We start from the raw sequence: 110,429 nt of genomic DNA on the forward strand, positions 1-110,429 counted from the left end.
GCTTACTTGATGACCTTGGCAACCACGCCGGCGCCGACGGTGCGGCCACCCTCGCGGATCGCGAAGCGCAGGCCCTCGTCCATCGCGATCGGGGCGATCAGCGTCACCACCATCTTGATGTTGTCGCCCGGCATGACCATTTCGACGCCTTCCGGCAGCTGCACCGCACCGGTCACGTCCGTCGTGCGGAAGTAGAACTGCGGGCGGTAGCCCTTGAAGAACGGGGTGTGGCGGCCGCCCTCGTCCTTCGACAGCACGTACACCTCGGCCTCGAACTCGGTGTGCGGGGTGATCGAGCCCGGCTTGGCCAGCACCTGGCCACGCTCGACTTCGTCACGCTTGGTGCCGCGCAGCAGCAGACCGGCGTTGTCGCCCGCCTGGCCCTGGTCGAGCAGCTTGCGGAACATCTCCACGCCGGTGACCGTCGTCTTGACCGTCGGGCGGATGCCGACGATCTCGATTTCGTCGCCGACCTTGATGATGCCGCGCTCGATGCGGCCCGTGACCACCGTGCCGCGACCCGAGATCGAGAACACGTCCTCGACCGGCATCAGGAACGGCTTGTCGACGTCACGCTGCGGCTCCGGAATCCAGGTGTCCAGCGCGTCCACCAGCTTCAGGATCGACGGCACGCCGATGTCCGACTGGTCGCCTTCCAGCGCGGCGCGCGCCGAGCCGGTCACGATCGGGGTGTCGTCGCCCGGGAAGTCGTACTTGCTCAGCAGCTCGCGGACTTCCATCTCCACCAGCTCCAGCAGCTCGGCGTCGTCCACCAGGTCCGCCTTGTTCAGGTAGACCACGATGTACGGCACGCCGACCTGGCGGGCCAGCAGGATGTGCTCGCGCGTCTGCGGCATCGGGCCGTCGGCGGCCGAGCACACCAGGATCGCGCCGTCCATCTGCGCCGCACCCGTGATCATGTTCTTCACGTAGTCGGCGTGGCCCGGGCAGTCCACGTGCGCGTAGTGGCGGGTCGGGCTCTCGTACTCGACGTGCGCCGTCGAGATCGTGATGCCGCGCGCCTTCTCTTCCGGCGCCGCGTCGATCTGGTCGTAGGCCTTGAACTCGCCGCCGAAACGCTCCGCGCCGATCTTCGTCAGCGCCGCGGTCAGCGTGGTCTTGCCGTGGTCGACGTGACCGATGGTGCCGACGTTCACGTGCGGCTTGGTGCGCTCGAACTTGCCCTTGGACATTGCGATTACCCGGTGGATACGAGGTGGATGGATCTCCGGGCCGCGGACGGCGCCGGGGTGGTGGTGCTCATGACTGGAATCGAACCAGCGACCTCTTCCTTACCAAGGAAGTGCTCTACCGACTGAGCTACATGAGCGAATTCTGGGTGTTGCGGTGTTGCCTGGAGCGGGTGCTGCATCTCAATGGAGCGGGAGACGGGAATCGAACCCGCATGATCAGCTTGGAAGGCTGAGGTTCTACCATTGAACTACTCCCGCCCGGACCCCGGGCCCGTTGCCGGGACCGGCGCCGAAGCTGGTGGAGGGAGGTGGATTCGAACCACCGAAGGCGTGAGCCAGCAGATTTACAGTCTGCCCCCGTTGGCCGCTTGGGTATCCCTCCGTCAGGGAGCCCGCAATTTTCATGGTCGCGACGGGCTTTGTCAACGACATTTCGTCGACGCCGCGACGGAATCACACATTGAAGCGGAAATGCAGGACGTCGCCCTCCTGGACGATGTAGTCCTTGCCCTCCAGCCGCAGCCGCCCGGCCTCGCGTGCGCCGGCCTCGCCGCGGTAGCGGATGAAGTCCTCGTAGGCGATCGTCTCGGCGCGGATGAAGCCCTTTTCGAAGTCGGTGTGGATCACCGCCGCCGCCTGCGGCGCGGTGGCGCCCTTGCGGACCTGCCAGGCACGGACTTCCTTCACGCCGGCGGTGAAATAGGTCTGCATGCCCAGCAGCGCGTAGCCGGCGCGAATCACCCGGTTCAGGCCCGGCTCGTCCAGGCCCATGCCGGCCAGGAACTCGTCGCGGTCGGCGTCCTCGAGCTGGGCCATTTCCTCCTCGATCGCGGCGCTGACCGCCACGACCTCGGCACCCTCGCCCGCCGCCCGCTCGCGGACGCGGTCGAGCAGCGGATTGTTCTCGAAGCCGTCCTCGAGCACGTTGCAGACGTACATCACCGGCTTCAGGGTCAGCAGGAACAGGTCGCGGACGAGCGCCTTGTCCTCGGCCGTCAGGCCCAGCGAACGCGCCGGCCGGCCCTGGTCGAGGCCGGCACGCAGCTTCGCCAGCACCTCCTTGCGGGCCACGGCGTCCTTGTTGCCGGTCTTGGCCTCGCGCTCGGCGCGGTTCAGGGCCTTTTCGACCGATTCCAGGTCGGCCAGCGACAGCTCCAGGTCGATCGTCTCGATGTCGGCCACCGGATCGACCCGGCCGGCGACGTGGACGATGTCCGGGTGCTCGAAGCAGCGCACCACGTGGGCGATCGCGTCGACCTCGCGGATGTGCGCCAGGAACTTGTTGCCCAGGCCTTCGCCCTTCGAGGCGCCGGCGACCAGGCCGGCGATGTCGACGAACTCGAACGAGGTCGGGATCACCTTCTGCGGCTTGACGATCCCGGCCAGCGCGTTCAGGCGCGGATCCGGCACCGGCACGACGCCGGTATTCGGCTCGATCGTGCAGAAGGGGAAGTTCGCCGCGGCGATGCCCGCCTTCGTCAGCGCGTTGAAGAGGGTCGACTTGCCGACGTTCGGCAGGCCGACGATGCCGCACTTGATGCCCATGGGCAGGAGTTCCTCAGGATTTCGGGGTATGGAGGCGCTTCATCGCCTCGTTGAAGTCGCCGGCGACCGCCAGCGGCAGTACCGCCAGGGCGTCGTCGATGGCGCGCAGGATCGACGCCTCGTCGTCGCGGCCCGGGCGGCCCAGCACCCAGCCGGTGACCCGGTCCTTGTGCCCGGGGTGGCCGATGCCGATGCGCAGCCGGTGGAACCTGCCGTGGCCGAGCTGCTGGAGGGTGTCGCGCAGGCCGTTCTGGCCGCCGTGGCCGCCGTCGAACTTCAGGCGGGCGGTACCGGGCGGAAGATCCAACTCGTCGTGCGCGAGCAGCGCCTCTTCCGGGGCGATCTTCCAGTAACGCAGGGCGGCCGTGACCGACCGCCCGGACAGGTTCATGTAGGTCGAAGGCTTCAGCAGCCAGACGTTCTGGCCGCCGATGTTCGCCTTCGCGGTTTCGCCGTGCAGCTTCGATTCCAGCCCGAAGCGCGCCCCCGCCTGTTCGGCGAGGGCATCGATGAACCAGAACCCGGCGTTGTGCCGGGTCCGGGCATGTTCGGCCCCGGGGTTGCCGAGGCCGACGATCAGGCGCAGCGCCATGTCGCGGCGCGATTACTTCTTCTTCGGAGCGGCGTCGGCCTTGGCCTTGGTCGCCGGGACCTCGGCCGATTCCTCGGTCGCGGCCGACTCTTCCTCGACGCGCGCGTGCTTGGCGATCACGACGGCGATGTCGTGCTCCTTGCCGTGCGCCAGCGCCGGGATCGCCACACCGGCCGGCAGCGGCAGCTGCGACAGGTGGATGATGTCGCCGACCTTCAGCTCGGTCAGGTCGACCGTGATGAACTCCGGCAGGTCCTTCGGCAGGCAGTCGACCTCGACCTCGTTCAGCTCGTGCAGCACGACGACGCCCGCGGTCTTGCCGGCCGGCGACTTCTCCTGGTTGGCGAAGTGCAGCGGCACCTTGGCGCGCAGGGTCTCGTTCTCGGAGACGCGCAGGAAGTCCAGGTGCAGGATCTGCTGCTTGAACGGGTGGCGCTGCAGGTCACGCAGCAGGACCTTCTGGACCTTGCCGTCCAGTTCCATGTCCAGGATCGCCGAGTAGAACCACTCGTTCTGGCTGGTCAGCCAGAGGTGGTTGTGCTCGATCTGGATGCTCTGCGGCTCGGCGTGGCCGCCGTAGACGATGGCCGGGACCTGGCCGCTGCGACGGAGGCGGCGGCTCGCACCCTTGCCCTCGTCCTTGCGGCTGGTCGCCGTGATGTTGTGGTTGGTAGCCATTTCGGTGATGCCTTCTGGTGAGTGATGCGCCCTTCGGCGCTTGCCACCGGTGCCCGCGACCAGGCCCGGCGTCGTTCCCGGGACAGGGAATCGGGCATCGGCGCGCACACGCCGATGCCGGATGCCCCGGCCCGCCCTGCCTCAGTCCACGTAGAGCGAACTGACCGATTCGCCGAACGCGATGCGGCGGATGGTCTCCGCCAGCAGTTCGGCCACGCTGAGCTGGCGGATGCGCGGGCAGGCGCGCGCCGCCTCCGACAGCGGAATGGTGTCGGTGACCACCAGCTCGTCGAGCTGGGAGTTCGACACGTTGGCGATGGCCGCGCCCGACAGCACCGGGTGGGTGCAGTAGGCGACGACCTTCTTCGCGCCGTGCTGCTTCAGCGCCGCGGCCGCCGCGCAGAGGGTGCCGGCGGTGTCGACGATGTCGTCGACCAGCACGCAGGTCTTGCCCTCGACGTCGCCGATGATGTTCATCACCGTCGCCACATTGGCCTTCGGGCGGCGCTTGTCGATGATCGCCAGGTCGGCGTCGTCGAGGCGCTTGGCGATCGCGCGGGCGCGCACCACGCCGCCGACGTCCGGCGACACCACGATCAGGTTGTCGGTGCCCTGGCTGCGCCAGATGTCGGCCAGCAGCAGCGGCGTCGCGTAGACGTTGTCGACCGGGATGTCGAAGAAGCCCTGGATCTGCTCGGCGTGCAGGTCGACCGTCAGCAGGTGGTCGGTGCCGACCGACGAGAACATCTTCGCGGCGACCTTCGCGGTGATCGCGACGCGCGCCGAGCGCGGCCGGCGGTCCTGGCGGGCGTAGCCGAAGTACGGCACCACCGCGGTGACGGTGGCGACCGAGGCGCGGCGCAGCGCGTCGATCATCACCAGCAGTTCCATGAAGTTCTCGGCCGTCGGCGCGCAGGTCGGCTGGATCACGAACACGTTCTGGCCGCGCACGTTCTCCTCGATCTCGATCTGGCTTTCGCCGTCGGAGAACTTGCCCACCAGCGCCTTGCCCAGCGGAATGCCCAGCTGGCGGCAGACGGCCAGCGCCAGCGGCCGGTTGGCGTTGCCGGTGAAGACGAGCAGGTTCTGCTGCTGGCTCATGGTCGGGGCGTTCCGCGGTGGAGGACGGTGCCGGGGTCGGCGGTGTGGCTGGGGCGGTAGGATTCGAACCTACGAATGCCAGGATCAAAACCTGGTGCCTTGGACCAGCTTGGCGACGCCCCAACGGCGCTGTTTCAGGCTCCGCCGGCGGCCAGCACCCGGTGCAGGGGCGAGACGTCGACGCCCCCGGCGACGATGGCCCGGCTCCCTGCGGGAAGCTGCGCCAGCGCCGCCTCGGCGTCCGCCCGCGCGCCGAAGCGCACGAAGCAGCCGCCGCCGGTGCCGGTCAGGGCCGCCGGTCCGAGCTGCGACAGCCGGCGCAGCCAGTCGTCGACGACGGGCGCGCGGCGCCGCAGCACCGGCTCGAAGGCATTGCCGGGCACGAGGCCTGAAAACGAGCCGCACATTGTCGCCGCGGGGGCATCCCGGGTCAAATCCGGGGCCCGGAAAAGTTCAGCCGTCGGCACGCTGACGCCGGTGTCGACGACCAGGTAGAAAGCCGGTCCGAGCGCCATCGGCGTCAGCGCCTCGCCGACCCCTTCCGCCCAGGCGCTGCGGCCGCGCACGAACAGCGGCACGTCGGCGCCGAGGCGCAGACCGAGCGCGGCCAGCGCGTCCTCGTCGAGGCCCGCCCGCCACAACCGGTTCAGGGCGACCAGCACGGTGGCCGCATCCGATGAGCCGCCGCCGAAGCCGCCGCCCGTCGGGATGCGCTTGTCGATCAGGATATCGGCACCTTCGGAGACGTTGGCTTCAGATCGCAGCAGGTTCGCTGCGCGAACGACGAGGTCGTCGGGGCCGGCGACGCCGTAGCCGGGATCGTTCACCCGCTGGACCCGGCCATCGGCGCGCGGCCGCAGGTGGATCGTGTCGCCCCAGTCGAGCAGCTGGAAGGCCGTCTGCAGCAGGTGGTAGCCGTCCGCGCGGCGCCCGGTGATGCGCAGGAACAGGTTCAGCTTGGCCGGCGCCGGCCAGCGGCTCCAGCCGGTTCCGGCGGGGGCGGAATCGGGCGCGTCCAGCCGCGGCGGGCTCATGGCTGGCCCCAGGCCTCCACGACCAGGCGCACGCTGGCCCCGCCCTCGCTGGCGAAGACCCGCCGCGGCCGCGCCGGTGCGCCCGGCAGCCATTCGCGGTATTCGACGGTCCAGCCGAACTGCTCGATCCTGGCCGGCAGGCCATCGGCGGCGAAGGCGATCCGCGCCGGGCCGGCGCTGCGCGCGCCGCGCGCCCAGTCGGCCAGGGCCTGCAGTGGCAGCCGCCAGCCGGTGGCCTCGGCCAGCAGCGCCTCGGCGTCGCTGCCGCTGCGCGGGCCGCCGTCGAGGCCGGACAGGGTCACGCGACCGCCGGTGGACTCGAGCACCCAGCTGCGCCGGGTCACCGGCGCCGACAGGGTGATGCGGTAGTCGCCGCCGCGCTGCTGCCAGTCGATCCGGCCGCTGCCGCCATCGCTGCCGGCCTGCACCGCCAACCGCCCCTGCATCCGCCAGTGGTCGGCTTCGGCCAGATCGGCCTCGCGCGCCGACTGCGCCGCCAGCAGCGCCGCCTCGCCGACCGGCACTTCGGCGCCCAGCCCGTCGCGCACCGGCGCGTGCCGGCAGGCCGCGAGCAGCAATGCGAAGGCGATCAGGATCAAGCGGGATCTCATCGTTCGAATTCCAGCATCGTTGCGGTCAATACGGGGTTGTCGGCGTCGACGGCGCGGCCGGCGGCCCAGATGCTGCGCGCCTCCTCCTTCCGGCCGAGGCGCCAGAGCGCTTCGCCGAGGTGGGCGGCGATCTCGGGATCGGGCCCGGCCGACCAGGCCTGGCGCAGCAGTTCCAGGCCTTCCTCCACCCGGCCGAGCCGGACCAGCACCCAGCCGAGGCTGTCCTGGATCGCCACCGAGGTCGGCGCCACCCGGTGCGCGCGCTGCAGCAGCGGCAGCGCCGCCGCGAAGTCGCCGCGGTGCTGCGCCAGGGCATAGGCGTAGGCGTTCAGCGCGTGCGCATGATCGGGCAATTCGTCGAGGATGCGGCGGAAGTCGGCCAGCGCGGCGTCGATCCGGCCGGTGCGCTCGTGCTCCATGCCGCGGGCGTAGAGCAGCACCGGGTCGCCTTCGAAGACTTCCAGGCCGGCATCGAGGGCCTTCAGCGCGTCGTCGGCACGGCCGGCCCGGATCAGCAGCTCGGCCTCTAGAAGGTGGCTGTCGCGCACCCGCTCGCCGTCGGCATCACGGTTCTGCTGCAGTGCGTCGAGCAACTCGAGCGCCGCCGGCAGCCGGCCCATCTCGGCGAGCACGCGCGCCCGCCGGGTCACCGCCAGGTCGCGGCCCTCGCCGCTGTCGACCCCGGCATACCAGGCCTCGGCCTCGCTCCAGCGCATCAGCGCCTCGGCGAGGTGGCCGAGCAGCAGCTTGCGGGTCGGGCGCGCGTCGCCCGGGGCGCGGCGGACCTCGCGGTACAGCGCCAGCAGGCCGTCGCGGTCGCCACCGAGGATCAGCCAGCGGGCGCGTTCGCTGTAGCTCACGTCGTTCTGCGGGCCGCGGGCGAGCAGGGCGGCGGCGGCGGCGGGGTCGCCGGCCTGGGCGAGTTCGCGGGCAGCGGTGGAACGCAGGTCCGGCGGCAGCGGCGGCGCCTCGAGCAGCGCCCGGAGCACCGCCTTCGCCTCCTCCGCCTGCCCGTCCTGGCGCAGCCGCGAGGCCTGCAGGACGCGGCCGCGGGGATCGTCGGGGAAACGCGCGAGCGCCGCGGCCTCGATCCGCGCCGACAGCGCGCTGTCGTCGAGGCGGCGGGCGAGCCCGGCCAGCTGCAGCCAGGCCTGCAGGTCGTCCGGTGCCAGCGCCTGCCGGAACAGGGTGGCGACGACGCTACGGGCGATCACCGCCTCGTCGCCGCGCGCCTGCGCCAGCACGTCGAGCAGGGTCACCCAGCCGCCGTCTTCGGCGCGCGCCAGCATCGCCGCGGCCTCCTCCATCGCCGACTCGTGTTCGCCTTCGCGCAGGGCCAGGGTCACGGCCGCCGCATGCATCGGCAACGCGTCCGGCTCCAGCAACCGCCAGCGCCGCAGCGCGCGCGCGGCCAGGCGGTCGTGGCCGGCCAGCAACGCGGTTTCGGTCGCGCGGGCGGCGATCCGCGGGTCGCCCGAGGCCAGCGCGGCCAGCAGGTAATGGCGCGCCGAGGTCGCGTAATCGCCCTGCTGGCGGGCGAATTCACCGGCCATCAGGTCGCCGAGCGGCAATGGCCGGGAGTCGGCGAAGCTCGGCAGCGGGAGGATCGTCAGCAGCAGCGCGGGCAGAAGGCGGAAGCGCCGGTTCATCGGGGTGTTTACCGCCTCGGGCTAGAATGCGCGCCGGATCCGAATCGGGAAGTCCAGCCCGCGAAAGCTTAGCGCACCGCGCGCCGACGCTGGCCACGCCATGACCCTGCTCGCCCTGGGACTCAACCACCAGACCGCCCCGCTCGCGCTGCGTGAACGGGTCGCGCTCGACGCTGCCCGCCTTCCAGTCGCGCTGAGCGAGCTGAAAGCCGTGCCGGGCGTCGAGGAAGCGGCGCTGCTGTCGACCTGCAACCGCACCGAGGTCTATGTCCAGGTCGCCGACGGTCGCGAGGACGCGGTGGCCGGCTGGCTGGCGCGCCACCACGGCATCGCCGCCGAGACCCTGGCCGCCTACCTGTACCGGCACCGCGACGACGAGGCCGTCCGCCATCTGTTCCGGGTCGCCACCGGGCTGGACTCGCTGGTGCTCGGCGAGCCGCAGATCCTCGGCCAGGTGAAGGACGCCTGGCAGGCGGCCCGCGCCGCGCATGCGCTGCGGACCCCGCTCGACCGCCTGTTCCAGCAGAGCTTCGCGGTCGCCAAGCGGGTGCGCACCGACACCCGCATCGGCGCCCACCCGGTTTCGGTGGCGTTCGCGGCGGTGCGGCTGGCGCGGCAGGTGTTCGCCGCGCTCGACGAGGCCACCGTGCTGCTGATCGGCGCCGGCGACACCATCGAACTGGCCGCCCGGCATCTGGTCGACGCACAGGCGAAACGCCTGCTGGTGGCCAACCGCACGCTCGAACATGCGCAGGTGCTGGCCAGCCGCCACGGCGGCTACGCGCTGCCGCTGTCGGAGCTGGAACGGCACCTGCCGGAAGCCGACATCGTGATCAGCGCCACCGCCGCCCGCGAACCGATCCTGCGCCGCGCCGGCGTCGCCGCGGCGCTGAAGGCGCGCCGCAACCGGCCGATGTTCCTGCTCGACCTCGCGGTGCCGCGCGACATCGAAGCGGCGGTCGCCGAACTCGACGACGTCTACCTGTACACCGTCGACGACCTCGAGCAGGTGATCGAGGAGAACCGCGCCTCCCGCCGCGAGGCGGCGCAGCAGGCACAGGCGATCATCGACCTGCAGGTCGAGCACTTCATGGCGTGGTGGCGGGCGCAGGGCCGGCAGGATGCGTTGCGCGCCCTGCGCAGCCGCGCCGACGCCGCCCGCGACGAGGCGCTGGCGAAGGCGCGCGAGCAGCTCGCCACCGGCAAGCCCGCCGACGAGGTGCTGGCCCTGCTCGCCCACCAGCTGACCAACAAGCTGCTGCACGGCCCCAGCGCCGCCCTGCGCCAGGCCGCCCTCGACGGCGACCTCGACCTGCTGCAGGCCGCCAGCCGCCTGTACGGCGACGACGCATGACGCCGGCGCTGCAACGAAAACTCGAAGCCCTGGCCGAGCGCCACGAGGAAGTGAGCCGCCTGCTCGCCGATGCCGAGGTGCTGGCCGACGCCAACCGCTTCCGCGCGCTGTCGAAGGAATTCGCCCAGCTCGAGCCGGTCGCCACGGGCCTGGCCGCGTGGACGCAGGCGCAGCGCGACCTGCAGGCCGCCGAGGCGATGCGCGGCGATCCCGAGCTGCGCGAACTGGCCGAGGAGGAGATCCCGGCCGCGCGTACCCGCCTCGAGCAGCTCGACCACGAACTCGCGCTGCTGCTGGTGCCGAAAGACCCGCGCGACGACGCCAACCTGTTCCTCGAGATCCGCGCCGGCACCGGCGGCGACGAGGCGGCGATCTTCGCCGGCGACCTGTTCCGGATGTACGCGCGCTACGCCGAAGCGAAGCGCTGGAACGTCGAGATCGTCTCCGCCAGCGAGGGCGAGCACGGCGGCTACAAGGAGATCGTCGCCCGCATCGAGGGCCGCGGCGCCTGGTCGCGGCTGAAGTTCGAGTCCGGCACCCACCGCGTGCAGCGGGTGCCGGCGACCGAGTCGCAGGGCCGCATCCACACCTCGGCGGCGACGGTGGCGATCCTGCCCGAACTCGACGACATCGCCGACATCGAGATCCGCGACGCCGACCTGAAGATCGACACCTTCCGCGCCTCCGGCGCCGGCGGCCAGCACGTCAACAAGACCGACTCGGCGATCCGCATCACCCACCTGCCGACCGGCGTCGTCGTCGAATGCCAGGACGAGCGCAGCCAGCACAAGAACCGCGCCCGCGCGCTGTCGCTGCTGAAGGCGCGCCTGCTCGACGCCGAACAGGCGAAACAGGCGGCGGCGCAGGCGCAGTCGCGCCGGCTGCAGGTCGGCAGCGGCGACCGCAGCCAGCGCATCCGCACCTGGAACTTCCCGCAGGGCCGGGTCACCGACCATCGCGTCGAGGGGCTGACCCTGTACGCGCTGCCGCAGATCATCGCCGGCGACCTCGACGAACTGATCGACCGCCTGACCCGCGAACACCAGGCCGACGAACTGAAGCTGCTGACCGCTGCCGCCTGAGCGGCGCGTCCGCGAACACCGCTGGAAGACCGCAGGAAGACCGCATGACCGCCGCCGCCGAATTCCGCCCGCTCTCGCTCTGCGTGCTGACCGTCTCCGACACCCGCACGGCGGAGAACGACAGCTCCGGCGATTACCTCGTCGCCGCGCTGACCGAAGCCGGGCACGCACTGCACGAACGCGCGATCGTGCGCGACGACCGCTATGCGATGCGCGCGATCGTTTCGCGCTGGATCGCCGACGCGGCGGTGCACGGCATCCTCGTCACCGGCGGCACCGGCTTCACCGGCCGCGACTCGACGCCGGAGGCGCTGCGGCCGCTGCTCGACAAGGAAATGCCCGGCTTCGGCGAGATGTTCCGGGTGCTGAGCTTCGACGAGATCGGCACGAGCACGCTGCAGTCGCGCGCCTTCGCCGGCCTCGCCAACGCCACCTTCCTGTTCGCCCTGCCCGGCTCGACCTCGGCCTGCCGCACCGGCTGGGAGAAGCTGATCCGCGCCCAGCTCGACGCCCGCACGAAGCCCTGCAACCTCGCCAACCTGCGTCCACGGCTGCGCGAAATCTGATCCCTGGTTCGTGGTTCGTACGAGGTACGAGGCAATGAAGGCCGGCACTTCGCGCGAAGCGCGCGCCCTCACTACCTCGTACCTCGTACGAACTACGAACTAAGGAATCACCCGCTGCCCCTCGATCAGGCGCTCGCCGCCGCGCACGACCAGCATGTCGCCGGGCTGCACGCCGCCATCGACCTCGACCAGGCCGTTCTCGGCCAGGCCGGTGCGCACCGGCAGGCGTTCGCCGCGGCCGTCGGCGGTGACGCGGACCACGAAGTCGCCGTCGCGGCGCATCAGCAGCGCGTCGCGCGGCACCGCGACGACCGGCCGCGGCGCTTCGCTCGGTACGCCGAGCTGCAGTGCGGCGCCGACCACCCAGCCGTGTTCTCCCACCGCCGACGGCGGCAGCGCGACCCGCAGTTCGAGCTGGCGCGACGCCTCGTCGCCGACCGGCACCACCGTCGCCAGCGGCAGTTCGAGCTGGCGTTCGCCGTCGCGGACGGTCACCGCGACGCCTTCGCGCAGGCCCGCGGCGAGCGCGACCGGTGCCCGCGCCCGCAGTTCAAGTGCGGCGGTATCGACGAGGCGCGCGACCGGAGCGCCGACCGCGAGGAACTCGCCGCGCTCGACCGAGCGCTCGACGACGATGCCGGCGAAAGGCGTGCGTACCGCCGCCTGGCGCAGCGCCAGCTGCGCCTGCTCCAGCGCGACGAGCGCCGCCGCGACATCCTGCTCGCGCATCCGTCGCTCGGCGGCGACCTGGTCGAGCTGCGCACCGGAGATGCCGCCGCTGCGCACGAGCGCGGCGTAGCGCTCCTGCTGCCGGCGGGCGTAGTCGAGCTGGGCGCGAAGGCGGGCGAGATCGGCTTCGGCCTCGCGCTCGCGCAGGCGCAGCGGCGTCTCGTCGAGCCGGGCGATCACGTCACCAGCCTGCAGCACGCTGCCGACCTCGGCGACGAAGACGACCCGGCCGCCGGTCTCGGCGGCGATGCGGGCGTCGGCGCGGCTGGCGACGCTGCCCGGCGCCCAGTGCCGCGGCGCGAACTCGGCGGCCACCGCCGGCGCCACCTCCACGCGCGCGGGCGGTGCTTCCGGCGCGGCGGTCGGCGCGGCGGCCGCATCGGCGCGGGCGGCGACGGAACCGCCGGCGGTGGCGAACCAGACCGCGAACGCGGCGGCGGCGGCGGTGCCGATCAGCAACGGGCGCGACGTCTTCATGCGGCATTCCTCGCGGGCAGGGGGAGGTTCGACGGGTCGGCGGCGACGGGCACGATTCCGGCGCCGGTGGCGTCCCGCGCCGCGCGCCGCGGCCACAGCCGGATCAGCGCAGGCACCAGCACGACGGTGAACACCAGGCTCAGCGCGACACCACCGACGGTGACCGCCGCCAGGCCGCGGTAGATCACCGCGCCGGGGCCCGGATTGACCGCCATCGGCAGCGCGCCGACGACGCCGGTGAGCGCGGCGATCAGGATCGGCCGCAGGCGCTGGTCGAGCGCCTGCGCGATCGCCGCCTCGAGCGACAGCCCGGCGGTCTCGCCGTCGCGGGTCTGCGCGACCAGCAGGATCGCGTTGTTGATCACCATGCCGAGCAGCATGATGAAGCCGATCATCGACAGCAGGTCGAGCGTCTGTGGCGTGAACAGCTGCACGGTGCGCAAGCCGATCACCCCACCGAACACCGCCATCGGCAGGGTCGCGATCACGAAGGCGCTGTCGCGCACCGAACGGAACAGCGCCGCCATCAGCAGGAACAGCACCAGCAGCGCCATCGCGAAATTCCCGGCCATCGTCGCGACCACCTCGCCGAGGCGGTCGGCGCTGCCGGAGACACGCACCCCGGCATCGGCCGGCAGCGCCGCGCGCAGCGCCGGCACGATCTCGCCGTTCACGATCTCGAGCGCTTCTTCCAGGGACAACGCCGCCGGCGGATCGACCGTCAGCGTCAGCGTGCGCCTGCGATCGACGCGGCGCAGCTGGCCGGGCGCCAGGGTGGTCTGCAGCCGCGCCAGCTCGCCGAGGCCGAGCACGCCGCCGAGCGGGGTCGCCAGCGGCGCCGTCGCGAGGCGCTCGGGCTCGTCTATACCGCGGGGGCCGGCCGCGCGCAGCACGATCGGCAGCCGGCGTTCGCCGTCGAAGTGCTCGCCGAGCCAGGCACCGTCGCCGAGCACGCGCACCGCGGTCGCCAGGTCCGGGCGGCGCCAGCCGGCCTCGGCGAGACGGCGGTCGTCGGCGATCACGCGCAGCTCCGGCGCGGCGCCGTCGGCGTTGGGCCAGGCCTGCACGTTGGCACCGGCGAACTTCTCGACGAGCAGGCGGCGCCCGGTTTCGGCGGCGAGGTTCAGCGCCTCGCCGTCGGCGTGCTGCAGATGGATCGCGATCGCCCGGGTGGAGCCGCCGAAGCCGCCGAACAGGTCGCCCTCGGCGGTGAACGCGCGGGTGTCGGGAAGGCCGGTGACGACCTCCTCGCGGACGATCGTCTCCAGTTCGCCGATGCGTTCCTCGTCGACCACACGGGCGCCCATCGTGCCGCCGTTCGGCCACAGGCTCAGGTACCAGTTGCGCAGCTGCGGCTCGCGCTCGCCGTCCATCAGCGGACGCATGCGGGCGAGCAGGGTCGGCACGATCTCCGCATCGATCGCCTGCGGGCTCATGCCGGGCGGGAAGTTGAACCAGGTGTCGATCGCCGCGCGCTTCACCGGAGGCAGATAGTCGATGCGCGGCAGCACCAGCCACGTCGCCAGCACCGGCGCCGCCACCAGCGCCGCGACCCAGGACCATTGCCGCCGCCGCGTCGCGGTCGCGCGCATTGCCCAGGCGGTGATGCGTGCATAGCCGCCGGCACCGCCGGCCGCGCCGCCGCGCAGCCAGCCGCCGGCCGCCGCCGGCAGCACCGTCAGCGCCACCAGCAGCGAGATGCCGACCGCGATCGAAATCGTCAGCGCGAGGTCGGCGAACAGCTGGCCCTCGACGTCCTGCATGAAGATCACCGGCAGGAACACCGCCACCGTCGTCGCTGTCGACGCGAACAGCGCGCCGCCGACCTGGCAGGCGCCGGTCGCCGCCGCCTGCAGCGGCGACAGCCCCTCGCCGCGCAGGCGGACGATGTTCTCGGCGACCACCACCGCCGCATCCATCACCATGCCGACCGCGAACGCGAGGCCGGCGAGCGAGATCACGTTGAGGCTGCGGCCGCCGAGCTGCAGCACGATGAAGGTCGCAAGCAGCGAGATCGGAATCGCGGTGGCGATCAGCACCGTCGCGCGCACGTCGCGCAGGAACCACCACAGGCAGCCGACCGCCAGCATCACGCCGGCGCCGAGGCTGCCGGTCAGCAGGCCGATCGCCCGGCCGATGAACAGCGACGCGTCGAAACTCTGCTCGATGCCCAGGCCGCGCTCCTTCAGCACACCGTCGCGCAGTCCGGCGACGACCCGCTTCACCTCGTCCAGCGTCGCCAGCACGTTGGCACCGCTTTCGCGACGGATGCGCAGGCCGATCGCCGGGTTGCCGTTCTGGTAGCTGAAGAAGCGCTGCTCGGAACGCTGCATGCGTACCGTCGCGACGTCGGCGAGGCGCACCGGTCTACCGTCGCGCCAGAGCAGGATCAGCTCGCCGAGCTCGTCGGGAGCGTAGCGGCCGGCGAAGCGCAGCGTGTACTGGCGGCGGCCGGCGTCGAAACTGCCGCCGGATACGTCCGTCGCACGGCCGGCGACCTCGGCGACCAGCGGCAGGGTGACGCCGTAGGCGGCGGCGCGCTCCAGGTCGATCTCGATCGCCAGCTCGTCCGGATCGGCGCCGTTGATGTCGACGCCGGCGACGCCGGGCACCGCGGTGATCACCGGAACCACCCGGTCCTCGATGAACTGGCGCTGGTCGTGGATGTTGCCAGGCGTGCCCGGCAGCTGCTGCACGAAGAAGTAGGTCAGCGACTCGTTGGCACCGTCGGCGCCGAGCGACACCCGCGGCGGCACCGCGTCGCGCGGCAGCGGCGGCAGCCGGTTCAGCCGCGCCAGCACCTCGACCAGGGCCGCCTGCATGTCGGTGCCGACCGCGAACGCCAGCTCGATCGAGGTCCAGCCTTCGGCGACGGCCGCGGTCATTTCCGCCATCCCCGGCAGGCCCTCGAGCACCGTTTCGATCGGCTCGACGATCTCCGCTTCCATCTCCTGCGGCGACGCCGCCCGCCACGTGCTCTGCACGGTCATGCGCGGCTGCTCGATGTCCGGGAACAGTTGCAGCGGCAGCGCACGCAGGGCGACGACGCCGAAGATCGCGACCAGCGCGACGACGACGGCGACGGCGGCGGGATTCCTCAGCGCGGACTCGGTGAGCTTCATGACGACGGCGGTGCAATGGGGCGACGGCGCGACTGTGCGCGTGGGCGCGCGGACTGCGGCATGACGGAAGTCACGGATTGCGCCGGGGCGTTGCCCGGCTGCGGCGGAACGTTCGCGGCCGCGGCGGCGTGCGGACTACGGGCTGCTTTTCAGCAGTGCGAGACGGTCGCGGTAGGAGCGCGAGAGTTTCAGCTCGTGGCCGCAGTCGAGCGCGAGGAACTGCTCGCCGTTCGTGTGCGGGCGCAGCGCGACGACACGCGCGGCATTGACCAGGGTCGAGCGGTGCACGCGCGGGAACTGGCGCGGGTCGAGCCGATCCTCGAGTTCGCGCATCGTCGCCCGCAGCACATAGGTCTCGCTGTCGGTGTGGATGCACATGTAGTCGCCGGCGGCATCGACCCAGCGCAGCGTCGACAGCTCGACCAGGACGGTGCGCTGGCCGTCGCGGATGCTCAGGCGATCGCCGCGTCCGAGCCGGCGTTCGCCGGCACCACCGAGCGCTTCCTCGAGACTGAGCGCCGGCCGCCCGCTGAGTTCGCCGAGCAGCTTCAGCAACTGCTCGCAGTGCCGGCCGGCTTCGCGGCGGTCGAGCTCGGCGCGGACGCGGAACAGCGCCTGGTGCAGGCGGCTGTCGTCCACCGGCTTGAGCAGGTAGTCGACCGCGTTCGCCTCGAAGGCGCTGATCGCGTAATGGTCGAAGGCGGTGACGAAGACCACGATCGGCATCTGTGCCGCCGGAATCGCGCGCAGGGTCGCGAAACCGTCCAGCCCGGGCATCTGCACGTCGAGCAGCATCAGGTCCGGCGCCAGTTCCGACACCGCCTTCATCGCCGCGGCGCCGTCGCCGCACTGGCCGACGATCTCGACCTCGGCGACGTCGCCCAGGCGCAGTTGCAGACCGCGTCGCGCCAGCGGTTCGTCGTCGACGATCAGCGTGCGGATGCGGCGGCTCATGCCCGTGCCGTTCCCGCCGTTTCGAAGGGAATGCTCAGGGTCACGCGGACGCCGCCGTCGTCGCCGTGGCCTTGCGCCACCGTCACCGACTGGGCGTCGCCGTAGAGCACGCGCAGGCGCTCGCGGGTATTGCTGAGGCCGACGCCGCAACCGTCGCCGTTCGTGTGCACGCCGTCGCTGCCCGGCGCGCCCGCCGGCAGACCGGCGACCACGCCGGGGCCGGTGCCGTTGTCGGCGACCTGCAGTTCGAGGCGGTCGCCGCGGCGCTCGGCGGCGATGGTCAGGCGGCCACCGGCGAGACGGCGCGCGATCGCGTGCTTGATCGCGTTCTCGACCAGCGGCTGCAGCAGCAGGCTCGGCAACAGCGCGTTCCAGCACTCCGGCGCGACCTTCGTCTCGACGCCGAGGCGCTCGGCGAAGCGCATCTTCTCGATGTCCAGGTAGAGGTTCAGGGCATCGAGTTCCTGCTTCACCGTCACCCGCTGCATCGGGTCGCTGTCGAGCGAATGGCGCAGGAAGGCGCTCAGCCCCTGCACCATGCGGTTGGCGACGGTGTTGTCGCGGTCGAGCACCAGGGTGGATATCGCGTTGAGCGTGTTGAACAGGAAATGCGGATTGAGCTGGTAGCGCAGCATCTTCAGCTGCGCCTGGTGCGCCATCGCGGTCGCCGCCAGTGCCCGCTGCGTCTGCAGTTGCAGCTGGCGGTGGTATTTCAGGCCGACATACAGGCCCACCCAGCTCAGCACGACGTAGAGATGGCCGGTGGTGTAGGCGATGTAGCCGAGGGTGTCGACCGGCCGGCATTCCTGGCAGCGGTTGGCGAGCAGGGTCATGTAGACCATGCCGAGCACGGTCGAGCCGAACGCGACGCAGGCGGCGGCGATCGGCACGAACACCGCAGGCGGCCGCCCCCAGGCGCGGCGCAGCACCGGCCGCAGCAGCAGCGTCACGAGGAAGCCGGTCGTGCCGATGCCGACCGGTACCGGCCAATACTCGACACCCTTGCCGTGCGCCAGCGCCGACAGGTAGCTGATCGTGATGTAGGCCGCCCAACCGCCGGTCTGCAGCAGCCAGAACAGGCGGCGGTTGCGGATGTCGTCGAGCGCCTCGCTCACGGGCCGGATCCGGGATGGGTCGGCGCCATCCTAGCGGCGGCCCGGCATGCGCCGGAACGTTCCGGCGCGGTTCGCGCACGTTCCGGCGCGCGGCCGGAGGCGCTCAGGGCGCGGGGCCGTCGATGACGGCGGCGAGGTCGTCCGAGGTGACCGGCCCGAGGAACTTCTTCGCGACCGCGCCGTCCGGCCCGACCAGCACCGTCAGCGGCAGCCCGCGCGGCGTGTCGAAGTCGGCGGGTGGCGCGTAGACGTCGACCAGCGCGATCGGATAGCCGGCCGGGTGTTCGACGAGGAACTCGCGCATCGCTTCCGGCTCGATCTCCTCGTAGGCCAGGCCGATCACGCGCACGTCGTCGCGGGCGGCGTCGAAGGCGCTCAGGTCCGGGATCTCCTTCAGGCAGGGCTTGCACCAGGTCGCCCAGAAGTTCACCACGACCCATTTCCCGCGCTGCTCGGCGAGGTCGAAACAGCCGTCGTCGAGGGTCTCGACCGCCAGTCGCGGGTGGGTCGGCTTGCCGTCGTCGCCGGTCGCGGAGGCGTCGCCGCCCACCGCGCAGCCGCCCGCATCGGCGCCGGCGGCGGCGGCGTCGGCGGGGGACGCGGTTGCGGCAACCGCCGGTTCCGTGCCGGCGGGGAGCGGCGCGGCGCTCTCGTCGGCGGCTTGCTCGGACGACGGCGAGCACGCGGCCAGCAGCGCGGACAGCAGGAAGGCGGTGAGCGGACGGTTCATCGGTTCGGGAGTTCCGGATGGGGAAGGAAGAAGCTGCCGACGGTGCGCGCCAGCGGGTCCTGCAGCGGCAGGCGCAGGAACTCCAGCGCCGCGGTGGCCTCGCGGCCGATCGGGTCGTCGTGGCCGGGCAGTTCGAGATCGCCGCCGGGGATGCGCAGGTGCAGGCGCTCGTGCAGTTCGCCGAAGGTCACCGCGGCGAGGTCGCGGCTGAGCAGCCAGGCCCCGTCCTCGGCGCGGCGGACGATGTTGAGCTCGGACAGGCCGCCGAGCATGCGCTGCAGCAGGTCGTCGGTCAGCATCGGCTCGAGCGCCTGCATTTCCGCCAGGTGCAGGCCCCGGCCGTCGCGGCGGGCGTGGTTCAGGCGGCCGAGCAGGCGCAGGTAACCGTAGAGTTCGTTGCCCGGCGGCAGCCGCAGTGCCCGCGGCTGGTAGCGGAAGGCCGACAGCGAGGCCGCGAGGCTGGCGCCGAGCAGCACGACCACCCAGCTGACGTAGATCCACAGCAGGAAGATCGGGACGACCGCGATGTCCTTGTAGAGCTGCTGGTAGGTCGGCACGGTCAGCAGATAGGCCGCGAAGCCGCGCTTGGCCGCTTCGAACAGCAGGGTCGCGAACAGGCCACCGAGGATCGCGAAGCGGAACGGCACCCGCCGGTGCGGGATCAGCAGGTAGGCGGTCGTGAACATCGCCAGTTCGACGAGGTTCGGCAGCAGCTGCAGCAGCCGCTGCGTCCAGCTCAGCTGCTCGACGCCCGACAGCAGCGGCAGCGCGAACACGTACGAGGTCATCGCCAGGCTGCCGAGCGCCAGCACCGTGCCCAGCGTCAGCAGCGCCCAGTACATCAGGAAGCGCATCAGCCGCGGCCGCGGCGTCGGCACCCGCCAGATGCGGTTGAAGGTGCCCTCGATGCTCCACATCGTCACCAGCAGCGAGACGATCAGCGCGGTGACGCCGGTCGCCGTCAGGCCGCCGCGGGCGCTGTCGCCGGCGCCGAGCAGGTAGTCCTCGACGGTGCGCGCGGCGCTCGGCACGAAGTTCGAGAAGATGAAGCCGGTGAGCTTCAGGCTCCACTCGTCGAAGGCCGGGAACGCGGCGATCACCGCGAACACCACCATCGTCAGCGGCACCAGCGCGAAGACGGTCGTGTAGGCGAGCGCGCCCGCGGCCTCGAAGCAGCGGTCGTCGACGAAGCGCGTCCACAGGAAACGGGCGAACTCGCGCACGTGTTCGCGGTCGATGCGATGCCACCAGCGGCGCAGGACGAGGATCGGATCCATCGTCCGAAGGTTAGCGCAAAGGCCCGCCCGGCTATCATGGGCCATGGCCGACATCCTGATCCTGTACTACAGCCGCGGCGGTTCGGTCGCGCAGCTCGCCCGTCACGTCGCCCGCGGCGTCGAGGAGGTCGAGGGCATGCGCGCGCGCCTGCGCACGGTGCCGCCGGTGGCGCCGGTCACCGCGACGGCGGCGCCGCCGGTGCCCGACGAGGGCGCGCCCTACGTCGGCAAGGCGGACCTGCGCGACTGCGCCGGCCTCGCGCTCGGCAGCCCGACCCGCTTCGGCAACATGGCGGCGCCGCTGAAGCACTTCATCGACACGCTCGGCGCCGAATGGGCTTCCGGCAGCCTGGTCGGCAAGCCGGCGGCGGCCTTCACCTCGACCGCGACGATGCACGGCGGCCAGGAATCGACCCTGCTGACGATGCTCGTGCCGCTTCTGCACCACGGCATGGTCGTGCTCGGCATCCCCTTCACCGAGAGCGCGCTGAACACCACCGCCACCGGCGGCACGCCCTACGGCGCCAGCCACGTCGCCGGCGCCGACGACGACCGCCCGCTGAGCGACGACGAGAAGGCGCTGGCGCGCGCGCTCGGCCGCCGGCTCGCGGAAACGGCGCGGAAGCTGTCGGCGTGAGCCGTGCCAGGCGCATCACCGCCGCGGCGATCCTCGCGCTCTTCGCGCTGCAGTGGGCGTGGCACGGCTGGCTGGCGCCGCCGCGCACGGTGGCCCCGTGGCTGCTCGCGGCGGGGTTCGCGCTGCCGGTGCTGCCGGCGGTGGTGCTGGTACTGCGCCGCAATCCGCGCGCCGGCTTCTGGGGGGCGGTCGCCGCCCTGCCCTACTTCTGCCACGGCGTGATGCTGGCCTGGGTGGATCCGGACGTGCGGCTGCTGGCGCTGGCCGAGGGCGCCCTCGCCGCGGTGATCGTCGTCGGCGCCAGCTGGGACGGCATGCGCGCCCGCTTCCGGCGCCGGCCGCCGCCGGCGCCCGGCCTATAATCCGCGCCGCGCGACGCGCGCGGGACCAGCGAGGAACCCATGGACGAACTGCTGATCGTCACCACCGGCGGCACCATCGACAAGGTGTATTTCGACGACAAGTCCGATTACCAGGTCGGCGAGCCGCAGATCGGCCGCATCCTGCAGGAGCTCGGCGTCGCCTTCCGCTTCACGGTGATCCCGATCCTGCGCAAGGACAGCCTGCACGTCACCGCCGAGGACCGCGAACTGATGCGCGCGACGATCGCCGCGCAGCCGACCCGGCATGTGCTGGTCACCCACGGCACCGACACGATGGTCGAGACCGCGAAGGTGCTCGCGACGATTCCCGACAAGACCATCGTGCTGACCGGTGCGCTGAACCCGGCCCGCTTCCGCGGCTCCGACGCCGAATTCAACATCGGCACCGCCGTCGGCGCGGTGCAGTCGCAACCCGGCGGCGTCTGGATCGCGATGAACGGCCGGGTGTGGGATCCGGCGCGCGTGCGCAAGAACGTCGCGGCGAACCGGTTCGAAGCCCTCGGCTGAAGGCGAGAAACGAGAAACGAGGAACGAGCGTAGGAGCGGCTTCAGCCGCGATCACTCACCACTCGCGCGCGAAGCACCCCCGCGCCCCAAGCGCGGCCGCCACTCGTTTCTCGTTCCTCGTTTCTCGTTTCTCATAGTCAAAAAAGAAGGGGCCCGGCTTGCGCCGGGCCCCCGAAGTGCACATCGAAGCGGCAATCGTCAGAAAGTGATGGACCAGCTGTTGATGTAGCCGGTGTCACCGTTCGCGTTGTCGTTCACCCGCAGCCGCCAGGTGCCGTTGAGGGCCTCGCTGGACAAGTTGACCGTGTACGTCTTCACGATGTTGTCGGTGCTGCCGCCGCTGCGGTTGTGCAGGTTGTAGACCGAGCCGTCCGGTGCCACCAGGTCGACCTTCAGGTCGCCGATGTACGTGTGGACGATGTTCACCGCCACCGAGGTGTTCGACGGCGCGTTGCCGCTGCGCCCCGACACCGTGATCGGGCTCTCGACCGTCGCGTTGTTGTTGATCGCGTAGTCGCCGGTGTTGGTGTAGGTCTGCGGGCTGCCGCCACCGCCGCCGGCGGTGTAGTTGCCGACCAGGCTGACGCCGGAGAAGCTCGTGTAGGCCTTCACGCGGACGTGGTAGGTGCCCGCCGACGGCGCCGCGATCGTGCAGGTCTCGGCATTGCCGCTGAGGTACGGACGGCAGACATAGCTGCTGTCGGTCGGCTGCGAACCGAACCGCACGTACAGGTCGGCATCTCCGGTACCGCCCGACATCTGGAACGTCAGGTTGGTGGAGCCGGCCGGGACGACCATCGTGTAGTACAGCGAGTTGCCGGTGCTGGCCGACAGGCCGGTGACCGCGACGCCCTTGGTCAGCACGCTGCCGCCGCCGGCGGCGGTGACCGTGACCGACTTGCTGACGCTGTGGCTGGCGCCGTTGTTGTCGGTGACCGTCAAGGTGACGTTGTAGGTGCCGGCCGCCGAATAGGTCTTGCTCGGATTGGCCGCCGTCGAGGTGGTGCCGTCGCCGAAGTTCCAGCTGCGCGAGGCGATGCTGCCGTCGCTGTCGCTGGAGCCGTCGGTGAAGTTCACCGTCAGGCCGCTGCTCGCGAACGTGAAGTTCGCCACCGGCGGGGTGTTGCCGGTGCCGCCACCGCCGGCGGCGACGACCGCCGCGTACGCATCGATGATGCCGGCGCCGCAGCCGCCCGAGCACGCGCCCGACAGCGGATAGGCGGTCGACTTCAGCATCGACTCGACCTGGGCCGGCGTCAGCAGCGGCAGGCCGAGCGCGAGGCGGCGGCTCTGCATCAGCGCGACCGTACCGGCGACGTGCGGCGCCGCCATCGAGGTGCCGTTGTAGGACACGTAGTTCTCGGTGGTCGGGCCGTTGGTGCCGGCATTGAGGGTCGACAGGATGTTCGAGCCCGGCGCCGAGACGTCGATCAGGCTGCCGTAGTTCGAGAAGCTCGAACGCGCGGACGCCGAGGTGACCGAGGCGACGTTGATCACGTTGTTGCAGCTCGCCGGCGAGAAGCCGGAGGCGTTGGCGTTGTCGTTGCCGGCGGCGACGACCACGGTGGTGCCGCGGCCGACGGCGCCGTTGATCGCGTTCTGCGTCAGCGTGTCGCAGGAACCGCTGCCGCCCAGCGACATGTTGATGACCTTCGCGACGTTGGCCGAGGACAGCGAGGGCACGCCGGAGACGGTGCCACCGGACGCCCACACGATCGCGTCGGCGATGTCGGAGGTGTAGCCGCCGCCCTTGCCGAGCACGCGCACCGGCATGACCCTGGCGCCCCACGCGGTACCGGCGACGCCCTTGCCGTTGTTCGTCACCGCGGCGACGGTGCCCGCGACGTGCGTGCCGTGCCAGCTGGACGGATAGCCGCCGTAGGCGTCGCCCGGATCGGCCGGGTTGTTGTCGCGGCCGTTGCCGTCACCGGCGACCGAGGCGTCGTTGATGAAGTCGTAGCCGGCGACGATGTTCGCGCCGAGGTCGGAGTGGGTGACGTAGCCGGTGTCGAGCACCGCGACGATCACGCCGGCGCCGTTCGCGATATCCCAGGCCTGGGTCGCGCGGATGCCGGCGTCGGCATCGGTATAGCCCCACTGCTGGCTGAAGTTGGTGTCGTTCGGCGTGAACGCCGGCCGCATCAGGCGGTCGACCTGCACGAACTCGACGTTCGGATGGCTGGCGATCTGCTGCATCAGCGCGATCGCATCGGCGCGGCTGAGACCGCGCGAGGTGCGGATCACGTCGGCGCCCATCGACATGCGGCGCAGATGGCTGGCGGTCACCGGCGAGGCGGCGTTGCCGCCACGCTGGGCGACACCGCCCTGGATCAGCTGGTTGGCCCGCACCGACGCCGCGTCGAGCGCGCGCTGCAGGTTGGCCGGGCTGGACTGTTCGGGCGTGCCGTCGCGGTACTTCACGACGAAGCGGTCGTAGAGCTGACCGTTCTCCAGGCCCATGGTGCCGACCTGCCCGGCCGCGAGGGCGGACGTGCTGGCGAGGGCCAGCGTGGTGGCGGCGACGAGCGAACGCATGCGGATCTTGCGACTGTGCTTGCTCACGTTGATTGGATCCCCGAAATTGGATGGCGATGAGGGCCGCGATGCGGCCACGTGCGCTTCCATGCCCCGGGTCCCCTGGGCAAAAAGACCCCCCGCGCCGGCCTTGTGGCCGCAGTCTTCGTAGCGGGGAATTTCGCACCACCCGGATGTGTGATGCAGTTCTCGTCTGCACGACACCGGCCGGACGCTAGCGTGCCGAAAGTCACGGTGTCAACGGCGGAAAACGCTTCCCGGATAAAGATTTCCGGAAGGCTTCGTGAAGGCCCGTTAGCGCTTCGCTACAGGCTTTCGAGGAACGACAGCAGGGCTGCACGCTCTTCGCCGGAAAGCTGCTGGAATCGCTGCTGCGCCGCAGCGGATTCACCGCCGTGCCAGAGGATCGCTTCCTCGAGCGAACGGGCGCGGCCGTCGTGCAGATAGAAGCTGTGGCCGTTCGTGGTGGGCACGAGACCGAGGCCCCACAGCGGCGCCGTGCGCCATTCGCTGCCACTGGCCGCGAAGTCGGGACGGCCGTCGGCGAGCCCCTCGCCCATGTCGTGCAGCAGCAGATCGGTGTACGGCATGAAGGCCTGGCCGGCGACATGGTGCGGGACCGCGTCTTCGCTCGTGCGCTGCAGCGGCACATGGCACGCGGCGCAGCCGATGCGCGCGAACAGCTGCTCGCCGCGTGCGTTCTTCCCGGCGTCACCGCTTCGCCGTGCCGGTACCGCCAGCACCTGCATGTAGAACACCAGCTTGTCGAGGTGGGCATCGCGCAGGTCGGGCGCATCGCCACGCATGGCGGCCGCGCAGGCGTCCTGGCCGGCACCGCAGTTCTCGTCGGGGAAGATCCGGCTGCTCAGGCCCATGTCGCCGTGCGCGGCGGCGGCCGATTGCGCCAGCACCGTCGCCGCATTCGCCTTCCAGCCGAAGCGTCCGGGTTCGATGCGTCCGCTCACCGGGTTCCAGACCCGGTTCGCGCGTCCGGAGATGCCGTCGCCGTCGCGGTCGTCGGGATCCTCGCGCGCCAGGATGTCGGCCTCGGGGATCGCTTCCAGCAGACCCATGCCCGGCATCGCCGGCGCGACGCGGGGCGAGATCAGCAGCGTGCCCGGATCGCCGTAAGCGAAGTCCTCGAGGTGCACGTCGGGTGCGCGCAGCGAATACGGGGTGCCGTCGGGATAGGTGCCGGGGACTTCGCGCCACGCGATGCGCACGCGGGCTTCCGCCGGCACGCCGGGAATGCCGCGGTCGCTGATCTGGTCGCCGTAGGTCGGATGCGGCCGCGGTCCGCCATGTTCGTCGACACCCGGAACGCTGACGCGCACCAGCATCGACAGCAGTTCGTCCTCGCCCTCGACCGGCGGCCGGCCGCGGCCGTCGCGCAGATGGCAGCCCGAACACGACACCCGGTTGAACAGCGGGCCGAGGCCGTCGAAGGCGTCGACCGAACCCGGCGCGACCGCCCAGTTCGTGTTGAAGATGCGATTGCCGAAATTGAAGTCGCGCAGTTCCTGCGGCGTCAGGTTCGGCGCCGGTCGGGTGAAGGCCTCGCGGTTGTCGAGCGCGCGCGTCAGCGCACCGCCGGCCGGCACGACGATGCCGTCGTCGGCGCTGCCGACCGCGGCGAGGCCGAGGCCGGCCGCGAGCAGCAGGCCGGCGAGCGGCCCGGTTGGCGACCGCGGATTCATTTCAGACGCCGGAAACCAGGACGAGGACGCCGAGCGCCGCGCCGGCATCGCGCAGGCCGGCGCCGAGTTCCTGCAGCGCGCTCACCGCGGCCTCGCCGCGCGCGCGCGCCTCGCTGCCTTCGGGACTGACGAGCATCGAATCGAAGGGATCGGGCAGCGCGGCGACCGCCGCTTCCGCCTGCGCGAAGCGGGCATCGAGTTCGTCCGCCAGCGCCGGGCGCACGCGGCGCAGTACCGGCGCCAGGCCCTGGCCCTGCGCATGGCCGTACCAGGCGCGGCGCACGCCTTCGAGCCCGTGCACGAAATCCTGCTTCGTGGTGTCGCTGAAACAGCTCTGCTCGTCTTCCTGCGAGCCGGAATCGAGCGCGACCGCGAGCCGCTCCGACGCGAGTTCGTGGCCGGCGAGGTTCGCGGCGCCGGTGAGGATCCGGCCGATCGCCTCGTGCTGTTCGAGCGCGAGGAACCAGCGCGCGTAGCCGTCCTCGCGCGCCGGATCCCACTGCGCCTGCAGCCAGTCGAGGTCGTCGATCAGCTGGTCGGCGAGCAGCAGCAGATAGGTGCTGCGGCGGTCACGCGCCGGGTCGCCGGGCGCGAAGTCGCTCGCCGGCCGGTCGCCGGGGCCGTCCGGGTCCTGGTCCTGGCCCCACAGCAGGAACTCCAGCGCGTGCCAGCCGGTGGTGACGTCGGCCTCGTCGCTGACCTGGTCGTTGGCGAGGATGGTCCCGCGGGTCAGCGGGACGTCGAAGGCGTGCACCAGGCCGGCATCGGGGTCGCCTTCGACCGCGTCGATCACCGCCTCGTTCAGCGGCCAGGCATTGATGCGGCCTTCCGGCCCGGCCGGGCGTTCCGCCGTTTCCGGGCCGTCGATCGGCCCGTCGTAATAGCGGAAGGCCTCGGTGCGCAGATAAGGCTGGCGGGCCTCGATCCAGGCGGAGCGGGCGGCCGCGAGCCGCTCGGCGTCCGGGGCCGCCAGCAGGGCTTCGAGCGCGCTACGCATCCGCCGCGCGGCGTCGGCGGCTTCGCCGTAGGCGGCATGGGCGCCGGCGGCGTAATCACGGATCGCGGTATCGGCGGCGTAGACCGGGTCGACCTCGGCGTCGAGCAGCAGCCGGTACTGCGACGGCACCTCGCCGGCTTCGCCACCCTCGCCGCCTTCGCCGCCCTCGCCGCCATCGGCGACCGCCGCCATCGAGGCGACGGCCAGCGGCAGGCCGACCGCCAGCGGGGCACCGAGACGGGTCCAGAGTTTCAGGCGCGGGGTCATGGCGATCCGGGCAGCAGGGGGATGCCGCTATTATCGGCGTTCCCGCCCTTCCTGCAAATCATTCTCAACAAGATGCTGTGCATCGCCGACCTGCTCGACGCCGCCGCCTGCGCGCGGATCCGCACCGCCTTCGCCAGCCTGCCGGCCGTCGACGGCGCCGCCACCGCCGGTTGGGCCGCGCGCGCGGCAAAGCGCAACCGCCAGTTGGACGGACGCGACCCTGGGGTCGCCGCGCTCGCCGGCGAGATCGCCGCCGCGGTCGCCGCGCACCCCCTCGTGCGCCGTTACGCACGTCCGGCGCGGCTGTCGACGCCCCTGCTCAGCGCCTATGCCGGCGGCGAGACTTACGGCCTGCATGTCGACGACGCCCTGATGGGCGAGCCGCCCCTGCGCACCGACCTGGCCTGGACGCTGTTCCTCGCCGGGCCCGTTGCTTACGAAGGCGGCGAACTGGTACTGGATTCGCACAGCGGCGAGACGCCGGTGAAACTGCCGGCCGGCGCGCTGGTGCTCTACGACTGCGGTGCCCTGCACCGGGTGGCGCCGGTGACCTCGGGCGAACGCCTGGCCGCGGTCGGCTGGATCCAGAGCCGCCTGCGCGATCCGCGCCAGCGCGAGCTGCTGTTCACCCTCGACGAGGCCCGTCGCAGCCTGCACGCCCGCGACGGCGACAGCACCGAGTTCCTGCAGCTCAGCCAGGTGCATTCCCAGCTGCTGCGGCTCTGGGCGGAGGTCTAGATCGTAGTTCGTAGTTCGTACGAGGTAGTTCGTAGTCGTCGCGCTCGTGGCGACGCGACTGCGTCACATCGGCGCGGTGACCGCAGCTCGCGCCTCGGCCGCCGGCAAGTTCCAACGCAGTGTCGTCGCTGCCGCAGCGACGACTACGAACTACCTCGTACGAACCACGAACTGCTTTCAGAACATGCCGGTCTCGAGGCGCGCGGCGTCGGACATCATCGACTGGTTCCACGGCGGGTCGAATACCAGTTCGACGTCGGCCTCGACGATCGTCGGCACCGCCTCGACCTTGCTGCGCACGTCCTCGACCAGGATGTCGCCCATGCCGCAGCCGGGCGCGGTGAGGGTCATCCGGATCGCCACGGTGCGTTCGCCCTCGGCGTTGCGCCCGAGGTCGCAGTCGTAGACGAGGCCGAGTTCGACGATGTTCACCGGGATCTCGGGGTCGAAGCAGGTGCGCAGCTGGTCCCAGACCAGCTTCTCGACCTCGGCGTCGCCGGCGCCCTCGGGCAGTACCAGCGGTGGCGGCGGCGACCTGCCGATCGCGTCGGCGTCGGCACCGGCGATCCGGAACAGGTTGCCGTCGACGAACACCGTGAAGGAACCGCCCAGCGCCTGGGTGATGTAGCCACTGGTGCCGGCCGGCAGGGTGACCTGCTCGCCCTGCGGCACCATCACCGCCGGGCAGTCGCGTTCGAACCGGACCGGCTCGCTGGTACGGGAATAACTCACGGGATGGCCGCCTGCCTGCAAAGACGGCTATTTTACCCCGCCCTCCGCTCGCGATCCGCATGCCTTCTTCGCAACCCTCCCGCCCGTCCGCCTGGGTGCTGCCGGCCTTCGCGCTGCCGGTCGCCGTGCTCGGCGCCGCCGCGCTGTGGCTGGGCCTGCGCCTGGTCCTGCGCGGACCCGGCGTCGGCTGGTGCGTCTGGGTGGCGCCGCTGATCGCGCTGGACGTGGCCTTCATGCTCCGCCTCGCCGCCGCCCCGGCCGGCCGCCTGCGCGCCGGTCTCGCCGTCCTCGGCACCGCCGCGGCGATCGCCTTCGGCTACTGGACCGTGGTCGCCGCCGAGATGGCCGCCCTGATCGGTCTCACCATCCCGGAATCGATCCAGCGCCTCGGCCCGTCGCTGTTCTGGACCCTGGTCGAGCGGGGCACGTCGGCGTGGGAGATGGCGCTGGTGGTGACGGCCCTGCCGCTGGCGTGGTGGCTCGCGCGGTAGGGCGAGCAACGAGAAACGAGGAACGAGAAACGAGTGACGGCCCGCGCGCCTTGCGGGCGAAGAGCGAGTGGAGTGGCCCCGCGCCGGGAGCCGGATAGCGGCTGAAGCCGCGCCTACTCGTTTCTCGTTCCTCGTTTCTCGTTCCTCGCCTCAGTGCCCGTCGACCGCCTTGAGCTCCGACACCAGCTGCCCCACTGCCGCCGCCGCGTCGCCGTAGAGCATGCGGGTGTTGTCGGCGTAGAACAGCGCATTCTCGATGCCGGCGAAGCCGGTGCCCTTGCCGCGCTTGATCACGACGGTGTTCTTCGAGGCGACGACGTCGAGGATCGGCATGCCGTAGATCGGCGAGGCCGGGTCGGTCTTCGCGACCGGGTTCACGACGTCGTTGGCGCCGATCACCAGCGACACGTCGGTGGTCGGGAACTCCGGATTGATGTCGTCCATGTCGGCGATCAGGTCGTAGGGCACCCCGGCCTCGGCGAGCAGTACGTTCATGTGTCCCGGCATGCGCCCTGCGACCGGATGGATCGCGAACTTCACCTTCACGCCGCGCTTGAGCAGCACCTGCGTGAGTTCCCAGACCTTGTGCTGTGCCTGCGCGACCGCGAGGCCGTAACCCGGCACGATCACGACGCGCTCGGCGTAGGCCATCATCGCGGCGACATCGCCGGCCTCGATGGGCTTCTGCGCGCCGCTGATCTCGGCCGCCTGCCCGCTGGCGCCGAAGCTGCCGAACAGAACGCTGGCGATCGAGCGGTTCATCGCCTTCGCCATCAGCTGCGTCAGCATCGTGCCGGCGGCGCCCACGACCATGCCGGCGATGATCAGCGCCTCGTTCTGCAGCACATAGCCTTCGAAGCTCACCGCCAGCCCGGTCAGCGCGTTGTAAAGCGAGATCACGACCGGCATGTCGGCGCCGCCGATCGGCAGCGTCATCAGCACGCCGACCGCCAGCGCGGCGACGAAGAAGCCGATGATCGCCGGCTGGTCCAGCCCCCAGACCACCAGCGCGCCGAGCACCAGCGCGGCGACGAACACCAGTGCGTTGAAGGCCTGCTGCCCGGGGAACACGAATCGCTTGTCCATGCGCCCGTCGAGCTTGGCCCAGGCGATCACCGAGCCGGTCAGCGAGATCGAGCCGATCAGGGCGCCGACCACCGCCAGCACCAACGCCGTCGTCGGGATGCCGGCCGCAGCCGCGCCGTCGACCGGGAACGGGCCGGCGTGGGTGGCCGCCGAGAACTTCAGCAGCTCGACCGCGCCGATCGCCGCCGCCGAACCGCCACCGAGGCCGTTGTACAGCGCCACCATCTGCGGCATGTCGGTCATCGCGACCCGCTTGCCCGACCACCAGGCGACCACGGTGCCCAGCACCACCGCCGCCAGGATCAGCGGGATGTTGTGCATGTCGGGCAGGAAGAAGGTCGCGACGGTGGCGACCAGCATGCCGGCACCGGCCCAGCGGATTCCGCTGGCCGCCGTCTTCGGCGAGGCCATGCGCTTGATGCCGAGGATGAACAGCAGGGCCGCGACGAAATAGCTGGCCTTCACCAGCAACGGCAGCCAGCTCATGCGCCGCCCTCCTTCTGCGAGGGCTTGAACATCTCGAGCATGCGCTCGGTCACCACGTAGCCGCCGGCCGCATTGCCGGCGCCCATCAGCACCGCCAGGAAGCCGATCACCTTCTCGAGCGGGGTGTCGGCGTGACCCAGCACGACCATCGCACCGATCATCACGATGCCGTGCACGAAATTGGAACCCGACATCAGCGGCGTATGCAGGATCACCGGCACCCGGCCGATGATCTCGTAGCCGGTGAAGGCGGCGAGCATGAAGATGTACAGCGCGACGAAGCCGTCCATGTCCCCTCCCCGCGCGGACGCGCGCCGTTCATTCTTACCACGGCCCCACGGTCAACCACGAGGCCTTCCGTGCGTTAATGCCTGCATGTCCGCCCCATCCGCCAGCGCGTGATGCCGTTCGACGCCGCTCCCGTCGAAACCCCGGTCGACCTCGACGGCTTCCTTGCCTCGGTCGAGAAGCGTGCCTTCCGCATGGCCGAGCTCGCCCTCGGCCACCGCGAGGACGCGCTCGACGCGGTGCAGGAGGCGATGATCAAGCTGGTCGGCTACCGCGCGCGGCCGCCGGCGGAATGGACGCCGCTGTTCTGGAGCATCCTGCGCCGGCAGATCACCGACCGGCACCGCCGCAACACCGTGCGCCGCCGCGTCTTCGCGGTCCTCGGCCGCGACGACGAGGACGGCCCCGATCCGCTGGAGACCCTGCCGGATCCCGGCCGCGACCCGGCCGCGCGCCAGGAGGACGCCGCCGCCTGGTCCGCCCTCGGCGCGGCGGTACGCCGGCTGCCGCGGCGGCAGCGCGAGGCCTACCTGCTGCGCGAGCTGCAGGGCCTGGGCGTGGCCGAGACGGCGCAGGCGATGGGCTGTTCGGAAGGCTCGGTGAAGACGCACCTGTCGCGGGCGATGGCCGCCCTGCGCACGCAACTGGAGGATTGGCGATGAGCCACGATCTCGATGCCGGCCCGCGCCGCGCCCGCGAGCTTTTTTCGCGCGCCGCCGAGGGCCTGGATCACGGCATGGCGTTCCGGCTTCGCCGCGCCCGTGCCCAGGCGCAGCAGGCGCCGGCGCGCGCGTCGCGTTTCGCGGTGCTGGTGCCGGCCGGAGTCGCCGCCGCGGCGGCGCTGGCGCTGGTGCTCACCTGGTGGGTCCCGGCCGGGGAACGGCCGCCGACGGCGGTCGACCTGGCCGCGACGCCGATCGAGGAACCGCAGGACATCGACGCGCTGATGGCCGGCGACGACGACCTGGCGATGTACGCGTGGCTCGCGGACGCGCCGGTGGCGACCGGGAGGCTGCGCTGATGCGCGCCGGCGGGCTCGTCGCACTGGCTGCCACGCTGTTCCTGGCCGGGCTGGCAGGCGCCGCGGCCGCGGTCGCCTCCCCGCCGCGGCCGGCGGTCGAGGCGGCGGCGCCGGCACGCACGCAGGGTGTGCGCCACGACGACGATCCGCGCCAGGAGGAACCGGCGCCGGGCCATCGCCGCCGCCACCGGATGGCGCACGGCCTCGACTTCCCGACGCCGGTGCCGGCCGGCGTCGTCGTGCCGCGCTGGGACGAGCTAGACGCCGAGCGTCAGCGCCAGCTCGAGCACCTGCGCGAGACCTGGGACCAGCTTCCGGCCTCGCGCCGGGCCCTCGCCCTGGAGCGCATCGAACGGCATGCCCGCTGGCGGGCGCTGTCGCCGGAAGAGCGCGAACGCCTGCGCGAAGGCGCCCGCAATTTCCATGACCTGTCGCCGGAGCTGCGCGAGAAGATGCGTACCAGCTTCCACGTGGTCAACGCCCTACCCGCCCCCGAGCGCGAACACCTGCTCGCGCGCTGGCGGGCGATGGACCCGCAGCAGCGGCGGGCGTGGCTGGAGGCGGGCGGGCCCGGCATCGCACCGGAACCCGGCGGCGACTGAGCCGCAGGCGGCGCCGGAGCGACGGCGGCTACTTCTGCGGTTCCGGGGCGACGCCGTCGCGCACCAGGCAGGTCTTCGCGATCAGCTCGTCGTCCCAGTCGAGGTTCAATGCGCCGTCCTTCAGCGACAACGCCAGGAAGTTGTGCACGTTGCGTGCGTACATCTCGCTGGCGTGCACGGCGCCCTGGCTGGCGAGGTTCAGCGGCCCGGCGATCGTGACGCCGTTGCCGCTCTCGAAGGTCTCGCCGGGCCGGGTCAGCTCGCAGTTGCCGCCGGTCTCGGCGGCGAGGTCGACGATCACGCTGCCGGGCTTCATGCCGGCCACCATCGCCGCGCTGACGATCTTCGGCGCCGGCCGTCCCGGCACCGCCGCAGTGGTCACGATCACGTCGATGTTGCGCAGGTGTTCGCCGAGGCGGCGCTGCTGCTCGGCGCGCTCCTCGTCGGTCAGCGGGCGCGCATAGCCGCCCTCGCCGACCGCGCTGACGCCGAGGTCGAGGAACTTGCCACCCAGCGACTCGATCTGCTCGCGCGTCTCCGGGCGCACGTCGAAGCCCTCGACCTGGGCGCCGAGCCGGCGCGCGGTGGCGATCGCCTGCAGTCCGGCGACGCCGGCACCCACGATCAGCACCTTCGACGGGCGGATGGTGCCCGCCGCCGTGGTCAGCATCGGGAAATAGCGCGGCGCCAGCTGGGCGGCGATCAGCACCGCCTTGTAGCCGGCCATGCCGGCCTGCGAGGACAGCACGTCCATCGCCTGTGCCCGCGTCGTGCGCGGCAGGCGCTCGAGCGAGAACGCGGTCAGTCCCGCGGCCGCCAGCGCCGGCAGCCGCCCGGGATCGGCATGCGGTGCCAGCAGGCCGATCACGACGGCACCGCGCTTCAGGCGTGCGAGGCGGGCGTTGTCGGGGGGCTGCACGCAGACCAGCACGTCGGCTTCGGCCAGCGCGGCGTCGCCATCGCCGGCGAACCCGACGCCGGCATAGGCGTCGTCGGGAAAGTACGAGGCGGCACCGGCGCCGCGTTCGAGTACGATCCGCGCGCCGAGCGCGGCGAGCTTCTTCGCGGTTTCCGGCGTCAGCGCGACCCGGCGTTCGCCGGCGGCGGTCTCACGGATCGACACGATGCTGACCGGCATGCGACGCGACTCCCCCACGTGGATGTCCCGATGCTACCGGAAGCAAAACGGGCGCGGCCAGCCGCGCCCGTTCGGGGAACCGGAACGGCCCCCTTCAGCCGACGTCGTTGCGCAGCTTGCCCATGACCCGGTGCAGGACCTGGTCGAAGACGTTTTCCTGCTCGCGGATCAGCAGGTTGCCCTCGCGCTTCATCGCCGCCAGTTCCTCGATCGAGGCGACCAGCACGCGCACGCCGCGGCGGTTGACGAACATCAGCCGCGACGAAATCGGGCTGACCCACGACAGCTTCACCGGGTGGTGCTTGCCGTCTTCGCCGGCGATGTGGATCCAGGTGCCGATCTTGAGTTCGCGCAGCTGCTGCACGTCCTCTTCGTCGACCTCGATCTCGGCCTTGCCGCCGACCACTTCGAGCTTGGGCTTGAGCAGCTCCGCCGCCGCGGCGACGGCCGGGCTGCGGCGGTCCGGCATCGTGACGACGTTGGCCGCATCGACGATCGCCGGCGCGGCGACCTCGACCGGGGCCGGGGCCTGGCCCCTGGCGAGGTCCTCGAGGCTGTCCGAAATCGCGCGCACCACGTCGTGGGCGGCATCGCCGGTGATGCCGGAGCTGGCCAGCACGGTCTCGATCGGCTCGCGCAGGGCGACCAGCGCCTTGCCCGGCGACTGCGCCTGCTCACCCTCGCGCGGCAGCAGCGACAGCAGGCGGTCGGCGACGGTCAGCGCCGACTGCCAGGCAGCGCCGTCGGGACCTTCGCGCAGGGCGATCATCGAAAGGTGGTGGGTCCAGCAGCGGCCGAGGAAGTCCTCGATCACCGGCGTCGGCTTCAGGCCCTGGGTGCGCTGCTCGAGCTCCTTCGCGGCGAGTACGCGCGCCTGCTCCAGCCGCTCCTGGCCACGCTGGGCCTCGGCGGCGCGGCGCTCGGCGAGCTCGACGCGGCGGCGATGCTGGTCGAGGAACGCGCGCAGCTCCTGCTCGAGCGTCTCGAAGATCGCGATGTCTTCGTTGAACTCGGCGATCAGGCGGTCGACCGTGGCCTCGGCCTTCTGCAGCAGCTCGCGCTCCTGCGGGCCTTCGCCGCGGTTGCCTTCGACCGCCTCGGCCAGCGAGTTCAGCAGGCGCCGCGCCGGATGGGTCTTGTAGAGGAACAGCCGGCGGTCCATCACCGCCGCCTTCACGAACGGCACGACCAGGCGCGAGATCAGGTCGCGGGCGGCCTGCTGGAAGTCGCGTTCGTCGAACATCACGTCGAACAGCATGCCGACCAGATCGACCGCGTCCTGGTCTTCCTGGCTGATCGTGACCTTGTCCGGCGGCAGCCCGATGCGGGTGGCTCCCCGCACCAGCTCGGTCTTCAGCAGCGCGGCGAGCGAGGCCTCCGGCTGGTTCATCGCATGCGTGACCGCCTCCGGCACGCTGTTCTGCATCAGCGACAGCACCGACATCATTTCTTCGGTCGCCAGCGGCCGGCCGCCGGGATTGCCGACGAAACCGCCCCGGCCACCGCCGGCGGCGCCACCTGCACCGGCACCGGCACCGCCACCGGCGCTGCCATCGGGGCGGTACTGGTGCAGCAGCTGGACGAGCGCATCGAAAACCGCGCGGTCTTCCGGGCTCGGTGGGCCCGACAGCGGAGCCGCACCGCCATAGGCCCCCGCCGCGCCGCCGTAGGCACCGCCGGCGAAACCGCCGTGGGCGGCGCCGGCATGTCCCGGATGCTCGGATGCGGGTCCGGCGGGCAAGTCGGCGCCCGCCGTGGCCGCGGCCGCACCCGGGGCCGGCGGGCGCACCACCTGCCGCGGCGGAACCACCGGGTTGATGCCGGCGGCGGCCAGGCGGCCGTTGACGTCGACCAGCAGGTCGCGCAGGTCGTGGATCAGTTCGCGCTCGTAGTACTTGAACAGCACCATCCGCACGTCCGGCGGCACGTCGACGCCGACATGGGCGTGGCGGATGGCATTCGCCAGGCTGTGCGCGCTGAGCGGATTGCGCTCCGGATCCATGCGCTCCATGCCGAACATCTTGGCCAGGCGCGCCGCGAGTTCGTCGAGCGGCGTGCCGTGGATGCGCTGCACCGCCTCGGCGATCAGGTTCGTGGCGAGCTGCTGCTCGAGCTCGCTCTCCTCGACCAGGGTCAGTTCGGAAAGGTCGGGAGCCTGCTCGCCGCCTTCCGGCTGCACGCGCCGCTCGAGGCCGGCGAAGGCGGCGGCGATGTATTCGCCGAAGCCGCGTTCGATCGGCGCGCGCGAGGTGCGCAGCGCGCGCATCGCATGCAGGTAGGGCGAGCCGTCCGGCACGCCGTCCTTCTTGGCAAGGTCGAACAGCCAGTCGTCGGCGCGTGCGAAGACCCGGGCCAGCACCGCCTGCAGGTGCTCGGTACTGCGGCGACGGATGCCCGGCAGCAGGTCACGGGAGGTGCGGGGATCGGCGTTCTGCACTGTCGCTTCGCTCATGGCTGGGGCACGTCCGGGGGGGAGTACGCGCTATGGCGGAGTTTGCCCCCACTCTGCCACAGAGTTCTGTGACTGCCTTCCCATAATCCGTCGGGCGGAGCGGGAGAAGGCGTGAATGGTAGGCTGAGCGCCATGAACGGACTCGATTTCCTGCACCGGAGGCGCTCGGTGCCCGCGCGGCTACTCGGCGAGCCAGGCCCCTCCCGCGAACAGCTTGCCGCAATCCTGGGCGCCGCGGTGCGCGTGCCCGACCACGGCAAGCTCGCACCCTGGCGTTTCCTGCGGATCACCGGCCCCGACCGCGCGACCCTCGGCGAGCTGCTCGCCGCCCGCGCGCTGGAGCGTGATCCGGCGGCGCCGCCGGCGGTGATCGACAAGGACCGCGGCCGCTTCTCGCAGGCGCCGCTGGTGCTCGTCGTGATCGCCCGCCTGAGCCCCGGACACAAGGTGCCGGAACAGGAGCAGCTGCTGTCCGGCGGCGCCGTCTGCTTCGCCGTGCTGCAGGCAGCCCAGGCGCTGGGCTTCGGCGCGCAATGGCTGACCGGCTGGGCGGCCTACGATCCGGTGATCAGCGCCCGCCTCGGCCTCGGCGCCGACGAGCGCGTGCTCGGCTTCATCCATATCGGCACCCCGGCCGGCGAGGCGCCCGAACGGCCCCGCCCCGACCCTGCGGCGCTGCTCTCCGACTGGTCGCCCTGATGCCCGGCCCGGTCCACCTGGTCGACGCCAGTCTGTACGTGTTCCGGGCCTGGCATTCGATGCCGCCGGACTTCACCTGCCGGGACGGCTGGCCGGTGAACGCCGTGCACGGCTTCACCCGCTTCCTGCTCGAGTTGCTGGAACGGCAGCGGCCGGAACGGATCGCAGTCGCCTTCGACGAATCGCTCGACAGCAATTTCCGCAACGAGCTCTACCCGGCCTACAAGGCGAACCGCGAGCCGGCGCCGGAAGAGCTCAAGCGCCAGTTCGCGCACTGCCAGGCGGTCTGCCGGGCGCTCGGCCTGACCGTGCTCGCGAACCCGCGCTACGAAGCCGACGACCTGATCGGCGCCGCCCTCGATCAGGTGCGCCGGGCCGGCTGCAGCGGCGTGATCGTGTCCGCCGACAAGGACCTGTCGCAGCTGCTCGACGGCGACGACGAGCAGTGGGACTACGCGCGCGGCGACCGCTGGCGCGCCGACGGCGTCAAGGCGCGCTACGGCGTGCATGCGCACCAGGTCGCCGACTTCCTCGGCCTGACCGGCGACGCGATCGACAACATCCCCGGCGTGCCCGGCATCGGCGCCAAGACGGCGGCGGTGCTGCTGGCCCATTTCGGCAGCCTCGACGCCTTGCTCGAGCGCCTGCGCGAAGTGCCCTACCTGCGCCTGCGCGGCGGCGCCCAGCATGCCGCCCGGCTGCAGCAGCACCGCGAGATCGCCCTGCTTTCGCGGCAGCTGGCGACGATCGACCGCGCCGCGCCGCTGCCCGGGGACTTCGGCGAGGGCGAACGCCGGTCGACCGACCCGGCGGCGCTGGAAGGGCTGTGCGAACACCTGCGCTTCGGCCCGATGAGCCGGCGCCGCATGCTGGCAATCTGAGGACGCAGCGATGGCCCACGACGACACCGAGACCCTCTGCGAAGGCCGCTGGCTGCGCCTGCAGCGGCGCGGGCACTGGGAATACGCCGAGCGCATCCGCGGCGGCTCGGCGGTGATCGTCATCGCCCTGACTCCGGAGCGGAAACTGCTGTTCGTCGAGCAGTTCCGGGTTCCGCTGGGGGCGCCGACGATCGAGATGCCGGCCGGCCTGATCGGCGACCACGACGATGCCGACACCGCCGAGGCCGCGGCCCGCCGCGAGCTGCTCGAGGAAACCGGCTGGGAAGCCGCGCACATCGAGATCCTGCTGACCGGCCCGACCAGCGCCGGCCTGAGCAACGAGGAGATCACCTTCGCCCGCGCCACCGGCCTGCGCCGCGTGCACGCCGGCGGCGGCGTCGACGGCGAGGACATCACCGTGCACGAGGTCCCGCTGGCCGAGGCGCCGGCCTGGCTGGCCGCGAGGATGGCCGAGGGATTCCGCCTCGACGCCAAGCTGTGGGCGGGACTCTGGCTGGCCGAGCGCGCGCCCGATGGAAGCCCGGTGGAGCGTGGCGAGGACTAGTCCACCTTACCGGAACCCGTCGGTGGCGCGGATCAGGATGTCGGTGAGTTCGGGCTCGAAGGCCGAATGCCCGGACGTCGGGGCGATCTCCAGCTTCGCGTCCGGCCAGGCGCGCGCCAGGTCGGTGGCGTTCTGCACGGGGCACACCACATCGTAGCGGCCGTGGGCGATCACGCCCGGGATGCCCTTCAGGCGATGCGCATCGCGCAGCAGCTGATCGTCGACGTCGAAGAAGCCGCCGTGCACGAAGTAGTGGCATTCGATGCGGGCGAAGCTCAGTGCGAAATGCGCGTCCTCGTGGCTGCGGATGAAGGCCTCGTCCTGGTGCAGGAAGCTGGTGCTCGCTTCCCAGACCGACCAGGCCCGCGCCGCGGCCAGGCGCACCGCTTCGTCGGCCGAGGTCAGGCGGCGGTGATAGGCGCTCATCAGGTCGTGGCGCTCGGTTTCCGGAATCGCCTCGAGGTATTGCCGCCAGGCTTCCGGGAACAGGCGCGACGCGCCCTGCTGGTAGAACCACTCCAGCTCCCAGCGCCGCAGCATGAAGATGCCGCGCAGCACCAGCTCGCTGACCTGGCCCGGATGCGCCTCGGCATAGGCCAGCGCCAGGGTCGAGCCCCAGCTGCCGCCGAAGACCTGCCAGCGCTCGATGCCCAGGTGGCGGCGCAGCTTCTCGATGTCGGCGACCAGGTCCCAGGTGGTGTTGTCGACGAGGTCGGCATGCGGCGTCGAGCGCCCGGCACCGCGCTGGTCGAACAGGATGATCCGGTAGCGCGCCGGATCGTGGAAACGGCGCATGCGGGCGCCACAGCCGGCGCCGGGACCGCCGTGCAGCAGCACGACCGGCTTGCCCTGCGGATTGCCGCACTGTTCGTAATAGAGGCGGTGGCGGCCGTCGACGGCCAGCATGCCGCTGTCCCAGGGTTCGATGTCCGGATACAGCCCGCGCATGTGTCGCCCCTTCCGCTTCGTGGCCTGCGATCATAGCCCGGGCGGTGAAGGCGTTTCTTCGCGCGGTGCACGCTTGAACCGACATCGACATGGCGTATGCTCGCAGGCGATGCACACGCCAGCACACGCAGTCCTGGTGGGTTCCGGGCAGGAGGCCTCTCCCCCGGACGCGGTGGTTTCACTTCGCGAAGCGGCGATGCCGCGGGTGCTCTCCCTCGACGCGCACGGCCGCATCCTCGACTGGATGCACTGGCAGGACGCGGTCTGCCTGTACGTGCGCGACGCGGTCGCCTGGACCCTCGGCGAACCGTGCATGACCGTGCACGGCGGCATCAACCGGCTCAGCGGCCTGCAGAGCACCGTCGACCTGCATCCGATCGTCGCCGCCCGCGGCCGTGCCCAGGGCAAGGGCATCGATCCGACGCCGGCGCTGACCAACACCGCCCTGTTCGCCCGTGACGGCAACCTGTGCATGTACTGCGGTCACGAGTTCCGCCGCCAGGCCCTGACCCGCGACCACGTGGTGCCCGTCTCGCGCGGCGGTCGCGACATCTGGGAAAACGTCGTCGCCGCCTGCTGCGCCTGCAATTCGCGCAAGGGCGGACGCACCCCGCAGCAGGCCGGCATGCCGCTTCTGGCCGTGCCCTACCGGCCGAGCTGGGTCGAGCACCTGATCCTGTCGAACCGCAACATCCTCGCCGACCAGATGGCCTTCCTGAAGAACCACCTGCCGCGCCGCCCGCCCCGCCCCGCGCATTGACGGCCGCCCCGGCCGCGGCCGACACTGCGCCGCACTTCGCCCCGCCCCGCGCGGCCGGCGACCAGGGGAATCCAGAGAATGAGCACGACCAGCATCTGTTTCGCCGGCCTCTCGCGCGACGAGGAGGCCGAGATCATCACCCGTTTCAAGCAGGCCAATGCCCGGCTCGGCAACCGCTGGCTGGTGACGCCGGAAGTCGATGCCGCCGTGCTGGTCATCGACATGGATTCGATGTACGGCCAGATGAGCCTGATGAAGGCCCTGGGCACCGGCAAGACCCTCGTCGCCCTGACCGCGAGCGGCCGCGCCGACACCGACTTCGTGCTGCAGCGCCCGGTGAGCGCCGAGGCGATCGAGGAGCTGCTGCGCAGCATCGCGGCCGGCACCGATCCGCAGGCCGCGCGGGTGACCGCGGAAGTTCCCGCGGCGCCCGCAGCCGCCGTAGCGCCAGCGCCGGCGCCTGCTGCGGCGCCCGCTCCCGCTCCCACTCCGGAACCGGAACCGACCCCAGCGCCTGCACCGACGCCGGTCGCCGCCGAGCCCGCCGCGACCCCGGCCGCGGCGGCCGAACCGACTCCTGTTGCCGCCCCGGTGCCAGCTCCCGCGCCGGTCCCGGCTGCCGCCCCGCCGCCGCCGGACGAACTCCGACTTGCCGACCTGCTGCGTCCCGGCGTGTTGCCGGGGCCGGTGCTGATCCAGCTCGGCGACAACCCGCCGCTGCTGCTCGAGCCCGGCAGCCAGGTCTATTTCGCCGGCAGCGCGCTGAAGCCGCTGCTTCCCTATACGACCGCCGTGCTGCGCGAGCAGGACCTGAGCCCGGTCGCGGCGGCCGACCTGCCGGCGCAGGCGTCGCGGCTCGGCGCCAGCCAGCCCTTCGCCCGCCTCGCCTGGCTGTGCGCCCTCGGCGGCAGCGGCGGCGCCCTGCTTCCCGGCTACGGCCCGAACGACAGGTACAAGCTGCTCAAGTGGCCGCAGACCGAGCGCGAGTGGCCGAAGCACTTCCGCATCGCCACCGTGATGATGAAGGGGCCGGCGCTGCTGACCGAGATCGCCGAGCAGAGCGGCGTGCCCCTGGCCGAGGTGATCGAGTTCGTGAACGCCAGCCTCGCGGTCGGCGTCGCCGAGCCCGACGCCGGAGCGCCGCCGGCGCCCGAGCCGAAAGGTGGCCTGCTGGGGCGCTTCCGCCGCTGAGGTGATGACGGGGTGAGGCGTCGCCTTGCCCCGCCGGGCGGGGTACCGGACAATTCCGGGCTTGCCCTGTAGGCCCCGGTCTTCCCGATGGATTCCCAGCGCTACCCGCGCCTCTCCCGCATCGACTTCCCCGCCGACCTTCGGCAGTTCCCGGAAACGGAGCTGCCGGCCATCGCCGACGAACTCCGCGCCTGCCTGATCGAGAAGGTCAGCCAGAGCGGCGGCCATTTCGGCGCCGGCCTCGGCGTGATCGAGCTGACGGTGGCGCTGCATTACCTGTTCGACACCCCGCACGACCGCCTGGTCTGGGACGTCGGCCACCAGTGCTACCCGCACAAGATGCTGACCGGCCGCCGCGACACGATCCACACCGTGAAGCAGAAGGACGGCGTCGCGCCGTTCCCGAAGCGCGAGGAAAGCGAGTACGACACGCTCGGCGTCGGCCACAGCTCGACCTCGATCTCGGCGGCCCTGGGCATGGCGATCGCGCTGCAGGCGCGCGGCGACCACCGCAAGGTCGTCGCGGTGATCGGCGACGGCGCGATGACCGCCGGCATGGCCTTCGAGGCCCTGAACCACGGCGGCGGCATGGACCCCGAACCCGACGTGCTGGTCATCCTCAACGACAACCGGATGTCGATCTCGGAGAACGTCGGCGGCCTGACCCGCATGCTCGGCCGCGTGTCCGGCAGCCGCACGCTGAATGCGCTGCGCGAAGGCGGCAAGAAGCTGTTCGGCGACAAGCGCGGCCAGCCGGCGAAGTTCATGCGCCGCTGGGAAGAGCACTGGAAGGGCATGTTCGTGCCCTCGACGCTGTTCGAGGAAATGGGCTTCCACTACACCGGCCCGATCGACGGCCACGACCTGCCGACCCTGGTCGCGACGCTGAAGACGCTGAAGGGCCTGAAGGGTCCGCAGCTGCTGCACGTGATCACCACCAAGGGCAAGGGTTATGACCTCGCCGAAGGCGACCAGATCGAGTACCACGCGGTCGGCCCCTTCGATCCCGAGGTCGGCGTTGTGAAGAAGTCCGGCCCGGCGAAACCGACCTATACCCAGGTCTTCGGCGACTGGCTGTGCGACATGGCCGCCGCCGACACCAGGCTGCTCGGCATCACCCCGGCGATGCGCGAGGGTTCCGGGCTGGTGCGCTTCTCGAAGGAATACCCGGACCGCTATTTCGACGTCGCGATCGCCGAGCAGCACGCGGTGACGCTGGCCGCCGGCATGGCGATCGAGGGCGCCAAGCCCTGCGTGGCGATCTATTCGACCTTCCTGCAGCGCGCCTACGACCAGCTGATCCACGACGTCGCGCTGCAGAACCTCGACGTGCTGTTCGCGATCGACCGCGGCGGCGTCGTCGGCCCGGACGGCGCCACGCATGCCGGCAGCTTCGACCTGAGCTACCTGCGCTGCGTGCCGAACATGGTCGTGATGGCGCCGGCCGACGAGAACGAATGCCGGCAGATGCTCAGCACCGGCCACCAGTACGCCGGCCCGGCGGCGGTGCGCTATCCGCGCGGCACCGGTCCCGGCGTCGCGGTGCAGACGAACCTCGACACGCTGCCGATCGGCAAGGCCGAGGTCCGCCATCGCGGCGGGCCGATCGCCCTGCTCGCGTTCGGGGCGATGGTGCCGGCCGCCGAGAAGGTCGGCCGCGAGCTCGGCCTGACCGTCGTCAACATGCGCTTCGTCAAGCCGCTCGACCGCGCGCTGGTCCTCGAGCTGGCGCGTTCGCACGCCGGCTTCGTGACCCTCGAGGACAACGTCGTGATGGGTGGTGCCGGCAGCGGCGTCGCCGAGCTGCTCGCCGCCGAGGGCATCGTGCTGCCGGTCCAGCACCTGGGGCTGCCGGACCGCTACCAGGAGCACGCGAGCCGCGAGCAGGTGCTCGCCGATGCCGGCCTCGACGCCGACGGCATCCGCGCCGCCCTCCTCGAGCGCTGGCCGCAGCTCTCCGGTCCCACGCGCGCCATCTCCGGCTAGCGCGCGGCTGCGCACCGACCTCTCGCGTCGAACCTTGGCGGGATCGGGCTGCCGCCACGCAGGAATGCCCGCCGCGGAGGGTTCGCCGGGCGGGCCGCCGCCGCATGCAGTGCGTTCGGCGGACACGGCGTGAATCCATCCATGGAGCCTCTTCGGCGACGTCCCTGTCGCCGAAGGTCCGCCGAACGCACTGCACGCGTCGACGTCCCTCCCCAGCTTCTGCAGGCGACGGGCCTCCCTGCGCGGCGGCGACCCGATGTCGGATCGCGGCGCGAGGGGCCGGTCGGGGACCTTCGCGGACAGGACGTCCGCGAAGAGCTACATGGACGTATTCATGCGTGTCCCCGACCGGCCCCTCGCGTCGCCGCCACCCACGCCATCCGCCCCGTCGTCCGGAAGCGCTTTCGGCGCGGAACCGGACGAAGGGGACGCGGAGTTCACGGGTGGGTGGGGAGACTTCGGACATGACGTATTGCGTGGGCATCGCGACGGGTGAGGGGCTGGTGTTCGCGGCGGACACCCGCACGAACGCGAGCCACGACAACGTCCGCGTCCACCGCAAGCTGCACGTGTTCGAGTGGCCGGGCGAACGCGCGTTCGTGATCATGAGCGCGGGCAACCTGGCGACGACCCAGCTGACGCTCGCGCGCCTGCGCGCGGACGTCGACGACGGCGCCGGGCGCAACCTGCGTCGCTTCACCCACCTGCACGAAGTCGTCGCCTACGTCGGCGAGGTGCTCGCGCAGAGCCAGCTGCGGCCGCCCGACGAGGAGAATGCGGACTCGACCGAGGCCGATGGCCCGGACTTCGGCGCGACCCTGCTGCTCGGCGGGCAGATCGCCGGTGAAGCGCCGGGCCTGTACATGCTCTATTCGATCGGCAACGCGATCCAGGCCTCGCCGGAAACGCCCTACCTGCAGATCGGCGAGACCAAGTACGGCAAGCCGATCCTCGACCGCCTCGCGCACCCGGACCTGCCGCTCGAGGATGCGGCGCGGCTCGCGCTGCTTTCGCTGGACGCGACGATGCGCTCGAACATCTCCGTCGGCATGCCGCTCGACCTCGCCCTGCTGCGCGCGGACGCGCTGAAGGTGGAGCCGACGCTGCGCCTCGAGGCCGATTCCCTGCTCTACACCGAACTGCGCTCGCGCTGGCAGCACGGGCTGCGCCAGGCGGTCGGGATGCTGCCGCGCTTCCGCTGGGAACCGAAGGCCGAGCCCTAGGCCTTCCAGCGGCCGAGGCCGACGCGGTCGCGCCCCTCGAGGTCCTGTGCGGTTTCGACGGCGGTGAACCCGGCCGCGGCGAACAACCCTCGCACCGCCGCCGCTTGCGTCCAGCCGTGTTCGACCAGCAGCCAGCCGCCGGGCTCGAGATGGGCCGGCGCCGCGGCGATGATCGTGCGCAGGTCGGCGAGACCTTCCTCGCCGCTGGCCAGCGCCGAGCGCGGCTCGAAGCGCAGGTCGCCCTCCTGCAGGTGCGGGTCGTCCTCGGCCAGGTAGGGCGGATTGCTGGCGACCAGCGCGAAGCGTTCGCCGGCCACCGGTGCGAACCAGTCGCCGTGCAGCAGCCGCAGCGGCAGTCCGAGTGCGGCGGCGTTGCGGGCGGCGACCGCCAGCGCGCCGGCACTGGCGTCGACCGCGGTCACCCGCGCCCGCGGCCGTTCGCGGGCGATCGCCAGCGCGATCGCGCCGGTGCCGGTGCCGAGATCCAGCACGGCGGGCGCGCCGTCGGCGGGCAGGCGTTCCAGCGCCAGTTCGACCAGGCGTTCGGTATCGGCACGCGGCACGAGGGTGTCGGCACCGACCTCGAGGTCGAGGGTCCAGAAACCGCGCCGGCCGGTGACCATCGCCACCGGCTCGCCGGCGGCGCGGCGCTGCAGCAGCGCGGTGTAGCGCACGGCATCTTCGGCGGCGAGGGCATCGTCGGCGTGCGCGTAGAGCCAGCTGCGCGGCCGCGCCAGCGCATGGGCGAGCAGGAGCTCCGCTTCCAGCCGCGCCTCGCCGCCCGGAAGCCGGGCGGCGCCCTCGCGCAGCGCGGCGGCGACCGTCGTCATCAGCGCAGCAGCAGCGAGGTGACCTGCACGAACACCGCCAGCACGAAGCCGCCGAGGAAGAACAGGTAGGACAGGCGCAGGTACCGGTACTTGTGGTGGGCGAGGTACCAGCCGAGGGCATAGGTGTCGCGCGCCATCGTCTCGTAGACCGAGCCGTCGGACTTCATCGCGCCGGCGATCTCGCTGAGGAAACGCTCGCGCGGCAGCTCGGCGAAGTGGCCGAAGAACAGCACGTTGAACTGCGGCGGGATCGCCGCGTCCGGACTCGGCAGCCGCAGCGGCCGGTATTTCGGCAGCACCGCCAGCACCGCCAGCAGCAGCGCCAGCATCGTGAAGCAGGTCAGGGTGATCGACGCGAAGCGCAGGGTCGGGTCGTCGAGCCGGCCCAGCACCATCGTCAGCACGATCGACGACATCGTGATGACGATGTTGGCCTTGTTGTCGGCCATGTTCGACAACTGCACGTGGTGCTGCTGCATCGTGCGCAGCAGGCAGTCGCCGGTATTGCGTTCGGGGATCGCCGCGAACAGCCGCTCGATGTCGCTCGCGGCCGGCGTCGGCGCGGTTGCCGTGTTCATCTGACGCTCCGGGTGGTCGGGATGCGGGATGATACGGCGGGGAAAGACAGAAACGAGAAACGAGGAACGAGAAACGAGGAACGGGAAACGAGTGGGTGCGCCCGTGCCCGGCGGGCGCGGAAAGAGGGGGGAGTGATCGCGGCTGAAGCCGCTCCTACGGGTTTCTCGTTGCTCGTTTCTCGCCTTCAGGTGCTCCTGATCAGGTGATCGAAAGCCGACAGCGCCGCCGTCGAGCCGGCACCCATCGCGATGATGATCTGCTTGTACGGCACCGTGGTGGCGTCACCGGCGGCGAAGACGCCGGGGACATTGGTGGCGCCACGCTCGTCGATCACGATTTCGCCGCGCGGCGACAGCTCGACCGTGCCCTTCAGCCACTCGGTGTTCGGCAGCAGGCCGATCTGCACGAACACGCCCTCCAGGGCCAGGCTCTCGACCTTGCCGGTGCCGCGGTCCTCGTACAGCAGGCCGATGACCTTCTGGCCGTCGCCGAGCACCTCGGTGGTGCGCGCCGACACCACGACGTCCACGTTCGGCAGGCTGCGCAGCTTGCGCTGCAGCACCTCGTCGGCGCGCAGCTTGCCGTCGAACTCGATCAGGGTGACGTGGGCGACGATGCCGGCGAGGTCGATCGCCGCCTCGACACCGGAGTTGCCGCCGCCGATCACCGCGACGCGCTTGCCCTTGAACAGGGGGCCGTCGCAGTGTGGGCAGTAGGCCACGCCCTTGTTGCGATAGTCGGCCTCGCCGGGCACGCCGAGCTGGCGCCAGCGGGCACCGGTCGCGAGCACGACGCTGCGCGACTTCAGCACGGCGCCGTTCTCCATCTCGACGCCGACCAGGCCGTCGTCGCCGGCCGGGATCAGCTTCGCCGCCCGCTGCAGGTTCATGATGTCGACGTCGTACTCGCGCACGTGGCGCTCGAGGTCGGCGGCGAGCTTCGGACCTTCGGTGTAGGGCACCGAGGTGAAATTCTCGATCGCCATCGTGTCGAGCACCTGGCCGCCGAAACGCTCGGCGGCGACGCCGGTGCGGATGCCCTTGCGCGCGGCGTAGATCGCCGCCGCGGCGCCGGCCGGGCCACCGCCGACCACGAGCACGTCGAACGGCGCCTTCTCGCGCAGCCTGTCCGCCGCGCGCGCGGCGGCGCCGGTGTCGAGCTTGGCCAGGATCTCTTCCAGGCCCATGCGGCCGGAGCCGAAAACTTCGCCGTTGAGGTAGACGGTCGGCACCGCCATCACCTGACGCGCCTCGACCTCTTCCTGGAACAGCGCGCCGTCGATCGCGACGTGGCGGATGTTCGGGTTCAGCACCGCCATCAGGTTCAGCGCCTGCACGACGTCCGGGCAGTTCTGGCAGGACAGCGAGAAATAGGTCTCGAAGCCGAAGTCGCCCTCGAGCCCGCGCACCTGCTCGAGCAGCTCCTGGGATTCGCGCGACGGATGCCCGCCGACCTGCAACAGGGCCAGCACCAGCGAGGTGAATTCATGGCCCATCGGGATGCCGGCGAAACGCACCTGCACGTCGGTGCCGGCGCGGACGATCGCGAACGACGGCCGGCGCGGATGCGCATCGTCGTCGCGGCGCAGCGTGATCAGGTCGGACAGGCCGTCGATCTGCTGCAGCAGCGCCCACAGCTCGCGCGACGCGTCGCGGTCGTCGAGCGACGCGACGAGTTCGATCGGCTGCTGCAGCTTCTGCAGATAGGCCTGCAACTGCGTGACGAGGTTCTGATCGAGCATGGCGAAACCTCCGGAGGAGATCGGATGGGGAGTTCGGGAGGGGCTTGCCGCAGACGCCGCCCCGGCGGCTCCGGCAAGCCCCGCTCCCGGCGTACCGGGAGCGGGACGGTTCAGCGTGGTCGGGTCAGATCTTGCCGACCAGGTCCAGCGACGGCGCGATGGTCTTGGCGCCTTCCTTCCACTTCGCCGGGCAGACCTCACCCGGATGCGCGGCGACGTACTGCGCGGCCTTCAGCTTGCGCAGGGTCTCGGACATGTCGCGGGCGATCGCGTTGTCGTGGATTTCCAGCGTCTTGATCACGCCTTCCGGGTTGATGATGAAGGTGCCGCGCAGGGCCAGGCCTTCCTCGTCGATGTGCACGCCGAACGCCTTCGTCAGCTGGTGGGTCGGGTCGCCGACCAGCGGGAACTGCGCCTTGCCGACGGCCGGCGAGGTCTCGTGCCACACCTTGTGCGAGAAGTGGGTGTCGGTGGTGACGATGTAGACCTCGGCGCCCATCTTCTGGAACTCGGCGTAGTTCGCGGCCGCGTCCTCGACCTCGGTCGGGCAGTTGAAGGTGAAGGCGGCCGGCATGAACACGACGACCGACCACTTGCCCTTCATCGAGGCATCGCTGACTTCGACGAACTTGCCGTTGTGGAAAGCCTGGGCCTTGAAGGCGGGGATCTGGGTGTTGATCAACGACATGGGTCGATTCCTCATGGTTGGTGGGTGGCTGGACGAGGCGAATGTTGGCAGCCCCATCCCTGAAGGTAAAGGCAATTGATTTGATCGGCTCGATAGGCGCAGTATATCACAACGCCCTGCCCGAGGCCTGCCGATGAACCTGCGCGACCTGCGTTACCTCGTCGCCCTCGCCGACCACCTGCACTTCGGTCGCGCTGCGGAAGCCTCGCACGTCAGCCAGCCGACCCTGTCGACGCAGATCCGCAAGCTCGAGGACGAGCTCGGCGTCTCCCTCGTCGAGCGGGCGCCGCGGCAGGTGATGCTGACCGCGGCCGGCGAGGACATCGCCCGGCGCGCCCGCCGGGTGCTGGCCGAGGTCGAGCAGATGCGCGAGACCGCCCGCCGCACCGCCGACCCCGAGGCCGGCACGATCCGCCTCGGCCTGTTCCCGACGCTGGCGCCCTATCTGCTGCCGCACGTGGTCGGCAAGCTGCGCCTGCGCTTCCCGCGCCTGCAGCTGCTGCTGGTCGAGGAGAAGACCGAGCCGCTGCTGCAGCAGCTGCGCGAAGGCCGGCTCGACGCCGCGGTGCTGGCTTTGCCGTTGCACGAGGACTGGCTGGAAATCGAACCGCTGTTCGCGGAACCCTTCCTGCTCGCGGTACCGCAGGGACACCCGCTGGCGGATCGCGACGACCTGTCCCTGCACGACCTCGACGACCAGCCGCTGCTGCTGCTCGAGGAAGGCCACTGCCTGCGCGACCAGGCGCTCGAGGTCTGCGCCCTGGCCGGCGCCGGCGAGCAGGAGGGCTTCCGCGCGACCAGTCTGGAAACGCTGCGGCAGATGGTCGCCGCCGGGGTCGGCGCGACCCTGCTGCCGGCGCTGGCGGTGCAGCCGCCGGTGGCGCCGTCGGAGGCGATCCATCTGGTCCGCTTCCGCGGCGAGCCGCCGAGCCGGCAGCTGGCGATGGTCTGGCGGCGCAGTTCGGCCAGCGGCGACTTCCTGCGCAAGCTCGCGGCGGTGCTGCGTGACCTGCCGCCCGGCCTGCTGGCATCGACGCCACCGATCGTCGCGGAATCGTCGGGAGGGACGCCATGAACAACCGCCACCTGTTCGCCGCGCTGGCGGTCTGCACCATCGCCTTCTTCTGGTTCGCGCGGAAGGATCATGCCGCGGCGCTGGTCGCCACCGACGAGGGCGGCGGCCCGGTCGCCTGCCGGGTCGAACGCGGTCCCGGCAATCCCGGGCAGATCGACCTGCCGGCCGGTTTCGGCGCTTTCCGGCTCGGTCCCGCCGAGGTGACGCCGCTCGCCGCCTTCCACGTGCAGGCGCGGGTGCTGGGCCGCGAGGACTACCGCCACGACGCCGGCGCCCGCTGGTCGCCGACCGATCTGGCGCTCGGCTGGGGTCGGATGGCCGATCCGGCCGTGTACCGGCCGCTGCGGGTCAGCCAGGGCGGCCGCTGGTACCGCTACCAGTGGGGGCCCGAGGGGCCGCCGATCCCGCTTCCGGAGATCGTCCGCTCCAGCGCCAACATGCACATGATTCCGTCGAACGACGAGGTCGCACGCTCGCTGGCGCGGGTGGCGGAGGACGACGAGGTGATCGTCACCGGCCTGCTGGTGCAGCTCAACGGCGACGACGGCTACCGCTGGCGCAGTTCGCTGACCCGCGAGGACAGCGGCGACGGTGCCTGCGAGCTGGTCTACGTCTGTTCGCTGGAGATCCGCGGCCGCTGAGGTCGCGCGCCGACGCCGGCGCTCAGACCTGCAGCACCGCGTGCAGCGGCGCCGACCGGTGCCAGCGGGCACGACCTCCGAGCGCGGCGATCTCCAGCAGCACGGTCGCCCCGGCGATCCGCGCGCCCAGGCCGGTTTCCAGCAGCCGCGCCGCCGCATCGAGCGTGCCGCCGGTCGCCAGCACGTCGTCGAGCAGCAACACCGGCGCAGCTTGCGGAAGCGCGTCGGCCTGCACCTGCAGGCGATCGCTGCCGTATTCGAGCGCGTATTCGACCTCACGCAGCACGCCGGGGAGCTTGCCGGGCTTGCGCAGCGGCACGAAGCCGATGGCGAGCTCGCGCGCGACCGCGGCGCCGAGGATGAAACCGCGCGCCTCGATCCCGGCGACGGCGACGAGGCCGGCGCCGCGCCACGGCTCCGCCAGCGCGGCGACCGCCGCCGCGAAACCGCGGCCGTCGGCGAGCAGCGGCGCGATGTCGCGGAACTGGACGCCGGGCGTCGGGAAGTCGGGAACGGTGCGGATCAGATGGGCGAAACCGGGCATCAGCTGAACACCTGGTTGCCGCCGTTGCGGCGCGCGATCTGCGCGGCACGGTCGGCCCGCTGCAGCAGGATCACCGGATCGCGGTCGTCGCCGAGCTGGGCGACGCCGATGCTGATCGACAGCATCGGCGCGATCTTCGGGTCGATCGGCAGCCGCGTCATCGCGACGCGCAGCCGTTCGGCGTAGTCGCGGGCCTCGATCAGGCGGCGGTTCTCGGCGATCACCACGAAGCCGTCGTCGCCGCCGCGTCCGACCAGGTCGCCGTAGTCGATCTCGTCGCGCAGCAGTTCGGCGACCGGGCGCAGCGCCGCGGCCAGCGCGTCGGCGCCGCCGGCGGCACGCAGGGAATCGGCCTGGTCCAGCAGCACCGCGAGCACCGACAGGGGTTTCTGCCGCTGCCGGGTCGCATCGATGCGCTTCTGCAGATGCGCGCGCAGTGGTTCGGTGCGCAGCAGGCCGGTGTCGGGGTCGGTCTCGGCGGTGCGCTGGGCGCTGACCGCCGCCGCGGCCTCCTCGCCGGCGAGCATCGCGACCTGGGCGAACTCGGCGCACAGGTCGAGTTCGTCGTCGCTGTAGGTGACGTCCTTCGCGCGTTCGACCAGCAGCGCGCCCCAGCCCGGCTTCGGCACCGGCAGCGGGATCACCGCCAGCTGCACCTGGTCGAGCGGTCCCTCGGGGCCGTCGAAGTCGATCGAGATCTGCTGCGGCGCGCGCAGGCGGCTGATGTTCTTCAGCAGGGTCGCGCGCTGCGCCAGCAGTTCCCGGTAGCGCGGCTCGGCCTCCTTGGGCTCGACCTGCAGCTGGTCGTCGCCGCGGAAGTTGTTCGCGACCACCGCCGCCGAGGTCTGCGGCAACACCGTCTTCAGGCCGTCGAGCAGGCGGCGGAACGCGATCCAGGTCATGTCGCCGTCGTCGGCGTTCTTCAGCCCCGACTGCAGCGAGGCCAGCAGGCGCTCGCGGGCGAGCTTGATCTTCTCTTCCGGGCTCGGCTCCGGCGGTGTCGCCCGCCGGCGGACCTGCCAGCGCTGCAGCGCCGAGCGGATCCACGGCAGGGCGACCAGCAGCACCATCGTCGCGGCCAGCATCAGCTGCCAGCCGTACAGGTAGAACAGCGTCGGCCGCAGGATCTGGCGGTCGCAGAGCTCGCGCAGCACCCACAGCGCGACCAGCATCGACAGGCTCGCCAGGGGCGCCCAGCGGGTCGCCCGCGAGTCGCACAGCAGCATCAGCGCGCTGACGAGGATCGCCGCGGCGAAACCGGCCGTCGCGACGACCTGCACCAGGCGGGCGTCGGTGCCCGACACGAGCACCATGCTGGCGAGTGCGGCGGCGATCAGCGACCAGGCCAGGCCGCGCGCGTAGGGCCACAGCCACGGCGCCGAGCGTTCCACCGCCGAATAGCGTGCCGTCGCCAGCACCAGCGGTCCGGCCGCCAGCAGCAGCAGCGCCATCGGCGCGGTGGCACCGAAGTTCGCGAGCCGGGCGACCTCGGGCAGCGAATACAGATGGCCGTTGATGCCCAGGCAGGCCAGCCACGAGGCCACCGCGGCGGCGCTGACCGCCAGCGCGCCGCTGGACGGTTCGCGCAGGCGGCGGGCGAGCCCCAGCGCCGCGGCCAGCAGCAGCAGGCCGTAGACCGAGCGGAAGTAGACCCGCGCGCCCGCCGAGGCGCGCTCGGAGGCGGCCACGGGCAGCACGCTGACGTGCAGGCCGCCGCGGACGTCGCCTTCCAGTTCCAGGTAGAGCTCGATCTCGCCGGAGAGCCCCGGTGGCAGCGGCAGTTCGAACTGCGACGACCACGGCTCGCGTTCGCCCGGAGCCTCGTAGAAGGTGCGCTCGAGCACCAGGCTGCCGTCGGGCAGGCGCAGGCGCACGACGTTCAGCGGCACCCGCACGATGTCGATCTGCCAGCGCTCGGACGGCCCGGGCGGCAGCCGGGTGCGCAGGCGCGCCCAGACGGCCTTGTCGGGATGCGCATCGAGGCGGGCGCCGGGGCTCAGCAGCGGGATGAAGCCGAGGCGGGCGCGGCCACTGGTGATCTCGGGCAGCGGCGTGCCCAGTGGCGCCTCCAGGATCGCGAGGTCGAACGGCAGCGAGACGGGCGGCGCCGCGTCCGCGCTCGCGCCCTGGCGCTCCGGCGTGGCGATGGCACCACCGGCTCCGATCAGGCCCAGACAGGCGACCAGGACGATGGCGAGTGCAGAGATGATCCGACCGGTGCGCTGCATGCGTACCCGCTCCCCGAAAAACTTCCATCCCCTGTCCGGCGATTCTAACCTCGGGCAGGGCCGCTGCCGGTAAACTTCCCGACCCCACCGCAGATCCCCCGTGCGCATGTCCGCAGCAAGCCCCGCCAGCCCGCCGGAGAAGAACGACTTCATCCGCCAGATCATCCGCGACGACCTCGCGGCCGGGCGGCATGCCCGCATCCGTACCCGCTTCCCGCCCGAGCCCAACGGTTACCTGCACATCGGCCACGCCAAGTCGATCTGCCTGAACTTCGGCATCGGCCGCGAGTTCGCCGGCCTCGTGAACCTGCGCTTCGACGACACCAATCCCGCGAAGGAAGACCCGGAGTACGTCGAGGCGATCAAGGAGGACGTGCGCTGGCTCGGCTTCGACTGGGCCGAGCTGCGCCATGCGTCCGACTATTTCGAGGTGTTCTACCGCGCGGCGCTGAAGCTGATCCGGCTCGGCAAGGCCTACGTCTGCGACCTCAGCGCCGAACAGGTGCGGGAATTCCGCGGCACCCTGACCGAACCCGGCCGCGACTCGCCGTTCCGCGACCGCAGCGTCGAGGAGAACCTCGAGCTGTTCCAGCGCATGCGCGCCGGCGAGTTCCCGGACGGTGCCCGCACCCTGCGCGCGAAGATCGACATGGCCAGCGGCAACATCAACCTGCGCGACCCGGCGCTGTACCGGATCAAGCACGTCGAGCACCAGAACACCGGCGACGCCTGGCCGATCTATCCGATGTACGACTTCGCGCACGCGCTCAGTGACGCGCTCGAGGGCATCACCCATTCGCTGTGCACGCTGGAATTCGAGGACCACCGGCCGCTGTACGACTGGTGCGTCGACCATGTCGACTTCGCCGCGGATCCGGAGCTGTATGCGCCGCTGGTCGCCGCCGGGTTCGGAGTGCCCGCCGGCAAGCCGCGGCAGATCGAGTTCTCGCGCCTGAACATCAACTACACGGTGATGAGCAAGCGCAAGCTGCTGGCGCTGGTGAACGACGGCCTGGTCGCCGGCTGGGACGACCCACGCATGCCGACCCTGCAGGGCCTGCGCCGGCGCGGCACGCCGCCGGCGGCGCTGCGCCTGTTCGCCGACCGCGTCGGCATCAGCAAGCAGAATTCGCTGATCGACTACGGCGTGCTCGAGGGCTGCATCCGCGAGGTCATGGACGCCGCCGCGCCGCGGCGCATGGCGGTGCTCGATCCGCTGAAGCTGGTGATCGACAACCTGCCGGCCGGCCACCGCGAGACGCTGCGCTTCGCCAATCATCCGAAGGATCCGTCCTTCGGCGAGCGCGAGGTGCCGTTCTCGCGCGAGGTCTGGATCGAACGCGAGGATTTCATGGAAGTGCCGCCGAAGGGCTTCCACCGCCTCGTGCCGGGCGGCGAAGTGCGGTTGCGCGGCGTCGGCATCGTGCGCTGCGTCGAGGTGCTGAAGGACGGCGATACCGTCACCGCGCTCCGCTGCACCCTGGATCCGGAAAGCCGCGCCGGCATGCCGGGCGCCGACCGCAAGGTGAAGGGCACGATCCACTGGGTGTCGGCCGCCGATGCGGTCGCCGCCGAGGTGCGCCTGTACGACCGCCTGTTCACCGTCGCCGATCCCGACCGCGACGAGGAAGGCCACAGCTACCGCGACTACCTGAATCCGGATTCGGTGCGCGTCGTGCGCGGCTGGGTCGAGCCGGCGGCGGCGGTCGTCGAGGCCGAGCAGAACCTGCAGTTCGAGCGGCTCGGCTATTTCACCGCCGACCGCCGCGACCACGCGGCCGGCGCGCCGGTCTTCAACCGCACCGTCACCCTGCGCGACACCTGGGCGACGAAGGGAGGCTGAGGTGATCCATGCGCAACTGCACCTGACGCTGCCGGCCTGGATCCACGAGGACGTCGACGAGCAGCGCGCCTATCCGGCGCCGGACGACAAGATCGCGCTGGCGATCCAGCTCTCGCGCCGCAACGTCGAGCACCGCAGCGGCGGCCCGTTCGGCGCCGCGGTGTTCCGCGACGACCGCCTCGTCGGCGTCGGCGTCAACCGCGTCGTCCCGCACAACTGCTCGGCCGCGCACGCCGAGATCATGGCGATCGCGACCAGCCAGCAGCGCCTGCAGAACTTCCGCATGAACCTCGCCGGCGGCCGCATCACGCTGGCGACGTCGGCGCAGCCCTGTTCGATGTGCTACGGCGCGTCGATCTGGGCCGGCATCGACGAACTGCTGATCGCCGCGACCGCCGACGACGTGCAGACCCTCGCCGGCTTCGACGAGGGCCCGCTGCCCGCCGACTGGCGCGGCGAACTCGAGCGCCGCGGCATCGCCGTGCAGGAAGGGCTGATGCGCGACCACGCCCGCGACGTGCTGCGCGACTACGGCCGGGACGGCCTTGTCTACTGAAGGCCTGCTGGGCTACTGCCGCGCCGGCTTCGAGCCGGAGCTGGCGGCCGAGTTCGCCGAGCGCGCGGCCGCCGCGGGCTTCCCCGGCTACGCGCGCACCGACCGCGGCAGCGGCTTCGTGCGCTTCCTCGGCGTCGACGATCCGGCGGCGCTGGCGCGCGCCCTGCCCTGGTCGACGCTGATCTTCGCGCGCCAGAAGCTGCGCCTGCTGGCGGAAGTCGCCGGCATGGATCCGAAGGACCGCATCGCGCCGATCATGGACGCGCTCGGCGGCCGCGGCCGCCACGGCGACGTCTGGGTCGAACATCCCGATTCCGACGCCGGCAAGCCGCTCGCCGGGCTCGCGCGCGCCCTCGGCAATGCCCTGCGCCCGGCGCTGCGCCAGCGCGGCCTGCTCAGCGAGCGCGAGGATCCGCGGCTGCCGCGCCTGCACGTGCTGCTGCTCGACGGCGACCATTGCCTGCTCGCCAGCGCCGACCCCGGCGACGCCTCGCCCTGGCCGCTCGGCGTGCCGCGCCTGCGCGCGCATGCCGACGCGCCGAGCCGCAGCGCGCTGAAGCTGGAAGAGGCGCTGCTCACGCTGCTGACGCCGGCGGAGCGCGAGCAGTGGCTGTTGCCCGGCATGAGCGCCGCCGATCTCGGCGCCGCGCCCGGTGGCTGGAGCTGGGTGCTGGCGAAGCGGCACGTGCGCGTGTTCGCGATCGACAACGGCCCGCTCGCGCAGAGCGCGCTCGACACCGGCATCATCGAACACGTGCGCGCCGACGGCTTCCGCTGGACGCCGCCGAAGCCGCTCGACTGGATGGTCTGCGACATGGTCGAGTCGCCGCGCAAGGTCGCCGACCGCATGGCCACCTGGTTCCGCGAAGGCTGGTGCAAGCGCGCGGTGTTCAACCTGAAGCTGCCGATGAAGAAGCGCTGGGACGAGACCCGCGACTGCCTGCAGCATTTCGTCGATCACGCCGGCCGGCCGTTGACGCTGCGCGCGAAGCAGCTCTACCACGACCGCGAGGAGATCACCGTCCATGCGCACTGAAGCCACGCTGCGTCCATTCGCCCTCGCCCTCGTGCTGGCGTTCGCCGCCGGCGGCGCCGCGGCGCAGGAAGACGACTGGTTCGCGCGCGTCGACACCGACGGCGACGGCCGCGTGTCGCTGCCGGAATTCCTCGAGAAGATGAGCTGGGCCTTCACCCAGCGCGACAACAACGGCGACGGCGTGCTGCAGCCGGAAGAACAGCACGTGCCGAACGCCCGCGCGATCACGCTCGCCGATCACCACGCGCGCTTCGAGCGGCAGTTCCGGCGCCAGGACAGCGACGGCGACGGCTTCCTCAGCCGCCGCGAACTCCTCGCCCCGCCGCGCTGAGCGCCCCCGCCCCCGATCCACATTGTAGGAGCGGCTTCAGCCGCGATGCTTTTCCGGCCGGAAGCATCGCGGCTGAAGCCGCTCCTACATCCGGGCAGGGCATCGCGGCTGAAGCCGCTCCTACATCCGGGCAGGGCATCGCGGCTGAAGCCGCTCCTACAGAGGCGGGGGTCAGCCGTAGACGGGGGTGTCGAGGACGGCCGGCTGGTGCAGGTAGCCGTAGATCGCGAATCCCGACATCGCGACCATCAGCAGCAGGGTCAGCGCGGTGCCGAGGAAGCGGCCGGGGCTGGCGGCGGAGCTGCGACTCAGTCCCCAGGCGTGCAGCAGGCGCGAGATGAACAGCGTGCAGCCGAACACGTGGATCACCGCGTCCTCGTAGCCGTTGAGCTCCATGCCGCCGAGCAGCAGCAGGGCCAGCGGCAGGTACTCGATCGCGTTGGCGTGCACGCGGATGCGCTTCTGCAGTACCGGATTGCCGCCGTCACCGATGCCGATGCGCAGGCGCAGGCGGGCGACGATCACCCGCAGCGCGAGCGCGATGACCAGCAGGGTGCAGAGCGCGGCGTAGAACAGGGTGATCATCGAAGGGCTTCCCGGGGCGATGGTTCAGAGCACGCGGATCGCGGTGGCGACGATGCGCAGTTCCTCGCTCGCCGGGGCCGCGGCGCCGTCGTCCTCGACCAGATGCCGGGCGTGGTCCTCGCTGATCGGCTCGACCTCGAGCACGCCCCAGGCGATCGCCTCGCCGCTGGCGTCCTTCGGCACCGCGAAGCCGTGGTCCTTCGCCATCACCCGCGCGCTGTGGCCGTCGCTTTCGAGCACGACCCAGCAACCGGCCTTCTGGCAGACCTGGGTGATGCGGCCACGATAGAGCGCGGGCGCGCCGGTGCGCGCGGCCGGATCGGTGGCGGCGACGGCGATGTCGATCGCCTCGCCCTCCGGCATCGCCGCACCGTAATCGGCCGCATCGGCGTTGGTGGTGACGATTGCGGCGAAGAACAGCGCGAGCAGACTCTTGAACTTCATCGGACCCTCCAGCCTGTAGGAGCGGCTTCAGCCGCGATCCTGAAACTACCTCACTCTTCCTGTAACCGCTGCGCGCGCTTCGCGCGGATAGCCGGATCGCGGCTGAAGCCGCTCCTACAGGGGGCTTTCGCGGGCGCGCAGCGCGGCGACCTCGTGCGTCGTCGAGAACCTGCCCTTGGCATCGCGTGTCACCGCCGCGAGCGCGCATTCGGGATCGTGGGTGAAGAACAGATGGACGTTGCGGTCCAGCTTGTCCTCGAGGAAGGCGCGCTTCTCGTCGATCAGCATTTCCGGGTAGCGGTCGTAGCCCATCGTGATCGGCACGTGCACCCAGGCGCGGCCGGGGATCAGGTCGGCGCAGAACACCAGGCCGCCGTGCGGGCGGCCGTCGGTTCCGGGAGCGCCGCAGATCTCGGCCAGCATCAGCCCCGGCGTGTGGCCTTCGCTGAAATGGAAGCGCACGGTGTCGCCGAGCGCCGCGCAGTGCTCGCCTTCGACGAGTTGCAGGCGGCCGCTGGCCTGCAGCAGCGGCGCCAGTTCCGGGATGAAGCTGGCGCGGTCGCGCGGATGCGGACTGGTGGCACGACGCCAGTGGTCGGCGCCGACGACGTAGGTCGCGTTCGGGAACAGCAGTTCCGGGGCACCGCCGTCGCGCCACGGCGCCAGCAGGCCGCCGGCGTGGTCGAAGTGCAGGTGGCTGAGCACGACGACGTCGACGTCCTCGTGCGAGAACCCGGCCTCCGCCAGCGAATCCAGCAGCACGTGCCGGTCCTCGGCGACGCCGTAGCGCTCGCGCAGCTTCGGCTCGAAGAAGACGCCGATGCCGGTCTCGAACAGCACGGTCTTGCCGTTCAGCGGCGCCGCCAGCAGGCCGCGGCAGGCCAGGCGGATGCGGTTGCGCTCATCCGGGGGCGTCCACTTCTCCCACATCGCCCGCGGCGCGTTGCCGAACATCGCGCCGCCGTCGAGCAGCTGCGAATTTCCCATCACCGACCACAGTTTCATTCGCCTGCCTCTTTCAGCGGTAGATCGTCGCGTCGCCGGCGCTGGCCTTGCCGACACCGCGCCAGCGCGGGTCGGTACCGGCCTCGACCGTACCCAGGTCGCGCCGCCAGAGCACCGCCTGCATGTTGCCCCAAGGCTCCGCGGCCACCGTGACGGTGTGGCCACGCGCCGCGAGGTCGGCGCGCACCGCCGGACCCAACGCCTCGGGCTCGACCTGCAGCCGGTCCGGCAGGTACTGGTGGTGGAAGCGCGGGCTTGCGACCGCGGCCTGGGCGCCCTGCCCGTCCATCATCGCCAGCAGCCCGATCAGCACCATCGTCGAGATGCGGCTGCCGCCGGGCGTTCCGAGCACGCCGACGCGGTCGGGGCCGAACAGGAAGGTCGGGGTCATCGACGACAGCGGCCGCTTGCCGGGCGCGACCGCATTGGCCTCGTCGCCGACCAGGCCGAAGGCGTTCGGCACGCCGGGCTTCACCGAGAAATCGTCCATCTCGTTGTTGAGCAGGAAGCCGGTGCCCGGCACGACCAGCGCATTGCCATACGGCAGGTTCACCGTCTGCGTCACCGCCGCCAGGTTGCCCTCGGCGTCGATGATCGAGAAATGGCTGGTGTCGGGCCGGCCCCGGCCGGGATCGACGCCCGGCAGCAGTTCGCTCGGCGTCGCCCGCTGCGGATGGATGCCGGCGCGCAGGCCGGCGGCGTAATCGGGGCTGGTCAGCAGACGCACCGGCACATCGACGAAATCGGGATCGCCCATCCGGGTCGCACGGTCGCGGGCGGCGCGGCGCATCGCCTCGACGGTGAGGTGGATGCGGTCGGCCTCGGCCAGCGCCGGCAGGTCGTAGCCGTCGAGGATGTTGAGGATCGCCGCCAGCGTGATGCCGCCGGACGACGGCGGCGGCGCGGTGACGATCTCGAAGCCGCGGTGGCGGATGCGGATCGGCTCGCGTTCGATCACCGCGTATTCGGCGAGGTCGCGTTCGCTCCAGATGCCGCCGGCGGCGCGCACACCGGCGACGAGCCGGGCCGCGAAGTCGCCGCGGTAGAAGCCGGCGGCGCCGTCGGCGGCGAGCGCCTCGAGCGTGCGCGCGTAATCCTCGTTGCGCATCAGCGTGCCGGGGGCCGGTACGTCGCCGTCGCGCAGGAACAGTGCGGCGGCGGCGGGACTGCGCGCCAGCACGTCGCGGCGGAAACCGATCATCGCGTGGTTCTTCGGGCCGAAGCGCCAGCCTTCGCGGGCCAGGCGGATCGCCGGCGCCAGCGAGCGCGCGAGCGGCAGCCGGCCGTAGTGCCGCGCGACGTGGTCCAGTGCCGCCGGCATGCCGGGGATCGCCGCGGCCAGCGCACCGTCGATCGAGCGCCGCGGCACCGCCTCGCCGTCGGCGCCGAGGAACATGTCGCGCTGCGCGGCCAGCGGCGCGCGTTCGCGGGCGTCGACGAAGACGTCGCGGTCGTCGGCTGCCACGTGCAACAGCAGGAAGCCGCCACCACCGAGGCCGGAACTCTCCGGTTCGACCAGGCCGAGCACGGCACTGACCGCGATCGCCGCATCGAAGGCATTGCCGCCGGCCGCCAGCACTTCCATGCCGGCGTCGGTGGCGTAGGCATTGGCACTGGCGATCGCCGGCTGCGCCGGGTGTTCGCCGGGCGCGGGACGCAGCGGCCGGGCGACCGCGACCGCGACCTCGGCACCGGCCGCCGGCGGACCGGGCGGCGGCGACAGCGCCTGCAGCGGCGCCGCGAGCACGAGCAGCCAGGTGGCGAACAGCGCCCGCAGGTTCATGCCGCGCCCTTCTCGGCCATCAGGGCCGCGTACTTCAGTTGCAGCGCCGCGCGCGATTCCGGCCGCTGCGGGTCGGGGATGATGCATTCGACCGGACAGACGACGACGCATTGCGGCTCCTCGTGATGGCCGACGCATTCGGTGCAGCGGCGCGGCTCGATCTCGTAGATGAACTCGCCCTGGCTGATCGCGTCGTTCGGACAGGCGGGCGCGCAGACGTCGCAGTTGATGCAGACGTTGGTGATCAGCAGCGACATCTTCTTTCCCCGCGGCCGCCGCATCCGGCGCACGCCCGGCCCGCGCGGGGCCGGGCGCTGCCACGGATCACTTCGCTTCGACGAACACGTAATTGGCGCCGGCGGCCTCGACCGCGGCTTTCACCCGGTCGTTGTCGGCGGCGGCGCCGATGAACAGGACTTTCGAGCCCTTCAGCGCGTTCGGCTCGGCGCCCTGGAAGGCGGCGACGATCAGGTCGGCCATCTTGCTGCTGTCCGGCGAACCGAAGGCGAGCATGTTGCCCGGCAGCACGGTGCGCAGCACGACGATGTTCACCTGCTCGACCATGCGCTGGTACTTGGTGCGCTTGTCGGCGGCCTCGTCCTCCGGGGTCAGGACGTCGCTGTCCATGCCCAGGTAGTACGAGTACACGTTGTCGGTGACGCCGGCGCGGTTGGCGTTGATCTCCTGGCCGAGGTAGGCCTTCCACGCGTTGTCGTCGCGCGGGTCGGACGGCGCCGTCAGGCGCTGCCGCTCGGTCTGCACCGGCTCCTCCTTCTTGCAGGCAGTGGTCAGGACCATCGGGGCCAGCAGGGCGAACAGGATCAGCACGCGTTTCATCTTCGGTTACCTCCGGATTTTCTCAGGTGCGCTTCCAGCGCGAGGACAACGCGGCGGCGACCGCCGGATGAACGAACCCGGACACGTCGCCGCCGAGGCGGGCGACCTCCCGGACCAGGCTCGAGGAAATGAAGCTGTGCTGTTCGGCCGGCGTCAGGAACAGGGTCTCGACGTCGGGGATCAGGTGCCGGTTCATGCTCGCCAGCTGGAACTCGTATTCGAAGTCCGACACCGCGCGCAGGCCACGCAGCAGCACCCCGGCGCCGACCTCGTTGACGAAGTGGGCGAGCAGCGAATGGAAGCCGCGGACCTCGACGTTCGGGAATTCCTTCAGCGCTTCCTGCGCCAGCGCCACCCGTTCCTCGAGCGGCAGCGCCGGACCCTTGCCCGGGCTCGCGGCCACACCGACGACGATGCGCTCGAACAGCGAGGTCGCCCGCGCGACCAGGTCGATGTGACCGTTGGTGATCGGGTCGAAGGTGCCCGGGTAGATCGCGACACGCTTTTGCACTGGACTCATCCGCGGCGGGGTCTCGCTCGGCAGGGCCGCAGTGTACCAGCCCGTTCAGCCGGCGGTTCCGTCGCCTGTCCGGAACAGCGCGTAGGCGACGTCTCGGGTCGCGCCGCGGCGGTGATCGTGCCAGGCGACCGGCAGCACCGGTTCCACGCCGACCGGTGCCTCGACGTAGATCCAGGCACGCGGCGGCAGCCACGGTGCCAGTGCCGCCGCTGCCTCGGCCCAGAGCCCGGCCGCGAACGGCGGGTCGAGGAAGACCAGGTCGAAGGACCGCGGCGGCTGCGTGCGCAGCCAGGCCAGCGCATCGGCGGCGTGCACCGTCACGACATCGTCGATCCTCAGCCGCTGCGCCTGCGTGCGCAGGTCCGCGGCGAGGCCGGCGTCGGCCTCGACCAGCACGACCTCGGCGGCACCGCGCGAGGCGGCCTCGAAACCGAGGGCGCCGGTGCCGGCGAACAGGTCGAGCACGCGCAGACCGCGCGGCGCCGGCTGCAGCCAGTTGAACAGGGTCTCGCGGACGCGGTCGGCGGTCGGGCGCAGGCCCGGCCGGTCGGCGACCGGCAGCTTCGAGCCGCGCAGGCGGCCGGCGATGATCCGCACCTGACCCGGCGGGCGTCCGGCGGTCGCTTTCATCGGGGCTGGAGGGGGGCCGGTGATACCATCCACGCATTGTCCGCGAAAGCAGCGCGATGTTCGATTTCTTCAAGAAAAAGCCCGAAAAGACCCCCGAGAAGCCGGCCGCGAAGCCCGCCACCGGGGCCGCGCCGGCACGCTCCGGTTTCAGCCCCGACGACCTGGCACGCGCGTTCACCGTCCACCAGGAAGAGAAGGCCGCCCGGCTCGAGGCCGAACGCGAGGCCGGCCGCGAGGCGATGAAGGGCGTGCTCGGCGGCAGCCTGTTCGCACGCAGCCTCGGCGGCCTGTTCGCGCGCAACCCGAAGCTCGACGAGGACCTGCTCGAGGAGATCGAGACCGCGCTGATCAGCGCCGATGTCGGCATCCCGGCGACCACCGAAGTCGTCGAGCGCCTGCGGAAGAAGATGAAGGCACGCGAATTCGCCGATGCCGCCGCCCTGCTGCGCTACCTGCGCGGCGACCTGCTGGCGATCCTGAAGCCGGTCGCCAAGCCGCTGGACATCGATGCCGCGGCGCAGCCCTTCGTCGTGCTCACCGTCGGCGTCAACGGCGTCGGCAAGACCACGACGATCGGCAAGCTCGCCCGCCGCTTCCAGCTCGACGGCCACAAGCTGATGCTCGCCGCCGGCGACACCTTCCGCGCCGCCGCGGTCGAGCAGCTGAAGATCTGGGGCGAACGCAACGATGTCGCGGTGATCGCCCAGGGCCAGGACGCCGATCCCGCCTCGGTCGCCTTCGACGCGCTGCAGGCGGCGAAGTCGCGTGGCTACGACGTGCTGATCGCCGACACCGCCGGCCGCCTGCACACCCAGCAGGGGCTGATGGCCGAACTCGGCAAGATCCGCCGCGTGCTCGGCAAGCTCGACCCGAAGGCGCCGCACGAGGTGCTGCTGGTGATCGACGGCACCACCGGCCAGAACGCGCTGAACCAGCTGCGCCAGTTCCACGCCGCGGTGAACGTGAGCGGCCTGGTCGTGACCAAGCTCGACGGCACCGCCAAGGGCGGCGTGGTGTTCGCGCTGGCGCGCGAGTTCGGCATCCCGATCCGCTTCATCGGCCTCGGCGAGAAGATCGAGGACCTGCGCGTGTTCGATCCGGAAGGCTTCGTCGACGCGCTGCTGCCGGAGACGCTCGCCGTGCCGGCGGCCGGTGACGCCGGCGAATGAGTCCCGCCGCCGCGGCGACGCCGACGACGCGTACGCCGAAACGCCGGCGCTGGCCGCGCGTGCTGGCGGTGCTGGCGATCCTGCTGCTGGCCGCCGCCTGGTGGATCGATCACCAGCTCGAACCGCACCGGCTGGCGAACACCGTGCTGGCGCGCGCCGGCGCCGCGCTCGGTCTCGAACTCAGCTACGAAGGTGATCCCGATTACGCACTGCGCCCGGAACCACGGCTGCGCCTGCCCCGCTTCAGCGCCCGCGTGCCCGGCGCGGCGACGCCGCTGCTGACCGCCGACCGGCTCGAGGTGTCGCTGCCGTGGTCGACGATCCTCGACGGCGAGGCGGTGGTGATCACCCGCATCGAACTCGACGCGCCGCGGCTGGACCTTGCCGCTCTGAATGCGTGGCTGGATTCGCGGCCGCCGTCCGACGCCCCGTTCGAGCTGCCCACGCTCACCGACGGCCTGCGCATCACCGACGGCCGCATCGACGGCGACGGCTGGAGCCTGCAGGCACTCGAGGTTTCGCTGCCGCGGCTGGTGCCGCAGACCCCGGCCGATGCGTTGATCGCCGGCGAATTCCGCCGCGCCGATCTCGCGGTCGACTTTCGCGGCCGCCTGCAGCAGGCGACCGCCGGGCTGCGTTCGCCGACGCTGGCGGAATTCGCCGGCACCTGGTCGGCCGGCGACATCGCCATGCCCTGGCAGTTCAAGCTCGGCGGCGACCTCGATCTCGGCGACGAGGCCTGGCGCCTCGGCCACCTGAGCCTCGCCGCCGACGGCCGCCTGCCGCCGGCGACGGCCGAAGGCGCGGAAACGGCCGCCCCCGGCCCGGCCTGGCAGCTCGGCGCGAGCGGCGACCTCGGCGCCACTGCCGACGGCGGCATCGGCGGTGGGCTGCGGTTCTCCTTCGGCGGCGAGGACCAGCTGCCGGCGCTCGACGGCGAGGGCGAACTGGCGATCGGCGACACCATCGCGCTCGATTTCGCCGGCCTGCTGACGCGCTGGCCGGCGACCTGGCCGGTGCTGCCCGGCGCCGCGGTCACCGCCGACGACCCGCTGGCCTGGTCGCTGACCTACACCGGCGATCGCGAGCTCGGCGCGCCGGTGTCGCTGCACGCCGAGCGCGGCGACACCCGCCTGTTCACGCGCCTGACGGTGCCCGAGCTGCAGGCCTGGCTCGAAACCGAGACCGGTTCGCCGCTGCCGCCGCTGGCCGGGACCTTCGAAGCGCCCTCGCTGCAGTTCGGCAGCGTGAGTTTCGAGGGCGTGCGCCTGCGCATCGAGGACGACGGGGACGACGGGGACGCCGCTGCGGATGCCGACGCCGCGGCCACCGGATCGCCGTGAGCCACGATTTCGCCGCGACCCTGCTGGCCTGGTTCGACCGCGACGGCCGCCACGACCTGCCCTGGCAGCATCCGCGCACGCCGTATCGGGTGTGGCTCGCGGAGATCATGTTGCAGCAGACCCAGGTGCAGACGGTGATTCCGTACTACGCCCGCTTCCTCGAGACGCTGCCGACGCTGCCGGCACTCGCCGCGGCCGAGCTCGACCAGGTGCTGGCGCTGTGGTCGGGGCTGGGCTACTACGCCCGCGCCCGCAACCTGCACCGTGCCGCGCGGCTGTGCGTCGAGCACCACGGCGGCGAGCTGCCGCGCGACTTCGCCGAGCTCGCGGCCCTGCCCGGCATCGGCCGCAGCACCGCCGGGGCGATCCTCGCGCAGGCGCATGGCGACCGTTTCGCGATCCTCGACGGCAACGTCAAGCGCACGCTGGCGCGCTACCACGGCATCGCCGGCTGGCCGGGGGCGTCGGCGGTCGAGCGGACGCTGTGGGACCTGGCCGAGGCGGCTCTGCCGCAGGAACGGCTGGCTGACTACACCCAGGCGGTGATGGATTTCGGCGCGACCCTGTGCACCCGCCACGACCCGGCCTGTCTGTTCTGCCCGCTGCGGGAAGACTGCGTCGCCCATCGCGAAGGCCTGGTCGACCAGTTGCCGGAGGCGAAGCCCGGCAAGCCGCTGCCGCAGCGGCGCACGCTGATGCTGCTGCTGCGCGACGAAGCCGGCCGCATCCTGCTGCAGCGGCGCCCGCCGACCGGCGTCTGGGCCGGACTGTGGTCGCTGCCCGAGGCCGACGACCACGATGCCGCCCGCGCCTTCGTCGCCCGCCACAGCCGCCACGACTTCGATGCCGGCGAAGCGCTGCCGGCGCTGCAGCACACCTTCAGCCACTTCCGCCTGCAGATCGAGACCTACGCCTGGGGGCCGGCGAAATCCGGCGAAGCTACGAAGTCACCGCGCGCCGCCGATCCCGCCCCGGCGATCGGCGACAATGACGACCTGCGCTGGATCGCGCCCGACCACCTGCGCGAGGTCGGACTGCCGGCGCCGGTCCGCAAACTCCTGGAATGAAGCGATGAGCCGTACCGTCTTCTGCGAAAAGCTGCAGCGCGAGTCCGAAGGCCTGCCCTTCGTGCCCTGGCCGGGCCCGCTCGGCAAGCGCATCTTCGACCACATCGGCCGCGAGGCCTGGCAGCAGTGGCTGGCGCACCAGACGATGCTGATCAACGAGAACCGGCTGTCGCCGATGGACCCGAAACACCGCGCCTTCCTCGAAGGCGAGATGGAGAAGTTCCTGTTCGGCGACGGCGCCGAAACGCCCGCCGGCTACATCCCCCCCGACACCCCTCCCGACACCCCGCTGTAGGAGCGCCTTCAGGCGCGATGCCCTGTAGGAGCGCCTTCAGGCGCGATCCCCTGTAGGAGCGCCTTCAGGCGCGATCCCCTCGCCTCAGGCGTTCCCCGACTCCCGCAACGTCTCCCGCATCGCCGGCACGTCGACCTCGCGGATCCGGTCGATCTTGCAGCGCAGGCCATCCTCGCCGAGCACGTAGCCATTGCTGGTGTTGAGGGTGTCGTTGAGGGTGTCGATCGCCACCGCCCAGCTGCGCTCGAGATGGCGACAGGCCGCGCTCTTGCGCAGGTCGACCAGCCAGGCCTTGCTCGGCGTCTCCCAGACCAGGATCGCCTGCGGCGCGACCACTTCGTAGCGATGGATCGGGCGCAGGAAGCGCACGGTGTTGCGCGGCTCGCCGGCGTGCTGCTGCGCGGCGGCGAACTTGGCGACGTCCTCGGCCGACTGTCGATCGGCGCTGGCACCGGACGTGGCACAGGCGGCACCGGTCAGCGCGACGGCAACGGCGATCGCAGCGATGTGCAGCGGAAGTTTGCGGGACATGGGGATCTCCTCGGGTCGGGCATCAGGGCCGAGCCCAAGCTACTCCGACGCCGTGACGCCGGCAGGCCCCGTCGCGCCATGCATTCATCCGCGATTTCATTGGCGCCGGCGGATCCTCCGCGGCCGCGGGCCGGAACCGCCGCGGCTTGCGGCGGCTCCTTCATCTCCCGTAGAATCTCGGGCTCGCCCGGCCCCGCCGCGGCGTCGCCAGATCCCTGGCCGAGTAGCTCAGTTGGTAGAGCAGGGGATTGAAAATCCCCGTGTCGGCGGTTCGATTCCGTCCTCGGCCACCATCATTCGAAGGCCCGCAGCGATGCGGGCCTTTCGATTTTCCGGCGCCGGAGCAACGCGTCAATACGGACTGGTATGCTCGGGGTTTCCCACCTCGCGCCAGGCCCATGCGTCCCTACCGACTCCTGCTCCTCGCCCTGTTCGCCGTGCTGATCGCCGCCTGCGCCGGCGGCCCGCCGAAGCGCATCTTCCCGCCCCAGGTCACCGTGCAGGAGCTGCGCCTGCAGGACGGCGGCCAGTGGGTCGCGCAGCTGCGGCTGCGCAACTACAGCACCGTCGCGATGACGTTCTCGCGCCTGCAGGGCACGCTGACGATCGGCGGCCAGGAGGCCGTGCGCTTCGACATCGATCCCGGCCTCGCGGTCGGCCCCGGGTCGACCGAACTGGTCGCGCACAGCTTCGCGCCCTCGGCGGCGGCGAGGTCGGCGCTCGACAGCGCCCTCGCCGCCGGCCGCGGTGTCCGATACCGCATCGCCGGCGAGATCCGCAGCAGCGATCCCGGCACCAACGACCGTTACGAATACGAAAGCGCGCTGGACCCCGTCCCGGGGCTGGCCGGCGTGCTGCGCTGATCAGGGAAGACACCATGAGCCACTACACCGCCCCGCTGCGCGACATGAAGTTCGCGCTCTACGACGTCATCGGCGCGGAAGCGCTGTACGCCCGCCTCGGCCTCGAGAACGCCACCCGCGACCTGCTCGACGCGGTGATGGACGAGGCCGCGAAATTCGCCGGCCAGGTGCTGGCGCCGCTGAACGCGATAGGCGATTCCGAAGGCTGCCGCTTCGACCCGGCCACCGGCACCGTCGCCACCCCGCCGGGCTTCCGAGAGGCCTATGCGCAGTTCGTCGACGGCGGCTGGACCGGCATCACCGGCCCGGAAGCCTTCGGCGGCCAGGGCCTGCCGGAAAGCTTCGGCGCCGCGCTGAAGGAGATGCTCGACGCCGCCAACCTCAGCTGGAGCAACTACCCGCTGCTGTCGCACGGCGCCGTCGAGGCGTTGAAGCGGCACGGCCAGCCCTGGCAGCAGGACGTGTTCCTGAAGGCGATCGTCGAGGGCCGCTGGACCGGCACGATGTGCCTGACCGAGCCGCACTGCGGCTCCGACCTCGGCCTGTTGAAGACGAAGGCCGAGCCACGTGAGGACGGCACGTATGCGGTCACCGGCACCAAGATCTTCATCACCGGCGGCGAACACGACTTCACCGACAACATCGTGCACCTGGTGCTCGCCCGCCTGCCGGACGCACCGGCCGGCACCAAGGGCATCTCGCTGTTCATCGTGCCGAAGCTGAAGACCGCGCGCGACGGCACGGTCGGCGAGCGCAACGCGGTCCGCTGCGGCTCGATCGAGCACAAGATGGGCATCCACGGCTCGGTGACCTGCGTCATGAACTTCGACGGCGCCGAGGGTTATCTGATCGGCGAGCCGAACAAGGGCCTCGCGGCGATGTTCGCGATGATGAATTCGGCCCGCCTCGCGGTCGGCCTGCAGGGCCTGGCGCTGATGGACCGCGCCTGGCAGGGCGCCCTCGCCTACTCGCGCGAACGCCTGCAGATGCGTTCCGCCTCCGGTCCGAAGTTCCCGGAGAAGCCGGCCGATCCGCTGATCGTGCACCCGGACATCCGCCGCATGCTGCTGACCTGCAAGTCGCTGGCCGAAGGCGGCCGCATGCTGGCGCTGCACGCCGCGACCCTGCTCGACGTGATCGAGCACGCGCAGGACGAACAGGAGCGCAAGGACGCCGACGTCCTGCTCGGCTTCCTGACCCCGATCGTCAAGGGCATGCTGACCGAGTGGGGCAATGAATGCGCCTACCACGCGCTGCAGTGCTTCGGCGGCCACGGCTACATCCGCGAACACGGCATGGAGCAGCTGGCACGCGACGCCCGCATCACGACGATTTACGAGGGCACCACCGGCATCCAGGCGCTCGACCTGCTCGGCCGCAAGACCCTGCAGCTGCAGGGCGCCGGCCTGCAGCAATTCCTGCGCATGATTTCGGAATTCTGCAGCGCCCAGGCCCAGGACCCGGCGATGATCGAGTTCGTGCTGCCGCTGGCCGAGGCCGCGAGGGCCTGGGGCGAGCTGACGATGGAGATCGGCCGGCGCGCGGTCGCCGATCCGGAAGAGGTCGGCGCGGCGGCGGTCGATTACCTCGCCTACTCCGGCTATGTCGCCCTCGCCTTCTGGTGGGCCAAGGCGGTCGCTGCGGTGAACCGCGACGGCCAGCCCGACGACCTGCGCACGGCCAAACGCGAAACCGCCCGCTTCTACTTCGCGCGCATCCTGCCGCGGACGCAGATGCATGCGGCGGCGATCCGCACCGGCGCCGGCAACCTGCTGGCCCTCGACGCGGCGCTGTTCGACAGCTGACTCGCTCGTCCGGACGGCGTCGATCGGGAACGCAGATCACAACGGATCAAAGCCGATTGCACGGATAGGCAGGAGCACTCCTGTTCTTGCCCCGAGTGCATCGATTCCCCGGGACGAAGGCGTCACCGCGCCTGCGGTGGCGACCCGAATAGCTCGATCCCGTGTAATCCGCCTTGATCCGTTGTCGATCTGTGTTGCTTACGCAATGCCCGTTTTCGCGGGCTGAACACGCGCCGCCACCGACAGTGGCGGCATGGCTGCCGGTGATCACGACGAAGTGAAGGGGGCGCCGCGTTCGCGGCGAAGCGTGGTGCTGCGCGTCGCGGCGGTCGTCGCGCTCGCGTTGGTCGTGCTGCTCCTGCTGTGGGACTGGAACTGGTTCAAGGGGCCGATCGAGCGGCGGATACAGGCGGCGACCGGGCGCGAATTCAGCATCGCCGGTGACCTCGACGTCGAGCTGCATCTGTTCCGGCCGACCGTCGTCGCCGACGGCGTGCGCCTCGGCAATGCGGCGTGGTCGGAAGAGACGGAGATGTTCGCCGCCGAGCGCGTACGCCTGCAGTGGGCGGTGTGGCGGATGCTGCGCGGCGAGGTGCTGCTGCCGCGCATCGAACTGCAGGCACCGCGCCTGCTGCTCGAGCGCGGCGAGGACGGGCTCGGCAACTGGCGCTTCCGCGACGAGCCGCGCGAAACCGCGGCCGAGTGGCCGCGGATCGGCGAGCTGGTCGTGCATGACGGCCGGTTCCGCTTCGTCGAGCACGGCTATGACACCGACTTCGACGTCGCGGTGAACAGCGGCGAGGTCGACGGCTCCGGCCGCGCGCCGCTGCTCGTCGACGGCGACGGCCGCTATCGCGCCGGCGAGTTCGAACTGGAAGGCCGGGTGGATTCGCCGCTCGAGCTGCTGCCGGTCGGCGACGCCCCGGTCGCCGACGCTGGAGACGAGGTCGCGGTCGCGGCCGACGCCTACCGGGTGGACCTGCGCGCCCGCGCCGGCACCACCCGCGCACGTGCCTTCGGTGGCCTGGCACCGCCGATCCGCCTCGACGATTTCGACGTCGGTTTCGAGATCTCCGGCGCCGACATGGCGCATCTGTACGACCTGTTCGGACTGGCGATCCCGAAGACGCCGCCCTACCGCCTCGAGGGCCGGCTCGGCCGCGTCGGCAGTGTCTGGCACTACAACGGTTTCAGCGGCGTGGTCGGCGATTCCGATCTCGCCGGCGACGCGACGATCGACCCGTCGGGCGAACGCACGAAGTTGACCGCCGAGCTGCGTTCGCAGCGCCTCGATTTCGACGACCTCGCCGGTTTCATCGGCGGCACCCCCCGCGCCGGCGAAGGCGAGGCGCCCGCGCCGGCCGTGCCCGCTGACCCGGCGCGGGTGTTCCCGACGCGCGACTACGAGCTGTCGAAGCTGCGCGCGATGGATGCCGACGTACGTCTGGTCGCGGCGCGGGTGAACTCGCCGAAGCTGCCGCTGGACGACATGGACGCGCACCTGGTGCTGGTCGACGGCGACCTGCGCCTGGATCCGCTCGACTTCGGGATCGCCGACGGCCGCATCACCAGCACGCTCCACCTCGATGCACGGCAGACGCCGCTGGCCGGCGAGGCCGATGTGCATGTGCGCCGCCTCGAACTGAGCCAGCTCGCCCCCGAGGGCGCGCCGGAGAGCGCCGGCCGCATCGGTGGGCGCATCCAGCTCGCCGGCCGCGGCAACTCGGTCGCGGCGCTGCTGGCCAACGCGAACGGCGAAGCGCAGATCGGCATGGGCGAAGGCCGGATCAGCAACCTGCTGCTGGAACTGGCCGGGATCGACATCTACGAGGCGCTGAAATTCATGATCGGCAAGGATCGAGTGATTCCGATCCGCTGCGCCTACGCCGATCTCGCGGTCGCGGACGGCATCGCGACGTCGCGCCAGTTCGCGTTCGACACCACCGACACGGTGCTGTTCGTCGAAGGCGCCGTCGACCTCGGCGACGAACGCTTCGACCTGCGCCTGGCGCCGCGGCCGAAGGACCCGAGCCCGCTGAGCCTGCGCTCGCCGCTGCGCCTGACCGGCAACCTGAAGTCGCCGAAGATCCGCCCCGAAGCCGGCCCGCTGCTGCTGCGCGGCGCGATCGCCGCTGCCTTGTACGCGGTCGCGCCACCGGCGGCGATCCTGGCGCTGATCGAGACCGGCCCGGGCGAGGACACCGGCTGCGGCGCCGACAACCCGCGGATCCGGGCGGAGACCGATGCGGTCGAGAACGCCGGACCAGCAAGCGAGTAACCCCCATCCTGTAGGAGCGGCTTCAGCCGCGATCCCACTGCCCGCGCAAAGAAAAAGCCCGCTTTCGCGGGCTGATTCGGATGGTCGGGACGGCGGGATTCGAACCCACGACCCTCTGCCCCCCAGGCAGATGCGCTACCAGGCTGCGCTACGCCCCGACACGGGCCGGCGATTATACCCATCAATCCACACGTAGGAGCGCCTTCAGGCGCGATGCCTTTGATTCATCGCGGCTGAAGCCGCTCCTGCAGGCTGCTGCTTCATCGCGGCTGAAGCCGCTCCTACAGGGCGTTTCGTCAAGGAGTGGCGGGTCAGCGCTTCAGGAGCTGCAGCACTTCCTCGAGCTCCATCCGCACCTGGCGCACGACCTGGGCGGTCATCGAGGTCTCGACGCGGGCGGCTTCGCCCTCGAGGCGCTGGCGGGCGCCGGAGATCGTATAGCCCTGTTCGTACAGCAGGCCGCGGATCTGGCGGATCATCAGCACGTCGTGGCGCTGGTAATAGCGGCGGTTGCCGCGGCGCTTGACCGGCTTGAGGCTGGTGAATTCGGTTTCCCAGTAGCGCAGCACGTGCGGCTTGACGTCGCAGAGCTCGCTGACCTCACCGATGGTGAAGTAGCGCTTGGCCGGGATCGGCGGGAGTTCGCGGTTACTGCCCGGATCCAGCATAGGCTTCCACCCGTTCCTTCAGCTTCTGGCCGGGACGGAACGTGACGACGGTGCGGGCGGAGATCGGGATCTCCTCGCCGGTCTTGGGATTGCGGCCGGGCCGCTGGTTCTTGCGGCGCAGGTCGAAGTTGCCGAAGCCGGACAGCTTCACCTGCTGCCCACGCTCGAGCGCCTCGCGCAGCGCGTCGAAGAACGAGTCGACGAATTCCTTGGCCTCGCGCTTGTTCAGACCCACTTCCTCGAACAGCCGCTCGGCCATCTCGGCCTTGGTCAATGCCATTACCTGCCCCTGTCCACGCCGTCGCCGGCGCCCGTCACGACCGCAGTTTCGCGCCGCATTCACGGCCCAGGGCCGCGAGTGCGTCGGCGACCGCCTGGTCACCGTCGCGATCCGTGAGGGTGCGCGAAACGTCTTGGAGAATCAAGCCCATAGCCAGACTCCTTGAGCCGGATTCCAGCCCCGGACCGGTGTAGCGGTCGAACAGCCGGAGCTCGCGCAGCAGCGGCCCGAGGGTGGTCTCGAGGCAGCGGCGGATGGCGGCCCAGGACACCGTTTCCGGCACGACGAGCGCGAGGTCCCGGCGGATGGACGGGAACCGCGACACCCCGCCGGCGCGGGCGACCGCGCGGCCGGCCAGCGGCGCGAGGTCGAGCTCGAAGGCGAGTACCGGATGGTCGAGATCCAGCGCCTTCTGCAGCGCCGGGTGCAGCTGGCCGAGCCAGCCGATCCGCACGCCGTCGCGCCAGACCCCGGCGCTGCGGCCCGGATGCGCGTAGGCCGGGGCCTCGACGCGGAATTCCGCTTCGGCGCCGGCCAGCGCCAGCAGGGCCTCGACCTCGCCCTTCAGGTCGTGGAAGTCGACGTCGCCGGCCTTGCCGTCCCAGTGCTCGCCGGCGCGCGGGCCGCAGGCGACCGCGGCGATCCGGCGGGTCTCCAGCGGCGCTTCGCCGGCGCGGGCATGGAAGACGCGGCCGAGTTCGAACAGGCGCACGCGCTCCTGCTGGCGGGCACGGTTGTGCGCGAGTGCGTCGACCAGGCCGGGCAGCAGCGAGGTGCGCATCACTCCGAGCTCGGCCGACAGCGGATTCGCCAGCGGCACCGCGGCGTCCAGCAACTGCCAGGTCTTCAGGCGCTCGCCGTCGACGAAGGCGTAGCTGACGGCCTCGAGCCAGCCGCGGCCGACCAGCTGGCGGCGCAGCACGGCGTCGGCGACGACGGTTTCGCTGGGCGCGACCAGGCGCACCTCGCCGGCCGGCAGCGTCGTCGGGATCGCGTCGTAGCCGTGGATGCGGGCGATTTCCTCGATCAGGTCCTCTTCGATCGCGATGTCGAAGCGGCGGCTCGGCGGCTGCACCGTCCAGCCATCGACGGTCGCCGTCACGACCATGCCGAGGGCGCGCAGGATGCGCTCGACCTCGGCGTCGGCGACATGGATGCCGAGCACGCGCGCCAGCCGGGCGCGACGCAGGTTCACCGGCGGGCGCTGCGGCAGGTGCTGTTCGAGCACGACCTCGGTCAGCGGGCCGGCCTTGCCGCCCATGATCTCCAGCGCCAGCGCGGTGGCGCGCTCGACCGCGTAACGCGGCAGCTCCGGATCGACGCCGCGCTCGAAGCGGTGGGCGGCATCGGTGTGCATGCCGAGCCTGCGGGCGCGGCCGATGATCGCCGCCGGCGCCCAGTGCGCGGCCTCGAAGAAGACGCGGGTGGTGGTTTCGGTGACGCGGCTGTCCCAGCCGCCCATCAGGCCGGCCAGCGCCGAGGCCTTGCCGGCGTCGGCGACGACCAGGAAGCCCTCGTCGATCGTCACCGTGCGCTCGTCGAGCAGCTTCACCTGCTCGCCGGCGCGGCCGTGGCGGACCTGCAGCGGGCCGGTCAGGCGGTCGGCGTCGAAGGCGTGCAGGGGCTGGCCGAGCTCGAGCATCACGTAGTTGGTGATGTCGACCAGCGGGCGGATCGGGCGCAGGCCGGCGCGGCGCAGGCGCTCGGCCATCCACAGCGGCGTGCGCGCGTCCGGGTCGAGGCCCTCGACGACGCGACCGCAGAAGCGCGGGCAATCGGCGCCGGCCTGCAGTTCGACGTTGATCCGCGCATCGGTGGTGACGGCGGCTTCGGGAATCGGCATCGGTTCGACCGTCGTGCCGAGCGCAGCGGCGACATCGAAGGCGATGCCGCGGACGCTGAAGCAGTCGGCGCGGTTCGGGGTCAGCTTCAACTCGAAGCTGGCGTCCGGCAGGCCGAGATAGTCGGCCAGCGGCGTGCCAACCGGCGCGTCCGCGGGCAACTCGAGCAGGCCGGAGGCATCGGCGTCGATGCCGAGTTCCTTCGCCGAGCAGAGCATGCCGGAGGACTCGACACCGCGCAGTTTCGCGGCCTTGATCTTCATCTCGCCGATCACCGTGCCGATGGTCGCCAGCGGCGCCTTCAGGCCGGCGCGGGCGTTCGGCGCACCGCAGACGATCTGCACGCTGCCGGCGCCGGTGGCGACCTGGCAGACCTGCAGGCGGTCGGCTTCCGGATGCTTCTCGCAGGCCAGGATTTCCGCGACGACGACGCCCTCGAGGGCGCCGCCGATGGCCGTGGTCTCCTCGACCTCGAGGCCGATCGCGGTCAGGGTCGCGGCGAGTTCCTCACGGGAGGCGTCGACGCGGACGTGTTCGCGGAGCCAGCTTTCGGGGAATTTCATTGCATCGGGTCCGGTATTGGGCGCCTTCAGGCGCAGGAGGCATCGCGGCTGAAGCCGCTCCTACAGGGGGCTGAAGGGGTCAGGCGAACTGGCGCAGGAAGCGGGAGTCGTTCTCGAAGAAGCTGCGCAGGTCGTCGACGCCGTAGCGCAGCATCGCGAAACGCTCGACGCCGAGACCGAAGGCGAAGCCGGTGTACTTCTCCGGGTCGATGCCGCAGGCGCGCAGCACGTTCGGATGCACCATGCCGCAGCCGAGCACCTCCAGCCAGCGGGTGCTGCCATCGGCCTGCTGCCAGGCGATGTCCACTTCCGCCGAAGGTTCGGTGAAGGGGAAATAGCTCGGGCGGAAGCGCATCTCGAAATCGCGCTCGAAGAAACCGCGCACGAACTCGGCCAGCGTGCCCTTGAGGTCGGCGAAGCTGGAGGTCTCGTCGACCAGCAGGCCCTCGACCTGGTGGAACATCGGCGTATGGGTCTGGTCGCTGTCGCTGCGGTAGACCTTGCCGGCGGCGATCATGCGCAGCGGCGGACCGCCACGCTCGGCGACGGCCTGGCGCATGAAGCGCACCTGCACGCCCGAGGTGTGCGTGCGCAGCAGGCGGCCATCGGCGAAATAGAAGGTGTCGTGCATCGCCCGCGCCGGGTGGTGCGGCGGGAAGTTCAGCGCCTCGAAGTTGTGCTCGTCGTCCTCGATCTCGGGGCCGTCGGCGAGCTGGTAGCCGAGGCGCGCGAAGATCTCGCTGATGCGCTCGAGCGTGCGCGAGACCGGGTGCAGGTTGCCCGGCAGTTCGCCGCGGCCCGGCAGGGTCACATCGATGGTCTCGGCGGCGATCCTCGCGGCCATCGCCGCTTCTTCCAGCGCCGCCTTGCGCGCGGCCAGGGCGGCGGCGACCTCGTCGCGGGCACGGTTGACCGCCTCGCCGGCGCTGCGGCGCTGCTCCGGCGGCAGGGCGCCGAGCTGCTTGAGCTGGCCGGTGATCGTGCCGGACTTGCCGAGCAGGGCGACGCGCAGGGACTCGAGCGTGTCGAGCGCGGTGGCGGCGGCAATGTCGCCCAGGGCGGTGCGGGTGAGGGTTTCGAGGTCGCTCATGCCATTCGCGCCTGAAGGCGCTCCTACAGGTGAAGGGTCGTCCGGCGCCGGAAAGAGAAAGGGGAAGGACTCTCGCCCTTCCCCTCCCGGAATCACCCCGCGACGGCTGGCCGCCGCGGGTGGGCCTTACGCGGCGAGAGCGCGCTTGGCCTGCTCGGCGATCGCGCCGAACGCGACCGGATCGTGGATCGCGAGGTCCGCGAGCGTCTTGCGGTCCATCGTGACGCCGGCCTTCAGCAGGCCGTTCATGAAGCGGCTGTAGCTCATCCCGTGCGTGCGGGCCGCCGCATTGATGCGAACGATCCACAGCGAACGGAACTGGCGCTTGCGCTGCTTGCGACCGATGTACGCGTACTGCGCGGCCTTGGTGACGGCCTGCTTGGCGACGCGGAAAACCTTGCGACGGGCGTTGTAGTAGCCCTTCGCGAGCTTGATGATCTTCTTGTGACGGCGGCGCGCCGTGACACCACGCTTGACTCGTGCCATGTCTTATCTCCTCAGAGGTACGGCAGCATGCGGTCCAGACGGCCCGCGTCCTCGGCACGAACATGGTTCGTCTGCCGCAGGTTGCGCTTCCGCTTGGTCGCCTTCTTGGTGAGGATGTGGCTACGGTTGGCGTGGCCCGCCTTGTACTTGCCGGAAGCGGTCTTCCGGAAACGCTTGGCGGCCGCCCGGTTGGTCTTGATCTTGATCTTGGCCATGGGTGTCCCTTCGGGTGTTTTTTCGTGACTGACCTGGGCGGTGGCTCGCGCCACACTTTCCATCCTGCCCAAACCGGCTTGTAAGTCGATGATTTCTCGCGAGATCTACGACAGGTCCATGACGGTTTCGCCCGGTGGACCGGGCCCGGAACCGTACCGGGGAACCACCGGAAGCCCGGTGGGCCGCGAATTATGCCAGAGAAGGGCGCCCCTGTGTAGGAGCGCCTTCAGGCGCGATGCCTTCCGTAGGAGCGCCTTCAGGCGCGATCCGCTCATGGACCGGACCCGGGACCGATCGCGACCGCGTCGATCGCGGCTGAAGCCGCTCCTACAGGAGGAGCGGCGGAGGGGGAGCGGCGGGGGGAGCGGCGGGGAGCGGCGGGCTTATTTCCGCTTGGGGGCGACCATCATGATCATCTGCCGGCCCTCGAGGCGCGGCCGCTGTTCGATGACCACGTCCTCGCCGAGGTCGGCCTCGATGCGCTTGGCCATCTCCAGACCCAGCTCCTGGTGCGCCATCTCGCGTCCCTTGAAGCGGATGTTCACCTTCACCTTGTCGCCTTCCTCGAGGAAGCGGCGCAGGTTGCGGAGCTTGATGTTGTAGTCGCCGTCGTCGGTCGTCGGGCGGAACTTCAGTTCCTTGATCTCGACGATCTTCTGCTTCTTCTTGGCGGCGTTCGCCTTCTTCTGGAGGTCGAACTTGTACTTGCCGTAATCCATGATCCGGCAGACCGGCGGATCGGCCGTGGGCTGGATCTCGACCAGATCGACGCCGCTTTCCTCGGCCAGCGCCAGCGCTTCGTCGCGCGACAGCACGCCGACCATTTCGCCGTCGAGACCGATCACCCGCACGCGCGGAACCCGGATCTCCAGGTTCTTGCGGTTGCCCTTGTCAATTGAAGTGTTGATTCGCGTGTTCTCGTTGATGCTTCACTGAAATCCGGCGGCCATCTCAGGCCGTCGGGCCGTTCTCCGCGCGCAGCCGGTCTGCGAAGGCTTCGACCGTAAGCGAGCCCAGGTCCTCTCCCGACCGGGTACGCAACGCGACCTTGCCCTGCTCCTTTTCGCGGTCTCCGACCACCAGCAGGTAGGGGATGCGCTGCAGCGTGTGCTCGCGGATCTTATAGCCGATCTTCTCGTTCCGCAAATCGGACTGGACCCGGAAGCCTTGATTCGCAAGGGTTTTCCGAACTTCATCGGCGTATTCGGCCTGCGCGTCCGTGATGTTCATGACAACCGCCTGGACCGGCGCCAGCCAGGCCGGGAAGGCGCCGGCGTGGTTCTCGATCAGGATGCCGATGAAGCGCTCCATCGAGCCGACGATGGCCCGGTGCAGCATCACCGGGTGCCGGCGCGCCGAATGTTCGTCGATGTATTCGGCGTCCAGGCGCTGCGGCATCATGAAGTCGACCTGCATCGTGCCCAGCTGCCAGGTGCGGCCGATCGCGTCCTTCAGGTGGTACTCGATCTTCGGGCCGTAGAAGGCGCCCTCGCCCGGCAGTTCCTGCCATTCGACCCCGGACACCGCCAGCGCCGAGCGCAGCGCCGCTTCCGCCCGATCCCAGGTGGCGTCGTCGCCGAGCCGGTTCTCCGGGCGCAGGGCGATCTTCACCGCCGGCTCGCCGAAACCGAAGTCGCGGTAGACCTTCAGGGCCTGGGCGTGGAAGGCGCGCACCTCGGCCTCGATCTGCTCTTCCGTGCAGAAGACGTGGCCGTCGTCCTGGGTGAAGCCGCGCACGCGCAGGATGCCGTGCAGCGCGCCCGAAGGCTCGTTGCGGTGACAGGCGCCGAACTCGCCGTAACGGATCGGCAGGTCGCGGTAGCTGTGCAGGCCCTGGTTGAATACCTGGACGTGGCCCGGGCAGTTCATCGGCTTGACCGCGTACTGCCGGTTCTCGGACTCGGAGAAGAACATGTTCTCCTTGTAGTTGTCCCAGTGGCCGGAACGCTTCCAGAGCGTCACGTCGAGGATCTGCGGGCAACGCACTTCCTGGTAGCCGGACTCGCGGTAGACGCGGCGCATGTACTGCTCGACCACCTGCCAGATCGCCCAGCCCTTCGGATGCCAGAACACCAGGCCCGGACCCTCTTCCTGCAGGTGGAACAGGTTCTGCTGCTTGCCGATGCGGCGATGGTCGCGTTTCTCGGCTTCCTCGATGCGCTGGATGTAGGCGTCGAGCTGCTTCTTGTCCGCCCAGGCGGTGCCGTAGATGCGCTGCAGCTGCTCGTTCTTCGAGTCGCCGCGCCAGTAGGCGCCGGAGACGCGCGTCAGCCTGAAGGCCTTCAGGAAGCGGGTGTTCGGCACGTGCGGACCGCGGCACATGTCGACGTATTCCTCGTGCCAGTACAGGCCCATCGCTTTCTCGTCGGGCATGTCCTCGATCAGGCGCAGCTTGTAGTCCTCGCCACGGGCGCGGAAGACCGCGATGACCTCCTCGCGCGGGGTCATCTTCTTGATGACGTCGTAGTCCTTGGCGATCAGCTCGGCCATGCGCTTTTCTATCGCGGCCAGGTCCTCCGGGGTGAAGGGCTTTTCGCTCCAGATGTCGTAGTAGAAACCCTCGGCGATCACCGGACCGATGACCATCTTGGCGTCGGGGAACAGCTGCTTCACCGCATGCCCGACCAGGTGGGCGCAGGAGTGGCGGATGATCTCGACGCCTTCCTCGTCCTTCGGGGTGACGATCTGCAGGCTGGCGTCGTGGTCGATGAGGTCGCAGGCGTCGACCAGGCGGCCGTCGACCTTGCCGGCGACGGTCGCCTTGGCGAGGCCGGCGCCGATCGACTGGGCGACTTCCATCACCGTGACGGGATGGTCGAACTGGCGGTGGCTGCCGTCGGGAAGCGTGATCTGGATCATTTCGGAACTCGGAAAGCGGGCGAAAAAAAAGGACGCCAGGCGTCCTCGATCGGTCGGGCCTGGGCGGGGGTCAGCTGCGGTTCGCGCTAGTGCTCATGTCGCACGCTCGACGCCGGTTCCCCGGGGCCACCTCGTGGTTGTTGACCGCGCCAAGTTAGTGGCGGGCCGGGGCGAAGTCAACGCGGCCCGGCCACGGCTAGACTCGCGGAACCCCGCCCGGAGCGCATGATGGCCACCAGCATCCACGATTTCCACGACGATCCCCGCAATGCCGGCATCCTGATCTGGATCAACGGCGCCCTGAAACCACGGGCCGAGGCCACCGTGTCGGTCTTCGACAGCGGCTTCGTGCTCGGCGACGGGGTCTGGGAGGGGCTGCGGGTCGTCGGTGGCCACCCCGTCTTCCTCGATGCCCACCTGGACCGGCTGTTCGAGGGCGCGAAGGCGATCGCCCTCGACATCGGCCTCGACCGCGCCGGCCTGACCCGGGCGATCTACGACACCCTCGCCGCCAACGGCATGCAGGACGGCGTGCACCTGCGGCTGATGGTCACCCGCGGCGTGAAGCGCACGCCCTACCAGGACCCGCGCGTCTGCATCGGCCCGGCGACGGTGGTGATCATCCCGGAGTTCAAGATCGCCAAGCCGGAGACGGTGAATGCGGGCCTGCGCCTGTTCACCGTGCACGTGCGCCGCGGCTTCCCGGACGTGCAGGATCCCAAGCTCAACAGCCACAGCAAGCTCAACTGCATCACGGCCTGCATCCAGGCCTATACCGCCGGCGCCGACGAGGCGCTGATGCTCGACCCGCACGGCTTCGTCGCGACCTGCAATTCGACCCATTTCTTCATCGTCCGCCGCGGCGAGGTCTGGACCTCGAGCGGCGACTACTGCCTCGGCGGCATCACCCGCGCCAACGTGCTGCGGGTCTGCGCCGAGGCCGGCATCGTCGCCCGCGAGAAGAACTTCAGCCTGACCGAGGTCTACTCGGCGGATGAAGCCTTCTGCACCGGCACCTTCGCCGGCGTGGTGCCGGTGCGCGAGATCGATGGGCGCGCGATCGGCGACGGCGTGCCGGGACCGATGGTGCTGCGCCTGCAGCAGCTCTACCGCGGCCTGGTCGAACGCGACGTCATGTTCCGCGCCGGGGAGCGCCTGGCATGAGCGCGCCGGCGCCGCGGCGGATCGCGATGTGGAGCGGCCCGCGCAACATCTCGACGGCGATGATGCGGGCCTGGGAAAACCGCCCGGACTGCGGTGTGAGCGACGAGCCGCTGTACGCCGCCTACCTGCTCGCGACCGGACTGGATCATCCCGGCCGCGACGAGGTGATCGCCGCCGGCGACACCGATGCGCGCCGGGTGGTGGCCGCGCTGAGCACCGGCCCGGCGCCCGGCGGTGCACCGCTCTGGTACCAGAAGCACATGAGCCATCACCTGCTGGCGGAATTCGACGGCGACTGGGTGCTGGCGCTGGAGAACGTGCTGCTGATCCGCGATCCGGAAGAGGTCGTGGCGTCCTACCTGCGTTCGCGGTCGACGGTCGCCGCCGGCGACATCGGCCTGCTGCAGCAGGCGCGGCTGTTCGAGCGCCTGTGCGACCACCTCGGGGCACCGCCGCCGGTGCTCGACGCCGGCGATTTCCTGCAGGCGCCGGAAGCGCAGCTGCGGGGGCTGTGTGATCGCCTCGCCCTGCCCTTCAGCGCGCGGATGCTGGCCTGGCCGCCGGGCCCGCGCGCGAGCGACGGTGTCTGGGCGCCGCACTGGTACGCCACGGTCTGGCGTTCGACCGGCTTCGAGGCGCCCCGCTCCCGTCGCCGAAGCGCACTCGGCGCCGAAGGGCGGGCCGCCGTGGAGGCCTGTCGGCCGGCCTACGAACGGCTGCGCGAGTTCAGGCTGGTGGCGCCATGAACGCGGCCGCCGAGACGCGGCGCGGCTGGGCGGTCGACCTGGGCCTGGTGCTCCTCCTCGCGCTGGTGACGACGCCGCTCGCAGGCATGGTCGGCGGTTTCGTGATCAGCAGCGCGATGCTGATCTCCGGCATCGGCAGTGCGATGACGGTTCTCTCCTTCACCCTGCTCGGCGCGATCTTCGGCGCCCTGGTCGCCTGGCCAGTCACCCTCGGCGTGCTGCCGGCAGCGGCGCTGCTGCTGGCACGCCTCCCGGTCGGCCCGCGCCTGACCTGGCTGCTGCCGCTGGCCGGCCTGGTCGCCGGTGGCTTGCGCGTGGTCGAGGAACCCGCGGCGTTCGCGGCGGACACCACGTCGGTCACGGTCGTGCTGGCCGGGGCGCTGGCGGGGCTGGTCGCCGGGTTCGTGTTCCAGATCGCGCTGCGGCTGCGCCTGCGGGCATGAAAAAGCCGCCCCGTTTCCGGGGCGGCTTTCCGTGATTCCTTCCTCTCTCCATCCGCCGGCATGCCGGGGATGGTGGGCGGTACAGGGTTCGAACCTGTGACCCCTACCATGTCAAGGTAGTGCTCTACCGCTGAGCTAACCGCCCGCGAGGGGCGCGAAGTATAGCCCGGTCGCGACGGCCGCGACAATCCCGGTGCTGATCTCCCGCGCCCGGCTCAGGAAACCAGGCCGCGTTCGCGCAATCGGTGGATCTCGTCGCGCACCCTCGCGGCCTCCTCGAATTCGAGGTCGCGGGCATGCTGGTGCATCTTCGCCTCGAGCTGCTTGAGCCGGGCCGCGAGCTTCGCCGGATCGAGCGCTTCGTAGTCGACCGTCTCCTCGGCGACGCGACGGCTGCGCCCGCGTCCCCTCGCCTCGTCCGGCTCGGCGCGCGCGCCTTCCATAACGTCCATCACCGCGCGCACGACCGTGGTCGGGGTGATGCCGTGGGCGAGGTTGTACTCGACCTGCCTGGCGCGGCGGCGGTCGGTCTCGTCGATCGCCGCCTGCATCGAGTTGGTGATGCGGTCGGCGTAGAGGATCGCCTTGCCGCGCACGTTGCGGGCGGCGCGACCGATCGTCTGGATCAGCGAGCCGGTGCTGCGCAGGAACCCTTCCTTGTCGGCGTCGAGGATCGCCACCAGCGACACCTCGGGCATGTCCAGGCCCTCGCGCAGCAGGTTGATGCCGACCAGCACGTCGAACACGCCGAGGCGCAGGTCGCGGATGATCTCGACGCGCTCGACGGTGTCGACGTCGCTGTGCAGGTAGCGCACCTTGACGTCGTGTTCGGCGAGGTAGTCGGTGAGGTTTTCGGCCATGCGCTTGGTCAGCGTCGTGACCAGCACGCGGTCGCCGATCTTCACCCGCTCGTTGATCTCCGACAGCAGGTCGTCGACCTGGGTCGCGACCGGGCGGATCTCGACGGGCGGGTCGATCAGGCCGGTCGGGCGGACGACCAGTTCGACGACCTGCTCGCCGGCTTTCTCGAGCTCGTAACTGCCCGGCGTCGCCGACACGAAGATCGTGCGCGGCGAGCGGCGCTCCCACTCCTCGAATTTCAGCGGCCGGTTGTCCAGCGCCGACGGCAGCCGGAAACCGAACTCGACCAGGGTTTCCTTGCGCGAACGGTCACCCTTGAACATCGCGCCGACCTGCGGAACGGTCACGTGCGATTCGTCGACCACCAGCAGCGCGTCCGGCGGCAGGTAGTCGAACAGGCAGGGCGGCGGCTCGCCGGGCATCATCCCGGTCAGGTGGCGGCTGTAGTTCTCGATGCCGGAACAGAAACCGACCTCGGCCATCATCTCGATGTCGTACATCGTCCGCTGCTGCAGGCGCTGCGCCTCCACCAGCTTGTTGGCGGCGTAGAGCTGCTCCATCCGCTCCTTGAACTCGACCTTGATCGTCTCGATCGCGTCGAGCACCGTGCGGCGCGTGGTCACGTAGTGCGACTTCGGATACAGCGTGTAGCGCGCCAGCTTGCGCACGACGTGGCCGGTCAGCGGGTCGAACAGCGAGATGTTCTCGATCTCGCCGTCGAACAGCTCGATGCGCAGCGCCTCGATCTCCGATTCCGCCGGATGCACGTCGACGACCTCGCCGCGCACGCGGAACGCGCCGCGCACCAGCTCGGTCTCGTTGCGGGTGTACTGCATCTCGGTGAGGCGGCGGATCAGCTCGCGCTGGTCGATGCGGTCGCCGCGTACCAGGTGCAGCACCATCCGGAAGTATTCGTTGGGGTCACCGAGACCGTAGATCGCCGACACCGACGCCACCACGATCGCGTCCCGCCGCTCCAGCAGCGCCTTCGTCGCCGAGAGCCGCATCTGCTCGATGTGCTCGTTGATGTTGCTGTCCTTCTCGATGAAGGTGTCGGTCGACGGGATGTAGGCCTCGGGCTGGTAGTAGTCGTAATAGCTGACGAAGTATTCGACGGCGTTGTGCGGGAAGAACGACTTGAACTCGCCGTACAGCTGCGCGGCCAGGGTCTTGTTCGGCGCCATGATCAGCGTCGGCTTCTGCACGCGCTCGATGACATTGGCGACCGTGAAGGTCTTGCCCGAACCGGTGACACCGAGCACGGTCTGGTGCGCCAGCCCGGCCTCGAAGCCGGCGACGAGGCGCTCGATGGCCTGCGGCTGGTCGCCGGCGGGCTGGTAGGGGGCGACGAGCTGGAAGCGTTCTTCTGACATGGCGTCCGCCTGGAATCGTCCCCGATTATAGGAGCGGGCCCTGGATGCGCCGCGCGAACGTCGGACCGTGCCGGCGGAGTTCCGCGGACGCCGCCCGATCGCCGCACGCGGATCCTGCATGTGGAGGTGCCCACATGCGCGACGACGACGGCTTCACGCTTCCCGAACTGATGGTCACCGTGGCGGTGCTCGGCACCCTGCTCGCGGTGGCGCTGCCCGCCGCGGACGAGCTGTTCGAGGCGAACGCCGCGCGCGGCGCGGTCAGTGACCTGACGATCTCGCTCGCGCTGGCACGCAGCGAAGCGGTCCGCCGCGGCGTTCCGGTGACCGTCTGCCCGAGCCGCGACGGCATGCGCTGCAACGACGACGCGATCTGGGACCAGGGCTGGATCACCTTCGTCGATGCCGCGAAGAGCGGCCAGCCCGCCGACCCCGCGTCGATCATCCGGCAGGCCGTCCCCTCGCCCCGCGTGCGGGTCATGGCGACCGCCGGGCGGCAGCGCGTGCGCTTCCGCGGCGACGGGTTCTCGCCAGGCAGCAACGTGACCCTGGCGGTCTGCAGCCGGCGCCGCGAAGGCCTGTACGCCCGCGTGATCGTCAACAACGGCGGGCGCCCACGCAGCGAGTTCGCGGCCTCGCCGACCCCCTGCCCCGGCACGTGAGGGCTTGACCTCTCACCATCGGCGGTTAGAATGCCGGTCCCCGCCCGAATAGCTCAGCCGGTTAGAGCACTTGACTGTTAATCAGGGGGTCGTTGGTTCGAGTCCAACTTCGGGCGCCAGATGCGAGAAGGGCCTGCGGAAACGCAGGCCCTTTTCTTTTCAGCCCCGCTGCAGCGTCACCAGCATTCGGCGACGCCACCGGCGCCCGTCGCGCTCTTCGCGCCGGTCTGGGTCATGCCCAGCGTGCCGCAACGGGTGTCCTTCGAGGCCTGCACGCCGACCGGGGTCGCGGTCAGCGAATAGGCGGTCGCCGTCGGCGTCCCGGCGATCGCGATCGTGTAGAACGGCGACAGGTCCGTCCGGCACTGCAGGGCCGGCGCGGCGGCGCCGACGTAGGTCAGGTTCGTCGTGTAGTAGCGCTCCATGAACTGCGCCAGCTCGACCAGGCAGGCGGTCGCCGTCCTGCGCCGGGTCTCGATGACATTGCGCTGGTAGCTGGTGAACGCGATCCCCGAGAGGATCGAGATCACCAGCACGACCACCATCATTTCCACGAGCGTGAAACCGCGCATCGCTTTCTTTCGCTGATGACTCACGTCAGTCTCCCGTCAGTTCACGCCAGGACTTGCGGCTGTAGATCTGCGACAGGTCCGCCGCGGCACCGCCGCGTGCGCCACCGGTGCCGCCGACTTCGTAACGGCCGATCGTCGAGCCACTTCCGGCCGGCGGCACGATGACACCGCTACCGGTCGGCATGCCGTCGACGAAGCTCACCGAACCCACCGGCACCGTCTGGCCATTGTCCAGGGTGATGACATCGTCGGTGAACACACCATCGCCGTCGAGATCGAAGAACGCACCCGGCGGCGAGGCACCGGTGAATGCGTCGAGTACGTTCACGAAGCCGGTGCCGCCGGCATCGCAGTCGCTCGAGGTCGGGACGATGCTCGGGACGATCACGCGCGAACCCACCACGGCGGTGTCGGCGATGATGCGCTCGCCCTGGGCAGTACCCGGCACCGGCGGACGCAGCAGGTCGATGTACCAGCCCCGCTTGGTCGTATCGAGCGAGGTCGGCTGCTCGAAGGCACGCACCGGTCGGCCATTGAGGGTGCCCGAGGCGATGATCGTGCGGCGCTGCAGCTGCGCGCGGCCGGTGATCGGGTCACCGTCGATCAGGCCGTACCAGGTATGCACCGACAGGTTCGGATTGTTGTTCGCATCCTTGATGTCGTCGGTGTTCAGGAAGCGGCCGGTACCGAAGTAGACCCAGGTGTTGTAGGTCAGCGGATCGATCGCGATCGCCGGGGCGCCGGAGATCGGCTGGCGGTTGCCCGAGCCGTCGACCGCCGTGAACAGGATCGTGCGGTTGGTCGCGTTGGTCCAGTTGCTCGGGTTGTTGCTCGAGACGTCGAACTTCCAGACGTTGCCGCGCAGGTCACCGGCGTAGATCAGGTCGACCGTGCCGTTGCCGTCGTAGTCGTAGCCACGCAGGCCCGAGAGACCGTTCGGCGCGGTGGCGCCGCCCCAGCCCGTGCCGGTGCCGGTGTCGATCTCGGCGATCACGTTGCCGTTGGTCGGGTTCAGCACATACAGCACCGCGGTGTCGGCCGGGCTGTTCGGACCGTTCGGCACCAGCACCGCGACGTCGCCGTTGTTCATACGGGCGAACACCGGCGTGTTCAGGACCATGCCCATCTTGGCGTGCGCGGTGGTCTTGAAGTCCCAGAGCACATTGCCCGTTCCCATGGACCCCGGGTTCGTCACGTTGAGTCCGTACACGCCGCGGCCGCCGCGGCCGAGGGCGCCGACGAGGTAGCTGACGTTCGGGGTCAGGCTGCGCGGGGAAATCGCGATCGGACCGTCGACGAAGTAGCGGTGGGCGTAATCCGGCTCCACCAGGCTCTCGAGGCCGACCAGGTCGATGTTGCCCGGGATGTAGGCGAAGCGCTCCACGCCGGTCGCGCCGTTGAAGGCGTGCAGCATGCCGTCGTTGGCGCCGACGTAGACCGTATTGGTCGCCGGATCGAACGCGGGCGAGCTGTTGATGATGTCGCCGAGCGCGTGCATGCGGTCGCGGAAGGTGCCGCCGTGCGAGGCTTCGAGGGAGCGGTCACCACGGATGTAGTTGGTGACGCCTGCCTTCGGCGAGTTCAGTGCGGCCGCCTGCGCCGTCGTCGGGAAGGTCGCGCCGCCGGTGCCGTTCCACGTCAGGATGTTGCGCGAGCCCGGCGCGGGAATGTTCGCCGAGGCCGACCAGACCGGGGTATTGCCGCTGCCGCTCACCGCCAGGCTGTAGGCGAACAGGTCACCGGACCAGCGTCCGCTGATGAAGCGGCCCTGGAACAGCATCGCATCCGACGTCAGCGAGGTGCTGTTGGCGGAGACGTTCGAGCCCGAAGCCGTGCGCTCGACCACCGAGGCCAGGGCCGAGCGGATCGCCGCGACGAAGGCCTGCGGGTCGGTGGCGGCGGCGAAGGAGCCGCGGCTGTTGACGGCGGCGTGCCAGAGGTCGTCGATCTTGTCCGGGTCGGTGTCGTTGGCCGTGGACACCGCGCCCCAGGTCTTCGTGCCGGCGGTCAGCGCCGGCAGGTCGGTGTCCGGATCGAGGTTGCCCTTCAGGCCCAGCGAGATGCCGAACGTGACCATGTGCTGCCAGAAGGCCGGGTTGTTGCTGGACGTCGGCACGATGTTGTCCAGGTTCGTGCGCAGGTCGGTCTTCCAGTAGTGCATCGCGACGTCGGCGAGCGTGCCCTCGGCCGAAGCCGAGTACGGACGCACGGGCGTGTATTGGTACGTCTGGCCGTTCGGGCCAGAGATCAACGCGCCGTTGTCCTCGTCGCCGCTGAGGCCGGTGTAAGTGCTGTTGGACTCGTCGTTGTTACCGTTCCAGTAACCGTCGGTGGTCAGGATCGCGAAGTTCTGCCGGCAGGCGAGCTGGGCAGCGCCGGTACCGCCGTAGGGGCCGGTGGCCGTGGCGTCCCGGTAGTACTCGCCGACACGGCGCAGCGCGCGGCGCAGCGGCGTGTAGCCCGAGGCCGTGACCGAGAAGAAGTCGTCGAAAAAGGCCGAGCGGTTCGTCGACGCCGCCTCGTTGCGGAACAGGCCGCCGTCGGAGGACACCGGGATCGGCCTGCGCACCGTGGAGCTGGTGCCGAGGATGTCGAAACCGACGCGGTACTCCTCACCCAGTTCCGAGAACGCGTAGCTCACGCCCGCCTTCGCCGCCTTCATGCGGGTGCGGTGGAAGGAATACCAGGTGGCGAAGTTCTGGCGCTCGGCGGCTTCCGAACGGCCGGTCGGTGTGGCGTAGGTGCAGTTGCGCCAGCCCCAGCCCGAGGTACTGGTGTCGCAGCCCAGGCCGTCCGGCCCGTTGTTGTCCGTGACCAGTTCGACGTAGAGGCGGACGTTGGTGAAGTTGGCGCCGCTCGTGTTCGCGGCGGCCACGCCGATCCAGTAGGTTCCCGCCGATGGATTGTTGATCGTGCAGGTGTCGTTGCTGCCGCTGCTGGTGACGTTGCAGACATTGCTGCCCGTGGACGACCGGTTCGGCGCCGCGCCGATCCGGGCATAGAGGTTCGCGTTGCCGCTGGACCCCGTGATCCTGATGACCAGCCGGGCGCCGGGATTCGCGGCCAGCGTCGCGGCGCTCAGCGTGTACTGGAAGGACGAGTTGGGCGTGTTGCCGGTGCCGCCCGACGTCGCATTGGTCAGGTTGCTCGGATTGACCCAGTAGTTGCGGTTGGCCGACATTGGCCCCCAGTTGTTCAACTGGTTCGCTTCGGTGGCGTACTGCAGGCGTTCGGCACGCACGACCCTGCCCGACGTCAGGATCTGGTAGCGGTAGTACTGCAGCAGGTCCGCCAGGTTGGTGTTCGTCGGCTTGGGCGCATAGAACGTCTGGACACTGCCCTGCAGGTTGATCGTGCTGCCGCTCGCAAGCTCGCGACTGCTGTACGCAGCGGTGTAAGGCGTGTCGGCGAGCGTCGTGCCGTAGTCGCGCTTCCAGGGCTCGTAGTCGATGTTCGGGTCGTAATAGAGCCGGTTGACGGTATAGACCCAGGGCACGAAGAACGTGGCGCCGGCCTGCGGCGGGCTGTCGTTGGCGCCGAGGTTGCTCTGGGTCAGGCCACCACCGGAAATGGTGAACGACGTATCGACCAGGTCCGTCTGCTGCATCGAGCCCGACGTATCCAGGATGAACATGATGTTCGGCGGCACGTTGCCACCGGTCACCAGCGGATTGTTCGGGATCTCGATCGCCGCGTTGACCGGCGCCGCGAGCAGGCTGGCCAGCAGGCCGGCGAGGACCGCGCGACCGGCGCGGCCGGAACGATGCTTGAAGGAAGAAGTGCTCATGGGGGACTCCGGTCAGCTCAGGGCGCGCTGACGGTGGATTGGAGAAGGACTTCCGCCCGTCCTGGGGCATTCGTGCGCACGGTCACGCGGAAACGCTGCGACAGGCACAGTGCGTCGACCGGGGTGACGGCGCCGCATTTGAACCAGTTCTCGCCCATGCCCAGCGGCTCGATGATGAACTGCGTGGGCGTGGCGATCGCCGGACCGGCACCGGTACCGTCGTTGTCGACGGTGGTGTCGACGGTCGCGTTGCGCCAGCCGGTCGCCGGCATCAGCCAGTACTCGACGTCGGTGTCGGCGAGGTTGGTCCGCTGTGGGCACAGGCCGTTGGTGCAGTTGCCCGAACCCGGGAACGTCGGCGCGGTGAAGATCAGCGCCTCGGCCTCGCGCAGCGCGGCTTCGGCGGACTGGAAGGCGAGGCTGCGGTCGTACAGGCCGGCGGCCATGCGTTCTTCCATCTGCGTGCCGCGCATCACCGCGAGGCCGACGAGGGTCATCACGAGGAGAAGCAGCAGCACCACCAGCAGCGCGATGCCGCGCTGCCGGGAGACGCGTTGGTAACGGCTCTCGGTCATAGCGTCCGGTTCCTGAGCACGATCGTGTGGTGGAGGCGACGGAGGATCTGCTGCCCGTCTGTGCCGACCCGGCCTTCGCTCTCGAAGGTCAGCTGCACGCGCACGGCCTGCACTTCACCCCAGCGGGTCGCGGCGACGGTATCGGTGTAGTTCGTCGTGTTCGGCAGCAGGAACTGCAGCTGCATGTCGCGCACGCCCTCGACGACTTCCTCGACGACTTCGCCCGCCGGGGAACCGCCGCGCAGCGAGCGCCGGAACAGCGAGTTGCCGCCACGGCCGTTGGGGGCCACGTACCAGCGCGCGGCCGACAGGCGCGACAGCACCGCGTTGTCGTTGAAGACGAAGGCGGTCGGGGTGCCGGCACCGATCGCGATGCCCAGGTTGGCGTTGGTGTTGCCCGGGTTGCCGGAGGCCGAATGCGAGATCACCGCGCCGGTCACCGTGGCCTGGAAGATCGCCGCGAGGCGGTTGTCGCAGACCATCACCAGGTCGCCGGTCGAGATGCCGTGCGTCGAGCTGTTGACGCGGATGTTCGGCGGCGAGTGGTCGGTGACCAGGGCCGACGGCGCGGTCGCCGCCATCACTTCGAGCATGTCGCTGCCGGCCACCGTCGTGACGCCCGAGGGAGCGCTGTTGTTGTAGCCGATGAAGCCGCGGCTGATCGAGGCGCGGTCCCAGTTGGCCCACCAGCGCGCGGCGGTGTTGTAGCCGTTGACGCGGTTGGTGACCTCGATGGTGTTCGAGCACGGGTTGCCGGCCGCCTGGCGCAGGTCCCTCGCCATGATCTCGAAGGCGATGCGCGCGTTCTCCTGCATCCGCGACAGGTTCTGCGTCGCCTCCTGGGTGCGGTTGTTCGACAGGAAGGCACCGATCGCGGCCGCCGAAACGAGCAGGCCGAGGAGCAGCGCGACCATCAGTTCGATGAGGGTCACGCCCCGCTGGTGGCGAAGGTTCTGGAAGGATCGACGGCTCATATGCGGCTCCGGACCCTGAGCTGCTGGGCGGCGATGCCGCCGGTGGCGCGCTGGTCGTTCCACTGCACGATCACCTCGCAGACGTTGGAGGCGCACTGCACGCTGCCGCAGGCCGAGGCGCCGACCGTGGCCTGCAGCGAGGTCATCCAGGCATTGAGGTCGCGCGAGGCCAGCGAGGTGCCGGCGGTGGGGACCGTGCAGGTCAAGGTCATGTTGTAGCTGTTGGCGCGCGCCGCGAGCATGTTCGCGCGCATCGCGTCCATGATGCCGTAGGCGAGCACGACGGCCTGGCTGCGTTCCAGCGAGCCCTGGCTGTTGCGCAGCGACGTGGCCTGCATCGCCGCGACGCCGAGCATGCCGATCGCCAGCACCAGGACCGCGATGAGGACCTCGAGGAGGGACACGCCGGCCTGGTTCCGGTGGCGTGGCCGCGGAGCGGACTTGTGCATGTTCACCTCGTCAGACATTGGCCGGCGCGGCGCAGGCGCCGGCAGCGATCGTGGCCGCGGTCGCCGCGACGGCGATCCGGCTGCCGTTGGTGATGACCACATCGCGGGCGTTCATGTCGGGCACGTTCGCCGGGATGCAGACGCGGACCCGTGCCTGCAGCAGGGTGCCGTCGGCTGCGCGGGCCAGCCCGTCGGGACGGAAAACGATCCGGTTGGACGCGCTCGAGATCGCCGGGCTGGGGGTGATCGCGGCGGGGCCGGCGACGCTGCCGGTGCGCAGGATCTGTTCGCCGGCATCGATCACGCCGTCGCGGTCGTTGTCGACGAAGGCGACCCAGCCGACCCAGTTGCCGGCCGAGATGTCGCAGGCCGGGGTCGCCGAATCGGGGGTCGTGGTACGGCAGACGACCACCCGGCGACCCAGACGCACCGACTCCATGCGTGCGACCTGCAGGGTCGCCAGGAATTCGTTCGCGGGTCCGTTGATGCGGCCGGTATTGATCACGTAGCGATAGCTGCCGGTGGCGATGGCCATCACGACACCGAGGATGACGACGACGATCATCACCTCGGTCAGGCTGAAGCCCGACTGGTGGTGCCGCCGCGGAGGATGTCCGGTCATGGTCCTGTCCCAGATTCGGTGCGGCTAACTTAGGCCCGCCCGGCAGGCGGCGCCAGCACCTGGCCGACGGGCGGCGACGATGGGCGCCCAAACGGCCCACGGCCGGTATCATCCGGGCGTCCCCGCACCGGTCCGCCATGTCCACACCGAACCCGCCGAGTCCGCTGGAGACGCTGTGGCAGCCCAAGGGCCTGGTCGCGGTACTGCTGTCCTGCGAGGGCCTGGCGCTGCTGCTGACCGCCGGCGGCGCCAGCGCCGACTTCGCGGTGCATTTCGGGCTCGTCTCGATGATGGTCGTCTGGGTCGCGCTGCTGACCCTGGGTGTGCTCTACGTCTTCCGGCATCGCCTGGCCGGACTGCCGGAACGGCGCCTGGCCTGGCTGTCGCTGGGCCTGCTGCTGTTGTGCAGCTGGCTGACCGGGGCGCTGGCGTGGTGGCTGTTCGTGCCGGCCCGCCCCGAGGGTGCCGTCGGCGCCTACTTCGTGCGCCTGACCCTGATCACGCTGACCGTGGGGCTGATCGGCGTCGCCGCGCTCGAACGCGCCTGGCGCATGCGCCTGCTCGCGCTGCGCGCCAAGGACGCCGAGCTGCAGGCCTTGCATGCGCGGATCCAGCCGCATTTCCTGTTCAACACGCTCAACACCGGCGCGGCGCTGGTGCATGCGCGGCCGGAAGCGGCCGAACGGGTGCTGCTGGACCTGGCCGAACTGTTCCGCGCCGCGCTCGCCGGGCCGGAGGTGATCCCGCTGGCCCACGAGCTGGCGCTGGTCGAGCGCTACCTCGAGATCGAGCGCTGGCGCTTCGGTGACCGGCTGCAGGTCGATCTCCGGGTCCCCGATGCCCTGCCCCCGCTCGGCGTGCCGGCGCTGTCGATCCAGCCGCTGGTCGAGAACGCCGTCCGCCACGGCGTCGAACCGCGCAGCGAACCTTCGACGGTCGAAATCCGCCTCGAAACCGGCGCCGACGGCGTGCAGGTCACCGTCGCCAATCCGCTGCCGCCGCCGGGGAGCCTGTCGCGTCAGGGGCACCGCGTCGGACTGGAGTCGGTGCGCACCCGGATCGGGGCGATGACCGAAGGCGCCGGCAGGATCGACGCGACGGAAACGGAGGGCCGCTTCGTCGTGACGGTCTTCCTGCCGACGCCGGCGGCCGCCGCCGCGCGGCCTCAGGCCCCGAGCACGCGATAACAGGGCTTGTAGGTTCCCTCGATCTTCATCCGCCGCTGCTGCACGAAGTCGGCGAGCAGCGCGTCGAGCGCCCGCATGATCTCGGGGTCGCCGTCGATGTCGAACGGGCCGTGCTGCTCGATCTCGCGCATGCCCTCGACCTTGACGTTGCCGGCGACGATGCCCGAGAACGCCCGGCGCAGGTCGGCCGCGAGCAGGTGCACCGGCTGGTCGCGGTGCAGGTTCAGGCCGCGCATCGCCGCATGGGTCGGCACGAACGGGTGCTGGAACTCCAGCGGCAGGTGCAGCGACCAGTTGAAGAAGAAGGCGTCCTGCTCCTTCAGCCGGAACTCCCTGACCTTCCTGATGCCGGCCTTCATCTCGCGCGCGACCTCGGCCGGATCGTCGATGATGATGCGGTAGCGCGAGGTCGCGGCCTCGCCCAGGGTCAGGCGCAGGAACTGGTCGATGCGCTCGAAATAGGCCGCCGACTGCGCCGGTCCGGTCAGGACGAACGGGAACGGCAGCTCGCGGTTCTCCGGGTGCATCAGCACGCCGAGCAGGAAGAGGATCTCCTCGGCGGTGCCGACGCCGCCCGGAAAGACGATGATGCCGTGGCCGAGGCGGACGAAGGCTTCGAGGCGCTTCTCGATGTCCGGCATGATCACCAGCTGGTTGACGATCGGGTTCGGCGACTCGGCGGCGATGATTCCCGGCTCGGTGATGCCGATGTAGCGCGGCTTCCACTGCCGCTGCTTGGCGTGCGCGATGGTCGCGCCCTTCATCGGTCCCTTCATCGCGCCCGGGCCGCAGCCGGTGCAGATGTCCATGCCGCGCAGGCCGAGCTGGTAGCCGACCTTCTTCGTGTACAGGTACTCGTCGCGGTTGATCGAGTGGCCGCCCCAGCAGACCACCAGGTTCGGGTCCTGGAAGGACTTCATCACCCGCGCATTACGCAGGATCTCGAACACCGCGCTGGTCAGGCCGGAGCCGGTGCCCAGGTCGAAGCGGCCGCTGCCGTGCACCTCGTTGGCGTTGTAGGCGATGTCGCGGACGACCGCGAACAGGTTCTCGGCGATGCCGCGGATGATCTCACCCTCGACGAAGGCCGTCGCCGGCGCCGCGGTCAGTTCGATCTTGATGCCACGGTCCTGCTGCTGCACCTCGATGTCGAAATCGGGATAGCGCAGCGCCGCCGCGCGCGGATCGTCGGAGTCGGCGTCGGTGGTCAGCACCGCGAGCGCACAGCGCCGCAGCAGTTCGCGCAGGCCGCCGCTGGAGGCGGTCTGCAGGCGCGCGACTTCCTCGCGCGACAGGATGTCGAGGCCGCCGCGCGGCGAGATGCGCGCGTTGCAGGTCGGCGGCAGGGTGGTGGTTTCCGTCATGTTGCTTCTTCTTCGCTTCGCTCTTCGTTCTGGACCGGGGAATGTACCACCGCCGGCTGGACCGTCAGTCCCTCCCGGATCCGCAAAAGGAAACGGCCGGCGGTTTCCCGCCGGCCGTCGCCGTCACACCTGCTGCCGCCGCTTAGAACGAGTAGCGGAAGCCCACCTGCACCGACCAGCGCGAGATGCCGCGGTCGTCGTAGATGCGGCTGCTGTCCGGCGTGTTGAAGCGGTACACGTACTTGCCGGTGACCGGATCGATGCCGCCGAACTCGGCGACGCCGAAGCTGCCCGGGAAGGCGACTTCGTCGATCTTGCCCCAGTCCTTGTCGATCAGGTTGCCGACATTGAGGATGTCGAGCCAGATCTCGGACTTGTGGCCCTGGAAGAAGCCCGGCAGTTCCTGCGAGATGCGGACGTCGAACTGGTTCACCCACTGGCCACGGTCGGCGTTGCGGCCGGCGACCTGGCCCAGGTGCGAACGCAGGTACTCGTTGCCGTTGACGTACGCCCAGAACGCCGCTTCCTCGGCCGGGTTGGCGAACAGCACGTCGCCCGGGCCCGCGGGGATGTAGAACAGGTCGTTGCCGAAGCGGCCGTCACCGTTCGCGTCGTTGTCGAAGACGTAGCTGAACGGCTTGCCCGAACGGCCTTCGTAGAACACCGACACCTTGGTCGCGTAGTCGCCGAAGAAGTTGTGCTTCCAGCTCAGCGCGGCGCTGAAGCGGTCACGGATCTCGTAGGACGAGGTGGCCGCGACTTCTTCGTTCGGGTGGAACGTGTTGCTGTTGCCCCACTGCGAGTTCGAGGTCGAGCTGGTCAGCGGGCTGACTTCCTCGGCATCGGTGTAGGTGTAGGCCAGCATCCAGGTCCAGTCGCTGTCCGGGCTGAACGGCTTCTGCAGCGACAGGGTGATCTGCTCGGAACCGCCCTGGTCGGTCGGACGGGCGATGATCGCGTCGGTGAAGCCCGGGTTGCTGCCGAAGCGCGAGACCACGGAACCGTTCACGCAACCGAAGCCCATCGCGGTGCCCGCGACGCCGCAGTTGGCGTTCGAACCGAACTGGTTCCAGCGGCCCGGGCTGCGGCCAGCCTCGTTCCAGTAGATCAGGCGGCCGTCCTGGCCGACCGTCTGCACGGTGCCGAGGTTGAGCTGCTGGTAGAAGATCGCTTCCTTGACGCGGGTCACGACCATCTCGGCGCCGAGCACCAGACCGCCCCACGGCAGCTCGTGATCGAACGCGAGGTTGGCCTTCCACACGGCCGGCTGGCCCAGGTCCGGATCGACGAAGTCGATGGCCTGCAGACCGGCGGCGGCGCCACCCGGGACCAGCACCAGCTGGCCGTTCGGGTCGGCGACGAAGCAGCGGCCGTCCGGCGTGTTGCAAGGCAGGTTCAGGCCCGAGCTGAAGCGGAAGTCGCTGTAGCCGAAACCGGTGTTGGTGAACGGGTTGGACAGCCACACATTCGCGGCCGAGCCCTGGAACAGGCCGACGCCACCGCGAATCTGCATCGCGCGGTCGCTGTCGAAGGTGTAGTTGAAGCCGACGCGCGGCTGGAACAGCGCATTGCCGTCGATCGTCGAGCTGTTGTCGAAGCCGAACGCGGCCTCGGCGGCGGCGTTGTAGCGCGGGCTGTCCTTGACGTTCGGGACGTCGTAGCGCAGGCCGTAGGTCAGCGTCAGGTTGTAGTTGACGTTCCAGGTGTCCTGGATGAAGACGCCCAGGTTCTGGATGCCCCAGATCGCCGCCATGTTGTCCAGATCGCCACCCGCCGGGTGGAAGTACTGGAAGAAGCTCGGGCGGCCGGCGGCGAAGTCGGCGATGCTGTTGAAGGTGTAGACGCCGTTGGTGCGGCGGCCGAACAGGTTGTAGATGTCGTTGTCTTCGAAGTCGAAGCCGAACTTCACCGTGTGGCCGTCGAGGAACAGGTTGCCGACGAACGACGCGTTCCAGGTCTCGGTCTCGAGGACGTTGACGTGGGTGTTCTCCTCGGTACCGAAGTTGAGGAAGTTGTTGTTGATGCGGATCGCGACTTCCGGGGTGTTCACGGTCGGGGTGCGGACCGCGCTGTAGTCACGGAACGAGACCTTCGCCTCGGTCGAGAAGCGGTCGCTCCAGTCGCTGAACAGCTGCACCGTGTAGGTGTCGAAGCCGAAGTCACGCTGGAACGCGTGCGTGTCCAGCGAGATGTTGGTGCTGTTGAAGTCCGGGAAGTTGGCGACGCTCTGGTCGGAGGTGCCGAAGCGGAAGCTGGCGCGGTGCGCGTCGCTGATGTTCCAGTCCAGCTTGAAGCCGTATTCCTCACCGGTGGTGTCGGCGGCCATGTCGCCGCCGTACTGGCCGATGTCGAGGCCGTAGCCCGCGGCGATCGCGCGGACCTGGTCGATCTCGGCGTTGGTGATGTTGACGATGTTCGAGGCGCCCGAACCGACCGGGCCGAACGACGGGCCCGGAGCGCCCATCTTGTAGTCTTCGTAGTTGAAGAAGAAGAACAGGCGGTCCTTGATCAGCGGGCCACCGAAGGTCACGCCCCAGGTGGTCTCGTCCTCGAAGCCGCTGAAGTCGGAACCGTCCTCGTTGTCGCGGACCATCGTGTTGTCGCGCCACAGGCCGTAGACGCTGCCGTGGAACTCGTTGGTGCCCGACTTGGTCACGGCGTTGATCACGCCGCCGGTGCCGCCGGTGATGGTGACGTCGTAGTTGGCGACGTCGATCGACACCTGGTCGATCACGTCCATCGAGAACGGCTGGCGCGGGGTCGGCAGGCTGTTCGACTCGAGGCCGAACGAGTCGTTGGTGCTGATGCCGTCGATGCGGATGACGTTGTAGCGCGGGTTCTGGCCGCCGACGGAGATCTCGTTGCGCGACTTGTCGGTCTGCACGACGCGCGGGTCGAGACGGGCGTAGTCCTGCAGGTTGCGCTCGATCGACGGGAACGCGTCGATCTGGTCACGGTTGACGTTGGTGCCCGCGCCCATCTTCTCGGCGCTGAACACTTCCGAGCCGTAGGCGACGCCGGTTACTTCGACCACGTCCAGCGTGGTGGTGTCCTGGCCGAGGATCGCGTCGACCGCGGTCACTTCACCCAGCTGCAGGTAGACGCCCTCGCGGACTTCCGTCTCGCCGTCCTTGACGATGGTGATCGTGTACGGACCACCGACGCGCAGGCCGCGCGCCTGGTAGCGACCGTCGGCGCCGGTGACGGCGTTGCTGACGGTGCCCGACGGGGTGTGCACGATGGTGACCTGGGCGCCGGCGACCGGCGTCTGGTCGGCCATCTCGATGCGGCCGCTCATGGAGGCCGACGTCTGCTGCGCGAAGGCCGGAGCGGCCGCCAGCGCGATCGCGAGGCCGAGGGAAAGCTGCGAAAGCCGTACCCGGTTGCGTTTGGTCATGGTCTTGAAACCCTGGTTGGTTGGCGTGAAAGAAAGAGCGGCTTCCAGCCGCGGTGCCGAAGGCACGGCTTGATCCTTGAGCGGAGCCGGGGGCGGGGAAGCGAGGCGGCCCGGCACTAACAAGAGTTTAACACGCTAACCGCGGCCCGTGACAGGCGGATGAAACCCGGAAACCGGGAAACCGGTTCAATTTCCGGTGACGGCGCCGAGCCAGGCGGCGACGCCGTCCATGAACATCTGCACCGACAGGGCCACCAGCAGCATGCCCATCAGGCGCTCGACCGCGGTCAGGACGCGGGTGCCCAGCACCTTGTAGAGGGAGGTCGCCGACAGCAGCAGCGCCGCGGTCGCCCCCCAGGCCAGCAGCAGGGCCAGGCTCCAGTCGAGCATCCGGCCCGGGTCCTGGGCGGCCAGCAGCATCACCGCCGCCATCCCGGACGGGCCGGCGACCATCGGGATCGCCAGCGGGACGATGAAGGGCTCGCCGTCCGGCAGGTCGCCGAACATGCCCTCGGGACTCGGGAAGATCATCTTCAGGCCGATCAGGAACAGCACGATGCCGCCGGCGATCGACACCGACTCCTGGCGCAGGTGCATCGCCTCGAGCACGTAGATGCCGCCCCACAGGAAGACGAACAGCACCACCAGGGCGATCACCAGTTCGCGGGCGACGACGATGCGCCGGCGCTTCTCCGGCAGCGGCTTCAGCAGGCCGAGGAAGATCGGGATGTTGCCCAGCGGATCCAGGATCAGGAACAGCAGCAGGGCCGCCGACAGCGTGGTCATCACGGCGATTCCGGGGCCCACACCCGGCCGCGGCGGTCGGCGCCGGCCGCCGACAGCAGGTGCACGCAGGCCGGCGCCCAGGCCTCCGGGCCGGGCACGCGCAGGCGGGCTTCATCGGCGTAGGCGCGGGCACGCAGGTCGGTGCGCATCGGCCCCGGCTGCAGGCCGCTGATGCGCACCGGGCCGGTATCGGTCTCGGCGTGGAGCTGGGCCACGAGGGCCGCCAGCGCCTGCTTGGCGAGGCCGTAAGGCCCCCAGTAGGCGCCGCCGACCCGGGCCGGGTCGTCGGTCACGAACACCACCGCGCTGTCGCCCGACCGGCGCAGCCACGGCAGGCAGGCCTGGGTGAGCAGCCACGGCGCGGTCAGGTTGACGTGCAGGCTGCGCACGAAGACGTCCGGCGGGGTCGCCTCCAGCGGCGCCAGGCCGGGGAAGTCGGCGGCGCAGTGCAGCACGCCGTGCAGGCCACCGAGTTCGCCGGCGACCTTCGCCGCCAGCGTTTCGTAGTCGGCCGGGTCGGCGCCGGCGAGATCGAGCGGATACAGCGCGGGCTCGGGCCCGGTCGCCTTGATCGCGTCGTAGACGCGTCCGAGCTTGGGCACGCGGCGGCCGAGCAGCACGACGGTGGCGCCGGCGGCGGCACAGGCCTTCGCGGCAGCGGCACCGAGGCCGCCATGGGCGCCGGTGACCAGGATCACGCGTCCGGCGAGGGCGTCGGCGGCCGGCGCCGGCAGCGGCGTCGGGCCGGCGGCATTCATGCCGGCTTCTGCGCCTCGCCGACGATGCGCGCCAGTTCGCCGCTCTCGTGCAGCTCGACGGTGATGTCGCAGCCGCCGATCAGTTCGCCGTTGACGAACAGCTGCGGGAAGGTCGGCCAGTCGGAATAACGCGGCAGGTTGGCGCGGATCTCCGGATCCTCGAGCACGTTCACGGTGTGGAAACCGCCCGCGCCGGCCGCCTTCAGCGCCTGCACCGCGCGGCTGGAGAAGCCGCACATCGGGAACTGCGGCGTGCCCTTCATGAAGAGGACGACGGGGTGTCCTTCGACCACCGCCTTGATGCGATCCATGACGCTCATCGGGTACTCCGTTGCAGGCGCGGCGACGGAACGGCCGCGCACAAGGGCTAGAATTATAGGGCCAACGCGCCGGGCGCCGGCGTGCAGCCCATCGAGACGGAGATTCCCATGGCCTTCGAACTTCCCCCCCTGCCCTACGACCGCGCCGCCCTCGAGCCGCACATCTCGGCCGAGACCCTGGACTACCATCACGGCAAGCACCACCAGGCCTACGTCACCAACCTCAACAAGCTGATCGAAGGCACCGAGTTCGCCGACGCCGACCTCGAGACGATCGTGCGCAAGTCGCAGGGCGCGATCTTCAACAACGCCGCCCAGGTCTGGAACCACACCTTCTACTGGAACTGCCTGTCGCCGAACGGCGGCGGTGAGCCGACCGGCGCGCTGGCGGAAGCCATCACCAGGGCCTTCGGTTCCTTCGCGGCGTTCAAGGAGCAGTTCACCGCCACCGCGATCGGCACCTTCGGTTCCGGCTGGGCGTGGCTGGTGCAGCGTCCGGACGGCTCGCTGGCCCTGGTCAGCACCCCGAACGCGGCGACCCCGCTGACCGGCGCCGACACCCCGCTGCTGACCTGCGACGTCTGGGAACACGCCTACTACGTCGACTACCGCAATGCGCGGCCGAAGTACGTCGAGGCCTTCTGGAACCTGGTGAACTGGGACTTCGTCGCCAGCCGCCTGGCCTGAGCCCGGACCGGCGATGACGGCCACCGCCCCGCTGCTCGACGTCGCGCAGCTGCACTGCGCCTACGCCGGGCACGCGGCGGTGGTCGATGCCTCGCTGCAGCTGCAGCCCGGTGAACTGGGCTGCCTGCTCGGCCCCAGCGGCTGCGGCAAGACCACGCTGCTGCGCGCGGTCGCCGGCCTGCACGTGCCGGCGGCCGGGCGCATCCGACTTCGCGGCCGCGACGCCACGACGCTGGCGCCGGAACAGCGCGGCCTCGGCTTCGTATTCCAGGATCTCGCGCTGTTTCCGCACCTGAGCGTCGCCGGTAACGTGCTCTTCGGCCTGCACCGGCTGCCCCGCGGCGAACGCCGGAGCCGCTGCGACGAAGCGCTGGCGATGCTCGGCCTGGAAGCGCTGGCGAAGCGCTATCCGCATGAATTGTCCGGCGGCCAGCAGCAGCGCGTCGCGCTCGCGCGCTCGCTGGCGCCACGCCCGGACCTGCTGCTGCTCGACGAACCCTTTTCCAGCCTCGATGCCGATCTGCGCGTGCGCCTGCGCGAGGAGCTGCGCGCGCTGCTGAAGACCCTGGGCATCGCCGCCCTGCTGGTCACCCACGACCAGGAAGAGGCCTTCGGCTTCGCCGATACCGTCGGCGTGATGCGCGCCGGCCGCCTGCTGCAGTGGGCGCCGGGTTTCGAGCTCTACCACCGCCCCGCCGACCCCTTCGTGGCGTCCTTCGTCGGCGAGGGCCGGCTGCTGCCGGCGACCGTGCTCGCCGGCGACCGCGTGCGCACCGCGCTGGGGGAGCTGCAGTCGGCGCTGCCGCTGGCCTTCCCGCCCGGCACCGACGTGCGCGTGCTGCTGCGCCCAGACGATCTGGTCGCGGGTGATGGCGACAGCGGCATCGAAGCCACCGTCGATGCGGTCGCCTTCCGCGGCGCCGAAAGCCTGCACACGCTGCGCCTGGACGACGGCACCGTGCTCGCGGCGCTGTTCCCGAGTCACCGGCAAAAGGCGCCTGGCGAACGGGTAAGGGTGCGGACGGACCTGGCGCATGTGGTGGTGTTCGCCAGCGACGCCGGCACGTAGTTCGTAGTTCGTACGCGGTACGAGGTAGTCGCAGCCGGCGAGGTCGCCATCGGCCACTACCTCGTACCGCGTACGAACTACGAACTAGACTTCCGTGAGTCGCTGGATCACCGGCGCCACCTGTGCCTCGCGTCCCAGCGCGCGACCGACGCGCTCGAGCATCGTCGCCAGCGACGCATCGTCGTCGGCGCGCAGGGTGGCGTGGCCGACCTTGCGGCCTTCGCGCGCGGACTTGCCGTAGTCGTGCCAGTAGCCGCCGGCTTCGGTGAGCACCGGCGCCGCATCGGGCAGTTCGCCGATCCAGTTGAGCATGCAGCTGCGGCCGATCGCGGCGGTGTCGCCGAGCGGCAGGCCGAGCACCGCACGCAGGTGGTTATGGAACTGCGAGGTCACGGCGCCCTCGATCGTCCAGTGGCCGGAGTTGTGCACGCGCGGCGCCATCTCGTTGGCGACCAGCACGCCGTCGCACAGGAACAGCTCGAGGGCGAACACGCCGACGTAGTCCAGCGCCTCGGCGATGCGGCGCGCATGCGCGAGCGCCGTTTCCTGCAGCGCTGCGCCGACGACCGCCGGGGCCAGGCTGGCGGCGAGGATGCCGTGGTCGTGCCAGTTCTCGGTGAGCGGCCAGGCACGCAGCTCGCCGTCGCGCCCCCGCACGGCGACCACCGACACTTCGCGCTGGAACGGCACGAAGGCCTCGAGGATCAGTCCGACGCTGGCCGCCTGTGCGCCGAGCGCGTCCCAGGCCGCGCCGGCATCGGCGGGCGACTTCAGGCGGAACTGGCCTTTGCCATCGTAACCGAGGCGGCGCGTCTTCAGGATGCTCGGTGTACCGACCGCGGCGATCGCCGCGTCGAGGCCGGCGCGGTCGGCGACCGCGGCGAAGTCCGGCACCGGGATGCCGAGGTCGCGGAACAGTGTCTTCTCGGCGAGCCGGTCCTGCGCCACCGCCAGCGCGCGCGGATCCGGGAACACCGGGACCTTCGCCGCCAGCCACTGCGCGCTGTCGGCGGGCACGTTCTCGAAATCGAACGTGGCGACGTCGACGCGCCCGGCGAATTCGGCCAGGCCCCCGGCATCGCGGTAATCGGCGCGCAGCAGCGGCGCGCACTGCGCCGCGCAGGGGTCTTCGGCGGCGTCGAGCACGAGGAAGCGCAGGCCCAGCGGCGCGCCGGCGAGCGCCATCATGCGCGCCAGCTGGCCGCCGCCGAGGATGCCGACGGTGGTCACGGCTGCCGCGGGTCGGGCTGCGCGAGCACGTCGGCGGTCTGCTTCGCGCGGAAGTCCGCCAGCGCCGCCGCGATGTTCGCGTGTCCGGCCGCCAGCAGCGCCGCCGCGAACAGGCCGGCATTGGCGGCCCCGGCATTGCCGATCGCGAAGGTCGCCACCGGCACGCCGGCCGGCATCTGCACGATCGACAGCAGCGAATCGAGGCCGCTCAACGCCCGGCTCTGCACCGGCACGCCGAGCACCGGCACCGCGGTCATCGCAGCGATCATGCCCGGCAGGTGGGCGGCGCCGCCGGCACCGGCGATGATCGCGCGCAGTCCGCGCGCCTGCGCCGACTTTGCGTAGTCGACGAGCAGCTCCGGCGTGCGATGCGCGGAGACCACGCGGACTTCGTGCGGAACGCCGAGCTGTTCGAGCCGCTGCGTCGCGTGCTGCATCGTTTCCCAGTCGGAGCGGGAGCCCATGACGACCCCGACGAGCGGAGCCACGACGTTCTGGTTCATGGCGGGCGGCTTCGGCAAAAGGCTATTCTAGACGCGAATTCCTGCCGAATCAGCCGCCGATGGACCGCAAACTGCTCGACCTGCTGTGCTGCCCCGCGACCCGCCAGCCCCTCGCCCTGCTGACGGCCGACGAACTCGCGGCGGTCAATCGCGGCATCGCCGCCGGCGGCATCAGCCGCATCGACGGCACCGCCCAGCAGGGCGCCCTCGATGCCGGCCTGATCACCCGCGACCGCCGCACGATCTACCGCGTCGACGACGGCATCCCGGTGCTGCTCGTCGACGAGGGGCTCGCGGCGTCGCAGTGGCCGGACCTGGCGCGCTGATGGCGCCGACGCCGCCTTCCGTCGAACTCGTCGCCGCCGACGTCGCGCGTGCGCTCGCCGAGGACATCGGCCCCGGCGACGCCACCGCCCAGCTGCTGCCGGACGCGCCCGCCCGCGCCTTCGTGATCGCGAAGGAAGCCGGCGTGATCGCCGGACGGCCGTGGTTCGATGCCTGCTTCCGCGCGCTCGATCCGGACATCGCCATCGCGTGGCGTGTCGCCGAGGGCGAACGCGTCGAGGCCGGCACCGTGCTGGTGACCCTCGCCGGCGGTACCCGCGCCCTCGTCAGTGGCGAGCGTCCGGCGCTGAATTTCCTGCAGACGCTGTCCGGCACCGCCACCGTCACCGCCGAACACGTCGCCCTGGTCGCCGGCAGCCGCACACGCGTTCTCGACACCCGCAAGACCCTGCCCGGCCTGCGCCAGGCGCAGAAGTACGCGGTGCGCTGCGGCGGCGGCGACAACCACCGCATGGGCCTGTACGACGCGGTGATGCTGAAGGAGAACCACATCCACGCGGCCGGTTCGATCGCCGCGGCGGCGGCGCAGGCGCGCGCGCTGCATCCGGGGCTGCCGCTGATCATCGAGGTGGAGTCGCTCGCCGAGCTCGACGCGGCGCTGGCGACCGGCTGCGACCGCATCCTCGTCGACGATTTCAGCGACGCCGACCTGCACGAAGCCGTGCGCCGCGCCGGCGGTCGCATTCCGCTCGAGGTGTCCGGCGGCGTTACCCCGGACCGCCTGCGCTCGATCGCCGCGGCGGGCGTCGACTGCGTCTCGATCGGTGGCCTGACCAAGCACGTGCGCGCGCTCGACCTGTCGATGCGCCTCGGCGACCCACCCGCCCCCCCCGTAGGAGCGTCTTGAGGCGCGATCCCGCTTACCTCCCCAGCATCAGCCCCGCGAACACCGCCAGCGCCGCGAGCGCCAGCATGATCGGCACCCAGATGCTCAGCGTGTTGCCGCGGCGCGGCGCGCCGGCAGCCGCCGGGGCGGCTTCGGCCTTGGCGATGCGCGCGGTCTGCTGCGCCATCTCCATGCCCGGCGCGACGACGATGAAGCGCACGGTGTCGAGCTTGAGTTCGTCGCCCGGGCCGAGGAAGGCCTGCTGGACGCGCTTGCCGTTGACGTAGGTGCCGTTCGCCGAGCCGAGGTCTTCGACCGCGAGCCCGTCCGGCGTCGGCTTGACCAGCGCATGTCGGCGCGAGATCTCGTCGCCCTGCACCGAGATGTCGCACTCCGGGGCGCGCCCGATCGCGGTCGGTCCGGTCACCGGGAAGACCTTGCCGAACACCGCGCCGGAGACGCCGCGCAGCAGGAACTTCGGGATCGCGATGCGCACGCGGGTGGCGCCGCTGTCGTCGTCCGGATGCGGTGCGGCCACCGGCGCTTCGGAAGGCACGCTGCGCACCGCCTCGACGATCGTGTAGCGCGCCTGCACCGGGCCGATGCCGATCAGGTCGCCGGCGCGCAGGGCCATGATGTCCTCGATCGCGCGGCCGTTGACCGTCACGCGGCCGCCGCCTTCCGGCACCTGCAGGTTGGCGCCGGCGCCGGTCACGTGGATCTCGCAGTGGCGCACGGCGATTTCCGGCAGGTTGAGCACGACCGCGCCGTCGGGCGCCGAGCCGATGCGGTTCATGCCGTGGCTCAGCAACACCTGTGCGTGTTCGCCGTTCGGAAACACCAGCTTCATTTTCGCTCTCCTGCGACCGGCGACGCCCTTCCCGAACGTCGCCCGCCGTATCTTAGCCAGCCCCACGCGATCGTGGCAGTGGGCGACTTGCGGCCGACCGGGCGCGTCCCCACAGTCCCTCCATGCTCACCGAACTGTTGACGATGCTGGGCGCGACCGCACTGGTGGCGTTCTGGTTCGCCGGACGCGCCGCCGCGGAAGCCGCGGTGCAGCACGGGCGCGATGCCTGCGCGCGCGCCGGCGTGCAGTGGCTCGACCAGAGCGTGCACCTCGTGGCGATGCGCCTGCGCCGCGGCGCCGACGGCTGGCTCGCCGTCGAACGCCACTACGGTTTCGAGTTCTCGCTGGACGGCGACGACCGCCACGCCGGCCGCATCGTGATGCAGGGACGCCGGCTGCACGCCCTGCTCGGGCCGGCGCCGCGCGCCGAGGTCACTTGACGACGCGCAGGTGGCTGCGTTTCGGCGGGTCGCCGCCGCTGTCGGGACCGGGACCCGGACCGGTGTCATCGGGACCGTCGGACGGCTCGATGCCGTCGTCGGGCAGCATCATCCCCTGCCCCGTTTCCTGCGCGTAGATCGCCAGCACCGCCGGCATCGGCACGATCACCGCCTGGCTGACGCCACCGAAGCGCGCCATGAAGCGTACCTCGCGGTTGTCGATCAGCAGCTGCGCGACCGCGCGCGGGGCGATGTTGAGCACCACCCGGCCGTCCTTCACCGCCGACGCCGGCACCTGCACGCCGTCGCGTTCGGCGTCGACCAGCAGGTAGGGGGTCATGCCGTTGTCGTTGATCCACTCGTTGATCGCCCGCAGCAGATAGGGGCGGTTCGAGGACATCGCGGCGCCGGATTCGCTCACGGCGGCAGTTCCCGCAGCCCCTTCTCCTCCGGAGTGAGGCTGCGCAGGTAGGCCGGGTTGCGGAAGATGCGCATGCCGTAGTCCTCGATCACCTTGGCTTCCCTGGGCAGCTGCACGCCCAGCGCCGGCAGCCGCCAGATGATCGGCGCGATCGCGCAGTCGGCCAGGCTCATTTCCGGATTCAGGAAGAACTTGGAGGCACGGAACAGCGGCAGCGAGGTGATCAGCAGCTCCTTAAGGCGCTTGCGGCCGGCGTCGGCCTGGGCCTTGGTGCCGTGCTGGATCTGCTGCACCGGCGGCACCCAGTCGTGGTCCACGTGCACCATCGCCAGGCGCAGGCGGGCCCGCGACAGCGGATCGACCGGCATCAACGGCGGATGCGGGTAGCGCTCGTCGAGGTATTCGCAGACCACCGACGCGGCGTACAGCACGAGGTCGCGATCGACCAGGGTCGGCACCGAGTGGTAAGGGTTGAGGTCCACCAGGTCCTCGGGCGGACTGCCCGGGTCGACCGGCACCAGTTCGTAGCTCACGCCCTTCGCGGCGAGCACCAGGCGGACCCGGTGGCAGACCACGCAGTCACGGGCGGAAAACAGCGTCAGGGCGTTGCGGATACGCGGGCTGGCGGCCATTGCTTCCCCTCCACGGCGCCGCCAGCCCCTGCCGGCGGTCGTCGGAAGACTCAACCCTGCCCAAAGGCCGGATTTTCCGCAAGACGGCGGCGGACCCCGGAAACGACGGGGCCGCCCGAAGGCGGCCCCGTGCCGATATCCGGTGCGACTCAGTGCACGTCGCGCCAGTACTCGAGCTTCAGCAGGTAGGCCAGGAAGGTGAAGAAGGCCAGGAACAGCACCACCCAGACGCCGGTCGAGGTGCGCTTGATGCCCGCCGGCTCGGCGACGTATTCGAGGAAGGCGGAGATGTCGCGCGCCGCCTTGTCGAACTCGCGGCCGTCCAGGCGGCCCGGGCTGGCCAGCTCGAGGCGGGCGACGTGCTGCTCGCTGCCGTGGCCTTCGTAGACCGGGCGCTGGATGCCCTGCAGCTCCCAGAGCACGTTCGGCATCGACACGTTCGGGAACAGCTTGTTGTTCCAGCCGATCGGCCGCGATTCGTCGACGTAGAAGCTCTTGAGGTAGGTGTAGACCCAGTCGGCACCGCCGGCCTTGGCGCGGGCGATCAGGCTGAGGTCCGGTGCGGCCTTGCCGAACCAGGCTTCGCCCTGGGCGGCCGGGATGCCGGTGACGATGTTCTCGCCGATCTTGGCGTCGCCGCGGATCAGGTACTGCTCGACCAGGGCCGGGTCCAGGTCGAGGTCTTCGGCCAGGCGCGAGTAGCGGACCATCGCCAGGCTGTGGCAGCCCGAGCAGTAGTTCATGAACAGGCCGGCGCCGCTCTGCAGCGAGGCCTTGTCGCTGAGGTCGGTGCCCGACACCTGCAGGTCGCCGCCCGAGGAGGCGGAGCCGAGCGCCGGAACCAGGGCGAGCAGCAGGGCGAAGATACGGAGCTTAGTCATGCGCGGGCACCCGGTCCGGAACCGCCTTGAACTGGCCCATGCGCGACCAGAAAGGCATCGAGATGAAGAAGGCGAAGTAGTAGAAGGTCAGGATCTGCGCGACCAGCTTCTGGGTGTCCGAACCCGACTGCGCGCCGAGCCAGCCCAGCACCACGAAGCCCACCGCGAAGATCGCGATCAGCAGCTTGTGCAGCATCGGCCGATAGCGGATCGACTTGACCGGCGACTTGTCCAGCCACGGCAGCAGGAACAGGATCATCGTCGCGCCGCCCATCACGATCACGCCGAACAACTTGTCGGGGATCGCGCGCAACATCGCGTAGAACGGCGTGAAGTACCACACCGGCTTGATGTGCTCCGGCGTCACCATCGGGTTGGCGGCGATGAAGTTGTCCCACTCCAGGAACCAGCCGCCCATCGCCGGGGTGAAGAAGATGATGAACGCGGCGATGATCATGAAGAAGCCGGCGCCGAACAGGTCCTTCACCGTGTAGTACGGGTGGAAGGGGATGCCGTCCTTCGGAATGCCGGTCTCCTTGTCCTTGACCTTCTTGATGTCGACGCCTTCCGGGTTGTTCGAGCCGACTTCGTGCAGGGCGCCGAGGTGCAGCACGACCAGCAGCAGCAGCACCAGCGGCAGCGCGATCACGTGCAGCGCGAAGAAGCGGTTGAGCGTCGCGTCGGCCACCAGGTAGTCGCCGCGGATCCACTCGGTCAGGCCTTCGCCGATGCCGGGGATCGCGCCGAACAGGTTGATGATCACCTGCGCGCCCCAGTACGACATCTGGCCCCACGGCAGCACGTAGCCCATGAAGGCCTCGGCCATCAGCACCAGGAAGATCAGCATGCCGATCACCCACACCAGCTCGCGCGGCTTCTGGTACGAGCCGTAGATCAGGCCGCGGAACATGTGCAGGTAAACGACGACGAAGAACAGCGACGCGCCGGTGCTGTGCATGTACCGGATGATCGCGCCGCCGTCGACGTCGCGCATGATCGTGTTCTCGACGCTCCAGAACGCGTGCGGGATGCCGAACTCGTTGAGCGAGGCGTCCGGCTTGTAGTGCATCGTCAGGAAGATGCCGGTGACGATCTGGTTGACCAGCACGAGCAGCGCCAGTGAACCGAAGTAGTACCAGAGGTTGAAGTTCTTCGGAGCGTAGTACTCCGTCATGTGCTTGCGGTACGCCGGCATCATGCCGGGCGCACGCTCGTTGACCCAGCCGAGGCCGCCGTTGAGGGCGCGGATCAGGAACCCAGGCTTCATGCGCCCTCCTCGGGCGCGATGCCCACGATCAGATGGTTGTCGTCGACGAAGTGGTACGGCGGCACCTCGAGGTTGGACGGCGCCGGCACGCCCTCGAAGACGCGGCCGGCGAGGTCGAAGCGGGAGTTGTGGCACGGGCAGTAGAAGCCGCCCTGCCACTGGGCGTCGAAGGCCTGCGGCTGCAGCTCCGGCACGTAGCTCGGCGAGCAGCCGAGGTGGGTGCAGATGCCGACGATGACCGCGAGCTCCGGACGGATCGAGCGGTATTCCTTCTTCGCGAACGCCGGCGTCTGGTCGGCGTTTTCCGAATTCGGGTCGCGCAGCCGGTCGTTGAGCGACGGCAGCGCCGCCAGCTGTTCCGGCGTGCGGCGGAAGATCCAGACCGGCTTGCCGCGCCACTGCACGATCATGCGCATGCCCGGCTCGAAGTCGATCTTGCTGATGTCGACCTCGACCGGCGCGCCGGCCACCTGGGCGCGCGCACTCGGCTTCCAGGAACTGATGAACGGTACCGAGGCGCCCGCGACGCCGACCGCGCCGACGACGGCGGTGGTGGCGGTCAGGAAGCGACGGCGGCCCGAATTGACCCCTTCGTTAGCCATCCGGCTCTCCGAAAACTCTTGCTAAGTGGCTGGAAAAACGGCGTTTGCCGGGCCCGGGCCCTGCAAAGACGCGCATTGTAGCGGAGTGGGCGCGGCGCGGACAACGCGCGCCTCGCCCTTCCGGAAGAGGGATCAGCGGCTCGCGATGGCGCCGCGATAGCGCTCGGCGAGCACGCCGACGCGCTGGACGTAACGCTGGGTCTCGGCGTACGGCGGCACCCCGCCGTAGCGGTCGACCGCGCCTTCGCCGGCGTTGTAGCCGGCGGCGGCCAGGGTCAGGTCACCGTTGAAACGGTTGAGCAGCCAGGCCAGGTACTGCACGCCGCCGCGGATGTTCTGCTGGGCGTCGAACACGTCGGCGACCCCGAAACGGGTGGCGGTCGCCGGGATCAGCTGCATCAGGCCCTGGGCGCCGGCATGCGAGACCGCATTGGCGCGAAAGGCGGACTCGGCGTGGATCACCGCCCGCACCACCGCCTCGTCGACCCCGAACTCGGCGGCCGCCGCCCGCACTTCCTCGGCGTAGGCGTCCAGGTTCAGGGCGACGTTCGAGAAGTCCACCCCGGGCAGGGCGCCGCAGGCGTAGCAGGTCTCCAGGTAGCTGAAGAGCAGCTGGGCCCCGGCCCCGCCCGCCGGGCGGACATTCGTATAGTGGGTGACGCCGTCGCGCTCGTAGCGGTAGATGGCGCCCCGGGTCACCCGGCCGCCACCGGCCGCGGCCGGCAGCGCCTGGCCGGGACTGGCGGTACGGAATTCCACCCGCGAGGCCGGAACGGCCGCCGCGGCGGCGCCACTACCGCCGCCGCCACCGGCCGTGGCGGGAGGCGTCGGCCGCGGCGCCGGCGCGGCGCCACGTGGGCGGGCGTCGGCAGCGGAGTAGTTGGCGACGACCGTGCAGTGCGCGCCGGGGAGCTTCGCCCCGGTGTAGTTCGGCACCCCGTCGGCACCGACGCACTTGTAGAGCGTGCCGGCGGCCGCGGGCGTGCCCACGGACGCAGCCGCGAGCACCAGGCAGGCCAGAACCGGCTTCGTCATCCCCATGGGCGCGACTTGTACGCCCCTAGCCCCGTGAAAGACAAGGCCGGGTGAAGGATCGGTGGCCGCTGTCCGGGCCGGGGCCTAGAATGTCGGCCCCTTCCGGAACGGATTAAGCGCCGCGATGCCCGGGAACCCGCCCGCCCCCGCCCCTGCCCGGGGCAAGCTGTTCATCAAGACCCACGGCTGCCAGATGAACGAGTACGACTCGGCCCGCATGGCCGACGTGCTC

Annotated in this window: 109 protein-coding genes and 8 tRNA genes (1 of these 117 running past the window's edge); 44 read left to right on the forward strand and 73 right to left on the reverse strand. The window is 70.6% G+C overall.

Features of this window, described 5'->3' with window-relative positions; translation table 11 throughout:
- Positions 1-2: 2 nt before the first annotated feature.
- From tuf to K311_RS15820, 12 genes are all read right to left on the reverse strand, one after another.
- Positions 3-1,193, reverse strand: coding sequence for an elongation factor Tu (tuf, locus tag K311_RS0106785; RefSeq protein WP_026816683.1), 1,191 nt, complete (start codon positions 1,191-1,193; stop codon positions 3-5).
- 61 nt (positions 1,194-1,254) lie between these two features.
- Positions 1,255-1,330, reverse strand: a tRNA-Thr gene (locus K311_RS0106790).
- Between the two features lie 47 nt (positions 1,331-1,377).
- Positions 1,378-1,451 (reverse strand) — tRNA-Gly (locus tag K311_RS0106795).
- 38 nt (positions 1,452-1,489) lie between these two features.
- Positions 1,490-1,575 (reverse strand) — tRNA-Tyr (locus K311_RS0106800).
- 71 nt (positions 1,576-1,646) lie between these two features.
- Positions 1,647-2,738, reverse strand: a complete 1,092-nt coding sequence (ychF, locus tag K311_RS0106805; protein ID WP_026816684.1) for a redox-regulated ATPase YchF — start codon at positions 2,736-2,738, stop codon at positions 1,647-1,649.
- Between the two features lie 13 nt (positions 2,739-2,751).
- Positions 2,752-3,330: an aminoacyl-tRNA hydrolase gene (gene pth / locus K311_RS0106810; protein ID WP_026816685.1), complete on the reverse strand. Its 579-nt coding sequence runs from the start codon at positions 3,328-3,330 to the stop codon at positions 2,752-2,754.
- 12 nt (positions 3,331-3,342) lie between these two features.
- Complete coding sequence (locus K311_RS0106815; RefSeq protein WP_026816686.1) at positions 3,343-4,008, reverse strand: 50S ribosomal protein L25/general stress protein Ctc; 666 nt, start codon at positions 4,006-4,008, stop codon at positions 3,343-3,345.
- A gap of 141 nt (positions 4,009-4,149) precedes the next feature.
- On the reverse strand, positions 4,150-5,109 hold the full coding sequence (locus tag K311_RS0106820; RefSeq protein WP_026816687.1) for a ribose-phosphate diphosphokinase: 960 nt from the start codon (positions 5,107-5,109) through the stop codon (positions 4,150-4,152).
- 45 nt (positions 5,110-5,154) lie between these two features.
- Positions 5,155-5,232: transfer RNA gene (locus K311_RS0106825), tRNA-Gln, on the reverse strand.
- A gap of 11 nt (positions 5,233-5,243) precedes the next feature.
- The gene (ispE, locus tag K311_RS0106830) at positions 5,244-6,143 is read right to left on the reverse strand and encodes a 4-(cytidine 5'-diphospho)-2-C-methyl-D-erythritol kinase (RefSeq protein ID WP_051239683.1); all 900 of its coding nucleotides are present in this window, start codon (positions 6,141-6,143) and stop codon (positions 5,244-5,246) included.
- A complete protein-coding gene (gene lolB / locus K311_RS0106835; protein WP_026816689.1) occupies positions 6,140-6,754 on the reverse strand; it encodes a lipoprotein insertase outer membrane protein LolB in 615 nt (204 codons plus the stop codon). Before lolB ends, ispE begins: the two co-directional genes overlap by 4 nt.
- Positions 6,751-8,403, reverse strand: coding sequence for a tetratricopeptide repeat protein (locus K311_RS15820; protein WP_051239687.1), 1,653 nt, complete (start codon positions 8,401-8,403; stop codon positions 6,751-6,753). The genes lolB and K311_RS15820 overlap by 4 nt, the downstream gene beginning before the upstream one ends.
- A gap of 100 nt (positions 8,404-8,503) precedes the next feature.
- On the opposite strand from K311_RS15820, the gene hemA reads away from it, so the two are divergent.
- Genes hemA through moaB form a run of 3 tightly spaced genes read left to right on the forward strand, consistent with a single transcriptional unit; the run spans position 8,504 to position 11,405 of the window.
- Entirely contained in the window at positions 8,504-9,757 is a 1,254-nt protein-coding gene (gene hemA / locus K311_RS0106845; protein ID WP_026816690.1) for a glutamyl-tRNA reductase, read from the forward strand.
- Entirely contained in the window at positions 9,754-10,839 is a 1,086-nt protein-coding gene (gene prfA / locus K311_RS0106850; RefSeq protein ID WP_026816691.1) for a peptide chain release factor 1, read from the forward strand. Before hemA ends, prfA begins: the two co-directional genes overlap by 4 nt.
- Positions 10,840-10,883: 44 nt before the next feature.
- On the forward strand, positions 10,884-11,405 hold the full coding sequence (gene moaB, locus K311_RS0106855) for a molybdenum cofactor biosynthesis protein B (RefSeq protein ID WP_026816692.1): 522 nt from the start codon (positions 10,884-10,886) through the stop codon (positions 11,403-11,405).
- A 99-nt stretch (positions 11,406-11,504) separates the two neighbouring features.
- Here moaB and K311_RS0106860 read toward each other — a convergent pair whose 3' ends face one another.
- The 6 genes from K311_RS0106860 to K311_RS15830 all read right to left on the reverse strand — a co-directional run bounded on the left by K311_RS0106860 (position 11,505) and on the right by K311_RS15830 (position 19,809).
- The gene (locus tag K311_RS0106860; protein WP_026816693.1) at positions 11,505-12,611 is read right to left on the reverse strand and encodes an efflux RND transporter periplasmic adaptor subunit; all 1,107 of its coding nucleotides are present in this window, start codon (positions 12,609-12,611) and stop codon (positions 11,505-11,507) included.
- Positions 12,608-15,733 carry an efflux RND transporter permease subunit gene (locus K311_RS15825; RefSeq protein ID WP_081683331.1) on the reverse strand — a complete coding sequence of 1,042 codons (3,126 nt, stop codon included), beginning with the start codon at positions 15,731-15,733 and terminating at the stop codon, positions 12,608-12,610. The genes K311_RS0106860 and K311_RS15825 overlap by 4 nt, the downstream gene beginning before the upstream one ends.
- A gap of 135 nt (positions 15,734-15,868) precedes the next feature.
- A complete protein-coding gene (locus K311_RS0106870) occupies positions 15,869-16,687 on the reverse strand; it encodes a LytR/AlgR family response regulator transcription factor (RefSeq protein WP_026816694.1) in 819 nt (272 codons plus the stop codon).
- On the reverse strand, positions 16,684-17,802 hold the full coding sequence (locus K311_RS0106875) for a sensor histidine kinase (protein WP_026816695.1): 1,119 nt from the start codon (positions 17,800-17,802) through the stop codon (positions 16,684-16,686). The genes K311_RS0106870 and K311_RS0106875 overlap by 4 nt, the downstream gene beginning before the upstream one ends.
- A 103-nt stretch (positions 17,803-17,905) precedes the next feature.
- Entirely contained in the window at positions 17,906-18,532 is a 627-nt protein-coding gene (locus K311_RS0106880; protein ID WP_026816696.1) for a TlpA family protein disulfide reductase, read from the reverse strand.
- Complete coding sequence (locus tag K311_RS15830) at positions 18,529-19,809, reverse strand: YihY family inner membrane protein (protein WP_043797072.1); 1,281 nt, start codon at positions 19,807-19,809, stop codon at positions 18,529-18,531. The genes K311_RS0106880 and K311_RS15830 overlap by 4 nt, the downstream gene beginning before the upstream one ends.
- Positions 19,810-19,852: 43 nt before the next feature.
- On the opposite strand from K311_RS15830, the gene wrbA reads away from it, so the two are divergent.
- The 3 genes from wrbA to K311_RS0106900 are packed head-to-tail and all read left to right on the forward strand — an operon-like array spanning position 19,853 to position 21,336.
- On the forward strand, positions 19,853-20,446 hold the full coding sequence (gene wrbA, locus K311_RS0106890; RefSeq protein WP_026816697.1) for an NAD(P)H:quinone oxidoreductase: 594 nt from the start codon (positions 19,853-19,855) through the stop codon (positions 20,444-20,446).
- Complete coding sequence (locus tag K311_RS17595; protein ID WP_051239689.1) at positions 20,443-20,808, forward strand: DUF2069 domain-containing protein; 366 nt, start codon at positions 20,443-20,445, stop codon at positions 20,806-20,808. The genes wrbA and K311_RS17595 overlap by 4 nt, the downstream gene beginning before the upstream one ends.
- 39 nt (positions 20,809-20,847) lie before the next feature.
- On the forward strand, positions 20,848-21,336 hold the full coding sequence (locus K311_RS0106900; RefSeq protein ID WP_026816698.1) for an asparaginase domain-containing protein: 489 nt from the start codon (positions 20,848-20,850) through the stop codon (positions 21,334-21,336).
- A 198-nt stretch (positions 21,337-21,534) separates the two neighbouring features.
- Here K311_RS0106900 and K311_RS17600 read toward each other — a convergent pair whose 3' ends face one another.
- The 3 genes from K311_RS17600 to K311_RS15850 all read right to left on the reverse strand — a co-directional run bounded on the left by K311_RS17600 (position 21,535) and on the right by K311_RS15850 (position 26,832).
- A complete protein-coding gene (locus K311_RS17600; protein WP_161627310.1) occupies positions 21,535-23,796 on the reverse strand; it encodes a S8 family serine peptidase in 2,262 nt (753 codons plus the stop codon).
- A gap of 380 nt (positions 23,797-24,176) precedes the next feature.
- Positions 24,177-25,568: a di-heme oxidoreductase family protein gene (locus K311_RS0106910; protein WP_051239693.1), complete on the reverse strand. Its 1,392-nt coding sequence runs from the start codon at positions 25,566-25,568 to the stop codon at positions 24,177-24,179.
- A 1-nt stretch (position 25,569) separates the two neighbouring features.
- Entirely contained in the window at positions 25,570-26,832 is a 1,263-nt protein-coding gene (locus K311_RS15850; RefSeq protein WP_051239695.1) for an imelysin family protein, read from the reverse strand.
- A 72-nt stretch (positions 26,833-26,904) separates the two neighbouring features.
- Here K311_RS15850 and K311_RS0106920 point away from each other — a divergent pair, with 72 nt between their 5' ends.
- The gene (locus K311_RS0106920; RefSeq protein WP_043797073.1) at positions 26,905-27,570 is read left to right on the forward strand and encodes a Fe2+-dependent dioxygenase; all 666 of its coding nucleotides are present in this window, start codon (positions 26,905-26,907) and stop codon (positions 27,568-27,570) included.
- A 177-nt stretch (positions 27,571-27,747) separates the two neighbouring features.
- Here K311_RS0106920 and sufT read toward each other — a convergent pair whose 3' ends face one another.
- A complete protein-coding gene (sufT, locus tag K311_RS0106925; RefSeq protein ID WP_043797074.1) occupies positions 27,748-28,302 on the reverse strand; it encodes a putative Fe-S cluster assembly protein SufT in 555 nt (184 codons plus the stop codon).
- 59 nt (positions 28,303-28,361) lie between these two features.
- Here sufT and K311_RS15855 point away from each other — a divergent pair, with 59 nt between their 5' ends.
- Positions 28,362-28,793, forward strand: coding sequence for a hypothetical protein (locus K311_RS15855; RefSeq protein WP_154659485.1), 432 nt, complete (start codon positions 28,362-28,364; stop codon positions 28,791-28,793).
- A 150-nt stretch (positions 28,794-28,943) separates the two neighbouring features.
- On the opposite strand, the gene K311_RS0106935 is transcribed toward K311_RS15855, so the two are convergent.
- Complete coding sequence (locus tag K311_RS0106935; protein ID WP_026816702.1) at positions 28,944-30,365, reverse strand: NAD(P)(+) transhydrogenase (Re/Si-specific) subunit beta; 1,422 nt, start codon at positions 30,363-30,365, stop codon at positions 28,944-28,946.
- Entirely contained in the window at positions 30,362-30,655 is a 294-nt protein-coding gene (locus tag K311_RS0106940) for an NAD(P) transhydrogenase subunit alpha part 2 (protein WP_026816703.1), read from the reverse strand. The genes K311_RS0106935 and K311_RS0106940 overlap by 4 nt, the downstream gene beginning before the upstream one ends.
- 111 nt (positions 30,656-30,766) lie before the next feature.
- Here K311_RS0106940 and K311_RS0106945 point away from each other — a divergent pair, with 111 nt between their 5' ends.
- The 3 genes from K311_RS0106945 to K311_RS15860 are packed head-to-tail and all read left to right on the forward strand — an operon-like array spanning position 30,767 to position 32,276.
- Positions 30,767-31,315 (forward strand): RNA polymerase sigma factor, encoded by a 549-nt coding sequence (locus tag K311_RS0106945; protein ID WP_026816704.1) that lies wholly within the window; start codon positions 30,767-30,769, stop codon positions 31,313-31,315.
- Positions 31,312-31,674, forward strand: coding sequence for a hypothetical protein (locus tag K311_RS0106950; RefSeq protein WP_026816705.1), 363 nt, complete (start codon positions 31,312-31,314; stop codon positions 31,672-31,674). Before K311_RS0106945 ends, K311_RS0106950 begins: the two co-directional genes overlap by 4 nt.
- Positions 31,674-32,276 (forward strand): DUF3106 domain-containing protein, encoded by a 603-nt coding sequence (locus K311_RS15860; RefSeq protein WP_051239700.1) that lies wholly within the window; start codon positions 31,674-31,676, stop codon positions 32,274-32,276. Before K311_RS0106950 ends, K311_RS15860 begins: the two co-directional genes overlap by 1 nt.
- A 28-nt stretch (positions 32,277-32,304) precedes the next feature.
- On the opposite strand, the gene K311_RS15865 is transcribed toward K311_RS15860, so the two are convergent.
- Both K311_RS15865 and K311_RS15870 read right to left on the reverse strand, forming a co-directional pair.
- Positions 32,305-33,414, reverse strand: coding sequence for an NAD(P) transhydrogenase subunit alpha (locus K311_RS15865; protein ID WP_051239702.1), 1,110 nt, complete (start codon positions 33,412-33,414; stop codon positions 32,305-32,307).
- A gap of 94 nt (positions 33,415-33,508) precedes the next feature.
- A complete protein-coding gene (locus K311_RS15870) occupies positions 33,509-35,866 on the reverse strand; it encodes a DUF1631 domain-containing protein (RefSeq protein WP_051239705.1) in 2,358 nt (785 codons plus the stop codon).
- A 132-nt stretch (positions 35,867-35,998) separates the two neighbouring features.
- Between K311_RS15870 and K311_RS0106970 the strand changes: the two genes are divergently transcribed.
- From K311_RS0106970 to K311_RS0106980, 3 genes are read left to right on the forward strand one after another with little or no spacing between them, the layout of a single operon-like run.
- A complete protein-coding gene (locus K311_RS0106970; RefSeq protein ID WP_026816706.1) occupies positions 35,999-36,565 on the forward strand; it encodes a nitroreductase family protein in 567 nt (188 codons plus the stop codon).
- Positions 36,565-37,446: a 5'-3' exonuclease gene (locus K311_RS15875; RefSeq protein WP_051239707.1), complete on the forward strand. Its 882-nt coding sequence runs from the start codon at positions 36,565-36,567 to the stop codon at positions 37,444-37,446. Before K311_RS0106970 ends, K311_RS15875 begins: the two co-directional genes overlap by 1 nt.
- Before the next feature lie 10 nt (positions 37,447-37,456).
- Complete coding sequence (locus K311_RS0106980) at positions 37,457-38,011, forward strand: NUDIX hydrolase (RefSeq protein WP_026816707.1); 555 nt, start codon at positions 37,457-37,459, stop codon at positions 38,009-38,011.
- A 6-nt stretch (positions 38,012-38,017) separates the two neighbouring features.
- Here K311_RS0106980 and pip read toward each other — a convergent pair whose 3' ends face one another.
- Positions 38,018-38,959 carry a prolyl aminopeptidase gene (pip, locus tag K311_RS0106985; RefSeq protein WP_026816708.1) on the reverse strand — a complete coding sequence of 314 codons (942 nt, stop codon included), beginning with the start codon at positions 38,957-38,959 and terminating at the stop codon, positions 38,018-38,020.
- Positions 38,960-39,068: 109 nt separating this feature from the next.
- Here pip and K311_RS0106990 point away from each other — a divergent pair, with 109 nt between their 5' ends.
- The 4 genes from K311_RS0106990 to K311_RS0107005 all read left to right on the forward strand — a co-directional run bounded on the left by K311_RS0106990 (position 39,069) and on the right by K311_RS0107005 (position 44,119).
- Entirely contained in the window at positions 39,069-39,719 is a 651-nt protein-coding gene (locus tag K311_RS0106990) for an HNH endonuclease (protein ID WP_026816709.1), read from the forward strand.
- 78 nt (positions 39,720-39,797) lie between these two features.
- A complete protein-coding gene (locus K311_RS18755) occupies positions 39,798-40,910 on the forward strand; it encodes a hypothetical protein (RefSeq protein ID WP_051239710.1) in 1,113 nt (370 codons plus the stop codon).
- 87 nt (positions 40,911-40,997) lie between these two features.
- Positions 40,998-42,896 carry a 1-deoxy-D-xylulose-5-phosphate synthase gene (gene dxs / locus K311_RS0107000; protein ID WP_026816710.1) on the forward strand — a complete coding sequence of 633 codons (1,899 nt, stop codon included), beginning with the start codon at positions 40,998-41,000 and terminating at the stop codon, positions 42,894-42,896.
- Positions 42,897-43,360: 464 nt separating this feature from the next.
- Positions 43,361-44,119 carry a proteasome-type protease gene (locus K311_RS0107005; protein ID WP_026816711.1) on the forward strand — a complete coding sequence of 253 codons (759 nt, stop codon included), beginning with the start codon at positions 43,361-43,363 and terminating at the stop codon, positions 44,117-44,119.
- Here the strand turns inward: K311_RS0107005 and prmC are convergent.
- From prmC to ahpC, 4 genes are all read right to left on the reverse strand, one after another.
- Entirely contained in the window at positions 44,116-44,949 is an 834-nt protein-coding gene (gene prmC / locus K311_RS0107010) for a peptide chain release factor N(5)-glutamine methyltransferase (RefSeq protein ID WP_043797076.1), read from the reverse strand. The genes K311_RS0107005 and prmC overlap by 4 nt on opposite strands.
- The gene (locus K311_RS0107015) at positions 44,949-45,527 is read right to left on the reverse strand and encodes a Pycsar system effector family protein (protein ID WP_026816713.1); all 579 of its coding nucleotides are present in this window, start codon (positions 45,525-45,527) and stop codon (positions 44,949-44,951) included. Before K311_RS0107015 ends, prmC begins: the two co-directional genes overlap by 1 nt.
- Before the next feature lie 185 nt (positions 45,528-45,712).
- Positions 45,713-47,269: an alkyl hydroperoxide reductase subunit F gene (gene ahpF, locus K311_RS0107020; protein ID WP_026816714.1), complete on the reverse strand. Its 1,557-nt coding sequence runs from the start codon at positions 47,267-47,269 to the stop codon at positions 45,713-45,715.
- Between the two features lie 124 nt (positions 47,270-47,393).
- Positions 47,394-47,957 (reverse strand): alkyl hydroperoxide reductase subunit C, encoded by a 564-nt coding sequence (gene ahpC / locus K311_RS0107025; protein ID WP_026816715.1) that lies wholly within the window; start codon positions 47,955-47,957, stop codon positions 47,394-47,396.
- Positions 47,958-48,090: 133 nt separating this feature from the next.
- On the opposite strand from ahpC, the gene K311_RS0107030 reads away from it, so the two are divergent.
- Positions 48,091-49,032, forward strand: a complete 942-nt coding sequence (locus tag K311_RS0107030; protein WP_026816716.1) for a LysR substrate-binding domain-containing protein — start codon at positions 48,091-48,093, stop codon at positions 49,030-49,032.
- Positions 49,029-49,673: a hypothetical protein gene (locus tag K311_RS15885; protein ID WP_051239712.1), complete on the forward strand. Its 645-nt coding sequence runs from the start codon at positions 49,029-49,031 to the stop codon at positions 49,671-49,673. The genes K311_RS0107030 and K311_RS15885 overlap by 4 nt, the downstream gene beginning before the upstream one ends.
- Before the next feature lie 22 nt (positions 49,674-49,695).
- Here K311_RS15885 and K311_RS0107040 read toward each other — a convergent pair whose 3' ends face one another.
- Positions 49,696-50,217: an adenine phosphoribosyltransferase gene (locus K311_RS0107040; protein ID WP_026816717.1), complete on the reverse strand. Its 522-nt coding sequence runs from the start codon at positions 50,215-50,217 to the stop codon at positions 49,696-49,698.
- Entirely contained in the window at positions 50,217-52,445 is a 2,229-nt protein-coding gene (locus tag K311_RS0107045; protein ID WP_026816718.1) for a GGDEF domain-containing protein, read from the reverse strand. Before K311_RS0107045 ends, K311_RS0107040 begins: the two co-directional genes overlap by 1 nt.
- A gap of 106 nt (positions 52,446-52,551) precedes the next feature.
- Here K311_RS0107045 and K311_RS0107050 point away from each other — a divergent pair, with 106 nt between their 5' ends.
- Genes K311_RS0107050 through K311_RS0107065 form a run of 4 tightly spaced genes read left to right on the forward strand, consistent with a single transcriptional unit; the run spans position 52,552 to position 56,211 of the window.
- Positions 52,552-54,288 carry a glutamine--tRNA ligase/YqeY domain fusion protein gene (locus K311_RS0107050; RefSeq protein WP_026816719.1) on the forward strand — a complete coding sequence of 579 codons (1,737 nt, stop codon included), beginning with the start codon at positions 52,552-52,554 and terminating at the stop codon, positions 54,286-54,288.
- A 1-nt stretch (position 54,289) separates the two neighbouring features.
- Positions 54,290-54,844 carry a nucleoside deaminase gene (locus K311_RS0107055; protein WP_026816720.1) on the forward strand — a complete coding sequence of 185 codons (555 nt, stop codon included), beginning with the start codon at positions 54,290-54,292 and terminating at the stop codon, positions 54,842-54,844.
- Positions 54,834-55,880 (forward strand): 23S rRNA (cytidine(2498)-2'-O)-methyltransferase RlmM, encoded by a 1,047-nt coding sequence (rlmM, locus tag K311_RS0107060; protein ID WP_026816721.1) that lies wholly within the window; start codon positions 54,834-54,836, stop codon positions 55,878-55,880. Before K311_RS0107055 ends, rlmM begins: the two co-directional genes overlap by 11 nt.
- Positions 55,870-56,211 carry an EF-hand domain-containing protein gene (locus tag K311_RS0107065; protein WP_026816722.1) on the forward strand — a complete coding sequence of 114 codons (342 nt, stop codon included), beginning with the start codon at positions 55,870-55,872 and terminating at the stop codon, positions 56,209-56,211. Before rlmM ends, K311_RS0107065 begins: the two co-directional genes overlap by 11 nt.
- A gap of 171 nt (positions 56,212-56,382) precedes the next feature.
- Here K311_RS0107065 and K311_RS0107070 read toward each other — a convergent pair whose 3' ends face one another.
- The 8 genes from K311_RS0107070 to rsmD form a co-directional block, all read right to left on the reverse strand.
- Complete coding sequence (locus tag K311_RS0107070) at positions 56,383-56,796, reverse strand: MAPEG family protein (protein WP_026816723.1); 414 nt, start codon at positions 56,794-56,796, stop codon at positions 56,383-56,385.
- Between the two features lie 24 nt (positions 56,797-56,820).
- Complete coding sequence (locus tag K311_RS17610) at positions 56,821-57,240, reverse strand: DUF4920 domain-containing protein (RefSeq protein ID WP_051239714.1); 420 nt, start codon at positions 57,238-57,240, stop codon at positions 56,821-56,823.
- Positions 57,241-57,354: 114 nt separating this feature from the next.
- On the reverse strand, positions 57,355-58,245 hold the full coding sequence (locus K311_RS0107080) for an MBL fold metallo-hydrolase (protein WP_026816724.1): 891 nt from the start codon (positions 58,243-58,245) through the stop codon (positions 57,355-57,357).
- 13 nt (positions 58,246-58,258) lie between these two features.
- Positions 58,259-60,028: a gamma-glutamyltransferase gene (ggt, locus tag K311_RS15895; protein ID WP_081683333.1), complete on the reverse strand. Its 1,770-nt coding sequence runs from the start codon at positions 60,026-60,028 to the stop codon at positions 58,259-58,261.
- Positions 60,025-60,285 carry a YfhL family 4Fe-4S dicluster ferredoxin gene (locus K311_RS0107090; RefSeq protein ID WP_026816725.1) on the reverse strand — a complete coding sequence of 87 codons (261 nt, stop codon included), beginning with the start codon at positions 60,283-60,285 and terminating at the stop codon, positions 60,025-60,027. The genes ggt and K311_RS0107090 overlap by 4 nt, the downstream gene beginning before the upstream one ends.
- A 67-nt stretch (positions 60,286-60,352) precedes the next feature.
- The gene (locus K311_RS0107095; protein ID WP_026816726.1) at positions 60,353-60,865 is read right to left on the reverse strand and encodes a hypothetical protein; all 513 of its coding nucleotides are present in this window, start codon (positions 60,863-60,865) and stop codon (positions 60,353-60,355) included.
- 22 nt (positions 60,866-60,887) lie between these two features.
- Positions 60,888-61,385 (reverse strand): pantetheine-phosphate adenylyltransferase, encoded by a 498-nt coding sequence (gene coaD / locus K311_RS0107100; protein ID WP_026816727.1) that lies wholly within the window; start codon positions 61,383-61,385, stop codon positions 60,888-60,890.
- Positions 61,386-61,430: 45 nt separating this feature from the next.
- Positions 61,431-62,015, reverse strand: a complete 585-nt coding sequence (gene rsmD, locus K311_RS0107105) for a 16S rRNA (guanine(966)-N(2))-methyltransferase RsmD (RefSeq protein WP_026816728.1) — start codon at positions 62,013-62,015, stop codon at positions 61,431-61,433.
- A gap of 56 nt (positions 62,016-62,071) precedes the next feature.
- Between rsmD and ftsY the strand changes: the two genes are divergently transcribed.
- Genes ftsY through K311_RS0107120 form a run of 4 tightly spaced genes read left to right on the forward strand, consistent with a single transcriptional unit; the run spans position 62,072 to position 65,889 of the window.
- Entirely contained in the window at positions 62,072-63,184 is a 1,113-nt protein-coding gene (ftsY, locus tag K311_RS15900) for a signal recognition particle-docking protein FtsY (RefSeq protein ID WP_081683334.1), read from the forward strand.
- Entirely contained in the window at positions 63,181-64,527 is a 1,347-nt protein-coding gene (locus K311_RS15905; protein ID WP_043797077.1) for an AsmA family protein, read from the forward strand. Before ftsY ends, K311_RS15905 begins: the two co-directional genes overlap by 4 nt.
- Positions 64,524-65,594, forward strand: a complete 1,071-nt coding sequence (gene mutY / locus K311_RS15910) for an A/G-specific adenine glycosylase (RefSeq protein ID WP_081683335.1) — start codon at positions 64,524-64,526, stop codon at positions 65,592-65,594. Before K311_RS15905 ends, mutY begins: the two co-directional genes overlap by 4 nt.
- Before the next feature lie 4 nt (positions 65,595-65,598).
- Positions 65,599-65,889, forward strand: a complete 291-nt coding sequence (locus K311_RS0107120; protein ID WP_026816729.1) for an oxidative damage protection protein — start codon at positions 65,599-65,601, stop codon at positions 65,887-65,889.
- 84 nt (positions 65,890-65,973) lie between these two features.
- On the opposite strand, the gene K311_RS0107125 is transcribed toward K311_RS0107120, so the two are convergent.
- On the reverse strand, positions 65,974-66,420 hold the full coding sequence (locus K311_RS0107125) for a DUF6491 family protein (RefSeq protein ID WP_026816730.1): 447 nt from the start codon (positions 66,418-66,420) through the stop codon (positions 65,974-65,976).
- 217 nt (positions 66,421-66,637) lie between these two features.
- Here K311_RS0107125 and K311_RS0107130 point away from each other — a divergent pair.
- The 4 genes from K311_RS0107130 (at position 66,638) to K311_RS15915 (ending at position 71,366) form a co-directional block, all read left to right on the forward strand.
- A tRNA-Phe gene (locus tag K311_RS0107130) sits at positions 66,638-66,713 on the forward strand.
- A gap of 105 nt (positions 66,714-66,818) precedes the next feature.
- Positions 66,819-67,283: an LEA/WHy family protein gene (locus tag K311_RS18370; RefSeq protein ID WP_026816731.1), complete on the forward strand. Its 465-nt coding sequence runs from the start codon at positions 66,819-66,821 to the stop codon at positions 67,281-67,283.
- Between the two features lie 14 nt (positions 67,284-67,297).
- A complete protein-coding gene (locus K311_RS0107140; RefSeq protein WP_026816732.1) occupies positions 67,298-69,088 on the forward strand; it encodes an acyl-CoA dehydrogenase C-terminal domain-containing protein in 1,791 nt (596 codons plus the stop codon).
- A 253-nt stretch (positions 69,089-69,341) separates the two neighbouring features.
- The gene (locus tag K311_RS15915) at positions 69,342-71,366 is read left to right on the forward strand and encodes an AsmA family protein (RefSeq protein ID WP_051239716.1); all 2,025 of its coding nucleotides are present in this window, start codon (positions 69,342-69,344) and stop codon (positions 71,364-71,366) included.
- Positions 71,367-71,447: 81 nt separating this feature from the next.
- Here K311_RS15915 and K311_RS0107150 read toward each other — a convergent pair.
- From K311_RS0107150 to thrS, 9 genes are all read right to left on the reverse strand, one after another.
- Positions 71,448-71,524 (reverse strand) — tRNA-Pro (locus K311_RS0107150).
- A 153-nt stretch (positions 71,525-71,677) separates the two neighbouring features.
- Positions 71,678-72,034: a MerR family transcriptional regulator gene (locus K311_RS0107155; protein WP_026816733.1), complete on the reverse strand. Its 357-nt coding sequence runs from the start codon at positions 72,032-72,034 to the stop codon at positions 71,678-71,680.
- Positions 72,015-72,314 carry an integration host factor subunit alpha gene (locus tag K311_RS0107160; protein WP_026816734.1) on the reverse strand — a complete coding sequence of 100 codons (300 nt, stop codon included), beginning with the start codon at positions 72,312-72,314 and terminating at the stop codon, positions 72,015-72,017. Before K311_RS0107160 ends, K311_RS0107155 begins: the two co-directional genes overlap by 20 nt.
- Before the next feature lie 34 nt (positions 72,315-72,348).
- Entirely contained in the window at positions 72,349-74,718 is a 2,370-nt protein-coding gene (gene pheT, locus K311_RS0107165; protein WP_026816735.1) for a phenylalanine--tRNA ligase subunit beta, read from the reverse strand.
- A 79-nt stretch (positions 74,719-74,797) separates the two neighbouring features.
- Positions 74,798-75,808, reverse strand: coding sequence for a phenylalanine--tRNA ligase subunit alpha (gene pheS / locus K311_RS0107170; protein ID WP_026816736.1), 1,011 nt, complete (start codon positions 75,806-75,808; stop codon positions 74,798-74,800).
- Positions 75,809-75,934: 126 nt separating this feature from the next.
- Positions 75,935-76,294: a 50S ribosomal protein L20 gene (rplT, locus tag K311_RS0107175; protein WP_026816737.1), complete on the reverse strand. Its 360-nt coding sequence runs from the start codon at positions 76,292-76,294 to the stop codon at positions 75,935-75,937.
- An 11-nt stretch (positions 76,295-76,305) separates the two neighbouring features.
- A complete protein-coding gene (rpmI, locus tag K311_RS0107180; RefSeq protein WP_026816738.1) occupies positions 76,306-76,509 on the reverse strand; it encodes a 50S ribosomal protein L35 in 204 nt (67 codons plus the stop codon).
- A 384-nt stretch (positions 76,510-76,893) separates the two neighbouring features.
- Complete coding sequence (gene infC, locus K311_RS0107185) at positions 76,894-77,418, reverse strand: translation initiation factor IF-3 (protein WP_169515867.1); 525 nt, start codon at positions 77,416-77,418, stop codon at positions 76,894-76,896.
- Positions 77,419-77,461: 43 nt separating this feature from the next.
- Positions 77,462-79,369, reverse strand: coding sequence for a threonine--tRNA ligase (thrS, locus tag K311_RS0107190; RefSeq protein WP_026816740.1), 1,908 nt, complete (start codon positions 79,367-79,369; stop codon positions 77,462-77,464).
- Positions 79,370-79,597: 228 nt separating this feature from the next.
- On the opposite strand from thrS, the gene K311_RS0107195 reads away from it, so the two are divergent.
- Genes K311_RS0107195 through K311_RS0107205 form a run of 3 tightly spaced genes read left to right on the forward strand, consistent with a single transcriptional unit; the run spans position 79,598 to position 81,722 of the window.
- A complete protein-coding gene (locus K311_RS0107195; RefSeq protein WP_043797114.1) occupies positions 79,598-80,533 on the forward strand; it encodes an aminotransferase class IV in 936 nt (311 codons plus the stop codon).
- On the forward strand, positions 80,530-81,279 hold the full coding sequence (locus K311_RS15920; RefSeq protein ID WP_043797082.1) for a sulfotransferase-like domain-containing protein: 750 nt from the start codon (positions 80,530-80,532) through the stop codon (positions 81,277-81,279). The genes K311_RS0107195 and K311_RS15920 overlap by 4 nt, the downstream gene beginning before the upstream one ends.
- The gene (locus K311_RS0107205; RefSeq protein WP_026816742.1) at positions 81,276-81,722 is read left to right on the forward strand and encodes a hypothetical protein; all 447 of its coding nucleotides are present in this window, start codon (positions 81,276-81,278) and stop codon (positions 81,720-81,722) included. Before K311_RS15920 ends, K311_RS0107205 begins: the two co-directional genes overlap by 4 nt.
- Before the next feature lie 70 nt (positions 81,723-81,792).
- On the opposite strand, the gene K311_RS0107210 is transcribed toward K311_RS0107205, so the two are convergent.
- Positions 81,793-81,867, reverse strand: a tRNA-Val gene (locus tag K311_RS0107210).
- A gap of 70 nt (positions 81,868-81,937) precedes the next feature.
- A complete protein-coding gene (uvrB, locus tag K311_RS0107215; RefSeq protein ID WP_026816743.1) occupies positions 81,938-83,956 on the reverse strand; it encodes an excinuclease ABC subunit UvrB in 2,019 nt (672 codons plus the stop codon).
- 134 nt (positions 83,957-84,090) lie between these two features.
- Here uvrB and K311_RS0107220 point away from each other — a divergent pair, with 134 nt between their 5' ends.
- Together K311_RS0107220 and K311_RS0107225 are read left to right on the forward strand one after the other, a co-directional pair.
- Positions 84,091-84,618, forward strand: a complete 528-nt coding sequence (locus tag K311_RS0107220) for a GspH/FimT family pseudopilin (protein WP_026816744.1) — start codon at positions 84,091-84,093, stop codon at positions 84,616-84,618.
- 42 nt (positions 84,619-84,660) lie between these two features.
- Positions 84,661-84,737 (forward strand) — tRNA-Asn (locus tag K311_RS0107225).
- Positions 84,738-84,794: 57 nt separating this feature from the next.
- Here K311_RS0107225 and K311_RS0107230 read toward each other — a convergent pair.
- Genes K311_RS0107230 through K311_RS0107255 form a run of 6 tightly spaced genes read right to left on the reverse strand, consistent with a single transcriptional unit; the run spans position 84,795 to position 91,597 of the window.
- Positions 84,795-85,190 (reverse strand): type IV pilin protein, encoded by a 396-nt coding sequence (locus tag K311_RS0107230; RefSeq protein WP_043797083.1) that lies wholly within the window; start codon positions 85,188-85,190, stop codon positions 84,795-84,797.
- A 25-nt stretch (positions 85,191-85,215) separates the two neighbouring features.
- On the reverse strand, positions 85,216-88,977 hold the full coding sequence (locus K311_RS17615; RefSeq protein ID WP_051239718.1) for a PilC/PilY family type IV pilus protein: 3,762 nt from the start codon (positions 88,975-88,977) through the stop codon (positions 85,216-85,218).
- Between the two features lie 17 nt (positions 88,978-88,994).
- Positions 88,995-89,552, reverse strand: a complete 558-nt coding sequence (locus K311_RS0107240; RefSeq protein ID WP_026816747.1) for a pilus assembly PilX family protein — start codon at positions 89,550-89,552, stop codon at positions 88,995-88,997.
- Positions 89,549-90,526, reverse strand: coding sequence for a PilW family protein (locus K311_RS0107245; protein WP_081683339.1), 978 nt, complete (start codon positions 90,524-90,526; stop codon positions 89,549-89,551). The genes K311_RS0107240 and K311_RS0107245 overlap by 4 nt, the downstream gene beginning before the upstream one ends.
- Positions 90,523-90,975, reverse strand: coding sequence for a type IV pilus modification protein PilV (gene pilV / locus K311_RS0107250; protein ID WP_026816749.1), 453 nt, complete (start codon positions 90,973-90,975; stop codon positions 90,523-90,525). Before pilV ends, K311_RS0107245 begins: the two co-directional genes overlap by 4 nt.
- A 10-nt stretch (positions 90,976-90,985) precedes the next feature.
- Positions 90,986-91,597, reverse strand: coding sequence for a GspH/FimT family pseudopilin (locus K311_RS0107255; protein ID WP_026816750.1), 612 nt, complete (start codon positions 91,595-91,597; stop codon positions 90,986-90,988).
- A 137-nt stretch (positions 91,598-91,734) separates the two neighbouring features.
- Between K311_RS0107255 and K311_RS15925 the strand changes: the two genes are divergently transcribed.
- A complete protein-coding gene (locus K311_RS15925; protein ID WP_043797087.1) occupies positions 91,735-92,784 on the forward strand; it encodes a sensor histidine kinase in 1,050 nt (349 codons plus the stop codon).
- Here K311_RS15925 and ppnN read toward each other — a convergent pair.
- The 5 genes from ppnN to grxD all read right to left on the reverse strand — a co-directional run bounded on the left by ppnN (position 92,763) and on the right by grxD (position 99,409).
- Positions 92,763-94,148, reverse strand: a complete 1,386-nt coding sequence (gene ppnN, locus K311_RS0107265) for a nucleotide 5'-monophosphate nucleosidase PpnN (protein WP_026816751.1) — start codon at positions 94,146-94,148, stop codon at positions 92,763-92,765. The two genes, K311_RS15925 and ppnN, sit on opposite strands and share 22 nt — an antisense overlap.
- Before the next feature lie 142 nt (positions 94,149-94,290).
- Positions 94,291-97,545, reverse strand: a complete 3,255-nt coding sequence (locus K311_RS0107270; protein WP_026816752.1) for a TonB-dependent receptor — start codon at positions 97,543-97,545, stop codon at positions 94,291-94,293.
- 186 nt (positions 97,546-97,731) lie between these two features.
- Positions 97,732-98,331, reverse strand: coding sequence for a YhgN family NAAT transporter (locus tag K311_RS0107275; RefSeq protein WP_026816753.1), 600 nt, complete (start codon positions 98,329-98,331; stop codon positions 97,732-97,734).
- Positions 98,331-99,089, reverse strand: a complete 759-nt coding sequence (locus K311_RS0107280; RefSeq protein WP_026816754.1) for an SDR family NAD(P)-dependent oxidoreductase — start codon at positions 99,087-99,089, stop codon at positions 98,331-98,333. The genes K311_RS0107275 and K311_RS0107280 overlap by 1 nt, the downstream gene beginning before the upstream one ends.
- The gene (gene grxD, locus K311_RS0107285) at positions 99,086-99,409 is read right to left on the reverse strand and encodes a Grx4 family monothiol glutaredoxin (protein ID WP_026816755.1); all 324 of its coding nucleotides are present in this window, start codon (positions 99,407-99,409) and stop codon (positions 99,086-99,088) included. The genes K311_RS0107280 and grxD overlap by 4 nt, the downstream gene beginning before the upstream one ends.
- A gap of 108 nt (positions 99,410-99,517) precedes the next feature.
- On the opposite strand from grxD, the gene K311_RS0107290 reads away from it, so the two are divergent.
- The gene (locus K311_RS0107290; RefSeq protein WP_026816756.1) at positions 99,518-100,096 is read left to right on the forward strand and encodes a superoxide dismutase; all 579 of its coding nucleotides are present in this window, start codon (positions 99,518-99,520) and stop codon (positions 100,094-100,096) included.
- Positions 100,097-100,109: 13 nt separating this feature from the next.
- On the forward strand, positions 100,110-101,165 hold the full coding sequence (locus tag K311_RS0107295; protein ID WP_026816757.1) for an ABC transporter ATP-binding protein: 1,056 nt from the start codon (positions 100,110-100,112) through the stop codon (positions 101,163-101,165).
- Positions 101,166-101,249: 84 nt separating this feature from the next.
- On the opposite strand, the gene K311_RS0107300 is transcribed toward K311_RS0107295, so the two are convergent.
- Together K311_RS0107300 and purE are read right to left on the reverse strand one after the other, a co-directional pair.
- Positions 101,250-102,395 (reverse strand): 5-(carboxyamino)imidazole ribonucleotide synthase, encoded by a 1,146-nt coding sequence (locus K311_RS0107300; protein ID WP_026816758.1) that lies wholly within the window; start codon positions 102,393-102,395, stop codon positions 101,250-101,252.
- Entirely contained in the window at positions 102,392-102,898 is a 507-nt protein-coding gene (gene purE / locus K311_RS0107305; RefSeq protein ID WP_026816759.1) for a 5-(carboxyamino)imidazole ribonucleotide mutase, read from the reverse strand. Before purE ends, K311_RS0107300 begins: the two co-directional genes overlap by 4 nt.
- Before the next feature lie 59 nt (positions 102,899-102,957).
- Between purE and K311_RS0107310 the strand changes: the two genes are divergently transcribed.
- Both K311_RS0107310 and nadC read left to right on the forward strand, forming a co-directional pair.
- Positions 102,958-103,224, forward strand: a complete 267-nt coding sequence (locus K311_RS0107310; RefSeq protein ID WP_026816760.1) for a Trm112 family protein — start codon at positions 102,958-102,960, stop codon at positions 103,222-103,224.
- Positions 103,224-104,090: a carboxylating nicotinate-nucleotide diphosphorylase gene (nadC, locus tag K311_RS0107315; protein ID WP_026816761.1), complete on the forward strand. Its 867-nt coding sequence runs from the start codon at positions 103,224-103,226 to the stop codon at positions 104,088-104,090. Before K311_RS0107310 ends, nadC begins: the two co-directional genes overlap by 1 nt.
- Before the next feature lie 13 nt (positions 104,091-104,103).
- Here the strand turns inward: nadC and K311_RS0107320 are convergent, their stop codons facing one another.
- The gene (locus tag K311_RS0107320; RefSeq protein ID WP_026816762.1) at positions 104,104-104,919 is read right to left on the reverse strand and encodes an FHA domain-containing protein; all 816 of its coding nucleotides are present in this window, start codon (positions 104,917-104,919) and stop codon (positions 104,104-104,106) included.
- Positions 104,920-105,041: 122 nt separating this feature from the next.
- On the opposite strand from K311_RS0107320, the gene K311_RS0107325 reads away from it, so the two are divergent.
- On the forward strand, positions 105,042-105,359 hold the full coding sequence (locus K311_RS0107325; protein WP_026816763.1) for a DUF3301 domain-containing protein: 318 nt from the start codon (positions 105,042-105,044) through the stop codon (positions 105,357-105,359).
- Here K311_RS0107325 and K311_RS0107330 read toward each other — a convergent pair.
- From K311_RS0107330 to K311_RS0107355, 6 genes are all read right to left on the reverse strand, one after another.
- Positions 105,352-105,780, reverse strand: a complete 429-nt coding sequence (locus tag K311_RS0107330) for a ClpXP protease specificity-enhancing factor (RefSeq protein WP_026816764.1) — start codon at positions 105,778-105,780, stop codon at positions 105,352-105,354. The genes K311_RS0107325 and K311_RS0107330 overlap by 8 nt on opposite strands.
- Positions 105,777-106,412 (reverse strand): glutathione S-transferase N-terminal domain-containing protein, encoded by a 636-nt coding sequence (locus K311_RS0107335; protein WP_026816765.1) that lies wholly within the window; start codon positions 106,410-106,412, stop codon positions 105,777-105,779. Before K311_RS0107335 ends, K311_RS0107330 begins: the two co-directional genes overlap by 4 nt.
- Positions 106,413-106,561: 149 nt before the next feature.
- Positions 106,562-107,293 carry a cytochrome c1 gene (locus tag K311_RS0107340; RefSeq protein ID WP_026816766.1) on the reverse strand — a complete coding sequence of 244 codons (732 nt, stop codon included), beginning with the start codon at positions 107,291-107,293 and terminating at the stop codon, positions 106,562-106,564.
- Positions 107,286-108,560 carry a cytochrome b gene (locus K311_RS0107345; RefSeq protein WP_043797089.1) on the reverse strand — a complete coding sequence of 425 codons (1,275 nt, stop codon included), beginning with the start codon at positions 108,558-108,560 and terminating at the stop codon, positions 107,286-107,288. Before K311_RS0107345 ends, K311_RS0107340 begins: the two co-directional genes overlap by 8 nt.
- Positions 108,557-109,162, reverse strand: coding sequence for a ubiquinol-cytochrome c reductase iron-sulfur subunit (petA, locus tag K311_RS0107350; RefSeq protein WP_026816768.1), 606 nt, complete (start codon positions 109,160-109,162; stop codon positions 108,557-108,559). The genes K311_RS0107345 and petA overlap by 4 nt, the downstream gene beginning before the upstream one ends.
- 132 nt (positions 109,163-109,294) lie before the next feature.
- Entirely contained in the window at positions 109,295-110,203 is a 909-nt protein-coding gene (locus K311_RS0107355) for a lytic transglycosylase domain-containing protein (RefSeq protein ID WP_026816769.1), read from the reverse strand.
- Between the two features lie 118 nt (positions 110,204-110,321).
- On the opposite strand from K311_RS0107355, the gene miaB reads away from it, so the two are divergent.
- Positions 110,322-110,429: the beginning of a tRNA (N6-isopentenyl adenosine(37)-C2)-methylthiotransferase MiaB gene (gene miaB, locus K311_RS0107360; protein WP_026816770.1), read on the forward strand. 1,269 nt of this gene lie beyond the right edge of the window; only the first 108 of its 1,377 coding nucleotides appear in the window; it begins with the start codon at positions 110,322-110,324; the stop codon falls past the right edge of the window.

It is taken from the genome of Arenimonas composti TR7-09 = DSM 18010, from assembly GCF_000426365.1.
GTDB lineage: Bacteria > Pseudomonadota > Gammaproteobacteria > Xanthomonadales > Xanthomonadaceae > Arenimonas > Arenimonas composti.

Coding starts and splice junctions, on each gene's coding strand:
- K311_RS0106935 (WP_026816702.1), bottom strand. CDS start 30,365: ATGAGCTGGCTGCCGTTGCTGGTGAAGGCCAGCTATTTCGTCGCGGCC.
- K311_RS0107095 (WP_026816726.1), bottom strand. CDS start 60,865: ATGAAACGCGTGCTGATCCTGTTCGCCCTGCTGGCCCCGATGGTCCTG.
- hemA (WP_026816690.1), top strand. CDS start 8,504: ATGACCCTGCTCGCCCTGGGACTCAACCACCAGACCGCCCCGCTCGCG.
- thrS (WP_026816740.1), bottom strand. CDS start 79,369: ATGATCCAGATCACGCTTCCCGACGGCAGCCACCGCCAGTTCGACCAT.
- uvrB (WP_026816743.1), bottom strand. CDS start 83,956: ATGTCAGAAGAACGCTTCCAGCTCGTCGCCCCCTACCAGCCCGCCGGC.
- pip (WP_026816708.1), bottom strand. CDS start 38,959: ATGCGCGGGCTGTATCCGGACATCGAACCCTGGGACAGCGGCATGCTG.
- ahpC (WP_026816715.1), bottom strand. CDS start 47,957: ATGTCGTTGATCAACACCCAGATCCCCGCCTTCAAGGCCCAGGCTTTC.
- K311_RS0107245 (WP_081683339.1), bottom strand. CDS start 90,526: ATGAGCCGTCGATCCTTCCAGAACCTTCGCCACCAGCGGGGCGTGACC.
- moaB (WP_026816692.1), top strand. CDS start 10,884: ATGACCGCCGCCGCCGAATTCCGCCCGCTCTCGCTCTGCGTGCTGACC.
- K311_RS0107005 (WP_026816711.1), top strand. CDS start 43,361: ATGACGTATTGCGTGGGCATCGCGACGGGTGAGGGGCTGGTGTTCGCG.
- K311_RS0107195 (WP_043797114.1), top strand. CDS start 79,598: ATGGCCACCAGCATCCACGATTTCCACGACGATCCCCGCAATGCCGGC.
- pheS (WP_026816736.1), bottom strand. CDS start 75,808: ATGAGCGACCTCGAAACCCTCACCCGCACCGCCCTGGGCGACATTGCC.
- K311_RS0107220 (WP_026816744.1), top strand. CDS start 84,091: ATGCGCGACGACGACGGCTTCACGCTTCCCGAACTGATGGTCACCGTG.
- K311_RS0107310 (WP_026816760.1), top strand. CDS start 102,958: ATGGACCGCAAACTGCTCGACCTGCTGTGCTGCCCCGCGACCCGCCAG.
- rsmD (WP_026816728.1), bottom strand. CDS start 62,015: ATGAAAGCGACCGCCGGACGCCCGCCGGGTCAGGTGCGGATCATCGCC.
- K311_RS0107335 (WP_026816765.1), bottom strand. CDS start 106,412: ATGGCCGCCAGCCCGCGTATCCGCAACGCCCTGACGCTGTTTTCCGCC.
- K311_RS0107050 (WP_026816719.1), top strand. CDS start 52,552: ATGTCCGCAGCAAGCCCCGCCAGCCCGCCGGAGAAGAACGACTTCATC.
- K311_RS0107280 (WP_026816754.1), bottom strand. CDS start 99,089: ATGAATGCCGCCGGCCCGACGCCGCTGCCGGCGCCGGCCGCCGACGCC.
- nadC (WP_026816761.1), top strand. CDS start 103,224: ATGGCGCCGACGCCGCCTTCCGTCGAACTCGTCGCCGCCGACGTCGCG.
- K311_RS0107155 (WP_026816733.1), bottom strand. CDS start 72,034: ATGCTGGATCCGGGCAGTAACCGCGAACTCCCGCCGATCCCGGCCAAG.
- pth (WP_026816685.1), bottom strand. CDS start 3,330: ATGGCGCTGCGCCTGATCGTCGGCCTCGGCAACCCCGGGGCCGAACAT.
- K311_RS17610 (WP_051239714.1), bottom strand. CDS start 57,240: ATGAAGTTCAAGAGTCTGCTCGCGCTGTTCTTCGCCGCAATCGTCACC.
- K311_RS0107040 (WP_026816717.1), bottom strand. CDS start 50,217: ATGCCCGGTTTCGCCCATCTGATCCGCACCGTTCCCGACTTCCCGACG.
- K311_RS15875 (WP_051239707.1), top strand. CDS start 36,565: ATGCCCGGCCCGGTCCACCTGGTCGACGCCAGTCTGTACGTGTTCCGG.
- K311_RS0107325 (WP_026816763.1), top strand. CDS start 105,042: ATGCTCACCGAACTGTTGACGATGCTGGGCGCGACCGCACTGGTGGCG.
- K311_RS0107240 (WP_026816747.1), bottom strand. CDS start 89,552: ATGACCGAGAGCCGTTACCAACGCGTCTCCCGGCAGCGCGGCATCGCG.
- K311_RS0106870 (WP_026816694.1), bottom strand. CDS start 16,687: ATGAGCCGCCGCATCCGCACGCTGATCGTCGACGACGAACCGCTGGCG.
- ychF (WP_026816684.1), bottom strand. CDS start 2,738: ATGGGCATCAAGTGCGGCATCGTCGGCCTGCCGAACGTCGGCAAGTCG.
- K311_RS15825 (WP_081683331.1), bottom strand. CDS start 15,733: ATGAAGCTCACCGAGTCCGCGCTGAGGAATCCCGCCGCCGTCGCCGTC.
- K311_RS15820 (WP_051239687.1), bottom strand. CDS start 8,403: ATGAACCGGCGCTTCCGCCTTCTGCCCGCGCTGCTGCTGACGATCCTC.
- K311_RS0107290 (WP_026816756.1), top strand. CDS start 99,518: ATGGCCTTCGAACTTCCCCCCCTGCCCTACGACCGCGCCGCCCTCGAG.
- K311_RS0107320 (WP_026816762.1), bottom strand. CDS start 104,919: ATGAAGCTGGTGTTTCCGAACGGCGAACACGCACAGGTGTTGCTGAGC.
- K311_RS0106970 (WP_026816706.1), top strand. CDS start 35,999: ATGAACGGACTCGATTTCCTGCACCGGAGGCGCTCGGTGCCCGCGCGG.
- K311_RS17615 (WP_051239718.1), bottom strand. CDS start 88,977: ATGAGCACTTCTTCCTTCAAGCATCGTTCCGGCCGCGCCGGTCGCGCG.
- K311_RS0106900 (WP_026816698.1), top strand. CDS start 20,848: ATGGACGAACTGCTGATCGTCACCACCGGCGGCACCATCGACAAGGTG.
- K311_RS15855 (WP_154659485.1), top strand. CDS start 28,362: ATGCCTTCTTCGCAACCCTCCCGCCCGTCCGCCTGGGTGCTGCCGGCC.
- pheT (WP_026816735.1), bottom strand. CDS start 74,718: ATGAAATTCCCCGAAAGCTGGCTCCGCGAACACGTCCGCGTCGACGCC.
- K311_RS0107230 (WP_043797083.1), bottom strand. CDS start 85,190: ATGCGCGGTTTCACGCTCGTGGAAATGATGGTGGTCGTGCTGGTGATC.
- K311_RS15925 (WP_043797087.1), top strand. CDS start 91,735: ATGTCCACACCGAACCCGCCGAGTCCGCTGGAGACGCTGTGGCAGCCC.
- K311_RS15850 (WP_051239695.1), bottom strand. CDS start 26,832: ATGACCCCGCGCCTGAAACTCTGGACCCGTCTCGGTGCCCCGCTGGCG.
- K311_RS0106920 (WP_043797073.1), top strand. CDS start 26,905: ATGCTGTGCATCGCCGACCTGCTCGACGCCGCCGCCTGCGCGCGGATC.
- ahpF (WP_026816714.1), bottom strand. CDS start 47,269: ATGCTCGATCAGAACCTCGTCACGCAGTTGCAGGCCTATCTGCAGAAG.
- K311_RS18755 (WP_051239710.1), top strand. CDS start 39,798: ATGAGCACGACCAGCATCTGTTTCGCCGGCCTCTCGCGCGACGAGGAG.
- lolB (WP_026816689.1), bottom strand. CDS start 6,754: ATGAGATCCCGCTTGATCCTGATCGCCTTCGCATTGCTGCTCGCGGCC.
- purE (WP_026816759.1), bottom strand. CDS start 102,898: ATGAACCAGAACGTCGTGGCTCCGCTCGTCGGGGTCGTCATGGGCTCC.
- K311_RS0106860 (WP_026816693.1), bottom strand. CDS start 12,611: ATGAAGACGTCGCGCCCGTTGCTGATCGGCACCGCCGCCGCCGCCGCG.
- K311_RS15920 (WP_043797082.1), top strand. CDS start 80,530: ATGAGCGCGCCGGCGCCGCGGCGGATCGCGATGTGGAGCGGCCCGCGC.
- K311_RS15870 (WP_051239705.1), bottom strand. CDS start 35,866: ATGAGCGAAGCGACAGTGCAGAACGCCGATCCCCGCACCTCCCGTGAC.
- K311_RS0106980 (WP_026816707.1), top strand. CDS start 37,457: ATGGCCCACGACGACACCGAGACCCTCTGCGAAGGCCGCTGGCTGCGC.
- K311_RS0107295 (WP_026816757.1), top strand. CDS start 100,110: ATGACGGCCACCGCCCCGCTGCTCGACGTCGCGCAGCTGCACTGCGCC.
- K311_RS0106990 (WP_026816709.1), top strand. CDS start 39,069: ATGCACACGCCAGCACACGCAGTCCTGGTGGGTTCCGGGCAGGAGGCC.
- pilV (WP_026816749.1), bottom strand. CDS start 90,975: ATGCACAAGTCCGCTCCGCGGCCACGCCACCGGAACCAGGCCGGCGTG.
- K311_RS0107045 (WP_026816718.1), bottom strand. CDS start 52,445: ATGCAGCGCACCGGTCGGATCATCTCTGCACTCGCCATCGTCCTGGTC.
- K311_RS0106820 (WP_026816687.1), bottom strand. CDS start 5,109: ATGAGCCAGCAGCAGAACCTGCTCGTCTTCACCGGCAACGCCAACCGG.
- coaD (WP_026816727.1), bottom strand. CDS start 61,385: ATGAGTCCAGTGCAAAAGCGTGTCGCGATCTACCCGGGCACCTTCGAC.
- ispE (WP_051239683.1), bottom strand. CDS start 6,143: ATGAGCCCGCCGCGGCTGGACGCGCCCGATTCCGCCCCCGCCGGAACC.
- K311_RS0107030 (WP_026816716.1), top strand. CDS start 48,091: ATGAACCTGCGCGACCTGCGTTACCTCGTCGCCCTCGCCGACCACCTG.
- K311_RS0106880 (WP_026816696.1), bottom strand. CDS start 18,532: ATGAACCGTCCGCTCACCGCCTTCCTGCTGTCCGCGCTGCTGGCCGCG.
- K311_RS0107125 (WP_026816730.1), bottom strand. CDS start 66,420: ATGTCCCGCAAACTTCCGCTGCACATCGCTGCGATCGCCGTTGCCGTC.
- K311_RS0107090 (WP_026816725.1), bottom strand. CDS start 60,285: ATGTCGCTGCTGATCACCAACGTCTGCATCAACTGCGACGTCTGCGCG.
- K311_RS17600 (WP_161627310.1), bottom strand. CDS start 23,796: ATGGGCCTGGAGAACGGTCAGCTCTACGACCGCTTCGTCGTGAAGTAC.
- wrbA (WP_026816697.1), top strand. CDS start 19,853: ATGGCCGACATCCTGATCCTGTACTACAGCCGCGGCGGTTCGGTCGCG.
- K311_RS0106910 (WP_051239693.1), bottom strand. CDS start 25,568: ATGAATCCGCGGTCGCCAACCGGGCCGCTCGCCGGCCTGCTGCTCGCG.
- rpmI (WP_026816738.1), bottom strand. CDS start 76,509: ATGGCCAAGATCAAGATCAAGACCAACCGGGCGGCCGCCAAGCGTTTC.
- ftsY (WP_081683334.1), top strand. CDS start 62,072: ATGTTCGATTTCTTCAAGAAAAAGCCCGAAAAGACCCCCGAGAAGCCG.
- K311_RS0107070 (WP_026816723.1), bottom strand. CDS start 56,796: ATGATCACCCTGTTCTACGCCGCGCTCTGCACCCTGCTGGTCATCGCG.
- K311_RS15905 (WP_043797077.1), top strand. CDS start 63,181: ATGAGTCCCGCCGCCGCGGCGACGCCGACGACGCGTACGCCGAAACGC.
- prfA (WP_026816691.1), top strand. CDS start 9,754: ATGACGCCGGCGCTGCAACGAAAACTCGAAGCCCTGGCCGAGCGCCAC.
- K311_RS0106940 (WP_026816703.1), bottom strand. CDS start 30,655: ATGGACGGCTTCGTCGCGCTGTACATCTTCATGCTCGCCGCCTTCACC.
- ggt (WP_081683333.1), bottom strand. CDS start 60,028: ATGAACCTGCGGGCGCTGTTCGCCACCTGGCTGCTCGTGCTCGCGGCG.
- K311_RS0107275 (WP_026816753.1), bottom strand. CDS start 98,331: ATGACCACGCTGTCGGCGGCCCTGCTGCTGTTCCTGATCCTGGATCCG.
- K311_RS0107160 (WP_026816734.1), bottom strand. CDS start 72,314: ATGGCATTGACCAAGGCCGAGATGGCCGAGCGGCTGTTCGAGGAAGTG.
- K311_RS0107345 (WP_043797089.1), bottom strand. CDS start 108,560: ATGAAGCCTGGGTTCCTGATCCGCGCCCTCAACGGCGGCCTCGGCTGG.
- K311_RS0107015 (WP_026816713.1), bottom strand. CDS start 45,527: ATGAACACGGCAACCGCGCCGACGCCGGCCGCGAGCGACATCGAGCGG.
- K311_RS15860 (WP_051239700.1), top strand. CDS start 31,674: ATGCGCGCCGGCGGGCTCGTCGCACTGGCTGCCACGCTGTTCCTGGCC.
- petA (WP_026816768.1), bottom strand. CDS start 109,162: ATGGCTAACGAAGGGGTCAATTCGGGCCGCCGTCGCTTCCTGACCGCC.
- K311_RS0107080 (WP_026816724.1), bottom strand. CDS start 58,245: ATGAAACTGTGGTCGGTGATGGGAAATTCGCAGCTGCTCGACGGCGGC.
- K311_RS0107255 (WP_026816750.1), bottom strand. CDS start 91,597: ATGACCGGACATCCTCCGCGGCGGCACCACCAGTCGGGCTTCAGCCTG.
- ppnN (WP_026816751.1), bottom strand. CDS start 94,148: ATGACGGAAACCACCACCCTGCCGCCGACCTGCAACGCGCGCATCTCG.
- K311_RS0106815 (WP_026816686.1), bottom strand. CDS start 4,008: ATGGCTACCAACCACAACATCACGGCGACCAGCCGCAAGGACGAGGGC.
- K311_RS0107120 (WP_026816729.1), top strand. CDS start 65,599: ATGAGCCGTACCGTCTTCTGCGAAAAGCTGCAGCGCGAGTCCGAAGGC.
- grxD (WP_026816755.1), bottom strand. CDS start 99,409: ATGAGCGTCATGGATCGCATCAAGGCGGTGGTCGAAGGACACCCCGTC.
- rplT (WP_026816737.1), bottom strand. CDS start 76,294: ATGGCACGAGTCAAGCGTGGTGTCACGGCGCGCCGCCGTCACAAGAAG.
- K311_RS15830 (WP_043797072.1), bottom strand. CDS start 19,809: ATGGATCCGATCCTCGTCCTGCGCCGCTGGTGGCATCGCATCGACCGC.
- K311_RS15865 (WP_051239702.1), bottom strand. CDS start 33,414: ATGCCGGTCAGCATCGTGTCGATCCGTGAGACCGCCGCCGGCGAACGC.
- K311_RS0107065 (WP_026816722.1), top strand. CDS start 55,870: ATGCGCACTGAAGCCACGCTGCGTCCATTCGCCCTCGCCCTCGTGCTG.
- K311_RS18370 (WP_026816731.1), top strand. CDS start 66,819: ATGCGTCCCTACCGACTCCTGCTCCTCGCCCTGTTCGCCGTGCTGATC.
- tuf (WP_026816683.1), bottom strand. CDS start 1,193: ATGTCCAAGGGCAAGTTCGAGCGCACCAAGCCGCACGTGAACGTCGGC.
- K311_RS0107205 (WP_026816742.1), top strand. CDS start 81,276: ATGAACGCGGCCGCCGAGACGCGGCGCGGCTGGGCGGTCGACCTGGGC.
- K311_RS15915 (WP_051239716.1), top strand. CDS start 69,342: ATGGCTGCCGGTGATCACGACGAAGTGAAGGGGGCGCCGCGTTCGCGG.
- K311_RS0106950 (WP_026816705.1), top strand. CDS start 31,312: ATGAGCCACGATCTCGATGCCGGCCCGCGCCGCGCCCGCGAGCTTTTT.
- dxs (WP_026816710.1), top strand. CDS start 40,998: ATGGATTCCCAGCGCTACCCGCGCCTCTCCCGCATCGACTTCCCCGCC.
- K311_RS0107270 (WP_026816752.1), bottom strand. CDS start 97,545: ATGACCAAACGCAACCGGGTACGGCTTTCGCAGCTTTCCCTCGGCCTC.
- K311_RS0106945 (WP_026816704.1), top strand. CDS start 30,767: ATGCCGTTCGACGCCGCTCCCGTCGAAACCCCGGTCGACCTCGACGGC.
- K311_RS0107140 (WP_026816732.1), top strand. CDS start 67,298: ATGAGCCACTACACCGCCCCGCTGCGCGACATGAAGTTCGCGCTCTAC.
- K311_RS0107340 (WP_026816766.1), bottom strand. CDS start 107,293: ATGACTAAGCTCCGTATCTTCGCCCTGCTGCTCGCCCTGGTTCCGGCG.
- prmC (WP_043797076.1), bottom strand. CDS start 44,949: ATGACGACGGTCGCCGCCGCGCTGCGCGAGGGCGCCGCCCGGCTTCCG.
- K311_RS15885 (WP_051239712.1), top strand. CDS start 49,029: ATGAACAACCGCCACCTGTTCGCCGCGCTGGCGGTCTGCACCATCGCC.
- K311_RS0107355 (WP_026816769.1), bottom strand. CDS start 110,203: ATGGGGATGACGAAGCCGGTTCTGGCCTGCCTGGTGCTCGCGGCTGCG.